This is a genomic window from Larkinella terrae (genome assembly GCF_009668025.1).
Taxonomy (GTDB): Bacteria; Bacteroidota; Bacteroidia; order Cytophagales; family Spirosomataceae; genus Larkinella; species Larkinella terrae.
On the sequence record NZ_WJXZ01000014.1, the window covers coordinates 902,832 to 1,018,174 of the forward strand.

96 protein-coding genes (2 of these 96 cut by a window edge) are annotated in these 115,343 nt (G+C 51.9%); 50 read left to right on the forward strand and 46 right to left on the reverse strand.

From position 1 onward, the window contains the following. Together GJJ30_RS25450 and GJJ30_RS25455 are read left to right on the forward strand one after the other, a co-directional pair. A protein-coding gene (locus GJJ30_RS25450) for a DUF6686 family protein (protein ID WP_154177983.1) crosses the window boundary here: on the forward strand, positions 1–304 show its 3' portion. The gene continues 53 nt to the left of window position 1, outside the view; the window shows 304 of its 357 coding nt (coding positions 54–357); the start codon falls outside the window, past its left edge; it ends in the stop codon at positions 302–304. A gap of 254 nt (positions 305–558) precedes the next feature. Next, complete coding sequence (locus GJJ30_RS25455) at positions 559–1,710, forward strand: DUF4856 domain-containing protein (RefSeq protein ID WP_170299274.1); 1,152 nt, start codon at positions 559–561, stop codon at positions 1,708–1,710. A 175-nt stretch (positions 1,711–1,885) separates the two neighbouring features. Here GJJ30_RS25455 and GJJ30_RS25460 read toward each other — a convergent pair whose 3' ends face one another. The 10 genes from GJJ30_RS25460 to GJJ30_RS25505 form a co-directional block, all read right to left on the reverse strand. Next, positions 1,886–3,280, reverse strand: a complete 1,395-nt coding sequence (locus GJJ30_RS25460; RefSeq protein ID WP_154177985.1) for an HmuY family protein — start codon at positions 3,278–3,280, stop codon at positions 1,886–1,888. Positions 3,281–3,406: 126 nt separating this feature from the next. Then, positions 3,407–5,683 carry a TonB-dependent receptor gene (locus GJJ30_RS25465; RefSeq protein ID WP_229313413.1) on the reverse strand — a complete coding sequence of 759 codons (2,277 nt, stop codon included), beginning with the start codon at positions 5,681–5,683 and terminating at the stop codon, positions 3,407–3,409. 335 nt (positions 5,684–6,018) lie between these two features. Continuing rightward, the gene (locus tag GJJ30_RS25470) at positions 6,019–7,296 is read right to left on the reverse strand and encodes a sensor histidine kinase (protein WP_154177986.1); all 1,278 of its coding nucleotides are present in this window, start codon (positions 7,294–7,296) and stop codon (positions 6,019–6,021) included. A 131-nt stretch (positions 7,297–7,427) separates the two neighbouring features. Next, on the reverse strand, positions 7,428–8,810 hold the full coding sequence (locus GJJ30_RS25475) for a sigma-54-dependent transcriptional regulator (protein WP_154177987.1): 1,383 nt from the start codon (positions 8,808–8,810) through the stop codon (positions 7,428–7,430). Between the two features lie 112 nt (positions 8,811–8,922). Further along, positions 8,923–10,077 (reverse strand): ABC transporter permease, encoded by a 1,155-nt coding sequence (locus tag GJJ30_RS25480; RefSeq protein ID WP_154177988.1) that lies wholly within the window; start codon positions 10,075–10,077, stop codon positions 8,923–8,925. Positions 10,078–10,169: 92 nt separating this feature from the next. Continuing rightward, positions 10,170–11,417, reverse strand: a complete 1,248-nt coding sequence (locus GJJ30_RS25485) for an ABC transporter permease (protein WP_154177989.1) — start codon at positions 11,415–11,417, stop codon at positions 10,170–10,172. 110 nt (positions 11,418–11,527) lie between these two features. After that, a complete protein-coding gene (locus GJJ30_RS25490; RefSeq protein ID WP_154177990.1) occupies positions 11,528–12,190 on the reverse strand; it encodes an ABC transporter ATP-binding protein in 663 nt (220 codons plus the stop codon). Between the two features lie 88 nt (positions 12,191–12,278). Then, entirely contained in the window at positions 12,279–13,721 is a 1,443-nt protein-coding gene (locus GJJ30_RS25495; protein ID WP_154177991.1) for a TolC family protein, read from the reverse strand. A 13-nt stretch (positions 13,722–13,734) separates the two neighbouring features. Next, positions 13,735–14,997 (reverse strand): efflux RND transporter periplasmic adaptor subunit, encoded by a 1,263-nt coding sequence (locus GJJ30_RS25500; protein ID WP_154177992.1) that lies wholly within the window; start codon positions 14,995–14,997, stop codon positions 13,735–13,737. A 286-nt stretch (positions 14,998–15,283) separates the two neighbouring features. After that, positions 15,284–17,293 carry a S9 family peptidase gene (locus tag GJJ30_RS25505; protein WP_154177993.1) on the reverse strand — a complete coding sequence of 670 codons (2,010 nt, stop codon included), beginning with the start codon at positions 17,291–17,293 and terminating at the stop codon, positions 15,284–15,286. Positions 17,294–17,407: 114 nt separating this feature from the next. On the opposite strand from GJJ30_RS25505, the gene GJJ30_RS25510 reads away from it, so the two are divergent. Together GJJ30_RS25510 and GJJ30_RS25515 are read left to right on the forward strand one after the other, a co-directional pair. Further along, entirely contained in the window at positions 17,408–17,797 is a 390-nt protein-coding gene (locus GJJ30_RS25510) for a RidA family protein (protein WP_229313415.1), read from the forward strand. 288 nt (positions 17,798–18,085) lie between these two features. After that, the gene (locus GJJ30_RS25515; protein ID WP_154177994.1) at positions 18,086–19,288 is read left to right on the forward strand and encodes an FAD-dependent oxidoreductase; all 1,203 of its coding nucleotides are present in this window, start codon (positions 18,086–18,088) and stop codon (positions 19,286–19,288) included. An 87-nt stretch (positions 19,289–19,375) separates the two neighbouring features. On the opposite strand, the gene GJJ30_RS25520 is transcribed toward GJJ30_RS25515, so the two are convergent. After that, positions 19,376–20,641, reverse strand: coding sequence for a serine hydrolase domain-containing protein (locus GJJ30_RS25520; protein ID WP_154177995.1), 1,266 nt, complete (start codon positions 20,639–20,641; stop codon positions 19,376–19,378). Positions 20,642–20,729: 88 nt separating this feature from the next. After that, positions 20,730–21,323: a Uma2 family endonuclease gene (locus tag GJJ30_RS25525; protein ID WP_154177996.1), complete on the reverse strand. Its 594-nt coding sequence runs from the start codon at positions 21,321–21,323 to the stop codon at positions 20,730–20,732. Positions 21,324–21,566: 243 nt separating this feature from the next. Between GJJ30_RS25525 and GJJ30_RS25530 the strand changes: the two genes are divergently transcribed. Continuing rightward, positions 21,567–22,457 carry an alpha/beta hydrolase gene (locus GJJ30_RS25530; RefSeq protein WP_154177997.1) on the forward strand — a complete coding sequence of 297 codons (891 nt, stop codon included), beginning with the start codon at positions 21,567–21,569 and terminating at the stop codon, positions 22,455–22,457. 55 nt (positions 22,458–22,512) lie between these two features. Further along, positions 22,513–24,150, forward strand: coding sequence for a carboxylesterase/lipase family protein (locus tag GJJ30_RS25535; RefSeq protein ID WP_154177998.1), 1,638 nt, complete (start codon positions 22,513–22,515; stop codon positions 24,148–24,150). 36 nt (positions 24,151–24,186) lie between these two features. Here the strand turns inward: GJJ30_RS25535 and GJJ30_RS25540 are convergent, their stop codons facing one another. Next, complete coding sequence (locus GJJ30_RS25540) at positions 24,187–25,107, reverse strand: aspartate carbamoyltransferase catalytic subunit (protein WP_154177999.1); 921 nt, start codon at positions 25,105–25,107, stop codon at positions 24,187–24,189. Between the two features lie 224 nt (positions 25,108–25,331). Between GJJ30_RS25540 and GJJ30_RS25545 the strand changes: the two genes are divergently transcribed. Beyond that, a complete protein-coding gene (locus GJJ30_RS25545) occupies positions 25,332–26,288 on the forward strand; it encodes a hypothetical protein (RefSeq protein ID WP_154178000.1) in 957 nt (318 codons plus the stop codon). 69 nt (positions 26,289–26,357) lie between these two features. Here the strand turns inward: GJJ30_RS25545 and GJJ30_RS25550 are convergent, their stop codons facing one another. After that, positions 26,358–26,909 (reverse strand): hypothetical protein, encoded by a 552-nt coding sequence (locus GJJ30_RS25550; RefSeq protein WP_154178001.1) that lies wholly within the window; start codon positions 26,907–26,909, stop codon positions 26,358–26,360. Between the two features lie 139 nt (positions 26,910–27,048). Then, on the reverse strand, positions 27,049–28,599 hold the full coding sequence (locus tag GJJ30_RS25555) for an alpha-amylase family glycosyl hydrolase (protein WP_154178002.1): 1,551 nt from the start codon (positions 28,597–28,599) through the stop codon (positions 27,049–27,051). A gap of 596 nt (positions 28,600–29,195) precedes the next feature. On the opposite strand from GJJ30_RS25555, the gene GJJ30_RS25560 reads away from it, so the two are divergent. The 11 genes from GJJ30_RS25560 to GJJ30_RS25610 all read left to right on the forward strand — a co-directional run bounded on the left by GJJ30_RS25560 (position 29,196) and on the right by GJJ30_RS25610 (position 41,680). After that, positions 29,196–30,050, forward strand: a complete 855-nt coding sequence (locus tag GJJ30_RS25560) for a pirin family protein (protein WP_154178003.1) — start codon at positions 29,196–29,198, stop codon at positions 30,048–30,050. Positions 30,051–30,163: 113 nt separating this feature from the next. After that, on the forward strand, positions 30,164–31,360 hold the full coding sequence (locus tag GJJ30_RS25565; protein ID WP_154178004.1) for a molybdopterin molybdotransferase MoeA: 1,197 nt from the start codon (positions 30,164–30,166) through the stop codon (positions 31,358–31,360). Between the two features lie 210 nt (positions 31,361–31,570). Further along, positions 31,571–33,481: a CotH kinase family protein gene (locus GJJ30_RS25570; RefSeq protein ID WP_154178005.1), complete on the forward strand. Its 1,911-nt coding sequence runs from the start codon at positions 31,571–31,573 to the stop codon at positions 33,479–33,481. A gap of 128 nt (positions 33,482–33,609) precedes the next feature. Next, complete coding sequence (locus GJJ30_RS25575) at positions 33,610–34,713, forward strand: DUF922 domain-containing protein (protein ID WP_154178006.1); 1,104 nt, start codon at positions 33,610–33,612, stop codon at positions 34,711–34,713. A 166-nt stretch (positions 34,714–34,879) separates the two neighbouring features. Further along, positions 34,880–35,887 carry a dipeptide epimerase gene (locus GJJ30_RS25580; RefSeq protein ID WP_310588422.1) on the forward strand — a complete coding sequence of 336 codons (1,008 nt, stop codon included), beginning with the start codon at positions 34,880–34,882 and terminating at the stop codon, positions 35,885–35,887. Next, positions 35,884–36,948 (forward strand): aminotransferase class I/II-fold pyridoxal phosphate-dependent enzyme, encoded by a 1,065-nt coding sequence (locus tag GJJ30_RS25585; RefSeq protein WP_154178008.1) that lies wholly within the window; start codon positions 35,884–35,886, stop codon positions 36,946–36,948. The genes GJJ30_RS25580 and GJJ30_RS25585 overlap by 4 nt, the downstream gene beginning before the upstream one ends. After that, positions 36,932–38,221, forward strand: a complete 1,290-nt coding sequence (locus GJJ30_RS25590) for a serine hydrolase (RefSeq protein WP_154178009.1) — start codon at positions 36,932–36,934, stop codon at positions 38,219–38,221. The genes GJJ30_RS25585 and GJJ30_RS25590 overlap by 17 nt, the downstream gene beginning before the upstream one ends. 118 nt (positions 38,222–38,339) lie before the next feature. Beyond that, complete coding sequence (locus tag GJJ30_RS25595) at positions 38,340–38,801, forward strand: hypothetical protein (protein WP_154178010.1); 462 nt, start codon at positions 38,340–38,342, stop codon at positions 38,799–38,801. 232 nt (positions 38,802–39,033) lie between these two features. Further along, positions 39,034–40,158 (forward strand): C40 family peptidase, encoded by a 1,125-nt coding sequence (locus GJJ30_RS25600; RefSeq protein WP_154178011.1) that lies wholly within the window; start codon positions 39,034–39,036, stop codon positions 40,156–40,158. 146 nt (positions 40,159–40,304) lie between these two features. Further along, the gene (locus tag GJJ30_RS25605; protein WP_154178012.1) at positions 40,305–41,168 is read left to right on the forward strand and encodes a helix-turn-helix domain-containing protein; all 864 of its coding nucleotides are present in this window, start codon (positions 40,305–40,307) and stop codon (positions 41,166–41,168) included. Between the two features lie 104 nt (positions 41,169–41,272). After that, complete coding sequence (locus tag GJJ30_RS25610) at positions 41,273–41,680, forward strand: DUF983 domain-containing protein (protein ID WP_154178013.1); 408 nt, start codon at positions 41,273–41,275, stop codon at positions 41,678–41,680. Between the two features lie 254 nt (positions 41,681–41,934). Here the strand turns inward: GJJ30_RS25610 and GJJ30_RS25615 are convergent, their stop codons facing one another. The 5 genes from GJJ30_RS25615 to GJJ30_RS25635 form a co-directional block, all read right to left on the reverse strand. Continuing rightward, a complete protein-coding gene (locus GJJ30_RS25615; protein WP_154178014.1) occupies positions 41,935–42,771 on the reverse strand; it encodes a sugar phosphate isomerase/epimerase family protein in 837 nt (278 codons plus the stop codon). A 112-nt stretch (positions 42,772–42,883) separates the two neighbouring features. Then, a complete protein-coding gene (locus tag GJJ30_RS25620) occupies positions 42,884–43,291 on the reverse strand; it encodes a c-type cytochrome (RefSeq protein ID WP_154178015.1) in 408 nt (135 codons plus the stop codon). A 91-nt stretch (positions 43,292–43,382) separates the two neighbouring features. Then, entirely contained in the window at positions 43,383–45,062 is a 1,680-nt protein-coding gene (locus GJJ30_RS25625; protein ID WP_310588387.1) for a DUF8832 domain-containing protein, read from the reverse strand. 42 nt (positions 45,063–45,104) lie between these two features. Continuing rightward, the gene (locus tag GJJ30_RS25630; RefSeq protein ID WP_154178016.1) at positions 45,105–46,313 is read right to left on the reverse strand and encodes a hypothetical protein; all 1,209 of its coding nucleotides are present in this window, start codon (positions 46,311–46,313) and stop codon (positions 45,105–45,107) included. Positions 46,314–46,475: 162 nt separating this feature from the next. Next, a complete protein-coding gene (locus tag GJJ30_RS25635; protein ID WP_154178017.1) occupies positions 46,476–46,724 on the reverse strand; it encodes a DUF6582 domain-containing protein in 249 nt (82 codons plus the stop codon). A gap of 359 nt (positions 46,725–47,083) precedes the next feature. Here GJJ30_RS25635 and GJJ30_RS25640 point away from each other — a divergent pair, with 359 nt between their 5' ends. Next, positions 47,084–48,187, forward strand: a complete 1,104-nt coding sequence (locus tag GJJ30_RS25640; protein ID WP_154178018.1) for a Zn-dependent alcohol dehydrogenase — start codon at positions 47,084–47,086, stop codon at positions 48,185–48,187. A gap of 318 nt (positions 48,188–48,505) precedes the next feature. Then, a complete protein-coding gene (locus tag GJJ30_RS25645) occupies positions 48,506–49,324 on the forward strand; it encodes an alpha/beta hydrolase (protein WP_154178019.1) in 819 nt (272 codons plus the stop codon). Positions 49,325–49,335: 11 nt separating this feature from the next. Here GJJ30_RS25645 and GJJ30_RS25650 read toward each other — a convergent pair whose 3' ends face one another. Next, entirely contained in the window at positions 49,336–49,869 is a 534-nt protein-coding gene (locus GJJ30_RS25650) for a hypothetical protein (RefSeq protein ID WP_154178020.1), read from the reverse strand. A gap of 198 nt (positions 49,870–50,067) precedes the next feature. On the opposite strand from GJJ30_RS25650, the gene GJJ30_RS25655 reads away from it, so the two are divergent. From GJJ30_RS25655 to GJJ30_RS25675, 5 genes are all read left to right on the forward strand, one after another. Continuing rightward, positions 50,068–51,387, forward strand: coding sequence for a Gfo/Idh/MocA family protein (locus GJJ30_RS25655; protein WP_154178021.1), 1,320 nt, complete (start codon positions 50,068–50,070; stop codon positions 51,385–51,387). A gap of 190 nt (positions 51,388–51,577) precedes the next feature. Further along, positions 51,578–55,006 carry a ThuA domain-containing protein gene (locus GJJ30_RS25660; protein ID WP_205880616.1) on the forward strand — a complete coding sequence of 1,143 codons (3,429 nt, stop codon included), beginning with the start codon at positions 51,578–51,580 and terminating at the stop codon, positions 55,004–55,006. A 143-nt stretch (positions 55,007–55,149) separates the two neighbouring features. Continuing rightward, positions 55,150–56,283, forward strand: coding sequence for a hypothetical protein (locus tag GJJ30_RS25665; protein WP_154178022.1), 1,134 nt, complete (start codon positions 55,150–55,152; stop codon positions 56,281–56,283). Between the two features lie 486 nt (positions 56,284–56,769). Then, complete coding sequence (locus GJJ30_RS25670) at positions 56,770–57,033, forward strand: helix-turn-helix domain-containing protein (protein ID WP_154178023.1); 264 nt, start codon at positions 56,770–56,772, stop codon at positions 57,031–57,033. 367 nt (positions 57,034–57,400) lie between these two features. Continuing rightward, positions 57,401–57,862, forward strand: coding sequence for a nucleoside deaminase (locus GJJ30_RS25675; RefSeq protein ID WP_170299275.1), 462 nt, complete (start codon positions 57,401–57,403; stop codon positions 57,860–57,862). A 6-nt stretch (positions 57,863–57,868) separates the two neighbouring features. Here the strand turns inward: GJJ30_RS25675 and bla are convergent, their stop codons facing one another. Further along, a complete protein-coding gene (gene bla, locus GJJ30_RS25680; RefSeq protein WP_154178025.1) occupies positions 57,869–58,618 on the reverse strand; it encodes a subclass B1 metallo-beta-lactamase in 750 nt (249 codons plus the stop codon). 121 nt (positions 58,619–58,739) lie between these two features. Here bla and GJJ30_RS25685 point away from each other — a divergent pair, with 121 nt between their 5' ends. After that, positions 58,740–59,672, forward strand: coding sequence for a M20/M25/M40 family metallo-hydrolase (locus GJJ30_RS25685; protein ID WP_154178026.1), 933 nt, complete (start codon positions 58,740–58,742; stop codon positions 59,670–59,672). Here the strand turns inward: GJJ30_RS25685 and GJJ30_RS25690 are convergent. From GJJ30_RS25690 to GJJ30_RS25705, 4 genes are all read right to left on the reverse strand, one after another. Continuing rightward, on the reverse strand, positions 59,669–60,304 hold the full coding sequence (locus tag GJJ30_RS25690; protein ID WP_170299276.1) for a response regulator: 636 nt from the start codon (positions 60,302–60,304) through the stop codon (positions 59,669–59,671). The two genes, GJJ30_RS25685 and GJJ30_RS25690, sit on opposite strands and share 4 nt — an antisense overlap. A 91-nt stretch (positions 60,305–60,395) precedes the next feature. Further along, positions 60,396–60,797 carry a T9SS type A sorting domain-containing protein gene (locus tag GJJ30_RS25695; RefSeq protein ID WP_154178028.1) on the reverse strand — a complete coding sequence of 134 codons (402 nt, stop codon included), beginning with the start codon at positions 60,795–60,797 and terminating at the stop codon, positions 60,396–60,398. A gap of 274 nt (positions 60,798–61,071) precedes the next feature. After that, complete coding sequence (locus GJJ30_RS25700; RefSeq protein WP_154178029.1) at positions 61,072–61,467, reverse strand: T9SS type A sorting domain-containing protein; 396 nt, start codon at positions 61,465–61,467, stop codon at positions 61,072–61,074. 147 nt (positions 61,468–61,614) lie between these two features. Next, positions 61,615–62,004, reverse strand: coding sequence for a DoxX family protein (locus GJJ30_RS25705; protein WP_154178030.1), 390 nt, complete (start codon positions 62,002–62,004; stop codon positions 61,615–61,617). Between the two features lie 250 nt (positions 62,005–62,254). Between GJJ30_RS25705 and GJJ30_RS25715 the strand changes: the two genes are divergently transcribed. The 4 genes from GJJ30_RS25715 to GJJ30_RS25730 all read left to right on the forward strand — a co-directional run bounded on the left by GJJ30_RS25715 (position 62,255) and on the right by GJJ30_RS25730 (position 66,284). Next, a complete protein-coding gene (locus GJJ30_RS25715; RefSeq protein WP_154178032.1) occupies positions 62,255–63,073 on the forward strand; it encodes an SDR family oxidoreductase in 819 nt (272 codons plus the stop codon). Positions 63,074–63,120: 47 nt separating this feature from the next. Beyond that, positions 63,121–64,011: a helix-turn-helix domain-containing protein gene (locus tag GJJ30_RS25720; RefSeq protein WP_154178033.1), complete on the forward strand. Its 891-nt coding sequence runs from the start codon at positions 63,121–63,123 to the stop codon at positions 64,009–64,011. A 269-nt stretch (positions 64,012–64,280) separates the two neighbouring features. Then, entirely contained in the window at positions 64,281–65,291 is a 1,011-nt protein-coding gene (locus GJJ30_RS25725) for an aldo/keto reductase (RefSeq protein WP_154178034.1), read from the forward strand. Positions 65,292–65,363: 72 nt separating this feature from the next. Continuing rightward, the gene (locus tag GJJ30_RS25730) at positions 65,364–66,284 is read left to right on the forward strand and encodes a helix-turn-helix domain-containing protein (protein ID WP_310588389.1); all 921 of its coding nucleotides are present in this window, start codon (positions 65,364–65,366) and stop codon (positions 66,282–66,284) included. Between the two features lie 68 nt (positions 66,285–66,352). Here GJJ30_RS25730 and GJJ30_RS25735 read toward each other — a convergent pair whose 3' ends face one another. Then, a complete protein-coding gene (locus GJJ30_RS25735; RefSeq protein ID WP_154178036.1) occupies positions 66,353–67,120 on the reverse strand; it encodes a DeoR/GlpR family DNA-binding transcription regulator in 768 nt (255 codons plus the stop codon). Between the two features lie 489 nt (positions 67,121–67,609). Here GJJ30_RS25735 and GJJ30_RS25740 point away from each other — a divergent pair, with 489 nt between their 5' ends. The 6 genes from GJJ30_RS25740 to GJJ30_RS25765 all read left to right on the forward strand — a co-directional run bounded on the left by GJJ30_RS25740 (position 67,610) and on the right by GJJ30_RS25765 (position 74,505). Then, the gene (locus GJJ30_RS25740) at positions 67,610–68,860 is read left to right on the forward strand and encodes an MFS transporter (RefSeq protein ID WP_154178037.1); all 1,251 of its coding nucleotides are present in this window, start codon (positions 67,610–67,612) and stop codon (positions 68,858–68,860) included. 171 nt (positions 68,861–69,031) lie between these two features. Next, positions 69,032–70,048, forward strand: a complete 1,017-nt coding sequence (locus GJJ30_RS25745) for a 2-hydroxyacid dehydrogenase (RefSeq protein ID WP_154178038.1) — start codon at positions 69,032–69,034, stop codon at positions 70,046–70,048. A gap of 6 nt (positions 70,049–70,054) precedes the next feature. Then, a complete protein-coding gene (locus GJJ30_RS32615; RefSeq protein WP_310588390.1) occupies positions 70,055–71,494 on the forward strand; it encodes an FGGY family carbohydrate kinase in 1,440 nt (479 codons plus the stop codon). Beyond that, positions 71,494–72,930, forward strand: a complete 1,437-nt coding sequence (locus GJJ30_RS25755) for an FGGY-family carbohydrate kinase (protein ID WP_154178039.1) — start codon at positions 71,494–71,496, stop codon at positions 72,928–72,930. Before GJJ30_RS32615 ends, GJJ30_RS25755 begins: the two co-directional genes overlap by 1 nt. 10 nt (positions 72,931–72,940) lie before the next feature. Next, complete coding sequence (locus GJJ30_RS25760) at positions 72,941–73,540, forward strand: histidine phosphatase family protein (protein ID WP_154178040.1); 600 nt, start codon at positions 72,941–72,943, stop codon at positions 73,538–73,540. A gap of 20 nt (positions 73,541–73,560) precedes the next feature. Next, positions 73,561–74,505: a glycerophosphodiester phosphodiesterase family protein gene (locus GJJ30_RS25765; RefSeq protein ID WP_154178041.1), complete on the forward strand. Its 945-nt coding sequence runs from the start codon at positions 73,561–73,563 to the stop codon at positions 74,503–74,505. Between the two features lie 60 nt (positions 74,506–74,565). Here the strand turns inward: GJJ30_RS25765 and GJJ30_RS25770 are convergent, their stop codons facing one another. From GJJ30_RS25770 to GJJ30_RS25795, 6 genes are all read right to left on the reverse strand, one after another. Continuing rightward, positions 74,566–75,081: a cupin domain-containing protein gene (locus GJJ30_RS25770; RefSeq protein WP_154178042.1), complete on the reverse strand. Its 516-nt coding sequence runs from the start codon at positions 75,079–75,081 to the stop codon at positions 74,566–74,568. Positions 75,082–75,285: 204 nt separating this feature from the next. Then, on the reverse strand, positions 75,286–75,768 hold the full coding sequence (locus GJJ30_RS25775) for a DoxX family protein (protein ID WP_154178043.1): 483 nt from the start codon (positions 75,766–75,768) through the stop codon (positions 75,286–75,288). A 29-nt stretch (positions 75,769–75,797) separates the two neighbouring features. Next, positions 75,798–76,175: a nuclear transport factor 2 family protein gene (locus GJJ30_RS25780; protein ID WP_154178044.1), complete on the reverse strand. Its 378-nt coding sequence runs from the start codon at positions 76,173–76,175 to the stop codon at positions 75,798–75,800. Positions 76,176–76,521: 346 nt separating this feature from the next. Then, on the reverse strand, positions 76,522–77,106 hold the full coding sequence (locus tag GJJ30_RS25785) for a Crp/Fnr family transcriptional regulator (protein ID WP_154178045.1): 585 nt from the start codon (positions 77,104–77,106) through the stop codon (positions 76,522–76,524). Between the two features lie 49 nt (positions 77,107–77,155). After that, a complete protein-coding gene (locus GJJ30_RS25790; protein ID WP_154178046.1) occupies positions 77,156–77,953 on the reverse strand; it encodes a LytR/AlgR family response regulator transcription factor in 798 nt (265 codons plus the stop codon). A 21-nt stretch (positions 77,954–77,974) separates the two neighbouring features. After that, a complete protein-coding gene (locus tag GJJ30_RS25795; protein ID WP_154178047.1) occupies positions 77,975–81,079 on the reverse strand; it encodes a sensor histidine kinase in 3,105 nt (1,034 codons plus the stop codon). A 421-nt stretch (positions 81,080–81,500) separates the two neighbouring features. Between GJJ30_RS25795 and GJJ30_RS25800 the strand changes: the two genes are divergently transcribed. Continuing rightward, the gene (locus GJJ30_RS25800) at positions 81,501–82,277 is read left to right on the forward strand and encodes a hypothetical protein (RefSeq protein ID WP_154178048.1); all 777 of its coding nucleotides are present in this window, start codon (positions 81,501–81,503) and stop codon (positions 82,275–82,277) included. 14 nt (positions 82,278–82,291) lie between these two features. Here GJJ30_RS25800 and GJJ30_RS25805 read toward each other — a convergent pair whose 3' ends face one another. The 6 genes from GJJ30_RS25805 to GJJ30_RS25830 all read right to left on the reverse strand — a co-directional run bounded on the left by GJJ30_RS25805 (position 82,292) and on the right by GJJ30_RS25830 (position 92,366). Next, a complete protein-coding gene (locus GJJ30_RS25805; RefSeq protein ID WP_154178049.1) occupies positions 82,292–83,686 on the reverse strand; it encodes a sulfatase family protein in 1,395 nt (464 codons plus the stop codon). Between the two features lie 98 nt (positions 83,687–83,784). After that, positions 83,785–85,257, reverse strand: coding sequence for a sulfatase family protein (locus tag GJJ30_RS25810; protein ID WP_154178050.1), 1,473 nt, complete (start codon positions 85,255–85,257; stop codon positions 83,785–83,787). Positions 85,258–85,528: 271 nt separating this feature from the next. Beyond that, positions 85,529–87,007 carry a RagB/SusD family nutrient uptake outer membrane protein gene (locus tag GJJ30_RS25815; protein ID WP_154178051.1) on the reverse strand — a complete coding sequence of 493 codons (1,479 nt, stop codon included), beginning with the start codon at positions 87,005–87,007 and terminating at the stop codon, positions 85,529–85,531. Between the two features lie 115 nt (positions 87,008–87,122). After that, entirely contained in the window at positions 87,123–90,680 is a 3,558-nt protein-coding gene (locus tag GJJ30_RS25820) for a SusC/RagA family TonB-linked outer membrane protein (RefSeq protein ID WP_229313417.1), read from the reverse strand. A 16-nt stretch (positions 90,681–90,696) separates the two neighbouring features. Further along, positions 90,697–91,683: a FecR family protein gene (locus tag GJJ30_RS25825; RefSeq protein WP_154178052.1), complete on the reverse strand. Its 987-nt coding sequence runs from the start codon at positions 91,681–91,683 to the stop codon at positions 90,697–90,699. A 56-nt stretch (positions 91,684–91,739) separates the two neighbouring features. Next, entirely contained in the window at positions 91,740–92,366 is a 627-nt protein-coding gene (locus GJJ30_RS25830; RefSeq protein WP_154178053.1) for an RNA polymerase sigma factor, read from the reverse strand. A 304-nt stretch (positions 92,367–92,670) separates the two neighbouring features. Between GJJ30_RS25830 and GJJ30_RS25835 the strand changes: the two genes are divergently transcribed. After that, on the forward strand, positions 92,671–95,136 hold the full coding sequence (locus GJJ30_RS25835) for an ABC transporter permease (protein ID WP_154178054.1): 2,466 nt from the start codon (positions 92,671–92,673) through the stop codon (positions 95,134–95,136). Positions 95,137–95,153: 17 nt separating this feature from the next. Here the strand turns inward: GJJ30_RS25835 and GJJ30_RS25840 are convergent, their stop codons facing one another. Beyond that, a complete protein-coding gene (locus tag GJJ30_RS25840; RefSeq protein WP_154178055.1) occupies positions 95,154–98,207 on the reverse strand; it encodes a ligand-binding sensor domain-containing protein in 3,054 nt (1,017 codons plus the stop codon). A gap of 12 nt (positions 98,208–98,219) precedes the next feature. After that, entirely contained in the window at positions 98,220–98,993 is a 774-nt protein-coding gene (locus tag GJJ30_RS25845) for a LytR/AlgR family response regulator transcription factor (RefSeq protein WP_154178056.1), read from the reverse strand. Between the two features lie 374 nt (positions 98,994–99,367). Here GJJ30_RS25845 and GJJ30_RS25850 point away from each other — a divergent pair, with 374 nt between their 5' ends. The 8 genes from GJJ30_RS25850 (at position 99,368) to GJJ30_RS25885 (ending at position 104,704) form a co-directional block, all read left to right on the forward strand. Then, the gene (locus tag GJJ30_RS25850) at positions 99,368–99,775 is read left to right on the forward strand and encodes a globin domain-containing protein (RefSeq protein WP_154178057.1); all 408 of its coding nucleotides are present in this window, start codon (positions 99,368–99,370) and stop codon (positions 99,773–99,775) included. Between the two features lie 391 nt (positions 99,776–100,166). Next, a complete protein-coding gene (locus tag GJJ30_RS25855) occupies positions 100,167–100,631 on the forward strand; it encodes a QcrA and Rieske domain-containing protein (protein WP_154178058.1) in 465 nt (154 codons plus the stop codon). Positions 100,632–100,663: 32 nt separating this feature from the next. Next, positions 100,664–101,551, forward strand: a complete 888-nt coding sequence (locus GJJ30_RS25860; RefSeq protein WP_154178059.1) for a DUF5777 family beta-barrel protein — start codon at positions 100,664–100,666, stop codon at positions 101,549–101,551. A gap of 57 nt (positions 101,552–101,608) precedes the next feature. Next, positions 101,609–102,160: a YceI family protein gene (locus tag GJJ30_RS25865; protein WP_154178060.1), complete on the forward strand. Its 552-nt coding sequence runs from the start codon at positions 101,609–101,611 to the stop codon at positions 102,158–102,160. 36 nt (positions 102,161–102,196) lie between these two features. Then, positions 102,197–102,382, forward strand: a complete 186-nt coding sequence (locus GJJ30_RS25870) for a hypothetical protein (protein WP_154178061.1) — start codon at positions 102,197–102,199, stop codon at positions 102,380–102,382. Between the two features lie 159 nt (positions 102,383–102,541). Next, positions 102,542–103,315: a hypothetical protein gene (locus tag GJJ30_RS25875; RefSeq protein WP_154178062.1), complete on the forward strand. Its 774-nt coding sequence runs from the start codon at positions 102,542–102,544 to the stop codon at positions 103,313–103,315. A gap of 65 nt (positions 103,316–103,380) precedes the next feature. Continuing rightward, positions 103,381–103,806, forward strand: a complete 426-nt coding sequence (locus GJJ30_RS25880) for an ester cyclase (protein ID WP_154178063.1) — start codon at positions 103,381–103,383, stop codon at positions 103,804–103,806. Positions 103,807–104,176: 370 nt separating this feature from the next. Continuing rightward, positions 104,177–104,704, forward strand: coding sequence for an ATP/GTP-binding protein (locus GJJ30_RS25885; protein WP_154178064.1), 528 nt, complete (start codon positions 104,177–104,179; stop codon positions 104,702–104,704). On the opposite strand, the gene GJJ30_RS25890 is transcribed toward GJJ30_RS25885, so the two are convergent. Further along, entirely contained in the window at positions 104,688–105,743 is a 1,056-nt protein-coding gene (locus GJJ30_RS25890) for a hypothetical protein (RefSeq protein ID WP_154178065.1), read from the reverse strand. The genes GJJ30_RS25885 and GJJ30_RS25890 overlap by 17 nt on opposite strands. Positions 105,744–105,746: 3 nt before the next feature. After that, positions 105,747–107,072, reverse strand: a complete 1,326-nt coding sequence (locus tag GJJ30_RS25895; RefSeq protein WP_154178066.1) for a coproporphyrinogen-III oxidase family protein — start codon at positions 107,070–107,072, stop codon at positions 105,747–105,749. A gap of 197 nt (positions 107,073–107,269) precedes the next feature. On the opposite strand from GJJ30_RS25895, the gene GJJ30_RS25900 reads away from it, so the two are divergent. The 3 genes from GJJ30_RS25900 (at position 107,270) to GJJ30_RS25910 (ending at position 111,291) form a co-directional block, all read left to right on the forward strand. Next, positions 107,270–107,794: a YfiT family bacillithiol transferase gene (locus GJJ30_RS25900; protein WP_154178067.1), complete on the forward strand. Its 525-nt coding sequence runs from the start codon at positions 107,270–107,272 to the stop codon at positions 107,792–107,794. A 155-nt stretch (positions 107,795–107,949) separates the two neighbouring features. After that, positions 107,950–110,340, forward strand: coding sequence for an ABC transporter permease (locus GJJ30_RS25905; RefSeq protein ID WP_154178068.1), 2,391 nt, complete (start codon positions 107,950–107,952; stop codon positions 110,338–110,340). 42 nt (positions 110,341–110,382) lie between these two features. Continuing rightward, the gene (locus tag GJJ30_RS25910) at positions 110,383–111,291 is read left to right on the forward strand and encodes a TolB family protein (protein WP_154178069.1); all 909 of its coding nucleotides are present in this window, start codon (positions 110,383–110,385) and stop codon (positions 111,289–111,291) included. 115 nt (positions 111,292–111,406) lie between these two features. On the opposite strand, the gene GJJ30_RS25915 is transcribed toward GJJ30_RS25910, so the two are convergent. Beyond that, on the reverse strand, positions 111,407–112,780 hold the full coding sequence (locus GJJ30_RS25915) for a Gfo/Idh/MocA family protein (protein WP_154178070.1): 1,374 nt from the start codon (positions 112,778–112,780) through the stop codon (positions 111,407–111,409). A 175-nt stretch (positions 112,781–112,955) separates the two neighbouring features. Here GJJ30_RS25915 and GJJ30_RS25920 point away from each other — a divergent pair, with 175 nt between their 5' ends. Then, complete coding sequence (locus GJJ30_RS25920) at positions 112,956–113,747, forward strand: 3-keto-disaccharide hydrolase (RefSeq protein WP_154178071.1); 792 nt, start codon at positions 112,956–112,958, stop codon at positions 113,745–113,747. Between the two features lie 182 nt (positions 113,748–113,929). Here the strand turns inward: GJJ30_RS25920 and GJJ30_RS25925 are convergent, their stop codons facing one another. Together GJJ30_RS25925 and GJJ30_RS25930 are read right to left on the reverse strand one after the other, a co-directional pair. After that, positions 113,930–114,583: a hypothetical protein gene (locus GJJ30_RS25925; RefSeq protein ID WP_154178072.1), complete on the reverse strand. Its 654-nt coding sequence runs from the start codon at positions 114,581–114,583 to the stop codon at positions 113,930–113,932. Between the two features lie 187 nt (positions 114,584–114,770). Continuing rightward, positions 114,771–115,343 carry the 3' portion of a GNAT family N-acetyltransferase gene (locus GJJ30_RS25930; protein WP_205880617.1) on the reverse strand. The gene runs 282 nt beyond the window's last position, so 573 of the gene's 855 nt are visible here — the last part of the coding sequence; the start codon falls outside the window, past its right edge; its stop codon occupies positions 114,771–114,773.

Below are 115,343 nucleotides of genomic sequence, written 5' to 3' on the forward strand. Positions count from 1 at the left end.
AGTCCACCTTTGCCGGGGGTGCAAAGCCAACCTCAGTTTCCGGTTCAACAACATTTTCCAGATCATGTCGCCGGGCGAATTCCGGCAACTGTTTCGGCACGTTGAATCAGTCGATGTCGACGGTTTTTTTGGTCAGCCGATCACGGAATCCAGTGGCGAAATCCGGCGGCTTTACCTCGGCACGACCGTGGAACCGCTCTACTTCTGTTTTACAAAACCGGAGCTGGAAAACCTGCGTGGCATTCTGAACGACGCCATGTCGCGGCTCAACACGCTGGAAAAAGCGTGGACCGAATTGAATTGATTTTTCCTGCCCCGACCGACCCGAAAAACCGGGGTAATAAGATAATACAGTAAAAGCTTATAGTGAGTAGGATAGAAAAAGCAGTGTCTTTGACGCTGCTTTTTTTTTAAATGAACAATTCGTCAGAACTTTGATGGTAATAGAGACTCGACAAAAGACGTTAGACAGGAGACGAACGATGCGGATCACTTAAAACGTAGCCGCCGGTTTTTTACTCTTTTGTTGCTCTTTACATGTCTTTAATCAAAATGCTTATGAGTAAACCGTATCACATCCGGCGATTCGCCATTCTGATTGTTGCTGGAATCGCTCTTCTGGTTACATCCTGTAAAAAAGACGAGGTAGAAAGCTTAAAACCTTCCCTGGCGATCCCGCTGGTCTATGATAGTACCGGTTTTAGTTACAATAGCGAACCGCTCAAACCCCTCATTCAACAATACACGAATTTAATTCAGGAAGCCGAAAAAGGCCGCCAGACCGGCACGTACGTTTCGGAAGAAACGCTCAATGCGGCTTTTACCCAGGGGAATTTCAGTTTGCAATCGGCGACAACGCCTTATTACACCAGCCAGTTACGTGCCCAGAACAACGGGTTTTTCGCCGAATTATCGAAAGCAAGTGGCGGAAATTTTTATCCGTTCGACCGGAGTTGGGAAGGGGGCGTTTACAGGGGTTACCTGTTTGATGAATACGGACTGGAAATGGGGCAGATGATCGAAAAAGGCATGTACGGGGCAACCTTATACAACTACGCCGTGTCGCTGATCCATGGAACATTTACAACCGCTACCGCCGACCAGATTCTGTTTTTATACGGTTCCAATCCGAAATTTTTCAACAGTGACAACAGCAAATTCTACAGCAATCCCGACAAGTTAATGGCCGCTTATGCCGCCCAGCGGGATGACGCAACCGGAACGGGTTTATACAGCCAGATCCGCCTGGCTTTTATTACGCTTCAGGCGGCATTAAAAGGTGGTGAGGATTACAATGAATACCGGGATGAAGCGCTGGCTGCGATCAAGCTCAATTGGGAAAAAACCAACGCAGCTACGGTTATTCACATTCTTCAGGAAGCGACTGCGCTTTTAAACGCTACCGATCAGGACGATCAGAAGCGGGCCGAATCGCTGCATTTAATCAGCGAAGCCATCGGATTTCTGCACGGCTGGCGAACTATCGATATCACCAATAAAACCATAACCGATGCACAGATTGACGACATTCTGGTGGTGTTAAAAGCGCCCTATAACCGATCGTCTGCCGTTTATCGTTTCGTTACCAATTCAGCCGAAGAAGCACCGAAACTGAAAGAAGCAATCGGCAAAATCCAGGCCGTATACGGTTTTACGAATGACGAAGTGGAAAGCTTCCGCCATAATTACGTCGCTGAGCAGGGACGGTAGATCATGAATGAACAATTAACAATGAATAATGAAAGCAGATAAGATAGCTCTAATTTGACTGTTCATTATTCATTGTTAATTATTCATTTAACTTCTAAAACTTATCCGCAAAACTGGCTACTACATTACGCGGTTTTTGCGGATTCACGGCAAGTCGCCGGTGTAATAAACCGTTTTATACTTTTTTAACCAGTTTGTACTCGATGTTCGGATACCCGCGCACCCCACCGTCGGACGAAGTATAATTCATAAACCGTACTTTATAAACATTTCCTGCGGCATCTTTAATGACATAAAACCGGTCTGTTTTAACCCCCGCCGGAACGCCGTTTGGTCCGGCGGATGTCCGCCAGTTACTACCAATCACATTACGATCTTTCTTGAACGTCGTTGTCGTAATGTTCGCTTCCGAGAAGGCATCATATGAAGCGGTGGTCGTTAAAACTTCAGCTGCCTCGACACCGCCGAGATGGTTGATAAAGACGTAATCTGCGTAGGTATACGGAACCGATTCGGTCGCACTGAGGGCTGCTTTATACGTTGCCAGGGTCCATTCCATGTCCCAGTCCGTTTTGGCGGGTTCAACCGGTGTAAGTCCTTTTTCGAAGGAAACATAGCTGAAGTTAAATTTCGCGTCTTTCGTGACATCCAGGGTTTTGAAAGTGGTTTCGGCAATCTGGGCGTATTGCAGGGTATAGCCAGTTCCTTTCCGAATGATTCGGACCTTATACCAGGCTTTGGCGGTGGTGCCTGAATTGCCCGGATTGATAATGTATACCTTGTTCTCCGCATCGGTTGCCGAGATTGTTTTAATAACGGTTTTGGTAATGTCGCCTTCCGGATCATCGACGTTGTCGAAACTGCCGGTTCCCTGACTCAAAATCAGGATGTTGCGCAGCCCGACGGTATCGGCGGCCGTTACCTGGGTGAGGTCCGTTTTGGTTAATTCATTGGCCGTAGCCCCCGTTGTTCCATTGATGACCACCCGGAAGTCCGTGCCGCCGTAGAAACCCAGGTCCCAACTGTTGCGGGCTATCGACGTTTGGGCGTTGTTGCTAAAGTCGACAAAAACGGAATTAATCGCGCTGGAACCGCCCTCGCCACCGTTCAGTTTCAAGGAAGAACCGGTCGATACGATGGACGAGAATTTAAGCGTCGAAGTGGTTTTCGTACCTACTAAAACCGGACTGGCCGCTGTCTTAATCGTGAAATTGATGGTTTCTTTTCCGCTCAGGAAAAGGTTCGCGCCTTTGGTTACTTTGAACGAACCCGTGCTGCTGCCGGCCGGGATGGTCACCGTCAGGCTGTTGTTCGTCGCGGCCGGGTTGGTCGTAAACTGCGTTCCGTACGCAATACCACTTGGCGCCAGGTCGATGGTGATGGCAGTGGCGGTTTCGGCGCTGCGGGTCAGCGTCAGTTTAATTTCAGCCTCCGTTTTATCCGAGTCGAAACCCTGCTCGGCAGCATCAAAATTAACCAGGTTGTCGGGCAGCGGGGGATCATCCTGCTTGCAGGCATTTATCGCAATACTGAAAATGAATAAGGCTAAAAGAGAGCGTACTTTGTTCATGGATGTATTGATTTATTTGGTATTGATTGTTTTAGTGACGATTGACGGCCGACGATAGACCATTGACGACCGACGATAGACCATTGACGATCGACGATTGACAATGGTCTATCGTCAATGGTCATTTTACCTCCCCCACTGAAAATTCAGCCCCAGGAAATAAGACCGGCCGTAACTCAGGGGGACGGCTCCGCCCGTGCTGTGGGCGCCACCGACATCGGTCGAGGTGTTGTTCAGGCGCGTGACGTTTAACAGGTTTTTCGCGCCCGTATTCAGGGTGACGTATTTCGTAATGGATTTGCTGATGGTCAGGTCAGCCCAGTGATAATCAGCAGTTTCGGCCAGGTGGGTGGCGGTTTTTCCGTCCGGGCCCATCAGGGTTTCGTAGGAAGGCCGTTTGCCGGTGTACTTGTAAAACAGACTGACTTTGGTGTCAATTTTCCGAAAATGGTAGGTCAGGTTGGAATTGATCTCCGGCGACCAGACAAATTCCGGTAAACTGTTGTCGCTCAGGGTCAGGCTGTTGTAGCGACCGACGTGCGAAAAGCCCAGCGTCAGTTGCAGATTCCTGGTATACAGCGAGTTGTTGAAGGTTCCGCCGGTGGTTTTAAACCGATCGACGTTGATCGTCCGCATGACACCCGGATTGCCCGGATCAACGCCGTAACTGATCAGGTTGTGGAAGTCGTTGTAAAAACCGGTCAGCGTGGAGGTGATGCGTAGCGTGCCGGTGGTTACCGACCGCCAGGTGATCGAACCGTTGAAGCTGTTGGAATATTCAGCCTTCAGATTCGGGTTTCCGGTAATGGAGTGGCTGGCATCAAAGAAATTAAAGTACAATTCACGCAAAGCCGGAGAGCGAAAACCGCGGGCGTAAGCCAGCCGCAGATCGGTGTTTTTGTGTAAGGTAATTTTGGTATTCAGCGACGGAATAACCGGTGGCGCGTCATAAACCGAGTTTTTAATAAACCGTAAACCGGGTCGGATGGTGACGGCCGGCGTCGGTTTGATCTCCGAGGAAACGAACAGCGCGTAATCGCCGATCGTGGGCGACCCCAGAATCCGGGCACCCGAAGCGCTTTCCACGTTGATATCGACGCCCGGTTGCAGCGAAACCATCGACGATACCTTGTACTGAAGCGTTGTCCGGAAAATCCTGCTGTCAAATCCCGAAACGTCCTGCTCGCCCTGCCCCAGCGAAAGCGTCCGTTTGCCGGTATTGAAGTCGATGTTGGTGGTTTGCGTCCGGCGGCTGTAGTCCGTATACGACAGAATGCTATTCAGTTGCAGCCGTTCGCCCGCCCGCCAGTCGCCCTGAATCTGGTGGGTAAATCGGGTCGAAATGTATTTCTGATCCCGCGCCTGATTGGTGTTGACGTTGACGGCCCCGAGTGCCTTTATGGTTTCGTCGACCGCATCGAGCCGGTACCAGAGGTTCACTTTGTCGGTGCGGTACCCAAATTTGACGTTGCCGAGCAACTGGTCTTTCCCGTGCCATTCCTGCGTACGCGTGACGGATTTTCCCTGCCAGCCGCCGAAATCGTTGCGCGTTCCACCCACAGAAGCGTTCCAGCCGTTTTTCTGCCAGGTTATGCCAAGGTTCTGATTGTGAGAGCCTTTGCCGTCAAATGTGTTGTATTCCCGGCCAACGGTTTCTTCCTGAACCCGGCCCGAAACCGAAAACCGGTCGTTCCCCGGTTTTTTGGTAATGATGTTGATAATGCCCGCCAGCGCATCGGTGCCGTAAGAAACCGACATGGGGCCTTCCACGATTTCGACACGCTCGATGGTATTGATATCGATCTGATTGAGACTCTCGCGGGTGTCGCCCCGGTCGACCATCGGAACCCCGTCGAGCAAGATTTTTACGTTCCGGCCCGACATGCCCATCAGTTGAATATCCGAGGTGCCGAGCGTCGCGTCGTTCGAAAACCGGATGCCAAGTTCGTTGTTCAGCACGCCGATCAGGTTGGTAGCGCCCCGGAGTTGAATTCGCTCCTTGTCGATGGTGCGAATCTGGTAAACCGACTGGCTAATGGATTGCGGCTGGTATTGGCCGGTAACGACCACATCGTCCAGTTGCCGGGCCGATTCGTTGAGGGTTGTTGCCGGAATGCTGACGGTTTCGCCCGCTTTAATCCGGACCGGAGCGGTTTTGGTTTCGAGGCCAAGGGACTGAATGACAAGCGTATAACGGCCTTCGGGCGCTTCGATAGAATAATTGCCTTCCGAATCAATGGTGGTACCGTACCGCGTTGATTTCAGTGAGGCCGTGGCAGAGACGGCCGGTTTGCCGTCGGAAGTCAGAACCGTTCCGCGAATTTTTCCATTTTTATCCTGCGCCATTACCGGCAATCGAAGTAAATGGAAGCAGCTAATCAAGAGGAAGAAGTGTCTCATCATGAATCTGAATAGTTCTTATTTAGACTGATTAACTATTCTTATTAAGACTGATTATAATTTAGGCAAAGGTACAATATCCTTTGAGCAATTCTACTGTTCGGGATTTTTTTTGAAAAATTTTGCTAAAATGCTGACTGTCAATGGGGATTTACGAATTCGAAGTAAAGGCGAGAAAAAACGTAGCTGATGGGTTGATGCGTTACACTTTGTTGCGATGCCGCTTAGCATCCGATAGTCGTAATAATTTCGAATTGAAAATAGGTTAATCCATCCTCAAAAACCGTATTCGGCGGATGAATGAGCGAACGGTTTTAGCAGACCGGTAAACGATTCAATTACACCAGAATCATGAATTCCGTCCAGCCGTCGGGATTGGTTTTGAGCGAAAACGGAAAACCGTGGTTCAGCAGAATGTCGCGCGTCAGGGTGAGACCAATGCCCTGGCCGTCGGGTTTGGTGCTGAAAAAAGGATTGAACAGATTGGTTTCCAGATCCGGGCTGATCGGTTTGCCATTGTCGAGAATACTCAGTTTTTTGTCGGAAATGAAAACCTCGACAATCTCCCCCGCCGAACACGCTTCAATGGCGTTTTTGATGATGTTCACCAGCACCTGCTCCATTTGCACGGTGTCCACCGACACGGCCACCGATTCAGTTTGCAGCGAATAACGAAGCAAAACCCCTTTAGCGTCGACCTGGGGCTGCATCAGCCGTCCCACGTTCCGGGCAATTTCGACCAGATCGGCGGTGTTTTTCTGGGGCAGCGGCAACCGGACTACGTCGGCAAACCGGCGCATGAACTGATTCAGCCGGTCGTTGCGCTCGATGGCGATCTGGAGGGCGTGGTTGACGTCTTCCTCTTCCGGCGCATCCATGTAGGTTTTGGTCACATTCAGGATGGAATTGATCGCGCCGATGGAATTGTTCACTTCGTGGGCCATCATCCGGATCACCTTGCTGTAAGCTTTCTTTTCGGATTCCAGAATTTCGCTCGTCAGTTCTTCGATCAGCAGAAAATCGCGCCGAAAACCGCGGTCCATAAAGTGAGAGCGCTGCACGCGGTAGGTTTCAATACCGGTTCCTTTCAGAATTTTCGTCTCATGCTCGTCGCTTAGCTGGTTCAGCAACGGGTGATTGATTTCGGACAAATGGCGGCCGAGTAATTCGGAATGCGTCAGTTGGAGTAAGCCAGCCGCTTTCGGATTGGCGGAGGAAATTCGCCGGTCGAAATCAAAAATCAGCGTGGCGATGGGGGAGGCTTCGATGAGCTTTTCCAGAAAAAACTGCTGTTCCATTTGTTTGGTGCGTTCTTCACGAAGCTGGTCGATCATGAGGTTATAGACTTCGATCAGACCGTCGACTTCCCGGTTGCCGGTTGGCACAAATTTGATCGTAAAATCCTGGTCCTTAATTGCTTCAATCCCGGACGAAATGAACGCTGATGGTTGCCCAAAAGCCTGGTAAATCTGAATGGCGAGTACCACCGAGACCAGCACCAGCACTTCCGAAACGATAAACAACAGCTTGTCTTCCTGAAGCCATTTAAAAATGAGAAAGATCAGAGCCGCGTGAATCGCGACCATGAACAACAGGTATTTCGTTCGGAGGGACATCTGGACTATGATTACACTGATAATTTATGATAACGGTGATTAATTGTAATTGAATGATTTGATAGATGATATGTAAACTGCTCAGCTATCAAATTAATCATATAAATTACCGTAATCATAGTTCAGGACACTTAATCCGCGTTCCCATCAAACGGAATTCCATATTTTTCCAGCCGTCGGTACAGCGCAAACCGTGTAATGCCCAGCGCCCGGGCCACTTTCGAAACCCGGTTGTTGTAAAAATCCATCGCCCGGCGAATCATCTGAAATTCCAGCTCGTCGAGCGTGATCGTGCCGACTTCGGGCAGTGGGCGAAGGGCCTGGGGCTGCGGGTTTTGGGCGATATGTTTCTGGAAATCGGCGATGCCCAGCTCATCCGTTGTGGAGAGCAAAACCGTTCGTTCGACGATGTTCTTCAACTGCCGAATGTTACCCAGCAAGGCCAGGTTGCGGGCCCACTTCAATGCTGTTGGGTTAACTCGCAGGTTCGGACGTTCATAAATGGTTTTCAGGTTGTTGACAAAGTAGGTAACCAGGGGCGGAATATCGTCGGGCCGTTCGCGCAGGGCCGGGAGCTTGACGGTGATGAGGTTGATGCGGTAAAACAGGTCTTCGCGGAACGTTCCTTTGGCGACCATTTCTTCCAGATTCCGGTTGGTGGCGCAAATGACCCGCACATCGACGGTTTTGCTCCGGCTGCTGCCCAGCGGTTCGAACGTCCGGTCCTGCAAAACCCGCAGCAGTTTGACCTGGCTCGACAGGTCCAGATCGCCGATTTCGTCCAGAAAAATGCTGCCTTTGTTGGCGAGTTCAAACCGCCCGACGCGGTCGGATTTGGCGTCGGTAAACGCGCCCCGCATGTGTCCGAAGAGTTCGCTTTCAAACAGTGTCGATGAAATACCGCCCAGATTGACCTTCACGAACGGTTTGTTCCGGCGTCGGCTGTTCTGGTGAATGGCTTCGGCGATGAGCTCCTTACCCGTTCCGCTTTCGCCCGTAATCAAAACCGGGGCGTCGGTGGGAGCCACGCGGCCGATGGTTTCCAGAATGCCGAGTAGCTTGGAATCTTCCCCCACAATGTGCTCAAACTGGTACTGCTGGTCGAGTTTTTTGCGGCTGGGCGAGACGGGCTGAACCGGTTTTTGCTGCGCCAGATTCAGAATGGTGCGAATGGACTGAAGTACATAGTCGTTCTGCCAGGGTTTGGTGATAAAATCCTTCGCACCGGCTTTCATGCCCTGCACCGCCAGATCGATGGTTCCCCAGCCCGTAATCAGCACCACCGGAAGCGCCGGATAGTGCGCCCGAATCACGTTCAGAAGTTTCATGCCTTCGTCGCCGGAGGTTTCGATGGAGAAATTCATGTCCAGCAACACCAGCTCCGGCGTTTCGGCTGCAAGCGTTTCCAGCGCCTTGACAGGGTTTTCGGCCGTTTTCACCACAAAACCGTCCCTCCGCAGCAGGAGCGAAAGCGAAGTCTGAACCGCAATATCGTCGTCGATGATGAGAAGCATTGGGGAAATTACTAATGAATCGGTCCAAATTAACAATGAACAATTAACAATGAATATCCGTGACGCAGAATAGCCGATTGTTCATTATTCATTGTTAATTATTCATTCAATTTTACTCTTCATGCAACGCGACTGCTGGTTGAATCCGGGCGGCCAGGCGGCTGGGGAACAGGGCGCAAATTGTGACAATCAGGTAGATGACGGCGACTGAAATGGCAATGGCAGTCAGGTAGATACCGGCCTGAATGTCGAATACATTCATCAGCGGAAACTGCATCGCAAACAGCAGGCCGATCAGCAGGGCAAAGGTCGCCAGGACCCAGATTTCGCTGATGAATTGTTCCGAAATGCCGTTGCCGGTGGCTCCCAGCGCCCGGCGCAAACCGATTTCGCCCCGGCGTTTGGCAATGCTCAGGTTCAGGACACCGAACAAACCGAGGGCGACGTTGACCAGCAGGAAGCCCGACACGATCAGGAAAATAATCACCGGCACGAGCGTCAGGTTGTGCGTGGTTTTCCGTGAATCCGTCAAATGGTCGACTTCAACGCTCCAGCCGGTCAGCTGGGTCGTGATGGCTTTTACTATTTTCGCTTCAAAAACCGCATCGGTTCCCGGTTTTACCCGAATCATCAGCAGATCGTTCCATTTGGTGCTGGCGTCCAGCAATTCAAATAAAGCCGGTTTGTCGGCCATAAATTCGCCCTTCGACTTGAACGTGTTGACCACACCGATTACCTTAAACCGCTCGCCAATGATTTTCCCCACCGGTTTTTCATCGCCAAACAGCCCTTCTTTCAATTTTTTATTGATAACCACCGGCGTGTATTTGCCAACACTATCGGCGCTCCGGTACCAACGCCCTTCCACAACCGGAATCGCCATTGTTTTGGCAAAATTTTCATCCGTTGCGAAAAAATCCGCAATGACGTTCTTTTTATTATACTCCACACCGTTGTTCATCCTACTCTGCGAAAACGGAAAGTTGGTGCTCATGCGGGAAGCGGCTTCGACCTCGGGATAAGCCTTCAGGTGCTGCAAAACCCGCTCTATTTTTTCGGCCACTTCAACGGTATCCTGATTGTTGTTCAGGCTGATGGCCCAGGCGTTCTGGTATTCGAACCCCAGTGGTTCTCGGTAATTCCGGACGTTGAACACAATCAGTGACGTGAGTCCGAAGAGGACCAGAAACGAAGCCCAGATCTCCACCAACAGCAGCGAGTGGGCCCGCTTTTTATTCCAGATTAATTTAAAAAGATGACGGATCATGGTTTTATTGAGTGAATGAGTGGTTGTGTGATTGAGCGAATGTGAAATCGAGCGATGTCTCTTCACTCAATCGCTATTCACTCAATCACTCATTAAGATTTGAGCGCTTCCGCAATGTTGAGTTTTGACATGCGCAGGGCGGGCACAACGCCCGACAGAAGTCCGAAGACCAGACACACCAGCAGGCTGATTAAGAACACGTTGACGTTGATGGTCAGGTCGGCGTAGGCAATCATGCCACTGCTGTTGATGAGCTGGATCACGATCAACGTCAGGATGAGGGCGATGCCTCCGCCGAGGAACGTGATGAAAATGTTTTCGATGATGAACTGCCACATCAGGGTTCGGATTGGCGCACCGAAGGCTTTCCGAATGCCGATTTCCGACGCCCGTTCCATAATCCGGCTGACATTGACATTCACCAGGTTAATCGCCGGAAGGCCCATGAGCATCAGCATAATGAACGCAAGGACGCCGAAAAAGACGGTTTTTATCCCCTTGTTTCCATCCATGAGCGTTCCGAGGAAGTTCTCCAGATAGGGTTCGCTTTTCACTTCCAGAACCGCAAACTTGAAGCCATCCTGAACGCCCGGCAGCGGGATTCGGGCGATGTGACTCTGGAATTCAGCCTGCACGGTTTTTAGGTCGGACTTCTTTTTCGCGAGTAAAATCGCTACATAATTGCCCCGCATACCGGTTCGCTGGTAGTTGCTTTTGGGGGCGGTATACGGATAATAGACGTCAGCGTAGGTGAACGGCCGCGTCACGGGACTTCCTTTCACGACCCCAATAACCCGGTAGTGAAGGTTCTCAATTTCAACGTCTTTACCAATCACCGACTCGTTTGTATTTCCGAAATAATGCTTTTTGAAGTCGTCGGTAATCACGACGATCTGGTCGCTGTTGGCAATATTCTGGTCGTTATACGGTTTGCCTTCCAGAAAGTCGAAGTCGGTCACTTCCCAGAAATCGGCGTCGGTAAATTTGGTGTTCAGCTTGATTTTCTGCGAACCGACGTAGGCGTTGGAGCTATTGACGAAGGTGCAGATCGTAACCCGCTCGACGGTTTTCAGCGATTTGGCGTATTCCGTCAGAAACCTGAAGCTCATCGGCCCCGAATTCCGGGACGTCCGACCTGAATCCATTTGCATCATTTGCATGACGTAGAGGGACCGGTCGCGCTTGGTTTCCGGGTAATGCGTTCCGAACAGGTGGTCCAGAAACGACGTCAGCACCATCAGCACCGTTAGGGTCAGGCTGATGCCAAAGAGCGTAATGAAGGTGTAAAACGGATGCCGCAGCAACACCTTCCAGGCGATTTTTATGTAGTTTGATAGCATGTCTATTGAGTGAATTAGTGAATTAGTGATTGAGTGGATGGTTGACTGAGTAAATAGAAAAGCGTGATTTTTAATCTATTCACTCAATCACTCATTCGCTCATTCGCAATTCATTGCACCTGCGTGCCGTCGAAAAGGCGGATGAGTCGGTGCGTGCGTTTGGCCATGCTTTCGTCGTGGGTAACCATTACGATCGTGGCGCCTTCGTTGTTGAGGCTTTGCAGAATGTTCATGATTTCGTTGCCCATCGCGCTGTCGAGGTTACCGGTCGGTTCGTCGGCCAGGATGATTTCCGGTTTGCCGACAATGGCGCGGGCGATGGCCACGCGCTGTTTCTGTCCACCCGACAATTGCTTTGGAAAGTGCTTGGTACGGTTGCTCAACCCCACTTTCTCCAGCGCTTCCTTGGCGTAAGCCTGACGCGGTTTTCCGTTGGTCGAGCGGTAAAGCAGCGGAATTTCCACATTATCGACCACCGACAGATCGTTGATCAGGTGGAAACTCTGGAAGATAAAACCGATCTTCTGATTCCGCAGGTGCGCCAGCTCCTTGTCGCGGTACGACGCCACCCGCTGCCCGTCCAGTTCGACGGTTCCTTTCGACGGTTCGTCGAGCAGGCCCATGATGTTGAGCAGCGTCGATTTGCCACAGCCCGACGGCCCCATGATCGAGACGAATTCGCCCTTGTGGATGTTCAGGTTGATGTTGTTCAGCGCCAGCGTCTCGATGCTGCTGGTGCGGTACACTTTTTCGATGTTTGTGAGGTTGATCATGTTAGTATTTGATTTTTTGTTTTGCCCCTAAATCTCCTAAAGGGGACTTTTGTATCCAGCTATTGCGTCCTAGTCCCCTTTAGGGGATTTAGGGGTGTATCTTTTCATTCCGTTCAAAATCGTACAAAGTCAGCAGACGAATGGTGTAAAAAGCTGTCCAGTAATCGCGTAAGGCCAGAATGGCGTCGCGCCGGGCGCGGTCTTTTTCCTGCATCGCAATGCCCAGATCGGTTACGCTCAAATCGCTCAGAATGAAGCGGTTCTGGGCAATCTGGTACCGTTGCTGACCAATTCCATCGGCTTCGGCGGTGAGTTTTACCTGTTGCTGGAGCATTTGCAACAGCGTTACCTGGGTGTAAATGGCCTGTTCAAACGTCAGTTTATCCTGCTCCACCGACTGCCGGGTCAGTTGCTGATTGGCTTTGGCGGTTTCAGTACGAGCCTGCGCGCGGCCCCAGGTCATGATGGGTAGCACAAACTGAATTTCCAGGTATTCCCGGTCCTGGGGACGAATATAAATATCCCCCAGATTGGCGCCCCGGTTCGACAACCCAAAAGCCGCCTGGACGGTCGCGTTCAGGCCGTTGTCTTTGCGGGCTTTATCGACATCGCGCTGGGCTTCCAGGGCTCTCCGCCGGAACGCAATGGCGTCGGAGCGGTTGCTGAATGCCTCTTTAATGGCGCTTTCCACATTGATACTCAGCTCTCTGATCTGCACCGGAACCACTAATTCAAGCTTCCGGTCGTCACGATACCCAATATACGAACGCAAACTCAGGGAAGCGGTTTCTGCGTTCTGGCGGGCCGATGCGTATTCTTTTTTGGCCGTTAAAACGCTCATTTGCAACTGCAAAATATCGTTTTGGGAAATCTTGCCGAGCTCGAGTTTGTGTTGGGCAATTTTGTAGAGCGTGTCGCTGTTGCTCAGGTTTTTTTCGGCAATCTGCAAATTCACCTGGGCCACCAGCAAGTCAAAATAATAGCCCGTTGCCAAAACCGTTACTTTTTCCATCGACTCGATAAAAAACTGCGTGCTTTCCTCGTATTTCAACGGCTCAATTTTTCGGTCCCACTTCATGGCGTTGAACTGGAACAGCGGCTGGGTGATTCCGACGGCAAACGGAATTCCGTTGTATAACCGGTTATCGCGCTGAAAATCATCAAACCGCTGGATCTGTTTCTGCACGAAAACCGACCCGCCCGTCAGCGCAATGTTTTGCGTCAGCGCCAGATTCAGAATGGAATTGTTGTTGGAAATGGGCTGAAAACTGATCGTACCGTCCGGCTGCGTGACCTGTGTGAACGACCGCTGAAAGTTCGGCAGCGAACCGTTCAGGCTCAGCTGCGGCTTGAAACCGGCTAGAAAAGTACGGTATTGCCAGTAACTCGTTTGCTTCTGCGTAGCTGCCTGTTTCCCCGCAATCGACTGCGTTTTCGCCATCTGCACCACATCCTCCAGTGTAAATTGCTGGGGCTGCGCATAAGCAATAGAGGCATTCAACAACAAAATGAATAAGAACACATTTTTCATTGGTAATTTTTCCTTATTCATTAGAGCCGTTGTCTATCGTAATTTCCTCCAAATGCTCAAATTCGCTCAAATCAGTGAGGATAACTTTTTCGCCGGGCTGGATGCCGCTTTTCACCTCCACGTAATCGAAGTTGGATAAACCGGTTTGAATTTCCCGACGTTGGGCGACGCCTTTGTCGTTGAGCACATAAACGTATTGCACTTTCTTGCCCTTGAACGCCGGACCATTCGCAACCCGAACGGCTTTGGCGGTGCGATTCGTGACCACAAAGACCTCCACTTTCATGTTGGGCCGCAGCGATGCGTGGTGATTGTTGTCCAGTTGCACCACGAATTGCACGACGCCGTTTTTCACCGACGGTTTTACCTGTGTAATCAGACCGCGTAAATTGATTTCGTTTACTTTGACGATGACCGGCAAACCGGCTTTGACCTGATCGGCGTAAATATCGGAGCACGAGCCTTCGATCCGAAAACTGCCCAAATCGGCTAATTTCGCCAGAATTTCACCCTCGTTGACCGCCGATCCGATGTTTTCGTTGACCCAGGTCAGCACGCCGGGCCGGTCGGCAACGATGTTGGCCTGTTTTAGTTTGTGATCCAGTTCTTTCAGATTTTTCTCTTCGATCTGGGCCTGCAGGATCGTCTCTTTCAGACTGGCGCCCATCGACTGCCGGTTGTACGAGAGATCGTTTTCCAGCTTGGTTTTTTCCAGTTCGGCAATGCGGAGGTTATTTTCGGCCCGGGTGACGTCCTCCTGGGTCCGACCACCCACTTTTTGCAACCGCCGGGTATCTTCCAGTTCGGCTTTTAACCGGTTGATGTTGAGAGATTTGATCTTATCATCCGCTTCGGCATCGAACAGGTTTTTGTCCAGCTTCATCCGCTGCTGCTCAATGCTGTTGCGTTTGAGCGCCAGTTGATCCTGCATTTTTTCGAAATCGATGATGGTCATGGATTTGTCCATATCCAGAATGGCCTGACCGGGTTTGATCTGGGTGCCGGGTGTCAGCAGCACGCGCCGGATGCTGGCCCGGATGGGGCTGGTGATGATTTGCTCGTAAGCCGGAATGACTTCGCCGGTTGCATTCAGTGAATTCTCGACTGGGCCAAGTTCCGCCGTTGCGGTCCGGATCCGCGACGCTTCGATGGAGGTTTTCAGGACATTTCGGAAGAAGTAAATGGCGACCAGAACAACGATCAATGCGATGACCGCAATGAGGTAGTTTTTGGTCCGGCTTTGTCTGACGATTTCGGGGGCTAGTTCTCTGTCCATTTGTTGTTTTACCTTGACAGAGGTAATTCAAATGGTGTGCCAGTGGTTAACTAATTGAATTTGAGTTGATTATGCGTTTGCTTGGTTTTCTAAAGTGTGCGGTTTCGCACGGGTTGTGCGGGTTTGAACTATAAAAAAGCCTCGCTTTGGCGAGGCATAAAATTTAAATAGTAGTGTAAAACGAGAAACCGCTGATGGGGCTTCAATCGCTGACAGGGCTTCGACCGCTGATCGGGCTTCTAACCGCTGATCGGGCTTCAACCGCTGACAGGGCCTTTGGCCGCTGTCAGGGTTTTTTGTCGGCCAGTTGAACGGTTTTTACGTCTACGGTAATTTCCTTCAGGCGTTTGGCGACGTTTTCTGGCATGGATTCCTGGTAACGGCCGCCGAGGTGTTTGGCCAGAAATTTCTCCGCCATCGCCAGCATGGCCATGTTGTTGACGGGCCGCTGAAAACCGTGTCCTTCGTCGGGTGCGCACAGGTACTCGACCGGGAAACCGCGCTCGCGGAGGGCAATCACGATCTGGTCGGACTCGGCTTTGTTGACGCGCGGATCGTTGGCACCCTGCACCACCAGCAACGGCGATTTGATCTTATCCGCCGAAAACAAGGGCGACTGTTTCATCAACTGCGCTTTGCCTTCGGGTGTGTTGGGGTCGGCCATCCGTTCATACAGGCGTTTGCGTTCGGATTCCCAATAGGGCGGAATGGAGTTCAGGAGCGTGATGATGTTGGAAGGTGCAACAATGGCGACCCCGGCCGCGTAAACATCGGGCGTGAAAGCCAGGCCGGCCAGCGTGGCATAACCGCCGTACGAACCGCCCATGATGCCGACACGCTTCGGATCAGCAATGCCCTGATCGATCAAATATTTGACGCCCCAGGTAATGTCGTCCTGCATTTTTTCGCCCCACTGCTTGTTGCCCGCGTTCAGAAAGGCTTTGCCGTAACCGGTAGAGGCCCGGAAATTCATCGACAAAACCGCATAGCCGCGGTTCGCCAGAAACTGGTGGTACGCATTGTAACCCCAGACATCACGGCCCCAGGGTCCGCCATGCGGGAAGATCACCACCGGCAGATTTCGGGGATCACGGCCTTTGGGCAGCGTCAGAAAAGCCGGGATTTCCAGCCCGTCCGACGATTTGTAACGAACTGCTTCCATGCGCGCCAGATCGTTGATCGGCAGTTTGGGGCGGGGGCGGTATTGAAACGTCAATTCCTTGGTTTTGCGGTCGAACAGAAAGGTTGCCCCGGGGTCCGTGTCGCTCGTGGCCGAAAGCAACCAGTATTGTTCGTCGTTCGTGGAAGAGCCAAAATAGATGTCTACGCCCGGCAACTCCCGAAGAATGAACTGAAAATCTTTCTCAAAGACCTTGTCCTTCCAGTACCGGCGCAGTCGGTCGTCCGTATAAGTTGTAAAAATAGGCTCTTTGGTAACTTCGGAAATGGCAATACCCCCAAAATCCACCTTTTTCAGCGGATCGGATTCAACCGATTGTTCTTTCAGCGTAACCGGATTGAGCAGAATCAGCTTCTGAAGATCATTTTTGTCCTTGTTGGTAACGAGGTAAAACCGCTGGTTATCTTTGTGAAAACCAACCGGATAACTGGTTTCATTAATGGAAGAGGAATAAATTTTGGTCATCCCGGCATCATCGACGCGCAGAATTTCCGAACTGCCGTCGGCCGCCGTGCTGGTGGCTAGCCGGAGTTTGTCGTCCCAGTCGAAAAACCAGCCCGAAATATGTTCGGTGTTCTTGCGGACGAGCGTTTTTTCACCGGTGGTCAGATTCAGTTTGTAGAGGTCGTGCCAGGCTTTGTCGCGATCGTTCAGGCCCACATACAAGGAGTTTGGATCCGTTTTGGGAGCCCGGTATATCAGCACCCGAACCCCTTTCAGATTCGTCAGATCCCGGGCTGTGGGCACATCCTGACCGGTTTTTAGCGCTTCGGACGGATCGACGGCGTATACATTGAAGTTTTCGTCACCTCCTTTATCCTGCGAAAAAAGCAGGAATTTGCCGTTGCGCGACCAGAAATAATCGCGGATGGGACGCAGCGTGTCGGCGGTCATCGGTTTGGCCGACGTAAACGGATCATCGCGCTTTTTAACCCAGATGTTGCGGGTTCCTTTATACGGTTTGATGAACGACATGTAGGCACCATCGGGCGAAAGCTGGGCACCGGTAATTTCCGGATCGCCGAAAATCAGTTGCCGATCGATGAGTGCCGGAATCTGGGCCATTGCCGCGGAAGCCAGCCAAAATGTGAGAAAGAGCAGCGCAAGCTTCTTCATAGGAACGGATGGTAGCGATTGACGGGTAAGTTACTGATTTTTTATAAACTGTAGCCTAATAGACGGGTTAATCAAAGGATAGCATCCGTTTCTCACACCAAAAAACTCAGTAGCATGAGCAAAATTCAGCGCGTTAATCCGGACGGAATGATGAAAAGCCCGGCGTTTTCGCAGGCCATCATCACGGAAGGCAGTGGAAAAACCATCTACATCGGCGGACAAAATGCCGTCAACGAAAAAGGCGAACTGGTGGGCAAAGGCGACCTGGCCGCACAAACCGAGCAGGTGCTCAAGAATGTCCAGACCGCTCTGGAAGCCTGCGGGGCCACTTGGGATCATGTGGTCAAAATGACCATTTACGTGGTTCAGGGACAGGACATCCGGGCGGGTTTTGCCGCATCGCAGAAATTCCTGAAAACCGCCCCAACCATCTCCGTGCCTTTCGTCTCCGGATTAGGCAATCCCGATTACCTGGTCGAAATCGACGTAGTGGCGTTTGTTTGAGAGACTGTCTTCTTGCCCCCAACCCCCTAAAGGGAGCTCTCAAATCTGGATATTTAAGCCCCCTTTAGGGGGTTGGGGGCAGACCGAAATAAGGAAAATCCTGAATTTCAGACAGCCATTAAGAGTTATGAGTTAAATGCGTCAGCCAATTCATAACTCTTAACTCTTTCCCACTCGGTCGGGTTGAATCGGAGGCTCGTCGCCCAAATGCGACGGTTCACGAAAAACAATGGGCATTGATCGGGCTGTCGTTCTACTTTTGAGCTATCAACCCAGACAGCACGAGACATGACTACGCCCCAGAAAGCCCTCATCATTGGTTGCGGCATTGCCGGTCCGGTAATGGCCCTTTTTTTGCAGCAGGTAGGAATCGAATCCGAGATTTACGAAGCGCAACCCGCCGGGATGGATGAAGCGGGCGCGTTTCTGAACCTGGCACCCAACGGCGTCAATGTATTGAAAAACCTTGACATCGACCACCTGCTGGAAGCCGACGGTTTTCATTCGGAGGGAATGGATTTTTTCAACGGCGACGGAAAACAGCTGGCTCAACTGGAAAGCAGCGATGAGGAGCAGCGGTTTGGCAGCCGCAACGTTATGATCAAGCGGGGGCAGTTGCATCAGATTTTGCGCGACGAAGCGATCCGCCGGGGCATTCCGGTGCGTTTCGGGAAAAAGCTCAGGAATATTCAGCTAAATGGTTTTCAGGGCATTACGGCTCAATTTGAAGACAATTCTGCGGCCGAAGGGAATTTCCTGATCGGCTGCGATGGCATTCATTCCCGAACCCGCCAACTGGTTTTTCCGAATGCGCCCCAACCGGCCTACACGGGCATGGTCGATTGTGGCGGATTTGCCCAGTTGCCATCCGGACTGTCGACTTCCGGAGCCATGCAGATGATATTCGGGAAAAAAGCCTTTTTCGGTTACATCGCGAAACCGGATGGCGAAGTATACTGGTTCAGCAACGTCGCCTGGCCCAAAGAGCCGAAGCGCAACGAACTGAACGCCATTTCGGCCGATGGCTGGCGGCAGCGCCTGCTTCAAAATCACCGCCACGATCCGGCTCACATTCTGGAAATCATTGAATCGACGCCGGGTGAAATCGGCAAATGGCCGGTGTATGACATGCCGTCGCTGCCGACCTGGCACAAAGGGCTGGTTTGCCTGATTGGCGATGCCGCCCACGCGACTTCCCCGCATTCCGGTCAGGGGGCGTCGATGGCGCTGGAAGATGCCGCGGTGCTGGCCCAGTGTCTGCGCGATTCGCTGAAGGTCGAGCATGCCTTTGCGCGTTTCGAGCACCTGCGCAAGGAGCGGGTGGAGAAAATTGTCCGCCAGGCCCGGCGCACCGGCAACGGGAAAATGGTTTCGAATCCCGTGGCCATCTGGTTCCGCGATCTGGTCCTGCCGTTTTTCATCAAACTAGGCGCGAAAGCCTCGGAAGAAGTGCTTTCGTATAAAGTGGAGTGGGAGAAAGAGGTTGCTTGAGAAATGAATAATGAATAATGAACAATGAACACAGCATTAAATAAGCATAGCGATCAGGCTTACATTCATTGTTCATTCTAAGCGAAATTATTCCAGCGCCTGATAAACTGCGACTTTGAATTTTCGCCGAAACTCGGTTGAATGGGCGTAGGGCTGTACGTTGGTGAAAATCAGCAGAACCAGGTTTTCCTTGGGGTCGATGGTGTATTCAGAACAGTACATGCCACCCCACCCAAACGATCCCGGACTTGTTTCATCGCCATAGCTACTCTCTGGTGTAACAAGCTGAAAACCAAGTCCGAACTTGTCATTGTAAGCACTGGTTTTTGACTCGCCGATCTGGTTTCGCAGCATCATCTCCACGGTTTTTCGACCCAGAATCCGCTTGTTGTTAAAGGTGCCGCCGTTGAGCATCATCTGGCAGAATTTGGCGTAGTCTTCCACCGTACTCACCAAACCGGCTCCACCCGAAAAATACGTTTTGGCGCCTTCCACCGCGAACGACCGATAGGAATTGTTTTCGTGGAGACTGAGCGGTTTTTCGGCATTGCTTTTAGAGTACAGTTCAACCAGGCGGCTGGCTTTGCTGGCGGGCAGGTAAAAGTAGGTGTCGTTCATGCCGATCGGTTCCAGAACGCGTTCCCGCAGAGCAACGTCCAGCGGTTTTCCGGACAGAATTTCGACCAGGCGGCCAATGATGTCGGTGTTAAGCCCATAGACAAACTCTTCCCCAGGATCTTTGGTAAGCGGTCGGGCGGCAATCCGGTTGACGACCTCTTCCAGTTTATCGGGCTGTAACGAATTGAAAAACGGCACTTTAAACTCAGGGCGCTGGTCGAGCGGGTGTTCGTACGGAATACCGGCGTTGTGGCTCAGCAGATGCCGGACAGTGATGTCCCGTTTGGCGGGCCGGGTTTCGTACGTCCCTTTCTCTTTGTCCGAACTGACCAGTACCCGTGGATTTTTGAAAGCCGGAATGTACTTGGAAATTGGGTCGTCGAGCAGAAATTTTTCTTCCTCGAATAACGTCATTAGTGCCACCGTCACCACGGCTTTCGACTGGGAGGCGATTCGGTAAATATCGTCGCGTTTGAGCGGGGTTTTCTTTTCTAAATTGCTGTACCCGAAGGCTTTGTAATGAACAATTTTGCCGTTTCGGGCCACGAATGTGACGGCATTGGGAGCCAGCCCTTTGTCCACGAAATCCTGCAAATAGTTGTCCAGGCGTTTCAGTCGGTCGGCCGAAAAACCGGCATCGGCGGGGGATTTGGCGGTGGTAAAAGTCTGGGCGGGCGATTGGGCAAAAGCAACCTGCGCGGTGAGCAGGAAGCCCAAAAGGAGGCATTTAAACATGTACGGTTTTTGAAGTTATAAGGTAAAGGCGTAATTTCCCTCAAAAATGAGAAAAAGAATGGTCTCAGATTGAGTAGAGACGGAAATTTTACAAAATCACCTCCATCTCAAAGCCCTCCAAAACCGCTTCGCCCGAAAGCGTCAACCGCTCGCCCGTCCGAATTTCGATGGAACCGTTTTCCCGATAAATAGTTACGGTTTTATCAATCCGATCGATAAGCCAGCCGAGTCGGCAGCCATTTTCACGGTATTCTTCCATCTTGGCTTTAAGCTCCCGAATGGAATCTTTTTTTGACCGGATTTCGATGACAAAATCTGGGCAGATGGGGGCAAATTTCTCCCGTTTGGCTTCCGGTAATTGGTTCCAACGGTTTTTCTGAATCCAGGATACGTCCGGCGACCGAATCGCCGAATTGGATAGGGTAAAACCGGTCGACGAGTCAAATACGTAACCGGTCTGTTTTTTTCGGTTCCAGATGACCACATCTGCGGACATCTCTGAATTATAACGTCCTGTTTCTGATCCGGTGGGGGGCATAAGAATAATGTTTCCATCGGCATCACGTTCCAGACGCAGATCCCGGTTGGCCTGACACAGGGCAAAAAAATAGTCATCGTCAAACTGATATTGACTAGGTGGATGAAGTGTCAGGTGGTCGGATTTCTGAATTGTGGCAACCATAGGAAACGACTTTTGTCAAATATAACACAAATGGCGTACACCTGCGCCAGTTGACATCAAACCGCCTTCCAATTTCAAATCTCCCGAAAGTAAATCCTCATACTTTATTGTGAAATTTTCCAAAAAAATCAATGTGTAATTTTGACGCATTGAATCTTTGTGTACTTTTGATACAATGATGCACTGCAAACCGAAAGGTCGTTCGGTTTTATAAGTAATGCGGTTTTTAATTGTCAGATAATCATGGTATTAGCCCGGCTTTTTGTTTTACTGATCATACTTGCTATTCCATTTCGGACGTTGGGTGCGAAGGTCGATACGCTTGAAATTCAGAGCGCCGTCATGAAGCGAACCTTGCGGGCGGCCGTGGTCCTTCCGGAACGTTATGGCGAGAAGAAATCGAGGAGAGCAAATCAGGCCTTCCCGGTTTTGTACCTGCTCCACGGCGGCACGGGCGGTTTCCGCGACTGGCTGACCAAAACGCCCGACAAATCCCTGCTTCACAGGCTGGCCGACCAGTATAACCTGATCATTGTGACGCCCGATGGCGATCCGACCAGCTATTATTTCGATAGTCCGCTGGTGGAAAGCAGTCAGTTCGAGACGTTTATTTCGAAAGAAGTGGTCGAGAAAATTGACAATACCTACCGCACGATCCGCGACCGCAAAGGCCGGGTCATTGCAGGCTTGTCGATGGGTGGACATGGTGCAATGTTCATTTCGAGTCGTCATCCGGAGTTGTACGCGGCCGCCGGGAGCATGAGCGGAGTGATGAACATCCATACGGCAACCTGGAAAGTAGCCGCCGATTTCGCCAAATCCCGCGCAGAAAACCTTGCCCGCTTGCTGGGACCGCCGAAAGATGGCAATTCGCCGTATCCGGGCCTTACAATGGTGACCCTTGCCGATCGGCTGAAAGCCAACAACTTACCTTTAATTTTCGATATCGGCGTGGATGATTTTCTCATCGAAGGAAACCGGGACCTGCACCGCCAACTGGTCGAAAACAAAACGCTCCACGACTACACCGAACGCCCCGGCGCGCATACCTGGGAATATTGGGAAAATGCGCTGCCGTATCAGGTATTGTTTTTTAGTAAAATCCTGAAAGCCACTAATACGCTTATCCCGTAAAATCACAGCGGCCACCCGACCGGTTTCGAAATGCATTAACCCTTTTACAACCTATATGAAAATCAGTGTTCTATTGTTTGCTGCGTCAGTCCTTGCCCTGCCTCTTCGGAGTGCGGGGCAAGGCAAAAAAGAAACCACGGCGCCCATTGTGGCCGGAAAAGAGGTGGCCGTTGTGCAAACTGAGTCCGGCAAAGTCCGGGGTTACGTCCATAACGGGACGGTAACATTCAAAGGCATTCCGTACGCCAAAGCCGAACGCTTTATGGCACCCACCAAACCGGATTCGTGGACGGGTGTTCGGAGTTCGATGAGTTACGGACCCGTTTGTCCGCTGATGGACCCCACCACCTCGGTTCAGGACGAATCGGAGTTTGTGTATCACCACGATTGGGGTTATCCAAGCGAAGATTGTCTTCGGTTGAATATCTGGTCGTCGGGAATAAATGATTCGAAAAAACGCCCGGTGATGGTCTGGCTGCACGGTGGAGGGCACACCGCCGGTTCTTCGCAGGAGTTGCCCTCATACGACGGCGAAAACATCAGCAAGAAGGGCGATGTGGTGCTGGTTTCCGTCAATCACCGGCTGAATATCCTGGGATTTCTGGATTTATCGGCTTACGGCGCCAAATACAAAGCGTCTTCCAACACCAGCATTATGGATCTGGTGGCGGCTTTGGAATGGGTGAAGGCCAACATTGCCAACTTTGGGGGCGACCCAAACAATGTTACCATTTTCGGGCAATCGGGCGGGGGCGGCAAGGTCAATACGCTGCTCTATACACCCTCAGCGAAAGGACTTTTTCACAAAGCCATCATTCAAAGTGGCGGTTTAGGCCTGCATTTTCAGGAGCAGTCGGTTACAAAGCGGATTGGGGCCGCCGTGCTCGAAGAGCTACAACTGCAACCGGCGAATGTGGGTGATATTCAGAAGGTTCCGTACGAAAAACTGGCTGCTGCCGGAAAGAAAGCGGTTCAGAAAGTACAGGAACAGCTGAAAACCGAAGGCAAACCGCTGACGGTTTTTGGATTGATGTGGAAACCCACGTTGGACGGAAGTTTTCTGCCCTACCAGCCCACCGATCCGGCGGCACAAAGCATTTCGGCCACGGTTCCATTGCTGATCGGTTCGACTAAAAACGAATTTATGACGTCGCTGCGTACACCCGATAGTAACGCGTTGACGGCGGAAGAGGTGAAAAGTATGCTGCAAAAACAGCACGGCGACCAGACGGATGCGTACATAGCCGCCGTTAAAAAAGCGTACCCCGCCGACACCAAACCATCGGATCTGCTCGACATCGATGGCATGTTCCGGCGGAGCGCGATTAAAATGGCCGACCTGAAAGCCAGCTCGCCGGCCCCGGTTTTTATGTATCTGTTTACCTGGCAGTCGCCGGTTTTGGAAGGACGATACAAGGCCGTTCACTGCATGGAAATTCCGTTTGTGATGAACAACATCGCCCGGTGTGAAGAAATGACCGGCGGCACGAAAGCGGCTTATGATTTGGCCGACAGAATGAGCCAGTCCTGGATTAATTTAGCCCGCAGCGGCAACCCGGGGCACAAAGGGCTACCGAACTGGCAGAAATACACGTCGGCCAATGGCGCAACAATGCTGTTTGATAATCAGTGTGTTGAGAAATACCACCACGACAAAGCCGTGCTGGCGATCGGTCCGCAGATTTCGCTGTAACCCTAATTTACTCGCGGACTTTAGTTCGTGGGTACATTACATCTGGGCGAGCAGATACAAAACCGCCATCCGGACGGCCACGCCGTTTTCGACCTGATCCAGAATAATAGAATGGTGCGAATCGGCCGCGTCGGACGTTAGCTCGACGCCCCGGTTGATGGGGCCGGGGTGCATCAGCACAATCGGTCGGTCGAGTTCGTCCAGCATCTTTTTAGAAATACCGTAATAGAGAGAATATTCGCGCAACGACGGGAAATACTTGATCTGCTGCCGCTCCAGCTGAATCCGGAGTACGTTGGCAACGTCGCACCAGTTAAGTGCTTCCCGAACGTCGTGGCTCACCTTCACGCCCAGCTCATTGATGTATTTGGGAATCAGCGTGGTAGGCCCGCAAACCATCACTTCTGCGCCCTGTTTTTGCAGGCAGAAAATGTTCGACAGTGCCACGCGCGAGTGCAGAATGTCACCGATAATCGCGACGCGTTTCCCCGCCACATCGCCCAGTTTGTCCTGAATTGAAAACGAATCGAGCAGCGCCTGCGTCGGGTGTTCGTGCGTGCCGTCGCCCGCGTTGACGACGTTGGCCTGAATCCGGTCCGAGAGGTAATGCGGGGCGCCGGGGCTGCTGTGGCGCATCACAATCATATCGACCTTCATGGCCAGAATGTTGTTGACGGTATCCAGCAACGTTTCGCCTTTTTTCACCGAACTGCCCGAAGCCGAAAAATTGACGACATCGGCCGATAACCGCTTTTCGGCCAGTTCGAACGATAGGCGGGTGCGGGTCGAATTTTCAAAAAAAACATTGGCAATCGTGATGTCACGCAACGACGGCACTTTCTTGATGGGTCGGTTAATGACGTCTTTGAACTCGCGAGCCGTCCCTAAAATCAACTGAATGTCGTTCTCGGTCAGGTTCTTAATGCCCAGCAGGTGTCGGACGCTGAGTTGTTGCATGGCGCGAATGAGGAGGAAAAGTTTGACAAAGATAGTTCTTGCTGCGCCGGTTTTCAAATTCGGGGGCATCCTGTTTCGGATTTGCGGGCCGAAAGTTGGAATAACGAAGCCAGTGCCTTTCACAGACCGTTTACACAGAAGTCCGGAGCAATTTGCCCAAACCGGCTGACTTTCGTGCTAACTTCTTTATTTTTAAGCCGGTACTCAATCAATGAATCGGCCCTATGCTCCGCGAGGTATTTGTTTTTCTGGGAAAGTTATACCGGTTTTTTATTTCTCTTGTGCTGATAGCGTTGCTGAGTGGGTTTGCCTGGGTCTTGTGGCATTTTTACGAAGACGAACGGGTGCAGAGTCAGTTTCTGAGGGAAGGAAAAGTGGTGGAAGTACGGGTTGCCGATATCGATGTTTCACGACGTTCTTGGCGGGATATTTTTGGCAATGTGACGTACGTTACGGTCCCGTATCGCCAGAAAAGCTACAACGTTCGGGTTGTCCGCGACACGGCCTGGGTGAGTTCGGGCGACCGGATCAAATTGCTGTACCACCCGCAACGCGACGAGTTTCGCCAGCAGGCCTACGAACGAAAACCGGGGCGAATGGTCTCGCGGTTTATCCACTGGAGTTCGGTCAGTGGATTCAGCAAGGAGAACAAAATACTGGTCAGTTTTCTGGTGGTAATCACTTGTTTATTCTTTCTCGTCGGCGGTTTTCTCGTTAACCTGACCGGCTGGACTTTCCTGCAAACCGTCGCCCGATTGATGCTGGTCATTGTCTTGGGAATTGCCGCCCTGTTTTTCACCTACGACACCTGGGTGTATCTGCAATATTACCAGCACGTCAAGAAAAACGGTCAGCCTATGGATGTAACGGTTTTGGAAACTGACCGGAACCGCGTCGGCCGGGGGACCAACAACACCGGTTTTGAACTCTACGTTTACGATGCCACATTCAAGTACCGGAACGACACGCGGGTGGCTCCAATCACGGAAGATGAATACGACGCACTGAAACCGAAAGATCAACTGCGGGTTCTGTATGATTCAAAGCTGGATGATTTCATGTCGGCCACTTACTCGGGCGACTATTCGCGGGCTATTATACCGGTTTTTTTCTGGTTTCTATTCCTTGTGCTTTTCTGGAATTCGGTGTTAAAGCCGGGAAAAAAGCCGAATTCAATGTGATTTTAAACCCAGTTGGATGTAGTTTAATTTAATCGGTAAAACCGTTATTCGGAGATCTTGTCAGAAATTTCACTTCGGTCTTTTTTTTGCCTTAAAACCGCTCAATAAGTCACTCAGAAGCGAAAGGTTTATGGCGATATAGCCGATCAGGAGAACCGGAATTATGTAAATGGAATACAGCTTCACAGAATAGGTTCCGATGACGTAATCGGTCCAATAGGTTGAAAAGTTATAAACGGGAAAGTTAATCAATACGTAGCGAATGGATTGGGTAATCGGATTGAAAATAAAAAAAGCCAGCAGCATAACTGGCAGAAAAATAAGCTCATAACGTAAAATAGCTGACCAGGATGGCTGAATGGTATCGATTTTAAGTAGCGTATGGACGAGGTCAATTAAGAAAAGAATAACAACCAGCGTAGCTAATTCGGGAATAATGCCACCCCGAAGTACAACGTATATATATCCTAATATTCCGCCATATTTGGATACAATTCTCCAATTTTTTTCAAAAGAAAAGGTCCAGTTGATTACTAAGGTAAGGAAAGCGACGGATAATAAGATGGCAATCGCGTAACCCGGTTTTTTAAAATAGCGTTTGGTTAGGTAAATATTTTCCATCGTTATACATTTATATAAAATGCATAACAAGGTAAAGAATTAATTTTAAAATAAGTAACAAGGTTTAACCGGTAAATGAGTAGTTGAGTTTACAATAAAATAAATAAAGAATCCAACCGGAAAAGTAGTAGGGACGTTTTTACTCCAACACCACGCAACCGTATGCCGGAACCCGAACGTTGCCATCATTCCCAAATTTAGCGTCACCGACGGTATCCAGCACGATTTTTTTGCCCTCCGCAATTTCGATAGGATACAGCACCACATCCAGCCTGCGTTTGGTCAGGTTATGAATGACCAGAACGGACCGGTTTTTCGATTTTCGGGTAAACGCAATCACGTTTTTCTGCCGGATTTCGCTGACTTCCAGCTTACTCAGATTGTCGTTCAAAACCGGGTGACTGTTGCGGAAGTGAATCAGCCGCTTATAGTGATTGTAGAGCGAATCCGGGTCGGTTTGCTGCTGCGCCAGGGGCATAACCGTTGCATCGGTGGAGTAGCTAGGTCGGCGCCAACGGCTTCGTTCCCTGTCCTTCTTTTTTTCATCCCACAAAAAAGGCTCCCGGATATTCTCATCGGGCTTCGCGCCCAGCATCCCGATTTCTTCCCCGTAATAAACGTACGGATTGCCGGGCAAGGTCAGTAACAGATTGGCGGCTACTTTCAGGTGGTTCTGGTTGCCGTTCAACAGGCTGCCAATCCGGCTTTGGTCGTGGTTGGACAGCATAATGGCGTCGATAAAATTCGGATTGACCTCCGCAAAAATGGAATGATTGCGCGCCAGCATCTGAACCACTTCCGCCGTATCCCGCTCCTTGTACGGAATTTCCTGCAACGCCAGGCTGAGATCGAAATTGAAATTGGCCTTCAATCCCCGGAAATACGGCGCAATGCGCTCGGCCCGCGTCCAGACTTCGCCCACGGTATAAACGCCCGGTTTGGCCGCTTCCATAACCTGGCCAAATTCCTCCCAAAACTGGTGATTTTTCGGTTCTTCCCAGTCCGGATAAATGTGTCGGGCCGCATCAAGCCGAAAACCGTCGACGCCGACGTCGGTCAGCCAGAATTTTCCGGCTTTGTAAATTTCTTCGCGAACCTTCGGGTTATCGTAATTCAGATCCGGCATGCCGCTCCAGAACAGGGCGTAGTATTTTTCCGAAAACGGCGCGCCTGGCACGCGGTGCCAGGGGTTTTTCTCCTGCGAGTCGGCGGTTATTTCCCGGGTCGCAATGTTCAGGGAATCAATCTCTTTCTGCGTCATCCAGACGTACCAGTCGTGATACGGATTGTCCTTACCCTTGCAGGCTTCCACAAACCACGGATGCCGACGGCTGGTGTGGTTGATGACGAAATCCAGGATGACCTTCATGCCGCGTCGGTGCGCTTCGCTGACCAGCCGCCGGAAATCGTCCATCGTGCCGTATTCGGGGGCAATGCCGTAATAATCAGTTACATCGTACATGTGATAACTGGGCGACGGATTGATGGGCATGAGCCAGATGGCCGAGATGCCGAGGTCTTTCAGGTAGTCGAGTTTTGACGTAACGCCGTTCAGGTCGCCAATACCATCGCCGTTGGAATCACAAAACGCGCGAACGAAAATTTCGTAATGCACCCCGGTTTGGCCGGTTGGCGTTGGAGTGGAAGTCGAAGGAGTTGATGTATCTTGGGCGGATAAATCCTCAATCATGGGATCGGAAATTGATTCAGAAAGTAAACTTCGGAGCACAAGCCAGGGTTTTTGAAGACCGGTTTTTCTTCAAATGCGACAAGTTAATCTCTAAATAAGGCTTTCCTTCGCTTCTGACCAAGTTTTTAATTCGCCGGACTGATCAAAATTATCAACTTAGTTGCTCCCAACAAGTCTATTTGTTACCAACAAGACTAATTGCTCCCAACAAGTCTACTTGTTATCAACAAGACTTTAATAGTCATCAACAATTCCAACGGACTTGACTATGGATAACCCCCAATAAAATTGGGGGAGACACGATAAGAAACCGGGCCACCAACCCCGGAGGGGTTGACTGCTGCGAGATAAGTCAACCCCCTCGGGGTTGGTACTGCACTTGGTAGTTGCTTGAAGTCCCCCAATTTTATTGGGGGTTATCCGTAGTGAAGCCCGTTGGGCTTCGGACTCAAGACTATTTATGGTGAAGCCTGTTAGGCTTTGGACTCTGGTTGTAAAAGTGTTGAATGGAAATTCATGAACTAATTTTTCATAAATGATGTATATACATTAAATGTAATTACTTTTAAATCCGATTCTCTTAAACTTGCTATCTCATGAAAACCGAACGCACCATCCAACAATTGATACCTGCTCCGCTGATGAGCATGGGTGAACTCCGGGTTCGTCAGCCGCTGCCTTCCGGTCGGTTAAGCTATCTCGACCCGTTCGTGTTGCTGCATCACGGGCATAGTTTCCTGAAAGAAAACGAAAATCCGGATCATTCGGGCGTTGGTCCGCATCCGCACCGGGGTTTTTCGCCGGTAACTTTTGTGTTCAAGGGGGGCGTGCGGCACCGCGACAGCCGGGGAAACGACCGCAGTGTGTACGAAGGCGGAACCCAGTGGATGAACGCCGGAATGGGCATCATGCACAGCGAACGCCCGCTTTCCGAAGAGCTGGAAATCATTCAGATGTGGGTCAATACGCCCACGGCGCACAAGAAGGATCAGCCAACGTATTATCCGTTATTGAAAGAAGAAACGCCCACGTTTGTCAGCGAAGATGGGAAAGTGACCATCAACGTCGTGTCGGGAGAATTGGTCGGTTTGAAAGGCCCGATTCCGACGTTTACGCCCATTAACTCGGCAACGCTGTACCTGAAAACCGGCGGCAAAATTTACCTGTCGTTGCCCGCCAGTCATAACGCGTTTCTGTATTTGCTGGACGGAAAATTGCGCGTCGGCGAACAGACGCAAGTCAATGCAAGGTACATGGTGGTTCCGGACAACGACGGCGAAGGCATCACCATCGAAGCGCTCGAAGATACCCGCGTGCTGTTGATGACGGGTGAACCGATTGGCGAGAAAATCATTGCTCAGGGACCGTTTGTGCTGAATAATGAGGTGGAGGTGATGGAAGCTTACCGCGATTATCGGATGGGGAAAATGGGCATATTGATCGAAGACTGAAAAAGAAGCAATCGCTTAGCGCGGGTTGTGGGCTATTTACAAAGTTTCTGGTAAATTCCCGGCAATCCGCGTTTTTGCGTGCCGTTCTTTCGTTGTTTTGCAAAAAAAAGAATATGCTCTCCGTTACCGAAGCTTTTTCCCTCGTCCTGAAACATCCGCTGGTTCTACCCGCCGAAACCATTCCGTTGGCCCAAGCCGCCGGGCGGGTGTTGCGCGAACCGCTCGTGGCCGACCGCGATCTGCCCCCGTTCGATCGGGTTTCGATGGACGGCATCGCCATTCGATACCAATCGTTTGCCAGCGGGCAGCGGCATTTCCGGGTGGCCGGAGCGCAATTTGCCGGGCAGCCCGCCCAGACGCTGGACGACGAAACCGCCTGCCTGGAAGTGATGACCGGAGCCATGTTACCACTTGAAACGGACACGGTTATTCGGTACGAAGACATTCAGATAACGGAAGGCGTGGCCGAAATCCGCATCGAAACGGTGCTGCCGGGCCAGAATATTCATCAACGGGCGACGGATCGAAAACAAAACGACGAACTGGCTTCGGTCGGAACCCGACTCGGTCCGCCGGAAATGGCCGTTGCCGCGTCGGTTGGAAAAGCGATGGTTCTGGTGAGTCGCCTGCCCCGGATTGCGTTGATCTCGACCGGCGACGAACTGGTCGATGTATCGGAAACCCCGGAACCGTACCAGATTCGCCGGTCGAATACGTATCTGCTGCAAACGGTTTTGCAAACCGTCGGGGCCCAAACCGCCCTGCTGCATTTGCCCGATGACGCCGGGGCGATGGAAACCGAACTGAAATCGCTGTTGAATGACTACGATGCCCTGGTGCTGAGTGGCGGAGTTTCGGCCGGGAAAGCCGATTTTGTTCCGGGCGTGATGGAGCGTCTGGGCGTTCGGCAGGTCTTTCATCAGGTGGCGCAACGCCCCGGAAAACCGCTGTGGTTTGGGGCATCGGAAGCCGGAAAAGTGGTTTTTGGATTGCCGGGAAATCCGGTTTCGACCTTTTTGTGCGCTTACCGGTACTTGCTGCCGTGGCTCAACGCGTCGCTGGGCCTGCGGTTGTCACAGCCGACCGTCGCCCGCCTGAGCCAACCGGTTATGTTTCAACCCCGATTGACGTATTATTTACCGGTCAGTTTGTCAATCAGTCCGGATGGGTCGTGGCTGGCGGAGCCGTTGCCCGGTAGCGGCTCGGCAGATTACGCAAACCTGCTGCAATGCGACGGTTTTATGGAATTACCGTCCGAACAATCCGCGTTTAAGGCCGGTGAGGCCTTCCCGGTTTATACGTTCCGTTAAGGAATGAAAACCCGGTGGCTGGCGATATTCTTGGTTTGAAATTTAGTTAACGATTTGGAGTTTAAGTAGCTTACAAGTATACTATTGTTTGCTGATGAAATACTTATTGATCATTGGTAATCAATTTATTACCTATTCGTGGCCGGTTTTTTGATTATGTGAAAGAAAGGGATTAGGTTTATTCTCTAAATCTATCCACACGGTTCACGAATGAGATTATTTCTGCTTTTTGTCCTGGTATTTATTGCCTGTACAGGCAATAATTTTGCCCAGACATTTACTTTTTCCAATCTTCCGATTGTCAGTATCAATACCAATAACCAGACAATTACGGACGAGCCCGGCATCCTGGCGGACCTGAAAATTATCAATAACGCCAGTGGAATCAACAGCCTGTCCGATCCGCCAAACGAGCACAACGGCAAGGCCAAGGTGGAATTCCGGGGGTGCAGCAGCCAGAACTTTCCAAAAAAATCGTACGGTTTTGAACTCCGCGATCCCGCCAACACCGCCAATGATTTGAAGGACGACCTGTTTGGTTTTCCGACGGAAAGCGACTGGGTTCTGAATGCGTCGTATTCGGATAAAACGTTTATGCGGGACGCCCTGACGTTTTACATGTCGAACCTCACTGGCAACTATGCGTCGCGCACCAAATACGTCGAATTGGTGATTGATGGACAATATCAGGGGATTTATGTGCTCGAAGAACGGGTTAAGCGGGACGCAGGCCGGGTGGATGTTAAAAAGCTGGACCCCGCAGACAACAGCCTTCCTAAACTGTCGGGCGGTTACATTGTCAAGATTGACAAAGCCTGCGGGAACAACGACCCCGGCCACCGCTGGGCTTCGGATTACGCAAGTCCGGGAGCAAATCCGAGTGCGCGACACATCTGGGCTACGCACGCGCCCAACGATAAGGACATTACGACCGATCAATTCAATTACATCAAAAGTTACATTCAGGCGTTTGAAACCGCTGCCAATGGCCCGACGGTTTGTGATGCGATCAACGGTTATAGTAAATACATTTCGGACGATGCCTTTATCGATCATTTTTTGCTTCAGGAAATGACGAGCAATGCCGACGCTTACCGGTTTAGCTCCTTTTTTTCCAAACAGCGCGATAACGAGGGTGGGAAATTGCGGGCCGGACCGATTTGGGACATGAGCCAGGCATATGGCTATCTGACCACTCCTTTTTTGGGAAACACCCAGAGCTATCAGGGCTGGCGCTATTTGGGGCCGGGCGATCCGTCTTTTCCAGTGCCGTTTTTCTGGGGTCAGTTGCTGAGTTGTTGTAATTACCGGGATAAATTGATTGCCCGCTACCAGCAACTCCGGCAAACGACCTTGAAAACTGCCACGCTGATTGCTTTTATCGACAGCCAGTATGCCTTACTGAATCAGGGAGCGTATGATCGGAATTTCCAGAAATGGCCGATCCTTGGGGTTCCCATCTGGACCGACGAGCCGTCTTATACCGGTGCCACACTGCTTGATGAAGTCAATTACCTGAAAACCTGGATCACCAACCGCCTGAATTGGATGGATTCCAACATCGCGTCGGTTTCGAATGCAACTTGTGCGCTGCCGGTCGTCTTTTCCGGTTTTAGCCTGAACAAAAGGGAGGAAGACGTGGTTGTTGCCTGGTCGACGAGCTCAGAATTTAACAACGATCATTTTGTCGTGGAACGAAGTACGAATGCCGCCGAGTTTTTTAGCCTGGGCGAGGTGCCCGGACGAGGTAATCCTGATGGAGTAGAAAGCTACCAGTTTATCGATAGTTCGCCCTTCCAGGGAATCAATTATTACCGGATTCGGCAGGTAGACGTCAACGGACACGTTGACTTTACGCCGGTTAAAGCCATCAATACCAACGAAGACAGGCTGTTTCCCGAATTTTATCCGAACCCGGCCACCGACTTACTCGTTCTGAAAGGAATTGAGCCGGGGGCTACGATTCAGGTCATGGATAGCCAGGGCCGGGTGAAAGAACAATTTAAAATCACGCAACCGGAACAGCAGCTTTCCACCCGGAATTATGCGACGGGTTTGTATATTTTACATATCAATGCGCCGGGGCAATACCGTACGTTCAAATTCATCGTCAGAAAATAAACTTCAAACTCCGCCGGAAAAAACTGTTTTGAGGTGCCGCGCGAGGCACCTTTTTTTCTGTAAAAAGACAAGACAACGCTTAACTTTGTTATCAGGTATCGTGGTCCCTTTTTATCGCTATCATTTCAGTGAAACCGCTGTTGTTTTTTCTGGGCTTTTTCGTTGTGCAACTGGCGTGGGCCCGGCAGGAACCGGTTTGGATTGCATTCAGGAAAGAGCCGGTTCTGGTAAAAAACGCCACGTTTTCGCTGCTCCGGATCAGGGACGAACGGAACGGGAAATCACAGCTTGGGTCTATTTTGTCCGCATCCAAAGGCAATCTTCCCGTTCGGAGTAACGACGATGTGACGGATGTTTTCGACGATCTGCTGCGCCCCGGTTTTCAGCCCGATTCCACGCGGGTGCCGGTCATTATTCGCATTCGGGAATTTACCTTCACGGAAAAAATTAAAACCGATGCCCAGGCCGACGGCACCTGCCGACTGGAACTGGCGTTCGATGTCATGCGGGATGGAAAACCCATTCAGTTAACGACTTACACCGCCCGGACGATTTACACCCGCTCGTTTGGACAAACCGATCGGCTGGAACTGGTGGCCCGCAAAGCGCTGGAAAGCGCGGCCCAATACCTGTCCAACTGGATCAAAGTCAACCGCGACAAAAGCCCGGCGCTGGTGAAAGGGATTAAATTTGCGTACATCGACTACAGCATTCAACAGGCATCGGGCGATACGGTTTTTTATCACCCGCTCCGCCCGCTGACCTGGGATGACTTTCAGGGCGAACCCCGGCTGAGCAGCCGGAGTGCGGCCTCGATTTTTCCGACTTTTTCCTACGACGGCCGAAGCCGCTGGGTCAATGGCTACCTGCTGGTGGAACTGACGTTCAAGACGTTTATGGTCAAAAATATGTCGTGGGTGCGGCCGGGAAACAAGGACGATTACGGTCTGCGGCACGAGCAAAAACACTTCGATATTGTCAAATTGATTGTGGAACGGTTCAAGCAACGCATTGCTTCCGACGAACACATGGACCTAGACGATTACAACAGCCGCGTGCAGTTTCTGTATCTGGAAGCCTACCGCGACATGAACCGGTGGCAGCAGCAATACGACGACGAAACCCAGCACGGCCTCAACCACGCGGAACAGGAACGCTGGAGCCAGAAAGTCGCCAGCGACCTGCGCAATGCCGAAGACCTGACGGCCATTATGATTTCAAACCGGCAGTGAGTGGTTGGGGATAGACCATTGACGATCGACCATCGACGATTGTGGGAAAGACGAGTCTGCGCTCGCATACCTGGCAAGATGCAGATTATGAAAGTTAGCTATAGACTCTGAACTGTAAACCAAAAACCGTATACCGTAAACGATACACCAAATACCGCATATGCCCATTTCCCTCCGTTTCCACCGTTTCGACCTCCGACTGAAACACACCTTTACCATTGCCCACGATTCCCGCGACGTGCAGCCGACGCTCATCGTTGAGTTGCAGGACGGTCCGCTGAGCGGTTTTGGCGAGGCCACTTCCAACAAATACTACGGCATTACGATCGATCGGATGATCGACGCACTGGAAGGAATTCGCGGACTGATCGAAGCCAGCGAGTGGAAAACCGCCGAAGAACTCTGGCAATTGAGCCATGCGCAACTGAAAGATAACCCGTTCGCGCAGTGCGCGTTAGACGAAGCCGCGCACGATCTCATCGCCAAACGGGCCGGAAAACCGCTCTACCGGCACTGGAATCTGAACGCCGATCACAATCCCATTACGGACTATACCATCGGCATCGATTCGGTGGAAGTCATGGTTCGGAAAATGCAGGAACTTCCCTGGCCGCTTTATAAAATTAAACTCGGCACACCCAACGATCTGGCCATCGTTCGGGAACTTCGCAACCATACCGATGCGGTTTTTCGCGTCGATGCCAACTGCGCCTGGACGGCCGAAACCACCATTCAAAATGCGCTTGTTCTGAAGGACTTAGGGGTCGAGTTTATCGAACAACCCCTCAAAGCCGACGATTGGGAAGGCATGCAGCGCGTAATGCAGGAGAGCGTTTTACCGGTGATTGCCGACGAAAGTTGCATCATAGAAAGCGATGTGGAACGTTGCGCGGGGTATTTTCACGGCGTCAATATCAAACTGACCAAATGCGGAGGACTGACGCCCGCCCGGCGCATGATCGACAAAGCCCGGCAGTTGGGGTTAAAAGTTATGGTGGGCTGCATGAACGAAACCAGCGTCGGCATTTCGGCCATCGCGCAGTTGCTGCCTCTGCTCGATTACGTGGACATGGACGGAACGCTGCTCATTGCCAACGACCCGGCTACGGGCGTGACTTTTGACTTCGGGCGGGTGGTGTACGCGAATGAAAACGGAACGGGCGCGAACCTATGACGAATCATTTTTCAATTGACCACCTGCCCGGCCGAACCATTAACCTCGACGGGCAGGAATATTTGTTTTTCAGCGGAACGTCGTACCTCGGAATCGCGCAGAACCCATCATTTCGGGCGGGGCTGGCCGAAGGAATGGCGCGGTACGGAACGGTTTTTGGCTCGTCGCGTAACGGAAATCTGCAACTCCGCATTTATGAAGAGGCCGAGGCTAAACTGGCCGAGTTTGCCCGCGCCGAAGCGGCTTTGACCCTGTCGTCGGGCATGCTGGCGGGTCAGGCCGTAGTGAGTTGGCTCAAGGCGCAGGATTTTGGCTTCATTTACGGCCCGAACGCCCACCCGGCCATCTGGCAGGAACCGACGCTCACGCTGCCGCAACTGTCGTTCGACGCCTGGACCCGGCAACTAACCGACCTGTTGGCAGCCGCAACCTCGCAGCATGTCGTCATTGCGGTAAATTCCGTAGACGCTTTGTTTTCATTGGATTATTCGTTCGATTGGGTAAATCAACTGCCCGATAGTCAGCAGATTACCTTGCTGGTCGATGATTCGCACGGCCTGGGTATCATTGGGCCGGAAGGCAGCGGAATTCGCTCCCGGATTCCGGATCGGCCCAACGTCCGGCTGATCATCACCGCGTCGCTGGCGAAGGCGATGGGGTTGCCGGGCGGGGTTATTTTTTCCGATTCAGAAACGCTGAACGCGATTCGCCGGACGGCTTTTTTCGGCGCCTGCTCACCCATACCTCCGGCCTACCTCTATGCGTTTTGTCAGTCACAGAACCTTTACCTTTCAGCTTTTAAACAACTGGTGGAAAATATTCGCCGGTTCGAAAACCGGGTCGGAAGTTCGGATTTATTCCAGCATATTCCTGACTATCCGGTCTTTTATACTGCGCAGGATCGGTTATATTCGTCCTTGTTATCGAATCGGATTTTTGTGTATTCGTTCGCTTATCCATCGCCCACTGACAAGCCCAATACCCGCATCGTCATCAATGCGTTACACCGACCCGAGGACATCGAACAATTAGGCGAAAAGCTGTATGGAAAAACAGGATGAATGCATCGGGAACATTAGTCAGAAAATCAGCCGTTTAACGCTCTTTTTTTTACTTTTCATTTCGGTTTTCCAGTCCGCGAAGGCGCAGCACACCGACAAGTTTCTGGAAGAACTGCTGAAAAAAAATCCGGAGCTGTTTGGGCGTATTCTCAAAGATCCGGCCAAATACGACGTTCAGATTCTGTACACGCAGATCAACCGCGACCAACAGAACCGCCCGCTGTTCAAAAGTTACCGCTATAGGCTCGACAAAGACCGGTATTTTTATCCTGCCAGCACCGTCAAATTTCCGGCGGTTTTACTGGCGCTGGAGAAGATCAATCAGCTCAGCAAAACACACCCTGGTTTATCGATTTACACGCCTATGCTGACCGACTCTTCCGAGGCTTATCAGACAGCGAGTCGGAGCGATTTGTCGGCCAAAGATGGACTGCCGTCGGTGGCGCAGTACAGCAAAAAGATCTTTCTTGCCAGCGACAACAACGCTTTTAACCGGCTGTATGAATTCATTGGCCCCTGTGAGTTTAACGAAAAACTGCGCGACAAAGGCTACCGCAACCTGCGGATGACCCACCGGCTTTCGCTTCCGTTAACCCCCGAACAAAACCGCCACACGAATGCCATTACCTTCGCGAGATCCGATACTGTTTTTTACCGGCAACCGGCGGAGGTATGCGATAAAATTGTGAAACCTGACAAACCGATTCGCCGGGGAACTGGCTATATGAAGGACGGAACGCTGGTGAAAGAGCCGTTCGATTTTACCGAAAAAAACTATTTTTCGCTGGAGGATCAGCAGGAAATGTTGCGGGCGGTTTTGTTTCCCGATGACGTTCCGGCCCGTGAAAAATTCGATCTCACTTCTGACGATTACCGGTTTTTATACCGCTACATGTCCGAACTGCCGCGGGAGTCGACCTATCCAAAATACGACACCACTTTTTACGACAGCATCGCCAAGTTTCTGGTCTTTGGCGATACGAAAAGCAAAATACCGCCCTCAATCCGGATCTTCAATAAAATTGGCGGGGCTTACGGTTACCTGATCGACAACGCGTACATTGTGGATTTCGACAAAGGAGTGGAGTTTCTGCTGTCGGCGGTAATTTACTGCAACGACGACGGAATTTTCAATGATGATAAATACGATTACCAGACAATCGGTTATCCCTTTCTGGCCAACCTCGGACGAATCATTTTTGACTATGAAGCGGAGCGGAAACGAGCTAATCAGCCGGATCTGAGCCGGTTTCGGGTGAGTTATGAGCCATAGGGCAGGTTCAGGCTGAATTGGTAACGGTTCAGTCAGGGAAATTGACGATTCATGTAACCATTGGTTGAGTTTCGAAGCGTTCAACGCTAGGTTTGCAGCGAACAAAACAACTTTACCAATGAAAAGAATTCTCATTTTCCTGTTTGTACTCGGTGCAATTGTCGCTTGCAAAAAAGATAACAACGATCCAACCCCCGACCAACCGGCTGAACCGGCGGCTAAAGTGGTGGGTAGCTATAAATTGACTTCTTTTCATTTCATCAATGGCGCCAATGAAGTCGAATTGGAAAAGTTACCGGTTTTGGAAGGCAATAAAACGGTTGCCTCCGGAACGGCCAAAATCACCAAAAAATCGGATGGAAAAGCCACGCTCGATTTGACCCTTTTCATCGAGGGAGAAGGCAATATTCCCGTTCTGGAAAAATTTGACATTGAAATCCGCGAATCCGGCAAAGTTTTCGGCCTCTACTCCGACGGCGAACGGATTGGCGACGCCGACGGCGGTTTTATCATCTTCAACATATCCGGAAAATCCGAGAAGGGCGACGACCTGTTGCTTTCTTTCAATGCAAATAAATAGTATACGGTTTTCGGTGGCTGTCGCGCGATTACAATTGCATTAGCCATAACCATAAACTGAAAACCGTAGCCAAAACCTCCACACCCGTAAAAGCCAGATTCGTATTCGTCTCTGGCTTTCGTATTTTTGTGAAAACAGCCTGTTCTGAACGAAAAATGATGGTTTGTGTGCGGGTTACGGTTTTTGTCAATTATCTTTCTCTTCGAATTTTACCTGCTGGTTGTAACGTGTCATGAAACGAATTTGTATCGGTTTTTTGCTGCTCTGTATGATGGCTGCCGACGGTTTTGCGCAAACGCTTCCTCAACTTGTCGATGCGGTTCGGAAGCAGTTTGCACCGGATAAACGCGTGGCCATTTTCAACGTTGAAGTCGATTCTACCGGCCAGTTGACGGGGTTTACGAATTTGCCGGAGGCCAAACAGGCCTTGTTGAGCCAGCTCAAGGCCGCCGATATTCCCGTGGTCGATCAGATCCAGCTGCTGCCGGCGGCCTCACTGGGCGAGAAAATTTACGCCATCGCCAATGTTTCGGTTGCCAACCTGCGGTCGAACGCCCGAAATGCCGCCGAACTGTCGACGCAGGCGCTGTTGGGTATGCCGTTGAAGGTTTGGGACAAAGACCGGAGCTGGTACCAGGTGCAAACACCCGATCAATACATCGCCTGGACGGACGCGGGAGCCATTCAACTCATGACCAAAGCCGATTTTGAGCAGTGGCAATCCGCCGAGAAAGTCATTTTTACGCGCCCTTTTGGTTTTGTCTATAGCCAGCCCGACAAACGCTCCCAAACCGTATCCGATATTGTGGCGGGAAACACGCTGGTTCTGGTCAGCGAGCAGCGGCAGTATTTTCAGGTCCGGTATCCCGACGGCCGGACGGGCTATGTTCCCAAGCGCGAAGCGGAGCGGTTTGACCGCTGGCAGGCTGCGTCCAGACCCACCGAAGAAGCATTGGTCAGCACGGCGAAACGCTTCATGGGCATTCCGTATTTGTGGGGCGGTACCTCGGTGAAAGGCATGGATTGCAGCGGTTTTACCAAAACCGTCTACATGCTCAACGGGCAGCTATTGCCGCGCGATGCCTCGCAGCAGGTCAATGTGGGTGAGGAAATCGCTACACCGGGGAAAAACTTCGCCGAGCTTAGACCGGGTGACCTGCTTTTCTTCGGCGAACCCGCCACCGGCGACAAACCCGAGCGCGTGGTTCACGTCGGCATGTGGATCGGTAACAACGAGTTTATTCACTCATCCGGCCACATTCGCATCACGAGCGTCGATCCGTCGGCCCCCAACTTTGACGTCTATGAACTGAACCGGTTTCTGCGCGCGAAGCGGGTGGCGAAAAATGGGATTTGATGGTGACCATTGACGATAGACCATTGACGATTGACCATCGACTAAGGACAATTGACCATTGGCAAAAGCCATAGGCTTATTAGCGTCCAATTAATGGTCAATGGTCAATCGTCTCTTGTCTCACCGCTTTTATCTCGATAAAAATCATGCCACCTCCAGTCCCGGTTTACAAACTTCAGGCTTTTCCGAGGCACGAGCCCAACGCACTTTTTTACATGACGCGGCTGGAAAAGCTGGTGCAGGAATTAAAGGGAATCGACAAACCGCACTCGCACACGTTTTACCTGGTGATGTGGATCATTAAAGGCAGTGGCACGCATACGATCGACTTCAAAACCTATTCCATTGCGCCCCGGCAGCTTTATTTTCTGACGCCCGGCCAGGTCCACAGCTGGCAATTGTCGCAGGACATCGAAGGTTTCAACCTGTTTTTTGAAGCAAATTTTTTTCGGAGCCGGTTCAGAAACCGCTTGTTTCAATACTCTTTTTTTCATTCGCACCAGCACCAGCCACTGCTGGAAGTGGAGAATTCACCGGCTCTGTTTCAGGATTTGTTTCAATATGCCTGGCAGGAATACGACTCGCGGCAACCCAACCGGCCGGAGGTTTTTCTTTCATTTGTCCATCTCATCCTGGAAACCGCCAACCGGTTGTATACGGAGCGGCAAACGGACACGGAAATCCATTTGTTCGACCGGATTCGGCAGTATGAAGAATTGCTGGAACAGCAGTTTCTGACGGTTCGGGAGGTGGCGTCGTATGCCGAACAGATGCATTTAACCCCCAATTACCTCAATTTTATCTGTAAAAAAGTGTTGGGAAAAACCGCCAGCCAACTCTGGCACGAACGACTGATTATCGAAGCGCAACGCCTGTTGACGCACACGGCGCAATCGGTCAAGGAAATCGGGTTTCGGCTGGGCTTTGAAGATCCTTCCTATTTTGTCCGGTTTTTCAAAAAGCACACCCGCCAGACGCCCGCCGAGTTTCGCCAGACTATTTCTGCGTAATCGTTGATTTGTACCATACCTCTCCGGTTTTGTCTTTCCGTTTGGAAAAACCGCCTGGTACCTTTGCCCTGTACTCACGAACTAACTCGATGAGTACGTGAGCCATGCTAAAAGACAATCGATTATACAGCGTCGTATTCAATAAATGCCCCCGCTGCCACCAGGGCGACTTTTTCGTCACTAGCAGCGCCTACAGCCGCCGGTTCGACGACATGCACGAAACGTGCGAGCATTGCGGGGAAGTGCTCATGCCCGAACCGGGCTTCTACTGGGGTTCGATGTTCGTGAGTTATGCGTTTTACACCCTGTACACCCTGGCAACCTTCTTTACGTTTGTCACCTGGCTGAAGGTTGATCTGGATTATTACCTGATCGGTCTGGTTCCAACGCTGGTGTTGCTGACGCCGTACTTTTTCCGGCTGGCCCGCCGTTCGTGGCTGACCTTTTTCATTGCGTATGATCCGCAGAAAAACCGGCGAACGGAAGGGAAGCAACTGAAAGTTTCGGCTTGACTAACTCCACCGCTGACAGGGTGTCGTGCCCTGACAGCGGTCGAAGACCCTGTCAGCGGCTGGTTAGCTATTTATTGGAAACAATATTGCTATTACTGAATAGAAAGGAAAACACAGTCAGCGTCTGGCTAATTAATTGCCGCTGGCCGGGTCTTTCTTTTTTATAAGTATTTGAATAAAAAGAGGTTAATAAGCCATCTTGCCGCTGACAGGGTCTTCGACCGTATCGACGGCCCGGCGCTGTCAGGGCAGGGCTACTTCAATCCCTGCAGAAAGGCCACGCTTTCCGGCATTTGCTCCATCGAGCGCGACGATTCGTCTTCGATGAAAAAGTGCTTGACGCCGGATTTTTTGGCTTGTTTCATGATCTCGGCGATACCCAGATCGCCTTTGCCAATCGCTACGTTTGATTCCACATCGACGTGGCCGGTGTTGTTACCGGGCGTGCCGGGTTTGCGGTCTTTCAGGTGCATCAGCGGGAAGCGGTGCGGGTATTTTTTCAGGAGCGCAATCGGGTCCTGACCCGGGTGCTTCACCCAGAAAACATCCATTTCAAAATTTACGTACTGCGGTTCGAGGTTTTCGGCCAGGTAATCGAAAAATGTGCCGTCTTTGTAAGGTTGAAATTCGTAGCCGTGAATGTGGTAACAAAAGGAAAGCCCGTGATCTTTCAGCAGTTTACCGGCGGTATTGAGCACATCCGACGCTTTTTTGGCATCTTCCAGCGTAAAGACGTCGCCATTGTGGGGAATCCAGGCACACATTACGTATTTGACACCCAGTGCTTTAGCCTCATCGATCACCTTCGGCACGTTGTTCGCCAGATCCTCATACGACGCCCCGGTGCTAATCGGTTTCAGCCCATTTTTATCGAGTAATTTCCGGAAATCCGCGTAGGAGAGTCCATACGTTCCGGCGAGTTCAACCTCCCGAAATCCCATTTCCCGGACTTTCGCCATCGTACCGGCCACGTCTTTCGGAAACTGCGCCCGAAAACTATACAACTGCAGGCCCACCGGAGATTTCGGCTGCGCGAAGCCCGAAGCGGCCAGGCCGACAACAAACAGAGTAGAAAACAGAAGCTTTTTCATAGGTTACGGAATTAGGGTTAGCTGATGGGTCGGAGGAATAGTTAATCAATTATCATGGTTAATCCCGCTACGGCGGACCGTTTTAATCTGCGAAATCCGGGTTCAGATGGCTTTATTTCACCGCCCGCACTTTCTTCACATCCTCCGCCGAAACCGCTTCGGCTTTGTTGCCAAAACTACTGCGAATAAAGGTCAGGACGTCGGAAATCTCCTTGTCGGACAGAAAATCGTGGGCGGGCATCACGTTATCGAATGTCTCGCCGTTGATTTCAATGGGCTCCTGTAATCCTTTCAGAATCACATTGATAAGCCGAGTTTTGTCCCCCGTTACCCATTCGGATTGCTTCAGGGGAGGATTCAGATTCGGTACGCCGGAACCATCAACCTGGTGACAGGACAGGCAATATTGTTCATATACTTGCTGCCCCGGCCCGGCAACGGGTTTTGGCGCTGGTTTTTTGGTTTGTGCGAAAATAGAGGAAGTCAGAAAGCAAAGACCCAATGCAAACACAATTCTCATAATGCAAATTTGACTTTTTGTAAAGATAGTCGGGAAGGAGAAGGAACAAAAGGAGTGAGCAAAAAAGCACCTGATCGGCCCGGGCCTTCTTTTACATCAATCCATCCTTCACCTGCGTATCAAAAACGCCCGTTAGCACCCGTCCATTGCGTTTGACCTGCACCCAAATCCGGTAATGACCCGACCGGGGAAAGGCGTACGGAAATTCCACCATGTTATTGACCTTCATCTGGTGCGACATCGCAGGCATGGCGGCCATCAAAACCGCATTTTTTTCGGCTTCGGGCAATGTTTTCAAGTGAGAAACATACCGGTCGATGCTATCGCGGAACGCCTTCGCGTCGGGGTAATGAAAGCTGCGCGTCGTGTCGGCAATGCGATCGACCAGAAACGATTCGGCGGCCATCGAGTACGTTCCGACCGGGTGCAGGTGAATGTAAACCGTGCCATCGGACCGGACAATGGCCGCGTGACCGCCCATGCCCAGATAAGGCTCCAAAGGCGCGGGTTTGCCCAGCGAGTCGGCAACGGCGAATTTGAGGAGATACGGCGTACCGGTTTCCAGGATCTGGGCGGGTTTATCGGTCCAGAGCATCGTTGAACCATCGGCCAGCTTCGAACTGGCGCCCGGGATGCCGCACAGAACCATGTCGTCAGTGAGGTGGGGGAGACCCACGGCATTGGCTTTTACGCCCATCGGTTCCGTTACGAGCCAACTGTCGTCGCTGTCCGTTTGCAAACCGGAAGCGGTTTTAGAGCGAACAGCCGGGATTGAAATCGTATCCGTCAAGGTTTCCGAAAAACCGCTTCGAAAAACAACATCGGCATACAGCAAATACTGACCGGCGGGCAGATTCGGTAGATTCGAGCGGAAATCGGTCGTGCTGCTCCGGTCGGGGTGGAGGTGGGCAAACGCGTCTAATCCCGGTGTCCGAACCAGAAAAACGTGCATGAGTTTGCCGTGATCGGGAACCAGAAAATTCAGGCGACGGCGCTTGATGCCGCCTTCTGCAAAGTGGGACGTATCGATCCGAATGGTCAGCTCCGCTTGTCCGGAGGTTGTCAGCGCTACTTTTGATTCGACGGGCATCGGCGCATACAATTCGTGATTCCGGTAGTCGTCGGCCCAACTGGTCCACCAGGTTCGCCAGCCGGTTAGCCCAACGCCCAGCAGCAGCGCGGCAATGCCCATGCCAACCAGGCGTTTCCGCCGAAGCGAAACCGAGACCGACTGCCCGGGTTTCAGGGTTCCGTCGGCCAGACTTGCCCCGACGGTGGTGATGAACAGGATCACCAGCAAAAGTCCGAGGGCCGCCAGACCCAAGCCGGTGCCGGTGGGCATGGGTTGCATTTTCGTCGGAATCGACAAAACCGGGGCTATAATCGTGGCTTTGCCATCGGGACCGTCGAGTTTTAATTCGACGCTGGACGAACCGGAATCCATCATCCAGACGACGCCTTCAAAGCGGTTTTCGGCAAGGGGTTGTAGCTCATCGTGAACCGGAGCGCCTTCGTCGCCGGAGGAAAAATAGATTGGCCGGGCCTGCAGCGTTTTAACGCGGCCACTCTCCACAAAAACCGTTATTTTGGCGGTTCCCGGCACCACATCCGGCGGAATCACACTCACCAGCACCTGGTACTTTCCGGCCTGTTTCTGCACCAGAACCCCTGGGCTGCCGACGTGGGCCCGCGCAACGAGTGAATGGACGAATGTTAGAATGAGTGAATAGACCAGTATTCGGAGCGAAAAAGTCCTGATGATTGCCTGCACGATGCCTTGTTTTAACGCTTAATTCATAACTTTTAACCCGCTCTACCGCTGCACCCGTTTCATCCAGTTGCCCCACAACAGTCCAACGCGCGCCGAAAGGATAGCGCACAGGATGGCAACGCCAATTCCCTTTAAAAAACCGGCCGTCGACTGAAGCCAGTACGGGTGGAACGTGTGGTGATACGGCGAGGTCGGATCATCGCTGTACGACATGGAATCGGAGAGAAAAAACCAGTTGCGGGCGTTGGGAGACGTATGCAGAAACGCGCCAAAATACCACTGCACTACACTGATAATCAGTACGAATGCCGTTCCGGTGAAGACTGCCAGCAGCCAGTCGTTAATCTGGCCGTTACCAAACCGGTGAAGCAGTTTATCCAGCACAAAACCGGGAATGACAAGCAACAGCGGAAAAACAAACGCCTGATAATGCGTAATCGGATTCAAAACCGGGCCGAGTCGGGGCGTTGCCGGGAAAAGCGGCAGAATCCAGCTTGGAATCAGCATGGCGAGCATGTAGGCAATGGCCGTAATGGTGATCGGATACCGTAAGGGCGATGCGCGCCCGACCGCCAGTAGATAGAACGGAAACGCAATGCCCATCGTGATGTATGCCGAGGAATGGTGCGAGGCCCAGGGCCCCAGCTTTTCGGCCAGCATGGTGTAGAGGATGCTCAGCAGCAAACCGGCCGCAATCGTAAACATGATTTTGAGCTGGTTCGCCTGTTGTTTATTCCTGGAATTATCGGAAAATGGACTGTTTGTCAGGCTGTTGGAAAACCGGTTTTGTAACGCCAGCACGCCGATCATGGCCCCGAACTGCACCGTCATCATCCCCACCAGCAAAACCGTATGCGGAGGAGTAAGGATCTGAACGTCAAGTCCGTAGGTGTTGTGCCACCAATCGTCGAAGGGGGCGGATGTGAGCATGGTCAGCGCCCCCCAGACGCAGTACATGGCGCCCAGCGAGCCGTAGAAAATACCCCAGAACCGGACCGAATGCGTCCGTTCGGTGTTTCGTCGGGCAAAGGTCAGCTGCAGAATCTTGACTCCCGAAAACAAGCCGGCCACGACGGCCCCAACGTACATCAGTAAATGCGGGGGCGCAAACAACCCGTCACGACCGATGCTCATGTGCCACATGATGTCCCAGAGTAAGCCCCAGACAATGCAGAGCGAAGAGAACACGACGGCATAAATGTACGTGGGTATTTTGGTTAGCGTAACGCTGGGTGACAGGGTGGCTTGCATGAACGTTTCATCGGTTAGGAGAATGGTTGGTAAATATAGGAAAAAGGCCCTAGTAACGCTATTTTCGGAATGTGCCGGAACCAGAATATACTACTGCGTTTAACCAGAAAAAGGCCCATCGGGCCTTTTTCTGGTGTAGATGAATCGTATCAAAAAACGGTGTCAATCGGCCTTGATTTCGATGTCGTGCTTTTTGGCCGCCCTTCGAATCCGCTCTCTGATCGTTTCTACCTCGTCCGGATCGTACTTGGCCGCGTTGTCTTTGTGGTTGATGTACGACCACGCTGCCCGAACGTGTTCCGGCGTATCAATTGGGTACTTTTTGTTGGTCGGGTCGGCAAACGTTACGTCGCCATATTGATGCTGCCCCTCTTTCGGACTCACATCCTCCCGTCGATCAATTTTGTTCATAACGTTGATTGTTTTGTACTAACTCCCCTAACTCGCCTGACGTTAAAAAGTTGCCATTTGCTTCCGATAACAAGGTAAAGGCGCTGCTTTTCAGGCATAAGCAACTTCCTCACTGACTTGTAAGGACCGGTTTTTACATTCCAGACCGGGAAAACTGCCACCGGATAGCTTCGAAACCGACCGGGCATCTTGCGGACGCATCAATTGGCCGGGAAAAATGAAAAGCATTCGATTTATACGTCAGAAATAATACTAGATTAGCGCGTAAAAACGGGTGAAGAAGGTGACTGATTACGTCGGTCTTTCCCTTTTTGCCCCTGTTTTTCGCTAAATCCTAAACTCATTTTAACCCGGTACGTATGCGTTCTAAAGCGGCCCTTGCCACGGGCAACGGAAGTTTTCAAATTGATTTTATCGAAGTGGGCGAACCGCAGGGCGACGAGGTTCTGGTCGAGCTGAAGGCTGCCGGAATCTGCCACACCGATTTCGACTCGATGTCGTGGAATAAACCGCTCGTGATGGGCCACGAAGGTGCGGGCATTGTCCGCAGCGTTGGCCCCGGTGTCCGCAAGGTCCAGCCCGGCGATGCAGTGATTCTGAACTGGGCGATTCCGTGCGGCCAGTGCTTTCAGTGCGCCGAAGGAAATCTGCACATCTGCGAGGTCAATTCGCCGGTAACATCGGGCAACCGCGCCAGCGGAGGACATGCCGCGCTGGAACGCACGATGTTCCAGAACCAGCCAATCGAACGCGCATTTAGCCTGGGTACATTGTCGGAATACACCGTCGTGCGGGAAGCCGCCGTCGTTAAAACCGGCATTGCAATTCCGTTCGCGTCGGCCGCCATTGTCGGTTGCGGAGTGATGACCGGTTTTGGCTCGGTAGTCAATGCCGCGCAGGTCAAACCGGGTCGTTCGGTGGTGGTACTGGGAACCGGTGGCGTCGGGCTGAACGTCATTCAGGGCGCACGAATTGCCGGGGCCGCGATGATTATTGCGGTGGACATCAATGCCAACCGACTGGAAATGGCGAAGCAATACGGCGCAACTCACACCATTCAGCCTGAGCGCGACGATGTGGAACTGTTGCAGGTGGCGCAGCAGGTGAAAGGGCTGACGGGTGGCCGGGGAGCGGATTATGCCTTTGAATGCACGGCCATTCCCGAACTCGGTGCGGCTCCGCTGGCGATGGTCCGAAACGCCGGAATCGCCTGTCAGGTCAGCGGCATCGAGCAGAAAATCACCATCGACATGAACCTCTTCGAGTGGGATAAAATTTACATCAATCCGCTCTACGGCAAATGCCGCCCGGAAATCGACATTCCCATTTTGCTGAAGCTCTACCAGAAAGGCGACCTGAAGCTCGACGAAATGGTAACGCGAACCTACACCCTCGACGACCTGCAGCAAGCGTTTGACGACATGCGCAACGGTCTGAACGCGAAAGGCGTGGTGGTTTTTTAATTCAATTTGCTCTAAAGGGGATTTATTTTAACGTGAACAAGGAGATGTTTGGCCCCATAGGGGTCTAATGTTTATAGAAAAACCAACTTTCCAAGCGTCCGACGCGTGCCATCGGTACGCCATTCAAGCTTAGTTGCGTACCGATGGCACGCTGATGCAGTAAGATAACCGCAATTCCTACAAACATTACGTGCCGATGGCACTGAAATGGCTTACGCTCAAGGAAATAATACCATAGTTCGGGTTCATTTTAATAGTCAAATAGTATCCTAATCTCCCGTAGTCCGAGCCGACGTTTCGGGGTAAATTTCTTTCCAAATGCTTACTCTTCCCTTCCGCACCATCGAGATTTCCGACCCCCGGTTTGAACACGAGGGCCTTCGTTACGTCACGGTTAAAACGCCCAATCTAAAAGGTCGTGGTGATTTAACGGTCTGGTTACCAGATCCTGAGCTGTTGCAGCAAAAACTGGTACCGCTCGTGATCCTGCTACACGGTGTCTATGGCAGCCACTGGGCGTGGTCGCTGAAAGGTGGGGTTCACCGAACGGCGGACCGGCTGATTCGCGAAAACCGCATGCGCCCGATGATTCTCGCCATGCCGTCGGACGGATTGTGGGGCGATGGCAGCGGTTATTTACCCCACAACGGTTTTGACTTTGAGCGCTGGATTCTGGACGACGTGCCGAATGCCGTGGCCGCACTCGTTTCGCCGGAGTTGGCCGAAAATTTCAAAAGCACGACCTGTATTGCCGGTTTGTCGATGGGCGGCTACGGCGCGCTGCGGCTGGCTGCCAGATACCCGGAGCGGTTTCGGGCGGTTTGCGGGCTGTCGTCCATTACGGAATCGGAACAACTGAGTCAGTTCGTGGAGGAACCGCTCCGCCATTACGTCCAAACCGATCCGGCAACGGAATCCGTTGCCCAGCTCATGCAACAAAACCGCGACCGGCTGCCCGCCATCCGGTTCGACTGCGGCACGGAAGATCAGTTGATCGAAGCCAACCGAACGCTCCACAAAACGCTGCTGGAGTGGCAGATTCCGCACCAGTACCAGGAAAATCCGGGCGGGCACGAATGGCCGTATTGGGAAAAGCACATCGCCGACGCGCTGCGGTTTTTCGATCAGCAGTTTTGATTTTTTGTTGATTACCAGGAAGTTGGAAGAAACGTACTCACATTGCTATCCGACTTCTGAAACCGCACAACGAAATTGGCTTTGCCGTTGCTGCCGGTTTTCAGCTCGTAATAATACGTTTGCTTTTTCAGTTCCGAGCGTTCCATTTTCCGGTTGATGTTCTGCTTGGGATAGCAGGAGTAAAAGCCCCGGTAACGGCCCTCCGTGGGCGTCGTCGTGAACGATCCGTCGGTTTCGTCGAAGTCGACGCGGCCTTTTTCGTAGCTGAAGGTTTCGGTTTTGCAGCCCGAGTAGTCGCGGGTGGTGGCTACGAAATATTTCTCGTAGGTTCCGGCGGCTTTAAAATCGAAGATGACGGCCAGTTCAAACGGATTGCCCTGGTACGAGCCGTCGTACGCCCAGAATTCGCTCATGGCAAACGAGCCATACATCCATTTTCCGGCGGCTTTCACGGGCACATGACCGCCCGGAATAACCCCATCGGTTTCTTTCTTGCAACTGCCCAGCAACACCAGCGCCAGTAGCAGGATTACGCTTGTTTTCATTGATTCTTAAAAAGTTGTGTTTACTGTTTCGGGATCAAAATTGGCGCAGAACACCGCCTAGTCCAGTGGCCGATTCGGTGAAACGGAAAAAGTCGCCCCTGAAACCGCTATTGGCTTTACTCCTCCGCCTTGTCGGAAAGTAAATCCGGGGCGGTTTTCGCTTTTTAATCAGAAATCAAGATCAGTTCCTTCACCCTTATGGAAAAAGAATCGTTTACCGCCTTGTCCCGTCGCAAATTCATCGGACAAGCTTCGGCAGCCGTATCGGCTTTTATGATTGTTCCCCGGTTTGTACTGGGCGGTTCGGGCTTCCGGGCGCCGAGTGACATCATTCACCTGGGTTTTATCGGAACCGGAAAGCAAAGCCGGGGGCTGGCCCGGAATTTTTTAGCCACCGGCGAAACCCGGATTCTGGGAGCCAGTGAGGTCTACAAAGCCAAGCGGGATCTGTTCATCGATAGCGCCAAAACATTTTATGCCAGCGAAGAAGGCAAGAAAGCCAAAGGCACGATCACAGACATTCAGGCGTATCCGGATTTTCGGCAAATGCTCGACCGCAAAGAAATCGACGCCGTGGTGATTGCCTCGCCCGACCACTGGCATGCGGTTATGGCCGTGAAAGCCGCCGAAGCGGGTAAAGATGTGTACGGCGAAAAACCGCTGTCGCTGACCGTGAAGGAAGGGCGGGCGATGGTAAACGCGATCCGTAAACACAACCGGGTTTTTCAGACGGGCAGCATGCAGCGTTCGTGGCCCGAGTTCCGGCAAACCGCCGAGCTGATCAGGAACGGCTATATCGGTGAAATAAAGGGCATTAAGGTGAACGTGGGTCCGCCACCCAAACCGTACGATTTGCCCGCCGAACCGATTCCCGACGGATTAGACTGGAATTTGTGGCTGGGACCCAACCAACCCGTTCCCTTTAATTCGGAACTGGCCCCTCCGCTGTCCAAAGACGTGTTTCCCAACTGGCGGAACTACAAGGAGTTTGGCGGGGGCATGGTGACCGACTGGGGTGCGCACATGTTCGACATTGTGCAATGGTCGCTCGACATGGACGGTAGTGGCCCCGTTGAGGTGATTCCGCCGGACGGAAAAGACCACAAATTCCTGACCTATCGGTACGAGAACGGCATTACGATGACGCACGAACCCTGGGAATGGAACAACGCGATTCAGTTTATTGGCTCGGAAGGTACCCTGAATATTCAGCGGAAAAAGCTGGAAACCAACCCCATTGCGCTGGCTACGAAGGTGATCGGAGCGGACGAGAAGCACGTTTACCACAGCGAAAACCACTACAAGGATTTTCTGGATGCGATGCGGAAACGCAGCAAACCGATCTGCGACGTCGAAATCGGGCACCGGACGGCCACGGTCTGCAACATTGGCAACATTGCTTATGCCCTGAAACGTCCGCTGAGCTGGGACCCCAAAAAGGAATCGTTCAAAAAAGACAAAGAAGCCAACGCGCTGCTGGAACGCCCGCTGAAGAGCGAATGGGCGATTAAATTGTAATTGGGCAGAGGGCATCGGGCTCGGGGCAGAGGGTGTGTGGTAAAACCGTTAAAACGGTTGCCAAAAAACGTTACCATTTCTTTCAGCCCACGGTTTGAACCGTGGGCTATTAAACAATTCGCCCATCTGTTTTCAACGGTTTTAACCGTTTTATTTCCCTTTTATTGAATTGACTTTTTTCCAAAACCACATGCTAATCTCTACAAAAACCAGTACGATTGGAACGGCATTACTGCTCATGGCTTCTGTAGCCGGGAGCTTTTATGGCTGTAAATCGCCCAAAATGGCTACCAATCAGTCATCAACGTCATCGCAATCCGCAGCCGCACCCGTTGCGGCTGCGCCAACCCCTCCGCCGAAAGTGCCGCGCATCCTGGTGTTTTCGCGCACCAAAGGCTATTACCACGAATCGATTCCGACCGGGATTGCCGCCATTCAGAAGCTGGGAAGAGAGAACGGTTTTCGCGTCGATACCACTAAAAACGCGGCTTATTTTGTGGAAGACAGCCTGAAACACTACACCGCAGTTGTGTTTCTGAGCACCACCGGCAACGTCCTGAATCCCGATCAGCAGGTAGCTTTTGAGCGCTATATTCAGGCGGGGGGCAATTTTATGGGCATTCACGCGTCGGCGGATACCGAGTACAACTGGCCGTGGTACAACAAACTTGCCGGGGCGTATTTCCTGCACCACCCCAAGCAGCAGAAGGTCGCCATCGACGTGATCGACAAAAACCACCCCTCGACGAGCTTTCTGCCCGACCGTTGGGAGCGGTTTGATGAATTGTACAGCTATCGCAACATCAATCCCGATATCAAAGTGCTGGCGAAACTGGACGAAAGCACTTACGAAGGGGGCCGCAACGGCGACAATCACCCGTTTGTCTGGTACCACGAGTTCGACGGTGGCCGGGCATTTTATACGGGCGGTGGGCACACGAACGAGAGCTACAGCGAACCGCTGTTTCAGCAACATTTGCTCGGCGGGTTGAAATACGTGATCGGCGACAACAAGGATCTCGATTACTCAAAAGCCTACGCGGTGAAGACGCCGGACGAAACCCGGTTTGTCAAAACCGTCTTATCCAACGACCTGAACGAACCGATGGAACTGGCCGTAGCGCCGGATGGCCGGGTGTTCATGGCCGAGCGGAAGGGCAAGTTTTATCTGTATGACCCCAAAACCAAAAGCACGAAGCTGGTTTATGATTTCCCGGTAAAAGCCGTTGAGAAGTACCTGAACGGTCTGCTGGGGATGACCATCGACCCGAATTTTGCCAAAAACCACTACCTCTATTTCTTCTATACGATTGAAGACGGCGGGCAGACGAAGCAGCGGATCGGGCGGTTTGTGATGAACGACGACGGCAAGCTGGACCTCAAATCGGAGAAATCCATCATCGAATTCCCGATTGATCTGGAAGTGAGCGCCCATACCGGCGGGTCGATGGCCTGGGATAAACACGGCAACCTGTTCATTTCGACGGGCGACAATACCGTGCCGTTCGAGTCGAGCGGTTTTTCGCCGACCGACTGGCAGGCCAACCGCCTGACGTTCGATGCGGCCCGTTCGGCGGGAAATACGAACGATTTGCGCGGCAAGATTCTGCGGATTCACCCCGAAGCCGACGGTTCGTACACCATTCCCGACGGCAACCTGTTCCCGAAAGGTATGGCGCAAACCCGGCCCGAAATCTACGTCATGGGCTGCCGGAACCCGTACCGGATTTCGGTCGATCCCGAGACCTCGATTGTGTACTGGGGCGAAATCGGGCCGGATTCCGGCGTTGACGGGCCGCAGGGACCGCGCGGTTACGACGAGTTCAATCAGGCGAAAAAAGCCGGAAATTACGGCTGGCCGTTCTTCGTGGGCGACAGCAAACCGTACAAAGCGTACGATTTTGGGACGAAAGCCGTGGGTGAATATTTCGATCCGGCGGCTCCGGTCAACAACTCGCCGAACAACACCGGTTTGAAAAACCTGCCGCCGACCACCAAGGCGATGGTCTGGTATCCCTACAACAAATCGACCGAATTTCCGGAATTGGGAACGGGCGGGCGTTGCGCGATGGGCGGACCGGTTTACCACTTCGACGCGAACCTGAAATCGGACGTTAAACTGCCGGAATACTACGACAAAGCTCTGTTTATGTACGACTGGATGCGGAACTGGGTGTATGCGGTTCGAATGGACGAGAATCAGAATTACAAACGAATGGAAGCGTTCATGCCGGTTCGGGGCGATTTCCGTCGTCCGGTCGATATGGAAATTGGGCCGAAAGGCGAGATTTACATGCTGGAATACGGCTCGGTTTACGGCATTGACAACGACGACGCGCGTCTGGTAAAAATCGAGTTCAACCCCGGAAACCGGGCACCGGTTGCCAAAGTGACGGCGCGCGATACAATCGGGCTAGCCCCGTTCAAAGTGGCCTTCAGCAGCCGCCAGAGCTACGATTTCGACGAGGACGACAAGCTGACCTACGAATGGAAGTTTGAAGGCAATCAGGTGGCTTCAACCGAAGCGAATCCGACCTTTACGTTCCAGAAAAACGGTATTTACAACGCCATCCTGAAAGTAACCGACCCGGCGGGTCAGAGTTCGGTGGATACGCTGGAAATCAAGGTTGGGAACACGCTGCCGCAGGTTGCCATTGCCACGACCGACAACAGCACGTTCTTTTTTGCCGACCAGACGCCGTTTAAATACGCCGTCGAGGTGAAAGACAATGAGGACAAGGTGATCGACAAAAAGAAGGTAAAAGTAGCGCTGAACTACATTCCGAAAGTGTCGGGTAACGAGCAGGTGGTGGGTCACCAGCAGATTACGAGCACGTTCAACCTGGGCAAAAACCTGATGCAGGCCAGCGATTGCAAGGCTTGTCACCAGATCAACGGCAAGTCGGTCGGTCCGGCGTTCATCGAGGTGTCGAAAAAATACCGGGGTGACAAAGGCGCGGCTACGCGGCTGGCCAACAAGGTAATTACGGGCGGGGGCGGAGTCTGGGGCGAGCACGCGATGAATGCCCACCCGCAATTGTCGAAGGAAGATGCCACGGAAATCGTGAAATACGTTTTGGCGCTGGCGAACGACCAGCCGGATGTGACGCTGCCGCAGCAGGGCAGCACGGTTTTGAAGGAGCACGTGGGCAAGGAACAGACGGGGCGCTACATTCTGTCGGCGTCGTATACCGACAAAGGCGGAGCCATTACGCCCCTGACCACCAGCGAAAGCCTGATTCTGCGCCCCGCCAGGGTGCTGGCCGGTGACGCCGACGAGACCTACAACATGAACCGCCAGCGCGGTCGACTGGGTGCCACCAAAAACAAGGCGTATTTCGTGCTGAAAGGCGTGGATTTGAAAGGCATTCAGAAGCTGACGTACCAGGTGGCGTCGAAAGACCACGACGGCACGATTGAAGTGCATACCGGCTCGGTGAAAGGCCCGGTGATCAGCACGGTGAATTACACAGCCACGGGTGCCTGGAACAAAACCGCCGAACTCACCGCCCCGATTCAGAATCCCGGCAGCAAACAGGATCTGTACTTCGTTTTCGTAAAGGATGATCCGAAAGCCGAAAATATCGGCGGGGTAAGCTGGGTTGAGTTTGGGAAGTAATATTCCATTTTAGTGAGAAAGCCACCGCGGTTTTGGGACTGCGGTGGCTTTCTCATTGTAAAATATTGAAAGTGTAATAATTTATTATTTTAGTATTGGGTTTTGTTTTATTTTTCTAAATATATTTTCCCTACATATAGAGTATGAAAGAAGCATTAGAGTCAATAAGGAATATCCATCAAATAATTATTGTTGTATGCTCTGCTATGTTTGTATTTTCAATCGGAATAAAGTCAAAAAACACAAGTAAATACAGTGAGCTTAAAACAGAAGCTGAATTCTTGTATAAATCAATTGAAACAATCGACAGTCTTCCTGCCATTCAAGTTCATAGATTTTATAAAGATAACGGCGTCTATAAAATAATTAAAGATGAATTGGGTGATATCGATTCATCTTTTGTTGTTACTCCTATTGGGTTTACACGCATCGATTTATATAACTCATATAATTCGATTGAAGAGATAAATGATGACACCCACAGCATTAAGCATTATTACCATACTTTAGAAGAAATTTTAAGCGACAAGCAAGTTCAAGAAGTATATCAATTTGATCAAGATTCATTAAGGGTTAAATTACTTCTGAATAAAGAGAATATTAGAAAATTAAAGAAAATAAACACTGTTGCATTTTACATTAGGAACCTTGGAAACACTCCGTATTTATTTATAAATTTCAATTACGGTCTTGATAATACAGTAGAGTTTGAAATTTTACGAAATTTCAAAAGGGCTGCAAACAATACAAATAAAAAATACGTATCCTCAATTTTAATAAATAAGAAACTAATGGAAATAAAGGGACAGAGATATATCATATTTCCAAAGCTATCTACTTTAAAAGGACTAAGTATGTGGGATTATGGCCTAAAAAAAGCTATGTCTGAACTGGACGATCTAGCAGAAAAAGAAGAAAAAGAAAATACTACAGAAGGATTGGAAGTAGCAGGAATAAAAGTTGATTCAGCAATTGCGGGTTTGGTGGCTCCATCTATAGTTATTTTTTTGCTTTGGTATTTATTAATATTGATTATACATTTAAAATCATCATTTGATAAAACAGATAAAGAAGAATTAAAAAAGTTTCCTTGGATGGGGTTGTTTAATAATAAATATAGCAAAATAACATTTATTACTTCTTTAATGATTCTTCCTTTGACTACGAGCATTTCTCTCGTAATAAAATCTGATATTACTTGCAAATGGCTGCTTGGGATATTTTATTTTTTTTATCCTTACTGGATTGTCTTATTTGATTATCAAAAATACTTCTGAAATTCAAAAGGCAAATTTATAATCTTATTTCTCCTTTGTCGCTCGCGGCACGCGAGCGACTGCTATCCATAGGGCCTCTGGCCCGTCCTCGTAGTCTTCTAAGATTTACTTTAAATATCGGCTTCGTGCCAGAGGAACTTCTACTATTCTTCACATGTAGAATACACGCAGAATAGAACCTGCTCCCAGCTACGCAAAATCAACGTCCATTTTTATGTTTACTAACTAAACAAAACGCATTTTTATCTTGCAAGCCACCCGAACATAAACCGCAGAGAGTTAAGCAAAATGATCGAATTTCACGAAAGTCGTTTGGCTCATATTCTGCATCTTTTAAGTCATTATTACTACCAGATTGAAGAAGGTACTGAGAGGGAATAGATTAGCCGCCTGACGAGGGAAAAGAAAATTCTGGCGTGGTTGCAGGAGCAAAAAGCTGATGATGAGTAGCACCGGGACTAAATCGCCCCTTTATGATAAACTGAGATGGAAAAAACGAAAATTGATCTCACTGCAGAATTGGAAGAAATCAAGCGGGGTCAACAACAAACGCTAGATTTTCTGAAATCGCACGGTCACGAACTGAATCTGGGCGAATGGCTGTCGGTGCGGGATTATGCCAAAAAATACGGTATCTCGATTCAGGTTGTGGTCAACTGGATCAACCGGGGAATTATTCCCGCTGACTGCGTGGAAGACCTGCCCATGTTCAACAACATTCGCATGGTTCGGGACAAAGTGTATAAATGAAAAGCGGCCTGTGAAAATGAAAAAACAATTTCACCACGCCGGAACAGTTCAAGGATAAACAGTACGGCAAACCGGGTGTCCCAAAACGGGATGCACTGGAAAAAGGATATGAAAACTTTAAAAGAATTGCGCCTTTCAACCCTGCAAAAAATCGTTGAACGCGGTTTGGACGGCCATTTGGCGCTTTCGATCCAATTGTAAAACCGCTTCCTTTTTATAATTCCACCATTCCTTCGGCTTTACCCACCACTTGCCATTTCTTTTTTGATCCACCGATGGGCGGTTTTTACTTTTAGTCCCGTTAAGACCTCCTTTTTCAAATCAACTTATGGGATTTCAGGAAATCAGGCCCTATGATCGGGACTTTATGCTGCGGCGCATTGAATTATCACAGGAATCCGTGGATCGCGGGGATGCGGCTTTTGGCAGTCTGGTGGCCCTCGACGACCGACTCATTGCCGAAGGGCGCAACGATTACAACACCCGCATCACCGAACACGCCGAGATCGTCGCGCTGAACAAGGCGCATCAGGTGCTGGGTTCGGCCGATCTTTCGCGTTGCACCCTCTACACCAGTTGCGAGCCCTGCCCGATGTGTTCGTTCATGATCCGGGAGTTTAAGATCAAACGGGTCGTCTTTGCGCTTCCTTCGCTGTATGTCGGCGGTTTTTCCAGGTGGCCGATTTTGCAGGACCAGGAGTTGAGCCGGTTGAAACCCATTTTTTCCGATCCTCCACAGGTGCTGGCCGGTTTTATGGAAGCGGAAGCCGCCGTAGTGATGGCCCAAACGCCGTTGTGGATGTTTGGAAGCGAGGCCCACATTGACTAAATGGCCTTACCGTTGCGCAGCCGCGTGTTTCTCCAGCAACCGCAGCGTGTGATCCAGCGCCCGGGTGTCGCTCCATTCCTCGTGGCCCGGCACCACGGTTTTCGCGTTTCCAAACCGACTTTTTACCCGCCGAATGGAATTGGCCCACTCCTTCAGGTTAGCGTCGCCAAGGTAACCCATGCCGAAAGCCGCCACGCTTTTGACAAAGCAGCCGCCGTGCAGAATCCGCTGGTTGGGGAGCCAGACCACGATGTTGTCGCTCGTGTGGCCTTCGCCCGGGAAATAACACCGAATCGGCTCTTTCCCGATCGTGAACGTGGTATCGTTCGGGAGGATGGCTTCGGGAGCGTCGTACCCCTGTTTGACTGAGTTCCGGGCCGTTAGCGGAGTGCTGACCACGCGGACCCCGGCTTTCCGCATTTCCCGGACACCTCCAACCCGGTCGCCGTGGGCGTGGGTGACAATGCAAAGGCGGACGGGCTGGCGCAGGTTTTCGGCCACCCACTGGAGCAATTGCCGGGTATTATCGGTATTGCCGTCGGTATCCCATCCCGTATCCACCAGCACAACGCCGTCGTCGGTTTTGATAATCAGGCCATTGGACGGAACGCTTTCGTTTTCATACATCCCGTACGTGATGTGGACCAAAACGCGGTCATTGAGGGGCGTTACTTCCAGTTTGGGCTTGGGTTTTGGTTGAGCCGGGGCAAAAACGGGGTGTAAAATCAGCAGAAAAAAAATGATCAGAAGGCGCATCGTTCGAAATGGCGTTGATGAAAACAGGGCAAAATTGCAAAAAAATACCGCATTTACCGGTAGAGACGCGATTAATCGCGACTCTACGTCGGAACCGCCAAAATAATCTAATTTTGCGGGCATGAATCATCGCATTTTTGCCTTTCTCTTACTAATAACCATCCCGGTTTTTGCGCAGGAACCTTCGGCCGACCGCATTCAGCAGCATATCTATAAGCTGGCTTCCGACAAAATGAAAGGCCGGGGAACGGGCAGCCCCGAAAACGCCAAAGCCGCAGCTTACATCGCCCGGCATTTTCGGAAGTACGGTTTGAAACCGCTGGGAGACAACGGTTTTTATCAGCCTTTTACCGCCAAAGTCCGGCGCGTGGTGGTGCCCGACAGCCTGCGAAAAGCCGCCAATGTTATCGGTTTTCTGGACAATGGGGCCGCCCAAACCATTGTCGTCGGCGCTCATTACGATCACCTGGGGCTGGGCAATCAGGGCAGTTCGCTGGCCGAAAATCCGCAGGGACAGATTCACAACGGGGCCGACGATAATGCCTCGGGCGTGGCCGGTTTGCTCGAACTGGCGAAGTATTACTCCAAAAACGGGACAAAAGAACCGTACAATTTTCTGTTTATGGCGTTCGGCGCGGAAGAATTGGGGTTGCAGGGCTCCCGCCATTTTCTGAATCACCCAACCCTGCCGCTCGACCAGCTTAATTTCATGATTTGTATGGACATGATTGGCCGCTACAATCCCGAACGCGGCATTGGCATTGGCGGCTACGGAACCGCCGATGCCTGGCCAGCGGTTTTCAGGGACGTAACCGCCGGGGTTAAATTCTTCACCGACCGGGCGGGCAACGGCGGCTCGGATAATGCGGCTTTTTACGCCAAGCAGATCCCGGTGCTGTTCTTCCACACCGGCGGACACCCGGATTACCACAAGCCGACGGACGATCCCGCGAAAATCGACGCCAAAGCAGAAGAGGAAATTCTGCGGCTGGAAATCAAACTGATCGACAATGCCTTGAAGCTGCCGAAAATGACGTTTACACCGGTTCGCTAAGTCCGTCCAGGCAGGTTGGCCAGTTCCACCTTTGGGGTTTCGATTTGGGTGATGGCGGTTAGCTCGTTAAGGAGACGCAGGAGCTGTCGGGCATTCCGTCGAACGGCAATCAGCGGTTGCGTTAAGGGTAAATCGGCGGTTTCGCACAACTGGTCGACAGTAGCCGCCAACTGCGACAGCGGGGATCGCAACTCGTGGGTGATCGTACTGAAAACCTGCGTTTTCTGGCCATCGCGGCTCATCAGCTCCTGCGTTTCCCGCAACTGATGTACGTATTGGCGGGCCGAATCGATGGTCGCTTTGAGGTCCTGAATATTGATCGGTCGGGTAATGGTGGCAAACGCGCCCCGGTTCATGGCCTGGCGAATGGTCGTTAGATCACCGCTCGGCGTGAGAACGATGGTCCGTGCGACCGAATTGATCCGTCGGAGTTCATCCAGCAGATCCAGACCGGTTACACTGATCAGGACGACATCAATGCTGGCCTGTTCTTCCAACATTCGAAGGGCTTGCTGCCCGTTCCCGGCAAAGGCAAACTCATAGGTGCCATCCTGAACGGCGTGGCGAAAATGTTGCCGGAAGAGCGCTTCCAGATTGGATTCAGGGCCTACCAGGAGTATATTGGTTTTCATCGATAAAGGATCAGGGACTGGCTTAAAAATGGCGGCTGGCCTGATTGGGGTCAGTCGCCGTATCATTTGTTTTCAGGATCGCCAACCGTCTTCAGTTGACCGCGATTGTTCGGTTGGTCGCATGGGCTGGCGGAGTTGCGATGGTCAGCTCATTGACGGTTGTGTCGAAGCCATTGGAAATCAATACCTGATAGTTTCCGTCGGTCAGCGAACTAACATCCAGCCGCAGCCGGGCCGCCTGCTGGTGTTTGCCAATTTTCTGGAAGAACACTTCATGGCCCGACTGATCGACCAGCCGAACCGTGACGGGGCCACCGGTTTGTTTGTTGAGCGCAATCTGGAGCTTGCCTTCGGAGGTCGCATAGATGCCTCGCTGAAAGGTAGCCGCATTTTTGGGTCGGCCAATGGGTTTGTGGATGTCGGCGCTGGAAGCTGAGAGGGTGGTCAGGGCCAGCGAAAAAGCGACGAGCAGGGGTTTGACGAGCGTTTTCATGATCTACCGAGTTTGGTGTTGTTTAGCTGATTTGGATAGATCAAAGGTCGACTTCTGACCCAAAATAGGCTGTCACAAATGGGTCGATCGCTGTCACTTTTGGGACACCGGGCCGGATTGTTTTTGGCATAAAACCGGCTAAAACACGCAGTCAACGAGCCGAACCTTCATCCGCTCGGCATAGATTTTCCACCTGAAAATGCCTGCTGCAAAAAAGACCGGCCCAAACCGGACCGGCCTTTTGACGTACAACTTAACCTAAACTAAAGACCTTTCACTTGACCGCGATCATTCGACCCGTGAAGCTGGGTTGCTGCGTGCTGATTGTCAGGTTATTGATCAAGCTGGCGGCACCATTCGAAACCGCTACCTGATAATTTCCGTCGGGTAACTCGCTCACATCCAGCTTCATCCGGGCTTTTTGCTGTTGCTTGCCAATCCGCTCGACGAAAAATTCCTTTCCTTCGCTGTTGACCAGCCGAACCTCCACCGTACCACCGGTTTGTTTATCGATGGCAATTCGCAGGTTGCCTTTGGCATCGGTATACAGGCTGGTTTCGTAAGCAACGGCTTTTAAACCAGTGATGGGCCGGTTGGTGGCGTGGGAAACCGAGAAGCTGACCAGGGTCAGCGCAAAAGCGACGAAGAGGGATTTACCAAGCGTTTTCATGCTATCTGAAGGTTATTTTTTGATTCCGTTTGAATGAATCAAAGGTCGGCTTCAGCGCGGCATAACCCTGTCACAAATGAGTCGATCCCTGTCACTTTTGGGAAAAGGGCAGGAAACGATGCGGTAACAAAGAGAGGAGGGAATCAATTACAGGTTGTCGGTACTTTTTAGGGCCCAGTAGATCAGCACCGGCTGGAAAAACAGTCGGAGGAAGCGCTTCCGGTCGGTATCCAGCCCGAAGGCGCTTCGGTGGTTGTAATATTGCGACAGGTTTCCCGGAAATACGGCAGTGAAAAAGGAAGCCGCGACCTTCCCGACGGCCTGCTGGTGCTGCTGATCGGTCAGGACCAGCGTACTGCCCAGTGCGATTTCTGCAATGCCGGAATACACGACCGTATCATCTTTCGGCAACGGCACCCAATCCGGTACTTGCGCCCGGAACGCTTTTCGGGCAAACGTCAAATGGCTGATTCCGGCAAAGATCAGATTGGCACCCAGCGCAATTCGGGCTACCTGGTTTACGGTTTTTTGGTTCATGATGTTGGCTTGTTTATTTCAGATAAATCAATTCCAGCGGATTTTGTTGCCGGAAACCCACTGTTTCTGTTCATTCCCGAAACCTGCGCTTCGAGACCACCGACCGGTTTGTGGCAGGGGATGATTCCCTTCCCCGAAAAACCGGTTGCGTCGATACGGGATCTGTATCAGCTTTCCCGGATTTTGTATACGTGATTCGAAAACCGGCCCGCTAGTTTTGCCCCCGTATTCACAAGAACATTTTTTAATCATGGCAAAGACAATTTTTATTACGGGCGCTTCCCGGGGATTCGGGAAAATCTGGGCCGAAGCCTTTCTCAAACGCGGTGACCGCGTGGTAGCGACGGCCCGCAACCTGACTACCTTGGATGAGTTGAAAAATCAATACGGCGATCTTTTGCTGCCGATTCAACTGGATGTAACCGACCGGGCGGCTGCCTTCGACGCCATCCGGCAGGCCAAAGAATCGTTCGGACAAATCGATGTTCTGATCAATAACGCCGGGTATGGCCTGTTTGGCGCCATCGAAGAAGCAACCGAGCAGGAAGCCCGCGACCAGTTTGAAGCCAATGTCTTCGGTTTGCTCTGGGTGACGCAGGCGGTTTTGCCGGTGATGCGGGAGCAGGGACACGGTCATATCATTCAGTTATCCAGCTTATTGGGTGTATTGACACTGCCGACGCTGGGGCTGTACAATGCCTCCAAATTTGCGGTCGAAGGCTTGAGCGAAACCCTGGCGACCGAGGTAAAGGAGTTTGGTATCAAGGTGACACTGGTCGAGCCGAACGGTTTTTCGACCGATTGGGGAGGGGCGTCAGCAACGCATTCAAAACCAATATCGGCGTATGATGGGGTAAAAGCCGCTTTTCGCGCCGGTTTTACGGAAGACACCATCGGAATTCCGGAAGCCACAACGGACGCTATTTTAAAACTGGTCGACAGCACCAATCCGCCCCTGCGGTTGTTTCTCGGTAAGGTGCCGTTGCCGTTGGCCAAACAGGTGTACGCTGACCGGCTGGCCACCTGGGAAGAATGGAATGAGGTGGCGGTTCAGGCGCACGGCAAATAACCCGCGACGGCCCGCGAACTACCGGCACAAAGTAAATCCGAAAAGGTATGAAGCATTTTAAAACCCTGAGCGAACTGCACCAGTTTAACGGCTACCCACCACCGGAACATCCGATGGTCAGCCTGTTGCGGTGTACCCAGAAGTGTTCGTTCGGTAGCAGCGAGTTTACCGGTGATTTTTACATGATCGGACTCAAGAAAATGAAGGCTGGTTTCATCCGCTACGGCCGGACGAAATACGACGGCGACAGCGGTTCAATGTATTTCATCAAGCCCCGGCAGGTGGCCGAAATGCGCAATCTGGAACTGGAAGAAGACGGTTTTGCCATTTACATTCACGAAGATTACCTGAGCGGGCATCCGCTACATTCGGAGATCAGGAAGTACCCGTATTTCGAATACGAAGCCAATGAAGCCCTGCATTTGTCGCCAAAAGAGGAGCAGATCATTTGGGCGCTGTATCGCTCCATTGAAACCGAGTACAACAACAATCCGGATGAATACAGCAAGGAAATCATTCTGGGACATGTCGAAGGAATTCTGCGCTATTCGCAGCGGTTTTACAAGCGGCAATTCGTGAACCGTTCCGGGCTGTCGGGCCGGATTATTTCCCGGTTTACCGAAAGCCTGACGAAGTATGTTGAAAACGGGCAACTGGCGAAAACCGGTTTGCCGACCGTGAAGTTTATGGCGGCTGAACTGAACCTGTCGGCCAGCTACCTGAGCGATCTGTTGAAGCAGGAAACCGGTAAAACCGCCCTAGAACACATTCATATTTTTTTGATTTCCGAAGCCAAACACTTGCTGAACGGCCCGGATACCACCGTGGCCGAAATCGCCTATTCGCTGGGCTTCGACAATCCGCCGTATTTCTCCCGTCTGTTCAAGAAAGAAGTCGGCGTCAGTCCGAACCAGTACAAAAAGTTTAGTTTGAATTGAATTCTGGCTTTCAACCAAGCCAGCAAATCGACCCAATCCAACCCAAACCTGTAAGGTCTTCAAGACCTTACAGGTTTAAGAATTTTAACGGCCTGAATGCGCTTCCGTGCCCAGCCGCGGTAGAAATGAGGAAATGGTATTCCGGACTTGCGGATAATTAAAACCGGGTGGTGAATGTCTCCGTGTTTTGGATACAACGACCGGTGATTTGGCTACTTTTTTTCGTTCCGGTCGGTGGACCTTTGTTGGGTCAAATCAAAAAACAAATCATGAACGAAATTCAAAAAACAGAATTGGGCCGGGAAGGACTGGTTGTGCCGGTGATCGGTCTGGGGTGTATGGGTATGACCACCATTGCGGGTGCCGATATTTACGGAAAAGCCGACGAAACCGAGGCCATTGCGACCATTCACCGTTCGCTCGAACTGGGCGGCAATTTTCTGGATACCGCCGACCTCTACGGCCCGCTGCTCAACGAGCGGCTGGTTGCCAAAGCCATTAAAGGAAACCGGAATCGGTACCTCATCGCCACCAAATTCGGGTTCGAAATCGACGACAACGAGCAGTTGACCTGGCGCATCAACGGCGAACCGGGCTACGTCAAAAAAGCACTGGAACGTTCGCTGAATAATCTGGGTACCGATTACATCGACCTGTATTACCTCCACCGCGTGGACCCGAACACGCCCATTGAGGAAACCGTTGGCGCAATGGCCGACCTGGTGAAAGAAGGAAAGGTACGCTACATTGGGCTGTCGGAGGTGGGTTCGGAAACCATCCGGCGGGCGCACGGTGTTCATCCAATAACCGCCGTGCAAACCGAATATTCGTTTTTCGAGCGAAGCGTTGAAGAAACCGGTATTCTGGATACCATTCAGGAGTTGGGAATTGGGTTTGTGGCTTACTCGCCGGTTGGCCGGGGATTTTTGTCGGGAGCCATTCAAAGCCCGGACGATTTTCCGGCGGATGATTTCCGGCGGACGATCCCCCGGTTTCAGGGCGATCAGTTCCACAAAAACATCGAGCTGGTCGATGAAATCAAAAAGATGGCGACCGACAAAGGAATTACGCCCGCGCAACTGGCCATTGCCTGGGTGATTTCCAAAGGCTTCGTGCCCATTCCGGGGACAAAGCATGTGGCATTTGTTGAACAGAACATTGCCGCCACGCGCGTTCAGCTGACGCCGGACGAACTGGCAAAACTTGAAGCCATTGTGCCGCTCGGCACGTCAACCGGCGACCGCTACGACGCTACGGGCATGGCGATGGTAAATTTATAATGGATGAACAAACCGCACCGGAAAACCGCACCGCGCGACGTTTTCCGGTGCGGTTGTAAACAAAATACACGCGTGAAAAAATCGTCGACTCCGCCGTACCTGATTCAGTCTGTCTCGGAACTGCACCGTTTGCTGGGTTTGCCCAAACCGGAACATCCGCTGGTGAGCGTCATTAAGCTGGCTGATACCCAGTGTTTTCCGACGGATGTGTTGAGGAGTTTTATTTACAACTTCTATTCGATTTGCATCAAGAAGGACTTCAAGGGGAAGATGAAGTACGGACAGAGTTACTACGATTTTGACGATGGTGTCATGACTTTTTTCTCCCCCGGACAGGTGATTTCCACGCTTACGGAGGAGGATTACGTCTGCTCGGGCTGGTGGCTGGTATTTCACCCGGATTTTGTCCGCAATTATCAGTTGGCTCGCAACATCCGGAATTACGGTTTTTTCTCGTACGCCGTTCACGAAGCCCTGCACCTGTCCGAAAAAGAGGAGACGCTCATTGCCGCCATCATGCAGAACATCGCGCAGGAATACCAGTCGGCCATCGACGGTTTTAGTCAGGATGTAATCGTTTCGCACATCGACCTGCTGTTAACGTATTGTAACCGGTTTTACAATCGGCAGTTTATTACCCGAAAAAGTGCCAATACGGATTTGCTGATCCGGCTGGAAACGCTGCTTGCGGATTATTTCGACAGCGGAAAAGTGGAAGAACGCGGGCTGCCGACGGTGCAGTACCTGGCGGAGGAACTGGCGATTTCGCCCAATTACCTGAGTGATATGCTGCGCAATCTCACCGGCCAGACTGCGCAGCAACACATTCATAACAAGCTGATTGAACGCGCGCAGGAGATATTAACCACCACTTCGCTGTCGGTCAGCGAAATCGCGTACCAACTCGGTTTTGAATATCCGCAATCGTTCAGCAAGTTGTTCAAGAGCAAAATGAACGTTTCTCCACTGGAATTCCGGCATTCGTTTAACTGAGAAATAATGTTAATTCCGTCAGTACGTTGACGGAATTAAGGTAAATCATGATTTTGCTTGTCATCTAATCACCCCGCGATCACCACTTTCACCCCGCGCTCTTCCAACTGCCGCACGGTTTCGGCCGAAACCCCGGCATCCGTAATCAGGTAATGAATCTGGTCGAGCGTGCCGATGCGCCCAATGCCCCGCTTTCCGAATTTGGAGCTGTCGGCCAGCACCACCACGGTTTGAGCGGCATCGATCATTTTCTGGTTCAGGCTGGTTTCGGTCAGGTTGCTGATCGACAGGCCAAACTCAAAATCAATCCCGTCGACTCCTACGAATAACATGCCGCACGACAGATTTTCCAGCATGCTTTCGGCGTAGGCGCCCACCACCGACGACGAATTCGGGCGAAGCAATCCGCCCAACTGTAGCACTTCCACGTTGGTCCGGTTGCTGAGTTCGGCGGCCACTTTCACGGCTGGGGTAATAACCGTCAGTCGTTGGGTCGGATTCAGGCAGCGGGCCAGTTCAAAAACCGTCGTGCCAGAACTGATTAGAATGGAATCCGTCTGCCCGATCAGCGTCAGGGCGGCTTTGGCAATCTTCTGTTTTTCTTCGGCCCGGATCAGCGCTTTCTCGTCGATCGGTTTTTCGAACGCGTACGGATTGGTCATCGATCCACCGCCCCGGGTGCGGAACAGCAGACTTTTATCTTCCAGCAACTTCAAATCCTTGCGAATCGTCACGCCCGAAACCTCCATCCAGTCGCTGAGTTCCTGAATCGTCACGCTGCCGCTTTCCTTGAGTTTCTGTAAAATAAACTGGTGTCTTTCGGTAATCGTCTTCATGGGGCCTGCAACTTTCGGGTCAAGGTTAACCAGAATTCGGCAGAATGCAAATCAGCGACTGCTAAGAGACTATCTCCGTTTCTGAAATTCTCCTTATTGGTTCTGCCCCCAACCCCCTGAAGGGGGCTTGAATATCCGGATTTGAAAGCCCCCTTTAGGGGGTTGGGGGGCAAAAAGGACCCGTAAATTGTCACTTTTATGATAACCACTCGAGCAGTTAACAGCCCTGCCCTGAAAAGGGCTTAAGCAAGCGGTTATAAGCCCCTTCAGGGGGTTGGGGCAGAGAAAATATGGAAAATATAAAATTTAGAATGTCTCCGCACCTTCTTGCATATCCCGCCGATTTATTTTCTTATGCTTTCCATCTGGTTTCATAAAGTTAAATTATATTTCAATTTGTTTAATTAGATTTTCTTTGTTTGTTTGTGTGCAAGTTATTCTGGCTTAAATACAAGTCGTCTGAGCGATTCCTAAACCGTCGATCTGAGCATGCATTCACCGTCACTCTTCGAAAAAGCCGGGCTGCCGAAGCCGCTGGCCTGGGGTTATCTGGGCATTATTATCTTCATGATGGGCGACGGCGTCGAGCAGGGCTGGCTGAGCCCGTACCTGCTGGAACACGGTATGAGCATCCAGCAATCGGCTTCGCTGTTTACGGTTTACGGCGTCACGATTGCGGTTTCCTCCTGGTTTTCGGGCGTCCTCGCCGAAGGCTACGGTCCGCGGAAAGCGATGCTGGCGGGGCTGTTGCTCTACATTCTCGGCACCGTCGGATTTGTTGGTTACGGCATGGCCCGACTCGATTTTCCGGCGATGCTCGTGACCTACGCCATTCGCGGTTTTGGTTATCCGCTGTTTGCGTATTCGTTTCTGGTCTGGATCACCTACCGAACTCCGCAGCACCAGTTGGGGCGGGCCGTCGGCTGGTTCTGGTTCGTATTTACGGGCGGACTGAACGTCTTTGGAGCCTATTATTCAAGCTGGGCCATCGAGCGGATTGGTTACCAGAACACCCTCTGGACGTCCATCTTCTGGGTCGCCCTGGGCGGTTTTTTTGCGCTGGTCCTGAACCGCGACCGGTTTGTGCCGCTGGCCGCCAGCGCCGGAACCAAAACCAGGGAACTCCTCAACGGCCTGACCATCGTCCAGAAAGAACCCAAAGTGCTGATCGGCGGCATTGTCCGCATCATCAATACCACCGCGCAGTTTGCCTTCCCGGTTTTCTTGCCGATTTATCTGGCCAAATTCGGCTTCAGTACGGTGCAGTGGCTGCAAATCTGGGGGACGATTTTTACCAGTAACATCATCTTTAATCTGCTGTTCGGCTTCATTGGCGACCGGCTGGGCTGGCGCAACACCATTATGTGGTTCGGGGGCGTCGGCTGCGCAATTTCAACGTTATTGTTTTATTACTCACCGGTTTGGTTCAGCGGCAACTATGGAATGGTTCTGTTGTCGGGCGTGCTCTGGGGCGGTTTGCTGGCGGGCTACGTCCCCTTGTCGGCCCTGGTGCCATCGCTGGTAAAAGAGGACAAAGGCGCAGCTATGGCGATTCTGAATCTGGGGGCGGGCTTACCGGTTTTTGTCGGCCCCGCCATCGTCGGCCTGACCATCGGCACCATTGGCAGCGAAGGCGTCGTCTGGATTCTGGCCGGTTTGTACTTTCTGAGCGCGGTGTTAACGCAATTCATTACGTTGCCGAAAGAAACCGCTTCGGTTCCGCAAGCTATCAAGGTTTGAACTGTCAATAAGTCGGAATTTGGTTTATCGTTATCAATGAGTAAGGTATTAGTGACTGTCTAAAAATGAAATTACTCGACTCGAAGGAGAGGAAATTATAAAATTTAGACAGTCACTTAGTGATCAGGTTTTTACTTTCGTAAACCGTAAACCGGTTACAACTTTTTAAGAATGAGAATTTTAATTACCGCGCCGTATCATCAACAAGCGCAGGACGAACTGGCGAATTGGTTTGGCGAGATCATCTACCGGCCCTGGAAATTGCAGGAACGGGCTTATTCCCCAACGGAACTCATTGATCTGTTGAAGGTTACCCAGGCCGATGCGCTCATTACCGAACACGATGAAGTGACGGCGGCCGTGATCGAAGCCTATCCGGCCTTGCGGTTTATCGGCGTTTGCCGGGGAACACCTTCCAATGTGGCGGTTTCGACGGCGACCGAAAAAGGCATCCCGGTTTTCAACACCCCCGCCCGGAATGCGCAGGCGGTGGCCGAGCTCTTCATTGCCAATCTTATCACACTGATGCGCAATACGTTAGCCGCGATTCACTGGCTGGAAGGGGAGAACTGGGCCGCCGGGGCGCATACTTCGTATCTCCAGTTCAAGGGGAATGAAATTGCCGGAAAAACCATCGGTATGGTCGGTTTCGGAGCGGTTGGGCAAACCATCGCTAACCTCGTCCGGCATTTTCCAACGCGGATTCAGTACTACGATCCGTTCTACACATCTGACGATCCGGATTATAAGAAAACCGATCTGGAAACCCTGTTTAAAAGCAGCGATGTCGTATCCATCCACCTGCCGGTCAATGAACAGACTAAAGGGTTGATTGGCAAACCGTTGCTGACCCTGATGAAACCGGATGCGATTTTTGTCAATACCGCCCGGGCCGTGGTCGTCAACCGCGAAGATTTGCTGGAAGTGCTCGAAAACCGGAAAATCCGGGGCGCCATTCTGGATGTGTTCGATCACGAACCGCCGGATGAGCTGGATTATAAGCTCATTCACCGCGAGGATGTCCTGGCGACTCCGCACATCGCCGGAGCGACGTTCGAGGTCGAAGATCACCACGCGGATATCTTGAACAAGGCCCTGCACAACTTCTTCGTCGCGGAAAAAACCGACATCCGGCAGTTCGTAAATCCGGCGGTTCTGAACAAAAAAGACCTGACCATTAATCCCTGACTATCTGTGGACTACGGTTATTTAATCATCGATGTGGGAACCGGAAACGTTCGGGTTGCCATCGCCGAAACCAGCGGAGCCATTCGACAGGTAGCGGGTGAAGACATGCGGTACGAATGGGACAATCACTACCCGGAATCCATCTATTTCGACCCGGACCACCTTTGGGCGCAAATCGTCCGGCTGGCAAAAACCGCTCTGGCAAACGCCGGGCCGGTCACGATCCGGGCCGTCACTGCGACCAGTCAGCGGGAGGGCATTGTGGCCATTGGTAAAACGGGCCAGTCGCTGATCGGAATGCCGAACATCGACCACCGCGGCCGGGAGTGGGAGGATTCGATTGCCGATAAAAACCGGGTCTATCAACTGACCGGCCGCTTCCCGACTTCGCTTTTTTCCGCGCTGAAACTCGTGGGCGTTCGGGAACGGCGGCCCGACCTCTGGAACGAAATTTCAGCCTTTCTGAGCATCAGCGACTGGGTGCAGTTCCGGCTGAGCGGGATTGCCCGGTACGAACATTCGCAGGCGTCGGAAACCCTGCTGTACGACGTGGCTGCCAAACAGTGGTCGTCGGAATTAAGTGCGGTTTTTGGTCTGAACGCCAGTCTGTTACCGCCTTTGCAGTCGGCTGGATCAATCCTGGGACCGGTTTTGGCTTCTAGTGCCGATCAACTGGGCATTTCGCCCGAAACGGCGGTGGTCGTGGGCGGGGCCGATACGCAATTGGCCGTTCGGAGCACGCAGCCCTCGTTCGACGATGTCGTGATCGTATCGGGTACCACGACGCCCGTCATCAAACTGGTCGATCAGTACCTCACCGACGATCAGCAACGCACCTGGACCAATCGTCACATCGACGAAACCGGTTTTATTCTGGAAACCAACGCGGGCGTAACGGGCCTGAATTACCAGCGACTGAAAGCAATTTTTTATCCCAACGAAAGCTACGAAGTCATCGAAAAAGAAGTTGCCGAAAGTACCGACTCCCGCTGTGTAGCGGCTTTGGGCTCCTTACTGGCCGACGAAAAGAAACCGCTGATTCGGGGCGGTTTTCTGTTCAATACGCCGGTTTCGCACCAGCTGACGCGGGGCGATTTCGTCCGCGCTACACTCTGGGATATCGCTTGCAGTATCTTCGAAAATTACAAAAGTCTGTGCGCCGTCACGACCCATTCCAAACCGTATATCTGGGCCTGCGGGGGCGGCATGCAAAGCCGGGTCCTGCGCCAGTTTATCGCCAACCTGACCCGAAAAACCGTCCGCATTCGAAACACCTACCGCCAATCGTCGGTAGTCGGGGGCGTTTTCGTGTGCAACGATGCACTCGGAGTAGAAGGAGCGGACCTGACAACGCTGGATGAGGTCGTTCCTGAACAAGCCGAATCGTTTATGGAACTGTATGAAGAATGGAAAACGACGCGAACGGCCTTTAAATCAATGCAATAATGCCGGTTTATTTTATCGGAATTGACGTTGGAACGCAGGGCGTTCGGGTGGTATTGACGGATGAAACCGGTCAGGTGCGGGCCAGTGCGGAAGCAGGTTTTTCATTAACCGAACAGTCGCGCGAAGAGCAATCGCCCCTGGAATGGTGGAATGCCGGTTGGCGCTGTTTGAAGTCGGTACTGGAAATTGCGAAAACCACCCTTGATTTGCGGTCGGTCAAATCCATTGCGGTGACGTCGACTTCGGGTACGGTTATTCCTCTTGACGGACAGAACGAACCGCTGCATAATGCTTTGATGTACAGCGATAACCGCTCGGCGCTCGAGGGGAAATACTGCAAAACCGTTGCTGAAAAGTTTCATCCGGAGGGCTACACCGGTTTCAACGCGTCGAGCGGGCTGTCGAAAATGGTCTGGTTTGTCACGCATTTCCCGGAAAAAACCGCCCGGTTGCGCACCTGGATTCATGCCGCCGATTACATCACCGGCAAACTGTCGGGCCATTTTCGGGCGACGGATTATACCAATGCGTTAAAGTCGGGCTATGATGTCAACAACGACTGCTGGCCTGCGTACCTCTTCGAACAACTCCCGTTGAAAAAAGAGTGGATGCAGCAGGTGGTTCCGTCCGGAAAACCGGTTGGTAAACTGCTTCCCGAGCTGGCGAATGAACTGGGTTTAATGCAAATTACGGTGGTGGCCGGAATGACCGACGGCTGTGCCTCGCAGGTCGCGTCGGGAGCCGTCCGACCGGGCGACTGGAATACGACCATCGGAACGACACTGGTGGTCAAGGGGGTGACTTTGCAGGAATTGAAAGACCCGGAAGGGCGTTTATACAGTCACCGGCATCCCGAAGGGTACTGGATGCCGGGCGGGGCCAGCAACACCGGCGCCGACTGGGTGACGGCCGGTTTCAGTGACCGGCTCGCGGAGCTGACGCAGGCCGCTGCCAACCTGATTCCGACGCCATATGTAGCTTATCCGCTGCGCCAGCAGGGGGAACGTTTCCCGTTTATTGCGGCCCAGGCCCGGGGTTTTGCGCCGGAAGGGCTTTCGGATGCGGAGCTTTTTACGGCCAATATGGAAGGCGTTGCCTACCTGGAGCGCTATGCGTACGAACTGATCGAAAGCCTGTCGGGCGAAACCGTTCGGGCGGTTTTTACGGCAGGGGGCGCGAGCAACAGCGACGTCTGGCTGACCATCCGCAGCAACGTTTTGAATCGTCCGGTTTACAAATGTGCGCAGGTGAGCGGGGCGGTCGGAGCCGCGATTCTGGCGGCTTCCCAAACGCATTTCAGCACCCTGACCGAAGCGGCTCAGGCGATGACGCATATGGAAAAAGAAGTGAAACCTTCTGCCGAACTGATGCGGACTTACGACTCCTGTTATCGTAAATTTGTCGGCCTGTTGCGGGAAAAAGGATTTATCAATTGAGACAAAATCGATGCTAACGGTTTATTTGCTTCGTCACGGAGAAACGTTCTGGAATGCGGATGGAAACCGGTATTGCGGGGCCACCGATATTGGATTAACAGACAAAGGGATTCAGCAGGCCCACGGTGCAGCCCGGCTTTTGAAGGATATTTCGTTCGATGCCATTTATTCCTCGCCCTTGCAGCGGGCGTTTCGGACGGCGCAGATTGCGTCGGGAAAACCGGAAAGCGTGGTAATCGATGAGCGGTTGATCGAAGCCGGTTTTGGCGATTGGGAAGGCAAAACCCGGGACGAATTTATTGCCGAAAAACCCGAGCTTTGGGATAACTGGTGTCTGGCTCCCGACCATAACCGGGCCGGGGGAACCGGCGAAACCGCGCTGGAAATCGTAACCCGCGTTGACGATTTTTTTCGGGAAATCCGGCAAAAACACGTTTCCGGGACCATTCTGGTGGTTGCGCACAACGCCGTAAACCGGTTTTACATGAGTTGGAAGCTGGGCATGCCGCTGAAAAATTACCGGAAACTGGTGCAGGATAATTCGACCATTACGTTGTTTACGCTGGATAACGAAGATGAATTTAGTCTCTTGAAATTGAATTGCCGCTGACCTTTCTACCCCAAACTACCATGTTAAGACGAATCAGTTTACCGGTTTTTTTGCTGCTGACCTTCACGCTGAAACTACAGGCGCAGCAACCCCTGCAGGTGTTGGCGATCAAAACGCCCAAAGAACTGCACAGCTTTTTCCGGTGGACAGGCAAGGATATTCCGATCATTAGCGGACACCGGGGTGGCATGGTGAAAGGCTTTCCGGAAAACTCGATGGCGACTTTTGAGAACACGCTGAAGCACACCCCGGCCTTTTTCGAGATTGATCCGCGGCTGACGAAAGACAGTGTGATTGTAATCCTGCACGACGCAACGCTGGAACGAACCACGACCGGAACCGGAAACCTGTCGGATTATACCTGGGCCGAACTGAAAAAACTGCGGCTGAAAGATGCCGAAGGAAATGTTACCGAACACCGGATTCCGACGCTGGCCGAAGCCATCGAGTGGGCGCGGGGCAAAACGATTCTGAATCTGGACAAAAAAGACGTGCCGTTTCCGATGATTGCCGCGATCATCCGCGAACACAAAGCCGACGCGTTTGTAATGCTGACGGTACATACCGCCGAGGAAGCGCTTTACTATTACAAAGGGAATAAAAACCAGATGTTTTCGGCCTTCGTCAAAACGCCACAAGCCATGAAGGAATACGAAAAAGCCGGGATTCCGTGGACCCAGCTGATTGCCTACATCGGGCCGGACATCAAACCCGAAAACCAGGAAATGTATAAATTGCTGAATGCCAAAGGCGTGATGTGCATGATTTCGGCCGCGCCGACGTTCGACAAACTAAAAACCGCCGAAGAACGCGCTGCGGCCTATCGGGCGGTTTTTAAAGACGGTGCCAGCATTCTGGAATCGGACCTGCCCATCGAAACTGCCGAAGCCATCCAGTCGTTGATTCCCGCCAAAAGTACAAAATCAATTTACTTCAGAAAAACAGTGGTCAGCGAGCGGTTTTGAAGTGATTTTTTCAACATCAACGTTCAGTAAATCACTCCTGATTTAATCGTAGTCGTTGATTTACAGCCACAGGTCTTTCAGCCCTTCGCGCTTGCCAAGCAACGGATCGGTTTCGGGCAGTAATACGGCAGCAATGTTTTGATCGGCCTTGGGGCGGTCGCCGGGTTCAGCCCGCAGGATGTCGTAATCCCGGCCGTCGGGATACGCGCCAACCACGCCAAAATCGGCCGAAGCTTCCAGCTTTTTGTGACCTACACCCGCCGGAATGACGATGATGTCGCCAGCCGCTACCCGGACTTTCTGCCCTTTTTCACCGCCGAGATGCAGCAAGGCCGAACCGCTGTAAACACCCAGAACCTCGTGCGAAATGCTGTGGTAATGGTGGTACGGAAATACGCCGTTTCGCCAGGAGTTGGTCCAGTTGTTGGCCGAAAATCGTTGTTCGAGCCAGGAAGCCCCGGCCGACCCGGTTTCTGAAAAAGCCTTCCGGTAAAGCAATAAGGGATATTTGCTGTTTGGAATTGAACCGTCGTCCTTGAATGCGAAGGTTTCGGGCTGTGGTGCTGGCTGAGTCATGGCAGTTAAGGTTAGCAAAATCGCTGAGCCTGCGCGGGCGAGAAAATCGGTTCGGTTCATGCAATTTGGTTCATTACAATCCTTAAAACTACCGGTTCGGGTGTTCGGTTTTCGCAAATGAACAACGCCAATTGTAAAAGAGAGCGACGCGCGCTTCGTCCCTTCCACAATTGGCGTTATTTCGTTCAGAACGGAACCTCTTGCTCAGGCAGTTTGCAGACGACTGACCGATGCGGTTTTGCCGATTTTTCCAGACAACAACCGGTCAACGGAAAACCGCCCGCTCCCCACGATCAGCAGCGCCAGGCTCATGCCGAAAATCAACAGGTCCATTTCGTAACCTTCGCCTTTCTGATTGCCGAACCAGTTCATGGAAAAACCGTAGGGAAGGTGCGTTGTCAGCATGGCGCCCAGCATGACGGCGAACGTTGCCAGTGCATTGAGCCGCCCCAGAAAACCGAACAGCAGCCCGACTGCGCCCAGTGTTTCGATGACGATGGTGAGAAAGCCAACAATCCAGGGAATCTGAACCGTTTCGGTAAAGAATTGCATGGTGCTGGTAAAACCGTATCCGCCGAAAAGGCCAGCCGCTTTTTGCAGGCCGTGGTACAGCATAACCGTGCCAAGAGGGAGACGTAGAAACAGGCCTGTCAGGCTGTTGCTGGTGGTGATGAATTTGTGGAACATAGTCGTGTTGTTTACTGATTTCGAGATGCTTACGCGATTAATTCCGGCGTTGCTACGGAGTCGTAGAAAAACTGTTCGCGGACAATTTTGTCGTCGCGCCAGTGTTGCACCGACACCTGGGTGTAGTTTTTCTCACCCCATTCCTTGTGGGTGTACTCATAATGCCAGACCACCATCGTGACGCCTTCGCCCGCCGTGACGTCCAGCACCTGCAGGGCGCGCAGTGCCGTGACATTGCCGTAAAAATCGAGTTCGCGCTGGCGGTTGGCGGTTTTGCCGACGGTCGGCGGCAGGGCATTTTCCTGCATCACGATCTCCTCGTCGTAAAACCGCTCGAAAGCGTCCATCGACCGGCCCTGGAGTACGAGTTGGTTCAATTGATTGATGTTGTTCAGAAGCTTTTCCATTTCTTCGTTTTGTCGGTTGTTTGATTGAATTGACAATACAAAGGTAGAGCAGCCCCGGGCCGGAGTTCCTTGATGTAGTTTAGGAAATACCCTTGATCTGGTTTAAGATGAATGGTGGCTCACTACGTCTCGTAGAGACGAAATGTTTCCGGGTCGCCGGTTCGATAGATTAATAGGTTGATTTTCAGCCGCCTGCCGTAGGTAGGCAACGGTTGCCTACCTACGGCAGGCGGCTGGGCGAATACGAAATCACAGCTACAAACATCAGATGCCTAACGGCATCCTATGGTTTGGGCTTTCTCCAAAATGCTCGTTAGTTTAAGATGTTAGAGTCAAAACCGCTCCATTATTTCCGGCGTGATGCCTGCTGTTTGCGGATGCGGCTGAGAAATTCGGGGGTGAAGCCCAGGTAGGAGGCAATCAGGTGTTGCGGAACGCGCTGATCGAGGCCGGGGTAGCGCTCAATGAAGTTCAGATACCGTTCCTCGGCGGTCTGACTAATGGTCGCGATCACGCGTTTTTCGGCGGAAACGAAGGCCCGCTGGCTGATGATGCGGAAAAACCGCTCGAATTTCGGCACCCGCCGGTAGAGTTCGTCGAGCGAAGCCTGATCGATCTGGAGCAGTTCCGAATCTTCGAGGGCGTCGGTGTTGTAGGCGGCTGACGACTGGGTCAGAAAACTGTAGAGGTCGCCCGTCCACCAGTTCTCGACGGCAAACTGCACGACGTGTTCACTGCCGCGATCGTCCACGAAATACGTCCGCAGGCAGCCCTTGACCACGAACGAATCGAACTTGCAGACGTCACCCGCCTGCACCAGATACTGACGCTTGCGGAGCAGTTTAAACCGGAGTAGCGACGTAAAATAGTCGATTTCGGCGGGTTCCAGATCGATAAACTGGCCAACGTGAGCAAGAATGGAATCGTACATGCGGGAAAAGTAATCAATCTGTAAATGTACAGATTAACGAAAATAACCGCTACGAAACCGAGTACGTCTGCTCCACTTTTTCAATGTTGGTGGCGTAAAGCTGCACCTCGTGGACGCGTCCGTTCATGGCCAGCATGCAGCGCGGCCGGGCGCCTTTCTGAATAAACCGGATGGCGAATTTGTTGAGAATATGGCTTTTTCCGACCCGAATAAACCGGTCGGCGGGCAGCATTTTTTCCAGCGCATCGAGGGTAATATTCGGAATATTCAGGTGGTCGTATTGCGAACAATAGACGTTGATCTGCCGGTTGGCCGAATCGCAGTAAATAATGTCGTCGGGATCGATGCAGTGAAAAACCTGCGAATTCTGAAAAACCAGCAGCGGTTTTTTCTCCTCATCCGGGCGTTCTGTCATGCTTTCCAGGCGGCCCATCAGGTCGGCTTCCTGCTCCCGAACGGTTTTCCATTTCTGGTAAAAAAGCTCGATTTTTTCCTGGAGCAGAAACGGGTCGATGGGCTTCACCACAAAATCGGAATGGAAATAAGGGGCAGCTTTCTGAACGGCCATCAGGGCTTCGTCGGGGTAGCCTGATACAAAAATGATTCCGTAGGATTGCTGGGATTTACTTAATTCGTCGAGCAGGTCAAAACCGCTCAGAACGGGCATTTTAATGTCCAGCAAAATCAGGTCGGGTTCCCGATCGGCAATCAGGGCCAAACCGGAGCGGACGTCTTCTGCTTCGCCCACCACTTCCAGATTGGGCATCATTTCGAGCATGCTCCGGAGCGTTTCCCGAACAAAAAATTCGTCGTCGATGAGTACTACTTTTATGCTGTGATTTTTCATGTTTCCAGAGAAAAATAGAAGTTACGCCTTGGCCTCGGCCACCACCTCTTCGGGGGGCAAAACCGGGTAGAGTGGGAGATAGGCTTCGACCCGCAAACCGCCGGAGCCGTTTTCGTTCAGATCAGTATGAAACTGGCGGCTTTTCATGGCGTTGTACTGGTTCAACTGATCGAACAGCGCCTGGTTGATGACCAGCCCGCGACCCGTTGAGCGACGCCGGTATTGCCGGGCTTTTTCCAGACCCACGCCATCGTCTTCCACGGTAACGTGCAAAAAATCGTCCTGAACTTCGAGGGTCAGCCAGACCGTGCCGCCCTGCGGTTTGTTTTCCAGGCCGTGTTTGATCGCGTTCGAGACGTAGCCCTGAATCAGCATTTTCGGAATGGTGGTGTCGAGCGGAACGCCCGGTTTTACGTCAATCACCGATTGAACCCGCTGCCGAAACCGCACTTTTTCCAGATCGAGGTACGTACTGACAAAGTCCAGCTCTTCGCCCAGCGACCAGAAAACCTGGCTGCGACTGAGGAGTTTATGCCGGAAAATGCTTCCGAATTTGGCGAGGTACCGGACCACCATTTCCGATTCCTGCCGGTACAACATCGACTGCACGGCGGTCAGAAAGTTGGAGACAAAATGCGGATCGATCTGATTGGTGATTGCCCGAACTTCCAGCAACGCGCGTTCGCGGCTGGCTTCGGCCAACTCACGACTCATCTGCACTTCGATATTCTGGCGGTTGGCGGCTTCCAGTTCGAGCTCCGTCACCCGCTGTTTGGCCCGCAGAATTTCCTGCTGCCGCTGCGCCTGCGTCCGCACCTGCCGCAGGACGAAGAAAAAACCGCAGCCGAAAACCGCCAGCAACGCCAGCATCCGGAACCAGCCCGTCGACCACCAGGGGGGCGCAATCTGAAATTCCTGAACAACCGGGCTCGTATTCCATAAACCGTTGGCCCGCAACACCCGCAACGCCAGCCGATACCGGCCGTCCGAGAGGTTTTTCAGGAATATGGTGCTGCTATGAACCGGTTCCGACCATTCGGTATCGGGCTGCGGGTCGTCCAGTCGCTCCAGGCGGTAGCTGTACACGGAGTTGGCGAACAGATTGTGATTCTGGGGTTCCTGCAACTGGATTTCCAGGTCGTTCTGATCGGGATTGAACCGCATTTTGCCCGATAAATTTGTGTAGCGCTTGCCCGTTCGCAGGTCGCGAATCGAGCGGAGACCGGTGGGGACGGTTTTCAGTAAGCCCAGCAATTCTTTTTCGGGAATCATCATCATCCGGTCGTGCGTCGGCATCCACCAGCGGTGCTGGCTGTCCCGAAAGCAGCCGTGCGAAATGCCCTGTCCGCCAAAACCGTTCCGCTGATCGAACCACGCGAGCCATTCCTGCCCGTTTTCGTAAAACCGGTCCACATCCAGCACGTACAGCCCTTCGATGGCGCCGACCATCAGATAAGACGTGCCCAAAGGCTGACAAAAATGCAGTACCCGTTTCAATTGCATCGGCACAATCTGCCGAAACCGCTTGTAGTCGTAGAACCAGAGTCCCTGATCGGTGGCCAGCCAGAGGTTCCCGCGTTTGTCGCGGTATATGTCAAAGATCATCCAGACGGGCAGCGTCTCGGGCGAGTACGTCAGGGTTTTGACCTGCTCCGATTTGCCGTCCCAGATGGCCGAACTGCCCTGCCCACCCAGCCAAAACCGGCCCATTTTGTCTTTTTCAATGTCGTAATACCCCGTGGTCGGCAGGGGCATCACTTTTTCCAGTTCCAGGGTCCGGCGGTTATAAATCAGGAGTTTTTTACTGGTGGCAAACAGGTAGCGGTTTTGGGTCACATCGTCGTAAAACCCCCGAACGTTGGTTCCCTGATCGCTGCCGGGAAGTTTCCGGTAGTGCTGGCCATCAAACCAGAGCAAGCCTTTTCCGCCCACGGTCGAGAAAATCAGGTTCCCGTCGGTGTCCCGGTTCGTGGCTGCGATGAAATCGTTGGATGGAAGCGTGCGGAAATACGTGTCGTCCCGAACAATCCGATCCTCTGAAAGCCGGCTTAAACCCGTTCCACGCGACGCGAACCAGATGGTGCCCCTGCGGTCTTCGGTCGCCGAAACGGTTTCGTCCGACCAGCCGCCGGACGCGTCGAAATACCGCCAGCCGGTTCGCAGCACCCAACTGATGCCGTCGGTGCTGCCCACCCAAAGGTCGCCCTGGCGGTCGAAAAGCAGACTCCGAACCGGGGCCGTCGAAACGCCGGAATCCACCAGCCGCCGACCGTCAAACCAGCAAATGTGGCGGTTTGCCGACGCAAAAGCGACTTCTTCGCGGCTGCTGATGGCAAACACTTCGGCAGTTTGCATCATGGCCGGAATCTGGAACACGCGCTCGGCCGCACCGGTTTTCAGGCGGTATAAGGCCACATCGGTCAGGGCGTAGAACAAACCGGTTGGTCCCTGCAAAATCCGCCGGATTTTGCCTTCCAGGGAAATCCGGCTCAGGGTTTCGTCGCGCCATTGCCACAGATTTCCGTCTTTGGTAGCGATCAGCACCCGCCGATTGGCCCAATCAGCGCGGAGATCCAGAATTGAGGGCGCCTGTTTCGGAAAAACCCGGGCGGTAACGTTCTTAACGCGGCCGTTTTGCAGGATGCTCAGGCCCTTGTCTGTGAAGGGCTGATCGGGCAGTCCGGCAAACCACACCCGGTTTTGGTGATCGACCGTCAGAAAGGAGGTGCCGATGCGATTAAAATGGGGGGCGTAGCCAACCACGGTCGTGTCGATCCGGAGTTTCAGACCAGCCGAAAGCCGAAGCCGGTAGAGTTTCGTCCCGGCCACCCACACCGAGCTGTCGGGCCCGATGGCCAGGTCATTGATCAGTCCCTGAGGGAGTTGGGGCAGTTTCCGGGAGTTGATGAGCTGGTGTTCACGATCGAAAAAATCCAGCCCCCAGTCGGTCGCAACCCAGATTCGACCCGCCGGATCGGCTTGCAGAAAATACACCCGGACGTTGTCCAGTCCTTCGGCAATGCTGTAGCGCTGTTCGGCATACCGCTGTGCGTATACGTGTGCCGGTAGACTGGAAACCCAGCTTAGCAGAAACGTACAGCAAAGCAAAAAAGGGCGACAACGCATGGTTTGATTGAATGAAGCGGATGTAAATTACTAAAAAAAAGAGTCGCTGTTCCGGCGTAGCGGTTTCACGGTATGAAAGCCCGTTCTGGCGGTGTCAAGTTGAGATTTGACCGACTGAAAAAAACGCTCTCCGTTTCGGTTTGGCCGTTGGCAGGGTTTTATCTTTTCTCCTGAAATAATAGAAAGTGAATGCAGAAGTTCCACTGGTATTCAGAATAATCCGACCGAAAACCGCCCCGTCCGGTTTGGATTTCTCCGGGAAATTTGGACCGCCATTTTCAAACTTGATACACTGATTGAGGCATTTTGTACCACCGGGCTTTTGGACCTTATTTATCTATTCATCTATCGTCTACTTTTGATCGTCAACCGACACAATCCACACCATCTTTTAATCTGTACAACAACGATACTATCGAATATGAGCACACTAACAGAATGGGTAATCCGACTGACCAGCCTCGCCCTGGTTTATGCATGCAGCTTCTGCAAGGAGGAATCGAAATTATCGGCAGCGAAACCCCATTTTATTGTCGTCAAAGGTAGTGGAGATATAACGCCTGAACTGACGATGTTTCGGGAGATCCTCGGCGCTCATCTGAACACCACGCCCGGGCAGAAAGCCGGTCGGCGGGAAATCAACTGGGATGTGGTTCCGGCCAGTCAATTAAATGTCAATTCGTTCCGGGGGGATTTCTTCAACAAGGTTAGCGGCAGCGAAACCAGCGGCTTTCCCTACGGAGCCGTTTTTACGACTGTTGGCACCGGTTTGCGGGTGAGCGACAACGGGTTTGGCGATCTGATCGCGACTTGTAAAAACCGCTATAACGCCCTGCGGTCGGGCCGGACCTTTTCGCCCATCGGTAGTACTATTCTGGACGTAACGTTCTATTTGCCAGGCCAGACCATTCCCGCGAGTGTCAGGGGATTCGGGGTCATCTTTTACGGAGTAGACCAGGCGGGTTCGACGACGCTTGAGTTTTTCGACGGCGAAACCAGCCTCGGAACGTTTCAGGCACCGGTCCGAACCGACCCGGACGGTCTTTCCTTTCTTGGCGTCAAATTCCCCGACCATCAGGTGTCCCGCGTTCGGATTACGGCGGGCGATGCAGCAGTTTCGAAAACCCACGCGGATGAGTCCAAATACGATCTGGTGGTGCTGGACGACCTGTTGTACGACGAACCGCAGGTGCTGTAATCCGGTTTTTTAGATTATTGAGCCATCTCTTTTAAGACGCGGTAGCGACTTCGGAGCTGGTTCAGTTGTTGGGCGTATGTCGGATCGCTGGCCAGGTTTTTTGTTTCGTGCGGGTCCGATTTCACGCTGTACAGCTCTTCGTACCCGTGTTCGATAAACTTCATGTATTTAAAATCCTGCGTCACGACGCCTTCCACTTTCGGCAGCCGCGGGCTTCCCATGAACGTGTGTTCGTAAAAGAAATCGGAGCGGTCGGCAGTTTTCATCAAATCCGTTCCCTGCATCGTTTTCGGCGCATCAACCCCGGCAAAAGCCAGCAGGGTGGGAGCGATGTCGATGTTCAGCGCCATCCGGTTTGATCGGGTGCCCCGCTTACTGGCGGGCAGCGACGGATTGTAAATGATCAGCGGCACCCGAATCGACTCTTCGTGCCCGAACCACTTGCCTTCCATGCCGTGTTCGCCGAGGTAAAAACCGTTGTCGCCCGAAAACACAATGATCGTGTTTTTGTCCAGCTTCAGTTGCTTGAGCTGATCAACCAGTTTCCCGACAACTTCATCCACCCCCGTCACCAGGCGGTAATAATCCTTGACGGTTTCCTGGTGCAGCTCCGGTGTGGAGAATAGCGGTTTCCAGCGTTCGCGGCCAATGTTTTTGTCGGTCCGGAAGAAATCCGGGAAGCTGTTCCAGTACTTCGGATCGGCGGTTTCCGGCGTCGGTACGGTCACGTTTTTATACAAATTCGCAAACCGCTCCTGCACCGGGTAGGTCGGCGGGTTGCCGTCCAGTTCGTGCGGAGCCTTGAAACTCACCGACAGGCAAAACGGTCCTTTTCCGGCAAACTCTTTCAGGCACAACTGCATCGAATGCGCCACGCTGTCGGTGTGGTGAATTTTCTGGCCGCTCTGGTTGGTGTATTCGTAGGGCGGCTGACCTTTGCGGTTGCAGGCCCAGTAGTCGAACCGATTGTCCGGCGGGTTTTCGCCCACGCCGTATTTTCCGACAAATCCAATGTTGTAACCGGCTTTTTTGAGCAGCATCGGATACGTATTAGCGAGGGCTTCCGGCGTAAAATCCGTGACAAAATCGTTGATTTTGTGCCGCGATTCGTACTGGCCGCTCAGGATGCTGGCCCGGCTGACGCAACAGATCGCCGTCGTCACGTACATGTTCGGGTACAGAATCCCCTTTTTTGCCAGGGCGTCCAGGTTCGGCGTTTGAATGATCCGGTTGCCCATTGCCCCCAGCGCATCCCAGCGGTGGTCATCCGTGAGCAGAAAAATGATGTTGGGCTTTTCCGGTGCGTTTTCCGGTGCATTCACCGGTGGTTCGGCAATAAATGAAGGACCGAAAACCGCCAGCAAAACCGTGCTGAGTACGCCCGCTACGCATGAAACCGCTTTGTTCATAGAGGTAATTTTTTCAGGATTATGAAGGGGGACAGGAACACGGATCGGACGGATTTTCACGGAGAACTAATTTGTTTCCATCCGGCCGATCCGTGTTACTATTTCGGCCGGATTTCCGCGTAATACGATTGCGGTCGCAGACTGTCTTTGTTATCATAGGTGTAATTATACCGCTTCATATACTCATCTGCGGGCAAAAAGGTATCGTTGGTTTCCTTCAGCTTCTGGTTCAGCACGTCGTTCAGTTGCTTTTGCAGGGCGGCATGCTCCGGTTTGTTCACGAGATTGTTCAACTGGTAGGGGTCGGTCTGGTTGTCGTACAGCAGCCACGGCCCCGACAACCGCCGGGCGTAGGTGTAGCGTTCCGTCCGCACGGCCCGGTATTCGCGCCCGCCGTTCTGGAAATTGTATTCGTGGAACGGCACCGGCAACATCACCAGTGCGGCATCGATCGGATATTCCGCCGGTTTCAGAATGCCGTTCGAAACGTCTTTTCCGTCAATGGTGGCCGGAATTTTCAAACCGCACAGGCCCAGCAGCGTTGGCAGGATGTCGGGGGTATTGATCGGTTTGTTCACCTCGATGCTTTTCCGTCCGAATTTGGCTGGATACCGCAGCAACAGCGGCACCCGAATCGATTCATCCCAGGGGCGTTGTTTTCGCAACATGCCCTGCGTCAGCAACATATCGCCGTGGTCGGAGGTCCAGACCAGAATCGTGTTGTCGGCCAGGCCCTGTTCGTCCAGCGTTTTCAGGATTTTTCCCAGCGCATCGTCGAGTGCGGTGCAGTGGGCGTAGTAATCGGCGTAAATCTGGCGGGCGCTGTCGACCATTTCCTTCGGTACGTTCGGGCGGATTTTCAGCGTTTTCGGGTCGTACATTTTGCGGTATTTTTCCGGAGCCGTGTGGTACGGATTGTGCGGAGGCCCCCACGATAAGACCAGCAAAAAAGGATTGTCTTTCGATTTTTTGATGAACCCGACGGCGCTGTCGGTCTGCGGAAAGGCATCGTAGCCCGGCCAGAGGTGTTTCTGATCGTTCTCGTCGAAGTAAAACGAGTCGTTGTAATCGTGCGACACTTCCCGCACTTTCCAGTAATCGAAGCCCTGCCGCCGGTCGCGGGTGATGGGTTTGTCGCGGGCACTGAACGGGTGCTCGCCGTTCCGGTGGCCGTTGATGTGCCATTTGCCGATGTACCCGGTTTGGTACCCGTTGTCCCTGAAAATCTCGCCCATCGTCAGGGCTTCGTTTGGCAGCGGTTTGTCGTTGTAAAACACCCCGTGTTTGAGCGGATACTGCCCTGTGAGCAAGGTGGCCCGGTACGGCGTACAAACCGGCATCGTCGCCACGGCGGTTTTGAAGTTGACGCTTTCCTTCGCCAGCTGGTCGGCAAAAGGCGTTTTTACATCCGGATTTCCGGCGTATCCGACGGCATCGGCGCGCCATTGGTCGGAGAAAATATAGATCACATTGGGCTTTCTGCTTTTGGTCGCCGTGGTCGGTCGGGTGGTGCAATACAACAGCACGACCGCGCTGGTTAAAAACAGAAGAAGTTGAAAGGCTTTTTTCATAACAAATCGGATAAATTTCTGACAATCAAGTTGATTAAATCGGCGACCATCCAAACCTGTAAGGTCTTAAAGACCTTGCAGGTTTAATGTCGGTATTCAAGGGACTTTCTAAAATTCAGATTTTCCCTTGCTTTGGTTTACCCCCAACCCCCTGAAGGGGGCTTTGAGACGCCGATGAAAGCCCCCTTCAGGGGGTTGGGGGCAAACCAAAGTAAGAAAAATTATAAAATTCAGACAGTTTCTGAGACCTTACAGGTTTTTCTAATATCCGTTAATACCCCGGATTCTGGGCGATCTTATTGACCAGAATCTGCTCTTCCGGAATCGGTGCGAGGAGTTTCGTGGGCGTCACTTCGTACGATGTGTTGTACAGAAACGACTTCTTCGCTCGTTCGCGCTGACCGTGGGCCGTCATCACTTCCACGGCTTTACCCGTCCGTTTGAGATCATACCAGCGCTGGTTTTCAAAGCAGAACTCTACCTGCCGTTCTTTCGCAATCAGGGTTTCCAGGGCGGTTTTGCTGGTTCCGGCCAGCGACTGCGTCAGTCCCGCCCGGTTGCGAACCTGCTGCACGTACGGAATCGCTTCGGTGGTATTGCCCTGCTGGTTCAAGGCTTCGGCGTACATCAGCAACACGTCCGAATACCGCAAAACCGGCAGGTTATCACCGCTGCGATCGACCGGCGAGGTCACCGGCGCTTTGTACTTGGCGCAATACGGAATCGGCCGCACCACACCGTCCCAATCGGCTCCGGTCCAGAATTTGATCGAGACGTCTTTTCGTTTGTCACCGGCTTCGAACGCGTTGATCAGATCTTCGGTCGGCTGATTCCAGCCACCACCCACCAGGCTGATGCTGGGTCGCCCGGTGATGGCCCCGGCGGAGGTCCAGGGCGCAAACCAGAAAATAAACCGGTTCGACAAAGCCGCGCTGTTTTCGGAATACTGGATGGCAAAAATCGTCTCCTTAAAATCCTTGCTCGTCGGATTGAACAGATCGGCGTAATTTGGCAGCAGAATGTATTTGCCCGATTCGATGACGGTTTTCAGGGACGCAGCCGCTTCGGCGTACTTCTTCTGCGTCAGGTACACTTTGCCCAGTAGCGCCAGAGCGGCTGCTTCGTTGGCGCGACCATTTTCCTTGACGTCGGTGGCTCCGTTGAAATTCTCGACGGCGGCTTTCAGATCGGTGATGATGCTTTCGTAGACCTGCTCCTCCGTGGAACGTTTGATGCCCACCGCTTCCTGCGATTCGATCGGTTTCAGCACCAGCGGAACCCCGCCAAATTGCCGCAGCAGGTTGAAGTAATACAACGCCCGCAGAAACTGCGCTTCGCCCGCGCACCGTTTTTTGAACGACTCCTTCGACCAGGTAACGCCGGGCCGGTCAATCTCCGCCAGCAGTTTGTTGCAGCGCGTGATGCCATTGTACGACAAGTTCCAGAAGTTGGCGTAGGCGACGTTGTTGGACGCCAGAATAAACTGATCGATGATGCCCTTGGATGCCTCCCCCGTCACGGTGCTGTACTGAAAGCTGGCGTTGTCGGAGATCAGCTCGGCCATAACCCAGTGCTCCACTTTTTCGTAACTCTGCATCGGCACGTAACAGCCGTTGGCCAGCAGAATGTATTCGGTTTCGGACTTGTAAAACGTCCCTTCGCTCAGGGCAGTTTCGGGGTAAATTTCCAGAAAATCCCTGGAGCAGCCCGACAACAGCAACATCCCCGCTATATAAAGTATCTTTTTCATGCGAATTTGTAGGTTTGAGATTTGCGGTTTACGGTTTTCAGTATTCGGTTTATGGTAGCTGCCGCCTATGTACCCACGGACCGCCCACCGAAAACCGTATCCCGTAAACTGATTTCTAAAATGTCAGATTCACGCCCAGCGACGTCGTCCGTGCCAGCGGGTACGGCGACATGTCGAAACCGGGTGCCAGCGTGTTGTTGACCGTCACCGACTGAGCCTCGGGGTTCGCTCCTTTGTATTTCGTAAATATGGCTAGGTTTTGGGTCGTCAGGTAAAACCGGCAGTTGTTGACAAACCCGGTTTTCTTCACCCAGTTGTCCGGCAGCGAATACCCCAGCGTCAGGTTCGAAATGCGGAGGAAACTGGCATCTTCGACCCAGAGATTGGACACCCGGTGGCCCAGGCTCGGAGTCAGAATCGGAATGCCGTAATGCCGTCCGTCGCCCGGATTGTCGGCGTTGCGCCAGCGCGCATTCCACTCCTTGCTCACGTTGAAAAAGCCCTGGAGGTTATCGACGGTTTGCCGCAGGCCGTTCATGACCTGCCCGCCGTACTGCCCGTTGACGATCACATTCAGGTCGAAGCGATTGTACGTGAAACGGTTCGTCAACCCGTAAATGAATTTGGGGTGTGGACTGCCGATGATCGTGTAATCGAGCAAATCCGTAATCACGCCGTCGCCGTTGACATCCTTGTATTTGACGTTTCCTTCGTAGACCTGAGCGGTTTTGACGATGTTCGGATTGGCAATGTCGGCGGCCGTATACAAGCCATCAAAAATGTACCCGAAGAACTGGCTGATCGGCTTGCCCACCACCGAAACGTGCGTGGGATTGTTGTCGTTGTTACCGGCCAGAATCCGGTCGCCGTTGTCGTTCAGCGACAGCACTTTGTTGCGGTTAAATGCAACGTTCAGGTTCACGTCCCAATTAAAAGAACCTCTGGAAACCGGCGTCCCGCCCAGTGCAATCTCGACCCCGGTATTCCGGATATTTCCCTTGTTGACCGTCTGCGAATTGTAGCCCGTAATGGCCGGAATCACGTCGTTGAGCAACATATTGGTGCTTTTCCGGTAATAGTAATCCAGCGAGAGCGACAGGCGGTTCCGGAACAGTTCGACATCCGTTCCAACGTCCACCTGGTCCGACACTTCCCAGCTCAGGTACGGATTGGAAAGCCCGACGCTCGAGGCCGTTACCTGCGTTGTTCCAAAGACGTACGATTCGGCGTTGATCGACGCCAGGTGTGAATAATTCCCGATGTTGTTGTTCCCGCTACGTCCGTAGCTCGCCCGCAGTTTCAGGTCGTTGATATACCGGTTTCCTTTCAGAAAATCCTCTTCCGAAACCCGCCAGGCCGCTGCGAACGACGGAAACAGCGCGTACCGCTTCCGGCTCCCGAACCGCGACGAACCGTCGGAGCGGAAGGTGGCCGTCAGCAGATACCGGTCCCGGAAAGCGTAATTGATCCGTCCGAGGTACGAAATCATGGCCCATTCGTTGACGGTTTCGCCCCAGGCGCTGATGGTCTGGGCGGCATTGATGGTCTGAATCAGGTCGTTGGTGAAGGGCGAGGCTGTGAGGTTGATGCCGGTGGAGCGACTTTTCTGCGTCGTATACCCCAGCAAAGCATCAAACCGGTGGTTGCCAATGGTTTTGTCGTAGGTCAGGGTGTTCTCGATCAGCCAGTCGAACCTCTCGCTGCGGGTGTTGTTCGACCGACCGATTCCGGCCGTCGGCGGGGTGTTCGACGCCCCGACCGTGGCCGGAATGTACTGCGAATATTTTGCGGTAGACCAGATCGTGTTCAGCGACGTTTTGGCCTTCAGGCCCGGAATGATTTCCCATTCCAGAAAAGCCGAGCCGAGGTTCTGAAAATCCCGCTCGGTCTGGACGGATTCCCGGAGATTGAACAGCGGATTGGCAAAACTCCAGGCCGAATGGTATTTGCTCTGGGGCGAAACGATGTACGGAATCAGGTTGCCGTTGGCGTCGTAGGGCGACCGCAGCGGGTTGGCCCACAAACTTACACCCAGAATATCCTCCCGGCTGGCATTGGTATTGGTTCGTTTCTGCGTAATAAACGTCGGTTGCAGGATCGCGCTGACTTTCACGTGTTTACCCAGGTTCGATTCCATACCCAGCTTGGCGCTGTACCGTTCTACGCCCGTGTATTTCAGTACCCCATCCTGCCGAAAATACCCCAGACTCGCGCTCATCCGGCTTTCCTTGGTGCCTTTCTGAATGCTGATGTTATGGTCTTCAATAGCCGCCGGACGAAGCAGTAAACCGTACCAGTCGGTGCCTTTTCCGGTTAGTTTGGTCAAATCGCGGTATTCTTCCGGGTAATCGTCCACCGTAGCTGCCCGCTTTTCCCGCTGCTGAACCACAATGCCGATTTTGTCGCGTTGCAGTTCCGCAAATTCGCGTTCGTTCAGCATTTCGGGGCGGCCTTTCTGCGGCACCTGCTGCACCCCGCGCATCGACGAAACGCTGATTTCCGTCCGGTCGAATTTCCCTTTTTTGGTGGTAATCATGATGACTCCGTTGGCACCGCGCGAACCGTAAATCGCAGTGGATGAGGCATCTTTCAAAATACTGACCGATTCAATATCGTTCGGATTGATGAACAGCAAGGGATTCAGCGTCTGGTTCATGCCCGCCGAATACGGCATCCCGTCCACGACGTACAAGGGTTCGTTGCCCGCCCCAAGCGACCCGCTGCCCCGGATTTTGATGGAGGTTCCGCCCCCCGGTGCGCCCGACGGTTGCTGAATCTGCACCCCGGCCACCTGCCCGATCATCTTCTGATCGATGGTTGAAACCGGCAGGCTCCGGATGGATTTCTGATCCACTACCGCCACCGATCCGGTCAGATCCTGCGACCGCTGCGCCCCGTAGCCCACCACCACCACTTCTTCCAGCGATTTGGTATCCGGTTGGAGCGTAATGACGAAGCTGGTCTGCTGACCAAGTGTAACTTCCTGACTCAGAAAACCAATCGACGAAATCACCAGCGAACCCCGCGCTTCCGGCACGTTCAGGGTAAATTGCCCTTCGGCATTTGTGGAGGTGCCGAGGTTCGGATTTTCCTTGTAAATCACCGTCGCTCCCGGCACGGCTTCGTTGTTCTGATCCACCACCCGCCCGGAGATGGGCAGGTACGAAACCGTCACTTTCGGATTGATCGAGGAAATCGCGCCCATCGAAACGGCCCGCGACGCGTCTTCCGCACCATTTCCGGTAGGCGACTGGGAAGGAATGGCAGGCACCACCGTGGCGGGTTTATCCTTTTTTTCGGTGGACAGGGGCGAAATCAGGTAAAAGTTTTCGTTGACCTTCTCATACCGCAACGGCTGTCCTTCCAGCGCCTTTTTCAAGGCTTTTTCCGGGTTCGAAAAGGTGGCGGTTTTCAGCTCGACGGTGCGGTCTTCCAGCAAATCGGACCGGTAAGCAATCGAGATTCGGAAGCGGTTTTCGATTTCTTTCAGAACCGTACTCAGCGGTCGGCGCTGCGACTGGGTGGAGTGCCGGGCCGGAACGTCCTGGGTGTAGTTCCACGCCAGCGCCTGCCCGCTGGCCGACTGCTGAATAAACATTCCAAAGGCCAGCAAACTAAATAGAGTAGTTCTATCCATAAAATAGAGTTTACTGTTAATGAGGAGCTTTTTCATGCATTTGGGGTTAGGATTACAATTTTTTAAGGCGGATGTGGTTGCCCGACCGGCTGACATCCAGTGCGAAAAGGCGCCCTATCTGGATCAGCAGATCGTCGGCATTGGCAAGAGGCATCGACCCGGACGCTTGAAGCCGCAGCAGTTCTTCCGGCTGCACCTCCACCGTTAGCCCGTAATTATCCCGTAAAATTTCGATCAGATCGGCCAGGGTCGTCTGGTTCAGGATCAGGCGGTTTTCCTTCCAGGCCGAATAGAATTCCGGTTTGATGGACTTCAGCGAGGGCGCCCCATTTGCCCGGACCTCAAAGAGCTGACCGGGTTGCATCACAATGGCGGCCCGTTGGGTCTGGGCGGGCTGGCTCAGGCGAACCCGCCCCGATTCCAACATGACCTTAACCGCTTTGGGCCGGGTAAACACATTGAACGCCGTTCCCAGCACCTGAACGTCGAGCTGCCGGGCGTGAACAATGAATCGCTGGTGATTTTGCCGGTGCGTGACGGAGAAAAAAGCTTCCCCTTCCAGCCAGACTTCGCGGGCGGCATCCGGTTTCCACTGGCGGGCCAACCGGATGCGGGAATTGGCGTTCAGCGTCACCGAACTGCCGTCATGCAGCGTTACTTTCCGAGTTTCGCCAAAGGCGGTTTCATAGGTTTCGGGGCTGTTCTGGTAAGCCCAATACCCAACTCCGGCCAATAGAATGGCGGCCACCGAAGCCGCCATCGCCAGCCACCTCCGCGCCAGCAAAGGCCGAACGACCGGAGTTTGGAGCCGGTTCTGAACGGTTTCCCACGATCGATTTAGTTGTTCGCCGGAAATTTCGGACGGGTGCTGGCTGTACAGAATCAGAATCCGGGCCGAGGCAATGGCTTCGCGCTGCGCCGGGTGGGCTGCAATGTACAGCTGCCAAAACCGGTCTTCCGATTCCGCCGGGTTCAAAACCCAGTTGCGGAACCGGGTGTCGAAAACCCAGTCGTCCGGCGTAAACGATTCGTATTCCATGCGCAGCTTTTACCGCTTTTTTGGAATACAGTCCGCTGCGTCGAAATAGTACCCTCTTATCGGGTGATTTTTTTGAAAAAAAACGGAAATCCCGGAATGAGGCAGCTATAAAGAATTTTTGTGATGCGGAGGGGAGAGCCAATGTGTTGCCGAAGGGTGTGTAAGCCCTTCTGAATGAAGTTCTTGGCTGACTGATGATTAACGCCCATTACCTGGGCGATCTGCTCGAACGTCAGGCCGGAATAAAATTTCAGGGTGATCGCTTCCCGCTGCCGCTGCGGTAATTGTTCCAGCGCCCGATTCAGCTGCTGCACCTGTTGTTCCGAAAGCTGTCGGGTAATCAGGGCCTCTTCAACCGACAATTCCAGCGACGATTCCAGTTCCGTAGCCGGGTAGCTGTCCCGCATCCGTTGCAGCAAACTCATTTGCCGGAACATCGTGTTGCGGAGCGAACCCAGCAGGTAAAAAGCCACCCCGTCGGAAACCGGTTTCAGGTTGTAATGGTAGCGATGCAGGTTCAGAAATAAATCCTGAATACAATCTTCCACCAGGTCATCGTCGTGCGTAAATGTCCGGCCATACCGAAACAGGACCGCGTAAAACCGCCGATACAATTGTTCGAAGGCTTCCGGACTACCCTTTCGAAAAGACTCCCAGAGTTCAGCGTCGGAAAGGTGCATCATTCAATGAACTTATCTTAATGCAAATTAAACTTAAAATACAAATATTAAATTTTAATCCCGGCTTTTTATGAGATGCCGTTTTTCTGAGTCTGCAATGTATAAATATATTTCTTAGTCTATGGTTTATATAGATAAAATTTTGAATAAAATTGGCGTTCCTTCCTTTGTCTTGTCGGGTCATGTTTTTATCTCTTGCCGAAATGCGGCCCATTCCACTTTATATCAAAAGTTTTAGTAAATTTCCTTCGTTAACCTTTTCATTCTTAATCTTTTAACCGCCCGGGCGATCCAGCCTGCTACCCGTATGTTAGAAAACTACCTGAAAATCGCCCGGCGGAACCTCTGGAGAAACAGGACGTTCTCGGCCATCAACATCTTTGGGCTGGCCATTGGCCTGGTGGCCTGCTTCTTCGTGTTCCAGTACGTTTATTTCGAGTCGACCTACGACCGGTTTAATAAACAGGCGGATAACCTGTACCGGGTAACGATTTCGTACTCCGGCAGTTTTGCCAATGTCGCACCCACCGCTGCGAACCACCCGGCGGTTGGGCCCGCCATGAAGGCAGATTTTCCGGAAGTGGTGGATTACGCGCGGTTTGTCAGCACGGCCCTGTTTTTTAATGCGGCCACCCTGTCGTACGACGATGGCGTGGCGGTTAAGACGTTCAATGAAGGAAATATCTTCCTGGCCGATGCGTCGTTTTTTACGGTTTTTTCTTACCCGCTCGTTTCCGGCGACCCCAAAACCTGTTTGAAAGAGGCCAATTCCGTCGTGATTTCGGCCAGCGCGGCCCGAAAATATTTCGGCACCAAAAATCCGATCGGCCAGACGGTGAAATTCAGCGGCCGGATGCCGATGAAAGTGACGGCGGTTTTTGCCGACGTTCCCGAAAATTCGCACATCAAATTTGACATACTCGTTTCCTGGGCCACGGCGGGGCCGAATTTTGGCAACGATATGTGGACCTGGCCCGAATACTATAATTATGTGGTGCTGGCGCCGGGGACCGACGTGGCCAGGCTGGAAGCCAAATTCCCGGCCTTCATCGAAAAATACCTGGGCAAGACCATGAGGGAGCTGAATTTTCGCTCGGCGTTTCATTTACAGCCCGTTACGAGCATTCACCTGAACTCCAATCTGCTGAAAGAAGCCGAACCGAATGGCAGCCAGAAGGAGATTTATTTTCTGGCCATCATCGGGGTTTTTATTCTGTTTATCGCCTGGATCAATTACATCAATTTATCGACCGCCCGGTCGATGGAGCGCGCCAAGGAAGTGGGTTTGCGGAAAGTGGTCGGGGCGGAAAAACAACAGCTCATCACGCAGTTTTTGCTGGAGTCGTTTATCATCAACCTGCTGGCGCTCTTACTCGCGATCGTTATCATTCTCGGCCTGATTCAGCCGTTTAATTCGTTCATCGGGAAGGACATCAGCCGGGGCTTTTTTACGACCGGTTTGGGCCACGAACCGTTCTTCTGGCTGTCGGTTGTCCTGGTTTTTGGCGTGGGATCGCTGCTGGTGGGTTCGTACCCGGCTTTCGTGTTGTCGTCTTTCCTGCCCGCCAAAGTGCTCAAGGGGCTGGTAATCAAGTCCAATACCGGTATTTCGCTGCGACGCGTGCTGGTTTCGTTTCAATTCGTGCTGTCGATTATCCTGATCGCGGCAACCTTCGTGGTTTTCAAGCAATTCAGCTTTATGCGTAACGGCAATCTGGGGTATAAAAAGGATCAGGTTCTGATCGTGAAAGCACCTGCCATTGTGGATTCGACGATTGGCAACAAGTACGGTTTTTTCAAATCCGAACTCGCGAACACGTCCTCAGTGCTGGGTGCCACGGCCACATCCGACATTCCCGGTAACATGATCCGTTACCGAAACAGCGTGCGGAAGGCTGAGCAGGACAAGCAGCACAATTTTACTTCGTACCTGATGGAAATTGACGAGAAGTTCCTTCCAACGTATCAAATTGAATTGCTGGCGGGGAAAAATTTCGAAGCCACCGACAGCTCTTCCCTGCGGCCCAATGCCTACACGAAAATACTGATCAATGAGGAAGTTACGAAAGCGCTGGGCTTCCGGTCGCCCGAAGAAGCGGTGGGCAAGGAGGTGAAATTTGAACTGGGACAGAATACGCCCTTGTGTAAAGTATGGGGCGTCGTCAAAAACTTTCACCAGCGGTCGATGAAGGAAAAATACGACCCCATTTTATTTTACTACCCGTCCTGGAGTGACTGGAAATACGTTTCTATTAACATCAAGGCGTCGGATGCCGACCGGAGTATTGCCGACGTGGAAACGCTTTACAAAAATGCTTTCCCCGGCAATCCTTTCGAATACTTCTTCCTAGACGAGTATTTCAATCGCCAATACCAGGCCGACCGCCGGTTGGGGAACGTGTTCGGCCTGTTCGCCGTCCTCGCCATTGTCGTGGCCTGTATGGGCTTACTGGGACTTTCCAGCTTCGTAATCAAGCTGAGAACCAAGGAGATCGGCATTCGGAAAGTGCTAGGGGCTTCCGTAAGCGGTTTGCTGGTGTTGATTTCCCGGGATTTCATAAAACTGGTCGGTATTGCCTCGATCCTTGCCGTTCCGGTGATCTATTACATCGCGAAAATCTGGCTTGACAATTACGCCTTTCACATCGATTTGGGCTGGATGATCTTCGTGATTCCGCCGGTTTTGTTGCTGACCATCACCCTGATAACCATTTGCGCCCAAAGCATGAAAACCGCCCTGAAAAATCCGGTGAAATCGCTCCGCAGCGAATGAGAAGCTAACCGTGAACCTTAGATCATGGGCACTTTCACGATGAAATGGGTTTCCGTTTCCGTGATCACCAGCGGCAGGTTGCTTAAATACCGGTAGAGGGTTTTGAGGTTTTCCAGCCCCTGCTGATTGGAGGTTTCGACGAAGCGTTTGCGTTGCAGGTTGTTCTCCACACACAGGTACTCGCCCTCGCTGAACACCCGGATTTTGAGCGGATCGTCGTCGTCGATGGTGTTGTGCTTGATGGCATTTTCGAACAGGTTCTGTAGCGTAACCGGCACGATCTGCCGCGTCAGATTTTCTTCGGGAACGTCGATGGTGATCTGTAAACCGTCCTCAAACCGCGATTTTTGCAGGATGATGTAATGCTGCACGAAATTGATTTCGTTCTCCAGGCTGACGGTTTCCCGATCCCGGTTTTGTAAAATATAGCGGTACAGGGCCGACAGTTTCTGCAAAAACCGGGAGGCCTGTTTGGGGTCCGTGATGATCAGGCTGTTGAGCGATGTCAGGCTGTTGAACAGAAAATGCGGATTCAGGTGGTTGATCAGGTTCTGGTATTGAATTTCGGTTTTGTCGCGTTCGAGCCGGGTGGCCTGAATTTTGAGGTGATGCAGCCGCGACGTTTGCCGAATCCGGTAGCGGTAACCGCCGTAGATCAAACCGCCCAGCAGCAGCAGCATGCCAATCCGAAACCAGATGGTGTTGTAAAATGCCGTATCGACCTGAATCGCCAGCGTGGTTTCTTTGGTTTCCTGGCGGCCCACCAGCGCTTTCACCCGAAAAACATACTTGCCGCCCGGAATTTTCGTGTAGTTAGCCACCGACCGCGCCCCCGCCCGAACCCAGTGGTCGTCGTAATTGTCCAGTTTGTAGAAATACGTATACGACTGTTGCGGTAAACTGAGCGCGGAGTAGTTGATACTGAAGTTGTTATTGTTGACACCCAGCCGAAGCGAGGTCGTTTGGGGCTGAATGACAATGGTGGTATCCGGCTGCGTTACCGTGCTGATCAGGACGTTCGTCGGCACGAGCTGGCTGTTCACGCGGTGGGGCATGAACTCAATCACGTAGCCTTTCAGCATCCCCAGAATGTTCCGGTTCCGCAGGTTATACAGGTAGTTGATGTAATTGATTGTGGCGTCGTTCACCGGCAGAACAAAGTTCTGAAACGAGGAGCGCGCCGGGTTGAAAATGGACAGCTTATTGAAGGATGAGGCCCAAATATGCCCGTACGCGTCGGTACAAACCGCCCGGACGTCGTTGGAACACAAACCGTCCTGTTCCGTCCACGTCCGAAATGTGTTCTTCTGACTGTTGAGTTCGACCAGGCCGTACCCCGAAACCGGTGACCACAAGCGGTTTTGCTCATCCACCTGAAACGCAAAATGGTCGGTAAATTCCGTGCTGCGCGGCTGGGCCGGATAGTTCGTAAATTGTTGAAGATCAGTCGAAAGGCGGACGATTCCCCGGTTGAGGACGTCGGCCCACAAAACGCCCTTGCGGTCAAAACCGGCAGCCCGGGTTCGCACGCGGTTGCCGGTTCCGAACGGCATCGGAACGGTTCGCCATTGTTTGGTGGGTAAATAACACTGAAAAACCACATCGCTCGTGGCAAAGAGCCAGAGCCAGTTTCCCTGGCGGAGCAGCAGGGTGTTCAGGGCGTTGGAACGCTCGGCCACCATCTTTGGCAGCGGAAAAGGTTTCAGCTTCCGGGTTCGCTTGTTGAAGGTGTAAATGGCGCGCAGCGTGCAGATGAAAAACTCGTTCGGGTCGGGCGACGCGATCACGAGCGGCAGGTTAAACCGGAAGACATTGTCCTTCGGAACCGGAATCGGAATGATTTTCGCCCGCCGTATAACCGGGTCATAATGAATCAGTTTATGACCCACCGACGTCAGCCACCAGCTGCCGTCCGGGTCTTCCAGGAACGACGAAAGCCCTTCGTCCTGATTGAGTTCCGGCAGAAACTGCGCCAGGTTATGAATCCGGTAAAACGCCTTTTCCGGATTGGCGTACGAAATACCGTTCACGGTTCCGAGCCAGATCGTGCCATCGGACTGCTGCCAGCCCGCCCAGAAAAAATCCCCGGCGATGGACGTTTTGCCGGCTACGTCGTGGAAGAATTCGGTTGGCTGATACGTTTTCCCTTCCACAAAAAACATGTGGTACGTCCACGAACTGGTCCAGAGGTTGTGGTTGCGGTCGACAAAAATCGTGGCCATCGGAAAAGCGGTTTGCCCGCTCCGGGTTTTGAGCGGAATGCTTTTGACGACGGTTTTGGTATCGAGGTTATAAACGATGATCCGTTCGGCGGCATTGTCGGCAAAAATCAGAAGCGAATTGCCGTCCAGCGTAACACCCGAAGTACCATGTGGCTGAAAAAGAGGAGATTTCTCGGGATTATTCCGGTAGTTGTAACACTGGCCGGAAACCGCATCCACGAAATTTAATCCGTTTTCGTCCTCCATCGTTACCCACAAACCGGGCCGTTTCGGGTCTTCGACAAGGCCGTTTTTACTGACCAGATTACTTGATAACGAAGCGGGATCTTCGGGCCGGTGGACGTAATGGCAAAATATATTTTTCCGGGGATCGAACTGAAACAGACCGTTCTGGTGACTGGAAAACCAGATGCGGCCTTCGCGGTCGCAGATGATGTTCAAACACTGGCCGAGGTTAATGCCTTCGGCGGTCCGGATGTTGAAAAATTGACCGGTTTTGCGGTCGTACCGGGTGATGCCGTTGTTGGTAGCCGCCCAGATATTCCCGTTATTGTCCTGACACAGGTCGTGTACGATGTTGTTAACCAGCGTTTTATCGGGATTTTGCCGGTCGGCTTTAAAGGTAGTAAAATGACTCCCGTCGAAGCGGTCCAGCCCGCCGTAGGTTCCGACCCAGAGCTGCCCGTCGCGGTCCTGCAGAAACGTATTGACCACGTTATAGGACAAGCCCTGCTGCTCCCGAATGTGGTGAAACTCCAGGGGAAGCTGGCTGGGCTGGGCCAGCAAACCGGTTTTTACGCTGAACAGCAGCAGCCAGCCAAACCCCCATGTCAGGATTTTATTCGCCATAAGTCGGGGCTTTTACCGGTCGAGCCAGCGTTTAAAAACCGGTGCTTTCTGGCGACTGATGTCGATGGCCACCGCGTGGTGCGGAGCACTGAGTTTCAGAATTAACTTGGAATTGTGCAGACTGACCACGCTATGAATGGCGTCGGCATTGACGATAAACTGGCGGTTGGCGCGGTAAAACCGGTTCGGGTCGAGCAGTTCCTCCACCTGTTCGAGCGTTTCGTAATCCAGCGGATACCGCTCACTGGTTTTGGTGACCAGAAAAATCACCGAATCGTACTGGAAAAAAGCGATGTCGGCCACTTTGACCGGCACCCAGCCCGTGCGGGCGTTTCCCAGAAACGTTTCTTTATACATTGGCTGCAGGGTGCCGGGCTGCTGCAGGGCGTCCATCAGTTTCTGCAGATTGATGGGCAAACCGGCTTTCTGGCGGCTGAACTGGCGGGCTTTGGTTACGGCTTTGGCCAGATCGTCGGGTTCGACGGGCTTGAGCAGGTAATCGATGCCGTTCACCTTGAAAGCCTGAATGGCGTATTCATTGTATGAGGTAATAAAGATGATTGGGCAGGAAAGCTGAAAGGTTTCGAAAATCTGGAAACTCACGCCGTCGGCCAGCTGAATGTCGGCAAACACCACGTCGGGCTCGGCGTTTTCGCTGAACCAGCGGAGGGCGGTTTTGACGCTGGGCAGCGTTTCGATGATCCGGACATCGGGGGCCACTTCGGCCAGTTTGAACGCAAACTCACGCGCTACGAGTTTTTCGTCTTCGATGACAACCGCATTCATATCGTCAATGGAAAAGGAGTAAAATTGTTTCTGGTCAAAACTTCCGAAAACAAAGCGATACTACGAAAAAAACGTCGTCGACTGGTCGTTAAACCGGATCAAAGCGTCAGCAATCCGGGTTAAATGGTTTTCTGAGTAGGTACCCAAAAATAGTATAAAATACGGTTTTCAGGCGAAGAAGTTCGTGGCCAAAAAAGACGTTTGAACCGGGCGGTTTTGGCTATACGTCGAGATCGTCGTCAGGAGGCCCGTTTCGTTAATCGAAATCCGGCTACTATTCAACCCCTGGATGAGCAGGTTGGAGGACAAATAGTTGCGTACGCAACTTACTATTGCCAATTTTGAACCCGAAATAATACAGTTTACGTGTAGTAATGAAAGAAGAAGAAATCCGATTGGTAAAAAGAAGTTGGCAAATCCTGCGCAAAATAGATCCGATTCTGCTGGGCGATGTGTTTTATTCCCGGCTTTTTATAGATGCTCCCGGTTTACGACCGATGTTCGCTGCCCGAATGGATGGACAATACCGCAAGCTGGTCGATATGCTCGATGCAATGGTGGCCAATCTGGACAAAACGGAAGTGCTGGTTGCCGAGTTGGGGGAATTGGGCCGCCGTCACATTGGCTACGGCGTGAAATCCCAGCACTACGATCTGGTGGGCAAAGCGCTCCTCTGGACGCTGGAAGTGGCTCTGGGCAACGACTGGAATTCGACACTCAAAACTGCCTGGAAACAATGCTACCAGGAAATCAGTAAAGCCATGCAGCAGCCATCCCGCTGAAAACGAAAAAAATATCCACTTCATCAGCAGCCCACGGCCCAAAACCGTGGGCTTTTTTGCCCTGACAGCGCCGGGCCGTCGCTACGGTGAAACCCTGTCAGCGGCCCAAGTGTAGACTGCAACTGATCGGGCAGCTAACAGCGGCCCAAATCGGACGTTGAAACTGCCTGAATAAAAGGCTTATATCCAAAGACCGCTCCCCAACCGCATAGTTTTGTTACCCCAATCGGAAACGATTTCTGAAAACCATTCGAGTTCCGTTCGCGACATTCCAACGGCTTATTTCGACCAGTAGACTTCCTTTATTTTTCTACTTGTTACCCATCCGCCAAATTTGAATCGTCAATGTAGACAACAGAGTCAAACAAGTAGAATTGATCTCACTATCCTAATGAAAACAACACACCAAACGCTCGATCGTCGAACGTTCTTTTCACTGGTGGGAACCAGCATCGGAGCCATTGTGCTATCGAACTGCCTCAGCAGTTGTTCGGCCCCGGCCGAAGCCGTTTCGCCCGGCCCATCGACCGGCGGGACCACCGGTGGCAGCACGGGCCTGACGCTGAACCTGAACGATGCGGCCAATGCCAAGCTGAAACAGAACGGCGGTTTTCTCTACAAAAACGGCATGATCATCGCCCGCACCAAAGACGGTAGTTTCATCGCCGTGTCGCAGGTTTGCACCCACGCCGGAGTGACCGTCGAATTTGATGCCGCCGGAAACCGCATCCACTGCCCCGGCCACGGTTCCAATTTCAAGAACGACGGCAGCATCATCAACGGCCCGGCCGGTTCGCCCCTGAAAGCGTTTAAAACCACCTTCGATTCGACCTCCAACACCCTGAAGATCGGCTAAAACCGGCCACTTCTCCCAACTGCTACCTCCGTATGAAACGACTGTTTATTCTGGCCTTTCTGGCTGGCGGGCCGGTTTTTGCCCAAACTGATCTGCTGTCCAACCTGGACGCCGAGCCCACAACGCGACCCGTTACGGCCACGTTCAAATCTACCCGGCTCCTGAATGGCCACACGGTAGAAACCATCAAAGCCAAACACCTGGACTTCCGCATTTCGCACCGGTTCGACCGGATCAACAAAGGGGTCGACGAGTTTTTTGGCCTGGATTACGCCACCGTTCGGCTGGGGCTGGAATACGGCATCAACGACAACCTGACGTTTGGCATCGGCCGCAGCACCATCGAGAAAAATCTGGATAGCTACCTGAAAGCCAGGCTGATCCGCCAGACGAAAGGCAGCCGGTCGTTTCCGGTAACGATCTCGGCCCTGGGAACGCTGGCCCTGGACCCCCGCAAACCGGCGCAGGGAGGTGAGTTCAAAGTTTACTCAGAGCGGCTGGTCGGCAGCGGTCATTTGCTAATTGCCCGGAAGGTCAGCGAATCGTTTTCGCTGCAACTGATGCCGACGGCGATTTTCCGCCCCAGCCCGGTCAAACCGGGTCAGACGCAGGTTATTCCGTCGGTCGGAATCGGCGGTCGGCTGAAATTCAACAAACGCATGTCGATCAACGCCGAATACTATTGGGTCGATCAGAACCGGCTCAAAACCGGTCAGCCTTTCGCGACGTATAATCCGATAGCGTTAGGACTCGATATCGAAACCGGCGGCCACGTTTTCCAGCTCATTTTCACCAATTCGTTCGGGATGATCGAGAAGCAGTTCCTGACGCAAACCGGCGGTGCTTTTGGCGGGCAGTTTGAAAAAGGCGACATCCATTTCGGTTTCAGCGTGTCGCGCACGTTCAGCTTCGACCATTAATTTTTAGTCAATTCGTTTTATCCATTCCATTTTTCACACATTCCATTTTAAACAACAATGAACCTACGTACTCTCTTACTCGTAGCCGTGCCAGCACTGGCCATGAACATCACTGCCTCCGCTCAGGTCCTGTCGGCCAGCAAAGGCGAAAGCAAGTTTTTCTCCGAAACGCCCCTGGAAAACATCGCAGCCGCCAACAGCAAGGTAAAAGCCGCCCTGAATCCGGCGACGAACCAACTGGCCGTCAAAATGGCGATGACCGACTTCGAATTCCCGAACAAACTGATGCAGGAACACTTCAACGAAAACTACATCGAGTCGGAAAAATACCCCAATGCCAGCTTTGAAGGCACGATTAACGAAAAAATCGACTGGAAAAAACCGGGTACGTACCCCGTGACGGCCAAAGGAATGTTCGAAATCCACGGAGTCAAACAGCCCCGCACGCTGACCGGTAAACTGACGATCGAGCCTGGTAAAATTACGCTGGTTTCGGATTTCATCGTGGCTTTGGAAGCGCACAAAATCGAAGTGCCGAAGCTGGTAATGATGAAAATTGCCGAGCAGATCAAGGTTCAGAATAAAGTGGAGTTCGCCAATAAAGGCTGATTCCGAGCGATCTCCACCCTCTAAATACCACCGTCCATGTTGCTGTTTCTTGGATTATCCTCCGCCGATCTGATCTTCTACACGTTCCTGCTGCTGTTGCTTGGAGTTGTCTTTCTCTACGTCAAGGTGAAACGGATTTTCGGGCCGGGAACCGATTACGACAGCGACTATTCGGACATGGACTGGGACACCTCCGATTACGACGGAGATGGGGAAGATTAAGCAAAATAAAACTCCTGAATCCCCTGAAGGGGACTTGGACTCGGCTAATCCGGATTTGAGAGTTCCCTTCAGGGGATTTAGGAGTAACTCGCCGTAACTTTTTGATTTCCAATTAAGTAGTCCAGTTTTTTCAATTTATCCACCATTTATTAAAAAACAATGAATACGTTTTTGAACAACTCTTTTAAATCACTTGCATTAGCCGCCATCGTCGGTTTCGCGATTCTCCAGGCCTGTCAGACCAGCTCCGATTCGCCCGCGCCCGCCGGACCGGCCGCCAACATCGACGTTCGGCAGGATGGTAAATTTGGTCAGGTGCTGACCGACGGTTCGGGCAATACGCTTTATCTGTTTGCCAAGGATGTCGACGGCAAGAGCAATTGTTCCGGCGGTTGCACGGATGTCTGGCCCGTGTTCTACGAAAAAAACCGGGTTTTCAATTCCAGCCTGGATTCGACGCAGTTCGGCGTCATTACCCGCGCCGATGGCAGCAAACAAAACACCTTCAAAGGCTGGCCGTTGTACCGCTTTGCGCAGGATACCAAAGCCGGTGACGTCAACGGCGAAGGCAAGAATAGCTTCTACGTGGCAAAACCGGATTATACCGTGATGGTGGCCGACAAAGGCGCCGGGAAATACCTAGTCGGAATTGGTGGCCGGACGCTCTACACCTTCACCGGTGATACCGACGATGTGAGCAACTGCAAGGATGGCTGTCTGACCGTCTGGCCGCAGTTTCTGGCCCAGCCGTCGGCCATTGCGCCTTCGACACTGAACGGCGTGTTCTTCGGTTCGATCAGCCGCGCCGATGGCACCAAACAAACCACGGCCAACAAAAAACCGCTGTACTATTTCCAGAATGACGTCGTGCGCGGTGACGTAAAAGGCACGGCGGCCAACCCCAAATTCGTCATGGTGGCTCCCGCACAGTAAGCAACCGATTTCGCCGGACGGTTTCGAAACCGTCCGGTTTTTTCCACTCTTCACCTCACGCAATCATGTCAGTCATTGAAAAAAATAAAGAACTCGCCCAATTGTGGCTTCAGCTCGTCAGCGAAGGGAAAATCGAGGAACTCTGCGCGCTGACGCACCCGGAATGGAAAATGTACGGCGGTCCGCCGGTGATGCCTTCCGGCCCCGACGGAATCCGCTTTCTGTTCGGCACTTTCGATCACGTCGATCAGCTTTGGGAGGTGAACCTGATGCTGGCCGAAGGCGATCTGGTGGCGGTGCGGGCTACTAACACCTGCCTGCAGAACAGCTTTTTCGGTATTCCGGCGCAGGGCAAACAACAGGTTTTTACGTCGACTTTCATCTTTCACATCGTCGATGGCCTGATGATCCAAACCTGGCGAAACGCCGACGACCTGGGCCGCGTCCTGCAGCTCGGCGCCAAACTGGTTCCTGCCACTGCCGAAGTTTAAGTACCGGTTTTCAACCTTCGTTATTCGGTGTTCGTTATTCGATATTCCTTGCTTTTTGCCCCAGTTCCAATGGGAAAAATCGGTTTTCGCTCGCGTGTCGCGAGTGAGGATTATCTATCAATAGAGACCCTGGTCCGATCATAGCCACTAACAGGTGATCGAAGACAAAGTTCGGGCCGGAGGTCCTTAAAATAGACCTCACTCGCGACACGCGAGCGAGAACGGAGGAAATTGCCCCGAAATCGTGAAAGTTTTTCATTATTTAGTTTGGTAGCTTAAAAAAAATACATTTATTGATTGTTTAACCACTTGCTTGTCACAGTACCAAAGGATTCTTATTATAAATGATATTTAATGAATTATACTAAAAATGAAAATAGTAATTACTGGTACTTATTGTTCGGGGAAAACGACACTTTGCTATGATTTAATTCAGGCGATCCCCAACTGTAAGCTATTGCTGGAGGAAGCAAGGGAAATTTCAGACCTGATTCCTCCAGATGGCTGGTCACTGCCAGCTATTCGGGAGTATTTACTTGTCAGGCAAATCCTTAATGAAAAAAGAAATGAAAAAGATGATAAATTATTAATTTGTGATAATGGCGTACATGGGAATTTAGCGCATGATTCTCTACTGACAAAAGAGGTAAATAATATTCTGTTATTGGATCAACTTGACCATATTAACTATGATCTCGTTTTCTTCTGTGATCATCATGAAGTCGCCATTGAGCAGGATGGAGTCCGGCTTGTAGACCCCTTTTTGCGGGAAAGAGCTGCCGAAGAGATCCTGAAGTTCATTGAGCTGTTAGGCTCTAAACCAATCATATTATTCGGAGATCGTGAGCAGAGAGTTAGAGCTGTTCTTCGGCACTTACCGTTTAATATGACGAATTAATGTTGCTTTTCCGAGCGCTTTTGGCATACTGTATTAATACGGCTTCAATTCCTTTAATAACGGAATAAATACTTAAATAAAAAACTTCTTCTTCTTCTTCTCCCAAAGGGATTACTGTTTTATCAGGAGAACTAATCGATACGACAGCGACACAACTACCAGGGAATTCCTCTTTATATACATCTTTCTTTATCGAAACGAAAAAATGAGCTTTAGAACTTTCATAGCTCTGCGTAGGCCGTCCACTAAAATATCCTGGCTCTCCATCTTTTGGTCGGTAATATTTCTTATTCCGGTTATTTTCGATATCTAGATTAATTGCCTTTTCGTAATAGGAAGAAGTGCCATTTATTTTCCATTTTGTGTATTTTTCTAAATACTGTCTGCGATCTTCGGAAATACGTTTAACTGCCAAAATTTTGATCGTACCGTTAAAACCAGGTACTACAATCGAAATACGGACTTCTTTCTCACGCATTTTTAAAGGGAATCGCTTTTCTAGCTCTTCTAAAAGTCGATTAAGGAGGTTTTGTACATCTGGCCAGTCGAAAGGTTTACTTAAATAGAAGACCCGGTTAATTTTGATTAATTGTTGCCATAGATCCCGTTCTTGCTGAAGAGTTATGTTGAGTTTTATATTGGTATTAATTAATTCTAGCTGCGTTTTTTTAGCAAACGCATCAGCTTCTTCCATTTTTATTTTAATGCTTGCCATGTCGATCTTTGCTCTCTCTTCGACGGTTTGCAAATCTGTTTTTGATTTTTCTGTTACTATTATTAATTCTTTTTTTAATTCATCTTCAGTCAATCTTAGCGCATTGTTTTCTTTGTAAAGATGGTAAAACAAATAGGCAAACAGGAATAGAATACAACTTAAAGCTATGATTGTTATTTTTGGGTCAAAAAAATTTAATACTGTATTTAAGTTTTCCGAAGTATCTTTTAGGCCATTAAAAGTTGAAATAATAGAAATAAAAGCGTATAAGCTACCAATGACGTATATAGTAATCTGGAGCGCTTTTCTGACGTTTACCTTCATTGGTTACGGGAGGGCTTTTAATAGGGAAATTACCTGATCACTAAAGAAAAACTCGGCAATCAAATCTCTATATTTAATTCCATCTTCTGTTAAATTTATGGAATCCGGAAATATATTTATTAATTCTCTATTTCGAAGAAATAGAAGTTCTTCACCAAAATCATTGATGACATCATTGCCAAAGATCTCCTTATACCAAGCCCGATTAAGCGAATGCAAACCAAGTATAACTGCCTTTCGCTTTCTTTCCTCCCAGTTTAGTACAAAACCATCAGCGATCGGGTTAATTCCCATTTCAACATGCTGTATGTATTCATGCAGTACATTCTTTCTGGCGACTAAATTGTAACCGTTTCTTGTATCGCAATTCCACAGATAACTCCTTGCCCCTGCCCCAAACCCCAAAATATTTTCTAGCCTCCAGTGATTTTCTTTTTGTTTATATCCCCCTCCATCCTTAATATACCGAACGTTTGTTTCACGACGATAGCCACTACCAATTAAAAGATCGTTAGCCAATACAAACTTTTCATATTGGCTGAATCCATCCACAGACGTATATCCTTTCGCACTGAAGCCCGTATTTGGCCTTAAAGTAAGTGGATAGATACAAATTGTTTCGGGATTAAATTGGATAACTGTTTGTAAAGATGTAAGCCAGTTTTGGGTACTTTGATTTGGGAAACCATATATCAAATCAATACAGGTATTGGGTATGTTAACTTTTTTAATAATATCAAAAGCCTTGTGAAGCTGATAATTACCGTGTTTGCGATTAATTTCTTTAAGTTCTGTATCTTCAGTTGTCTGAAAACCCAGATTTACCCGATTAAGCCCGAGCTCTTTCAAATGGGTAAACTTAATTTCCTCAACCGTATCAGGTGCAACCTCTAATGCAATCTCTGCTGACTTTTCTATTGAAAGCGAAGTTATTTTAACAAATAACCTTTCAAAATTGGATAGAGAAAGTAAAGATGGAGTGCCACCGCCAATATAGATAGTCCTGATTCTTTTCTCATTAATTAAAGGCAATAAATTATCAAATTCTTTAAGTAAGGTGGTGACGTAATTTGTATGCATTTCCTCATTTTCTGATTTCATGGCATATAAATTACAGAACGAACAGATTTGTCTACAGAAAGGAATATGGAAATACAAATTCAATACATTAAATTGATGAACTGAATCAATTGCTAATGCAGGTAATTCTGGATGCTCCGAACTATAGGTTTGTCTTGGAGGATATGAATAAATATAGTCACCCTTAATATTTTTGGCTATTGCTGCTTCTAAGTCACGCTCTCGATCCTTAAGAATAAATAGTTTCATAATAAAATTTTTGAGCCTTTTCAAGAATGCTAAAAATAAGCTTTTTTGGTAAGGTGTCAGTATTAAATTTGGAATTTTTTCGTAAACTTACCTTATTTTCCCCGATCGCGACGGTTTCAGCCGGACTTGGAAGAATAAAACCATAAACCGCTACCTTTTGCGGCTTTTTATTAAAATTGCTAATATTTTGACCCAACATGGACAACCGCAGATACCCCATCGGTCTCTTCCAGTACAAGGAATCGTACTCGCCGGAAGAAATAAAGCAGTTCATTTCCATTATCGAAACGATTCCCGCCAGCTACCGGCTGCTGGTTGAGGACCTGGCGCCGGAAGATCTGGGCCGAACCTACCGGGAGGGAAGCTGGACGATTCAGCAACTGATTCACCACGTCAGCGACATTCAGCTGGTTCACTTCTTTCGGATGAAAAAAGCGCTGACTGAGCCTGATTATGAGGTCGTAACGCTCATCAACATGGACAAATGGGTGGAAACGCCCGACGGAAAAACCGCCCCGATCGAGGATTCGCTGGTGTCGTTTGACAGCATCACGCGTCGCTACGTTTACCTGATGAAATCGCTGACGGACGAGCAGTTGGCGATCAAATACTACCACCCGGTTCGGAAAATCTGGTTCGATCAGGCGCAGGCCATTGCGATCTCGGCCTGGCACACGCAGCACCACCTGGCGCACATCAAACTGGCGTTGTCGGACGAGTAGGAGGGACTGAAAAACCGCCCGCCAAAACCGGACATCGCTTGTCCGAAACCGTACAGGAGATTTTTTGAAATCGGCCTCCAGCGCTTGATAGGCCGGTTTTTGGGCCGTGGTACGATAGTTGAGCGTTTGATTGCGCGTCCGCAAACTTCCCGACTATGCTGCAGAATTACTTCAAAATTGCCTGGCGAAACCTGATTCGAAACAAGACGTACAGCCTCCTGACGCTGCTGGGCTTAGCTACCGGCATGACCTGCGTCCTCCTGCTCGGTCTGTACGTCCGGGATGAGCTGAGTTACGACCGGTATCATAAAAAAGCCGCTCATATTTACCGGGTCAATCTGGACATTCGCTGGGCGGATAATGAATACAAACTCGGCATTGCTTCGGCACCCATGGGGCCAGCCCTGCAACATGAGTACCCGGAAATCGGGAATGTGCTGCGGGTAAAAACCGGGAATGAAAACCTGTTCCGGGCGGGCGAAAAAGCGCTGTACGTCAAGCACCTGATCTATGCCGACTCGACGCTGTTTTCGTTCTTTGATTACACTTTCATCGCAGGCAGCCCCAAAACCGCCCTGATGCATCCGAACAGCGTGGTGCTGACCCGAAAACTGGCGATGAATCTGTTTGGAAAAACGGACGGTTTGTTGGGAAAAACCGTTCTCTTCAAAGAAAATCAGCCTTTTACGGTAGCCGGAGTCATCAGCGATGTGCCGGGCAATCATCACCTGAAATTCGACGCCATTCTGCCATACACCAACCCAAAAGCCAGCGGCATCCGGCTCGAAAAATGGGACAGTTTCAATTCGGCAGTTTACGTTTTACTGAATCAGGAAAGCGATCGGTCCCGGCTGGAACGTAAAATGCCAGCCTTCTATAAAAAATATATTGCCAATGCCATCGGCGATGACAGTCGTTCTAAAGTAAAATTCAACATCACGTTCCAGCCGCTGACGGACATGCACCTGCGGTCGACCCACCTGATGGGCGAAGAAAACGGGAGTACGATGGCCTACGTGTACACCTTCTCGGCCATCGGTTTGTTCATTTTACTCATCGCAATCGTCAATTACGTCAATCTGGCAACCGCCCGCTCGGCCGGACGCGCGAAGGAAATCGGTGTCCGAAAGGCCATTGGGTCGCTGAAAATTCACCTCGTGGCGCAGTTTCTGACGGAATCCCTCTTGCTGTCGTTTTTAGCCACCTTCGTCAGCCTGACGCTGCTATATACGCTCCTGCCTTTTTTCAATCTGATTGCCGACAAATCACTCTCGCTGGACTTCCGGGACTGGGAAACTGCCGGATTCCTGACGGTTTTTACGATCTTGGTCGGTTTGGTCAGCGGACTTTACCCCGCATTTATTCTGTCCCGATTCAAACCGGTTTCGGTGCTGAAAGGAGGTTTCACCGGCAGCGGAAAGGGGGCATTGCTGCGGAAATCGCTGGTGGTGCTGCAATTCGCCATTTCGATGGTGATGATCGTGGGCACGATCGTCGTGTACCGGCAGTTGCAATACATGCGAACGACGCAGCTGGGCTTCAATCAGGAACAGGTCATTTCGCTGGCTCTCAAATCGCCTTCGGTGCAGGAGTCGGCCACGATTTTGAAAACCAGGTTGTTACAGAATGGTTTGATTGCAGGTGCGAGCCTGACGAACGGGTCGGTTGGGGGGGAGATCAACGACAAAACGACCTACAGTTTTTACGTCGACGGAAAAGAGCAACCCGTCAGCACGGAACATTTCGCCGTGGATGCCGACTTCCTGAATGTATTGAAAATCAAGGTGAAAGAAGGACGGAATTTCTCGCCGGATCTGAGCAGTGATTCCACGGGGGCGGTTCTGGTCAACGAAGCAATGCTCCGGCGGCTGGGCTGGAAAAACCGGACGACCGGCTTGATTGAAGTAAACGAAAAGAAAGTAGCGATTGCCGGGGTCATCCATGATTTTCACCTGCGCTCGCTCCACAACCAGATCGAACCGCTGCTGCTGGAGATGAGCCGGGAAAAAGGCGATCATCTGCTCATCCGGGTGGCTCCGAAAAACATTCCGGCGGCTCTGGCGTACGTGCAGAAGATGTTTGAAGCGGTGAATCCAAATCAGCCGTTTGAATACGCCTTTCTGGATCAGACGTTTGCCGAACAATACCGCTCCGACGAACGGAAAGGCGGTTTATTCCTGGCCTTTTCGGGAATTGCCATTTTCATTGCGTGCCTCGGCCTGTTTGGTCTGGCGGCTTTCACGGCCGAGCAACGCAAGAAAGAAATCGGCGTTCGGAAGGTTTTGGGCGCATCGGTGTCCAGCGTCGTCGCGCTGTTGTCGCAGGATTTCCTGAAACTGGTGTTGATGGGCATTGTGCTGGCAATACCGGTTGGCTGGTACGTCATGCGGCAGTGGCTCACGGATTTCGCCTACAAGATCGACCTTGACTGGTGGGTGTTCGCGCTGGCGGGCTCGCTGGCGTTGCTGATTGCGTTGCTCACGGTCATTTTCCAGAGTGTCAAAACCGCATTGATGAATCCCGTAAAGAGCTTGCGGGCCGAGTGAAAAAACTGCCTGAATCTTCCTTTTCATAACCTATCCCCAACCATGAAGTTGCTTCAAGCTCTATCGGTTTGTTTACTAATGACTTTTGAAACGATCGGCCAGCGGGCGATGCCGGTTTCGTCGATGTACCTGAATCAAAAACCGCCCGGTCGGGTTGCGGAAGTGTTTGCGCCGGGGACGGTTTCGGCGAAAGATACCTACGAATACGGCTCCGTTTTTTCGAAAGACGGCCGGGAGTTTTACTACGCCGTGATCATCAATAAAAAACCGCAAATCCGGCTGATTCGGTTTGAAAACAACCGCTGGACGGAACCGGCCATTGTCCTGGCCAGCGATCAGTACGAATACAATGACCCGTTTTTGTCACCCGACGGATCGAAGCTGTTTTTCATTTCGGATCGCGTGGCCGACGGCAAAGGCCCCAAAAAGGATTTTGACATCTGGTACATCAACCGGACCAAAACCGGTTGGGATTCCTCCCGGATTATCAGCGCCGGAAAGTCCATCAATGCCGGAAAAAACGAATACTACATGTCGTTTACAACCAGCGGAACGATGTATTTCTCGTCGAACCGGGAAACCGGTCAGGCCAACGACAACAATTACGACGTGTATTCGTCCCGGTTTTCGAAGGGGGAATTTCAGCCCGCGCAGAAGCTCGACGCAGCAGTCAACAGCGATCATTACGAAGCCGACGTGTTTGTGGCACCCGACGAGTCGTACCTGATTTTTTGCGCCGAACGGCCCGATGGTTTGGGAAAAGGCGATCTGTTCATCAGCTTTAAAGACGCGAACGGCGGGTGGCAGAAAGCCAAAAACATGGGCAGCGCCGTCAACACCGACCAATACGAGTTTTGCCCCTTCGTTTCCAGTGACGGAAAATACCTGTTTTTCAGCCGAAGCGGGGATATTTTCTGGGTCAGCGCTGAGGTTATCCAGGCCCTTCGGTAATAGGCCCCCAACCCCCTGAAGGGGGCTGCTAAATCAGGTTTCATAAAGCCCTTTTAGGGGGTTGGGGGCAAAAAAGCCGCAAACGGAATCCGTTTGCGGCTTTTTTGATGATCCACTACCGTCCGGCAATTCGCCAGCCGTCGCGGTAAATTCGGCTCAGATACCGCTCCGCGTCGGGATTATTCGGGAATTTCATTTTGGCTGAATCCCATTCCAGCAGCTTGCCCGGCACGCGAATGGCCACCGTTCCCAGTAGAATCGCTTCGGTCATGGGGCCGGATTGGGCAAAGTGCGACTCGGTTTTTTCACCACCCAGGCAGGCATCCACAAAATGGTGGTAGTGATTGCGGTCGGGCAGTTCGGGTACTTTATAGTTTTCAAAACTGGTTTTTGGTAACAAAACCGGGAACCCACCGTGCGGAATGAGCAGCGCGCCTTTCGTACCGATCAGCATCGCCGATTCGGCCGGGTAATCCGCCACCGAATACAAGGCCCGGATTTCTTCCGGCGGATAAAATTCACCGTCGAACCACTCCAGGGGCAGGGTTTTTGACTCGGTCATTTTATTCCCCGGAAACGTCCAGGTGATGTGGTTGCCCTGCGGCCAGGTGTCGGCCCGGCGCGCGGGCGATTCTTCCCAGGATTTCTGTACTTCGGCAATCACCGATTTGGGCGGTTTCAGGCCCAGTCCTTTCCAGACGGCATCGAAAATATGGCAGCCTATATCGCCCGACCAGCCGGTTCCGAAATCCTGCCAGGCCCGCCATTTGGTGGGGTGGTAGATGTCCGGCGAAAAAGGCCGCGCGGGGGCGGTTCCGAGCCACAGATCCCAGTTCAGGGTCGATGGTGCTTCCTGTCCTTCGGCCGGGCGCGGGCCAACGAGCCGGTAATTTTCAACGGCACCGGGGCGGTTTGAACACAGGTAAGCGTGCTTGATTTTGCCGATGGCGCCTTCCTTAATCCAGCGCACGGCCGTGCGGTCGCCTTTGGTAGAGGCAATCTGGGTGCCCAGTTGGGTGATCACGCCGGCTTTGACGGCGGTTTCGGTCAGGGCGCGCACCTCGGCCACATCGTGACACATCGGTTTCTGGCAATAGACGTGTTTGCCCGCCCGAATGGCATTTACGGCAATGACAAAGTGGTTATGATCCGGCACGGTGACGTTCACCGAATCAATTTTGTCGCCTTCTTTTTCGAGAAGCTCACGCCAGTCGGTGTAGGTCCGCGCGTTCGGAAAGGCTTCGGACGCTTTTTTCAGCCGAACCGAATCGACATCGCAGAGGGCGACAATGTTGACTTTGGGGTGCTTGCCAAACTGGTTCAGATCGCCCCAGCCCATTCCGCCCACGCCGATGCAGGCATGATTAAGTTTGTCGTTCGGGCCGAGCTTTCGCCGGGAAGCCCGGAGCGCCAGCGGGGGAGCCAGGGCCGTTGCCGCAGCCGCCAGCAAAAAATCACGCCGGGATACGGTAAATGCTTTTTTGGTCATTTTTCAAGGATTTAGGATTCAACTGAATAAGGGCAAGCCGGTTGCAAACTACCCGTACTGCGGGGCTAACCGAATCTAAATTAAATGGATAATTGAAATTTTCCAATCGGCATTTACCAGAAACCCGCTTATCTTTAGCTCCTGGTAATGTATTCGACTCCAAAACCTTTTGCTGATGAAATTTTCTATCAACCAATCATTTTCTATTCGGTATCTTTTACTCCTATCTGTCTTCTGTTCAGGTATTTTTGTACGAGTCGAAGCGCAGGTGGGTGTGGGCACTAAGGCTCCGAAAGATGCTGAAGTGCTGTTCGATGGCTCGCGCCAAATGCTCGATTCGAAGTGGATTTATTGGGAAGGCCCCCGGTTTTCCGCTACCCCGCCCATCAAGTGGACAATTGAAAAAGATCCGGCCGGAAAAGGCACGGTTTTGAACACCAACGACCCCGCGGCTGCGGGCGGCAAATACGGTTCTGCCGACATTGTCACCAAACAGGCTTTCCGCGATTTCCGGCTGCACATCGAGTTTTTCATCGTCAAACCGGGCGGAAATAGTGGAGTTTACTTGCAAAACCGCTACGAAATTCAGGTGCTCGACGGCGACACGACCTCACACGGCATGGCGGCCGTGATCAACGAAACGCCCTCGCCCTATTATGCCTACAACGGGGTGGGCAAGTGGAACGCCTACGACATCGTTTTCCGGGCCGCTCGTTTCAAAGACGGCAAACGCACCGAGAAAGCCATGCTGACGATGTATTTCAATGGCAAAAAAGTACATAAGAACCAGGGTATCAACCAGGTGTGGGGCGGCAAAAATTCGGGCATCGACGGCGGTAACGACGGCGGCAAGGGCATTACCGACACGCCGGGCGGACTGAAATTGCAGGCCGAAGGGCACGATGTGTACTACCGCAATATCTGGATCAAGGAACTGGACCTGAAGAATGCCGAAACGGATTTTTAAAAACCGTCTCTTTTCCCAACAAAAACCGCCCGACACCTCTGCCGGGCGGTTTTTGTTGAAAACTAACAGGGAATTATTGGGCCACGAATGGTGCGTAACTCGTCTGATAATCAAATAGTTTTTCCGAATTCGGCGTAGGGTTGCCGGGAATCCGTATGCGTGATTCGGAAGGAGTCGCTCAATTATTTAGTTGAAATGGCTTTTTCGGTCAGGTATTGCATCAATTCGGTCGCAGACTGCAAGGCGGGCCGGGCCAGTGCGTCATTGAACAAGACATTGATCGGGCCTTCTCCGAAATACAATCCATCCGAAACCAGAAATGAAATCCGGACATTTCCCTCCTCCGGGTAAGGGCGTCTTTCGCCATTCCACGGACCAATTTTGGATACGATAGAGATGCTTTCTTTGAACAGTTTATGCGTCAGGCTATGCGAATGAGCATCGGTGGTTTCCCAGATAATTACTTTTTCGGAATGGTTGATATACCGGGCCGTTCCGTCCTGAAACGAAGCCAGAACGTCCAGTCCGTCGTCGAGTCCGACTTCGATAATAACCGCCAGTAATTCGCGTTTGGCGATCCGCTGGCTGCTGTTCCGTAAACGGTTGTAGGCCAGAATTTTTGCCCGGGTTTCAACGTTCGGATCGGCGGCTACCCGCTGCAAATCGGATGCGTAAGCCGAGTCGGCCATTAAAATGTTCCAGGGATAGGCGTAAGGCTCCCGGATGGTGTTTTTATACAGATCGGTATTGTCGCCAAAGAGCAGTTCATAAACCGTATTTAATGAGGGCTCGCGATACGGTTTTGGCGTCGGGTTAAATGTGTCAGTCAGTGTCATTAGTCGGTGTTGTTCGTGTGTGGAAAATCGATCCGACAACCGCCGGATTCGGATTCAAAGGTCTACAACCAACACAGACTAACGAAATCGAAATTGGTAACGGGTAGCAATCGGTTAATAGCTGGCGCTATTTCCGAACCGGAAGACCCGACGCAGAGAGCAGAACACTCAACCGGTTTTTCAGACCTCAGCCCAACTCGAAAGTCGTCACCCCAAAAACGCCGTTGAGATTTACATCGGGAGTGGAGCCGGTATACATGCGGGCGGTTTCGAAAACCGGTTGCATGCCGTGCCGTCCGGCGAGGGCTACGGCTTCGGGATTTATGGCCGGAACATCCAGATAATAAGGCGATTGGAGCGAAATTTGTCCACAAAGGGCATGCAGCAATTGCTCGGCCACGCCCGCAGTTTCGGCAAATAATGGTCCAATTTTATAGCCTTTGCGGCAGGGCCGAATCATTCCATATCCTTGAATCTGGTTTTCGGCAAGGGCCGCCAGCGCGACGGAATCGGGTTGCCGAAGCCAGGCAGCCAGAAATTCCGGTCGATTGGCCGGGAAATACTGACGGTCGTATGCCAGAAGAGACTCGAAGTCGATCTGATCGCAGGGCACAAGGTTTGCACCGGTTTTTGGAGTGGGTTTGCCGGTGCTGAACCCTTCGAAGCGGATGTTGTTGTAGGCAAATGTAAAACCGGAACGTTTGTAATTTTCCTGCTGCGCCACCACGCCGTCGAGGCCGATGTTGCAACCGGCCAGTTG

Excerpts from the sequence above, each read along its gene's own strand:
- GJJ30_RS25485 (WP_154177989.1), bottom strand. The coding sequence starts at position 11,417 with ATGCTATCAAACTACATAAAAATCGCCTGGAAGGTGTTGCTGCGGCAT.
- GJJ30_RS25890 (WP_154178065.1), bottom strand. The coding sequence starts at position 105,743 with ATGAAGGTAAACGTCAGAAAAGCGCTCCAGATTACTATATACGTCATT.
- GJJ30_RS25585 (WP_154178008.1), top strand. The coding sequence starts at position 35,884 with ATGACGAATCATTTTTCAATTGACCACCTGCCCGGCCGAACCATTAAC.
- GJJ30_RS25470 (WP_154177986.1), bottom strand. The coding sequence starts at position 7,296 with ATGTCCCTCCGAACGAAATACCTGTTGTTCATGGTCGCGATTCACGCG.
- GJJ30_RS25880 (WP_154178063.1), top strand. The coding sequence starts at position 103,381 with ATGTCAGTCATTGAAAAAAATAAAGAACTCGCCCAATTGTGGCTTCAG.
- GJJ30_RS25705 (WP_154178030.1), bottom strand. The coding sequence starts at position 62,004 with ATGAACCAAAAAACCGTAAACCAGGTAGCCCGAATTGCGCTGGGTGCC.
- GJJ30_RS25805 (WP_154178049.1), bottom strand. The coding sequence starts at position 83,686 with ATGAACAAAGCGGTTTCATGCGTAGCGGGCGTACTCAGCACGGTTTTG.
- GJJ30_RS25785 (WP_154178045.1), bottom strand. The coding sequence starts at position 77,106 with ATGTACGATTCCATTCTTGCTCACGTTGGCCAGTTTATCGATCTGGAA.
- GJJ30_RS25895 (WP_154178066.1), bottom strand. The coding sequence starts at position 107,072 with ATGAAACTATTTATTCTTAAGGATCGAGAGCGTGACTTAGAAGCAGCA.
- GJJ30_RS25780 (WP_154178044.1), bottom strand. The coding sequence starts at position 76,175 with ATGGAAAAGCTTCTGAACAACATCAATCAATTGAACCAACTCGTACTC.
- GJJ30_RS25530 (WP_154177997.1), top strand. The coding sequence starts at position 21,567 with ATGGTATTAGCCCGGCTTTTTGTTTTACTGATCATACTTGCTATTCCA.
- GJJ30_RS25635 (WP_154178017.1), bottom strand. The coding sequence starts at position 46,724 with ATGAACAAAATTGATCGACGGGAGGATGTGAGTCCGAAAGAGGGGCAG.
- GJJ30_RS25540 (WP_154177999.1), bottom strand. The coding sequence starts at position 25,107 with ATGCAACAACTCAGCGTCCGACACCTGCTGGGCATTAAGAACCTGACC.
- GJJ30_RS25760 (WP_154178040.1), top strand. The coding sequence starts at position 72,941 with ATGCTAACGGTTTATTTGCTTCGTCACGGAGAAACGTTCTGGAATGCG.
- GJJ30_RS25570 (WP_154178005.1), top strand. The coding sequence starts at position 31,571 with ATGAGATTATTTCTGCTTTTTGTCCTGGTATTTATTGCCTGTACAGGC.
- GJJ30_RS25545 (WP_154178000.1), top strand. The coding sequence starts at position 25,332 with ATGCTCCGCGAGGTATTTGTTTTTCTGGGAAAGTTATACCGGTTTTTT.
- GJJ30_RS25660 (WP_205880616.1), top strand. The coding sequence starts at position 51,578 with ATGCTAATCTCTACAAAAACCAGTACGATTGGAACGGCATTACTGCTC.
- GJJ30_RS25745 (WP_154178038.1), top strand. The coding sequence starts at position 69,032 with ATGAGAATTTTAATTACCGCGCCGTATCATCAACAAGCGCAGGACGAA.
- GJJ30_RS25720 (WP_154178033.1), top strand. The coding sequence starts at position 63,121 with ATGAAGCATTTTAAAACCCTGAGCGAACTGCACCAGTTTAACGGCTAC.
- GJJ30_RS25755 (WP_154178039.1), top strand. The coding sequence starts at position 71,494 with ATGCCGGTTTATTTTATCGGAATTGACGTTGGAACGCAGGGCGTTCGG.
- GJJ30_RS25865 (WP_154178060.1), top strand. The coding sequence starts at position 101,609 with ATGAACCTACGTACTCTCTTACTCGTAGCCGTGCCAGCACTGGCCATG.
- GJJ30_RS25920 (WP_154178071.1), top strand. The coding sequence starts at position 112,956 with ATGAAATTTTCTATCAACCAATCATTTTCTATTCGGTATCTTTTACTC.
- GJJ30_RS25480 (WP_154177988.1), bottom strand. The coding sequence starts at position 10,077 with ATGATCCGTCATCTTTTTAAATTAATCTGGAATAAAAAGCGGGCCCAC.
- GJJ30_RS25725 (WP_154178034.1), top strand. The coding sequence starts at position 64,281 with ATGAACGAAATTCAAAAAACAGAATTGGGCCGGGAAGGACTGGTTGTG.
- GJJ30_RS25595 (WP_154178010.1), top strand. The coding sequence starts at position 38,340 with ATGAAAAGAATTCTCATTTTCCTGTTTGTACTCGGTGCAATTGTCGCT.
- GJJ30_RS25765 (WP_154178041.1), top strand. The coding sequence starts at position 73,561 with ATGTTAAGACGAATCAGTTTACCGGTTTTTTTGCTGCTGACCTTCACG.
- GJJ30_RS25605 (WP_154178012.1), top strand. The coding sequence starts at position 40,305 with ATGCCACCTCCAGTCCCGGTTTACAAACTTCAGGCTTTTCCGAGGCAC.
- GJJ30_RS25845 (WP_154178056.1), bottom strand. The coding sequence starts at position 98,993 with ATGAATGCGGTTGTCATCGAAGACGAAAAACTCGTAGCGCGTGAGTTT.
- GJJ30_RS25555 (WP_154178002.1), bottom strand. The coding sequence starts at position 28,599 with ATGATTGAGGATTTATCCGCCCAAGATACATCAACTCCTTCGACTTCC.
- GJJ30_RS25860 (WP_154178059.1), top strand. The coding sequence starts at position 100,664 with ATGAAACGACTGTTTATTCTGGCCTTTCTGGCTGGCGGGCCGGTTTTT.
- GJJ30_RS25525 (WP_154177996.1), bottom strand. The coding sequence starts at position 21,323 with ATGGTTGCCACAATTCAGAAATCCGACCACCTGACACTTCATCCACCT.
- GJJ30_RS25885 (WP_154178064.1), top strand. The coding sequence starts at position 104,177 with ATGAAAATAGTAATTACTGGTACTTATTGTTCGGGGAAAACGACACTT.
- GJJ30_RS25520 (WP_154177995.1), bottom strand. The coding sequence starts at position 20,641 with ATGTTTAAATGCCTCCTTTTGGGCTTCCTGCTCACCGCGCAGGTTGCT.
- GJJ30_RS25510 (WP_229313415.1), top strand. The coding sequence starts at position 17,408 with ATGAGCAAAATTCAGCGCGTTAATCCGGACGGAATGATGAAAAGCCCG.
- GJJ30_RS25655 (WP_154178021.1), top strand. The coding sequence starts at position 50,068 with ATGGAAAAAGAATCGTTTACCGCCTTGTCCCGTCGCAAATTCATCGGA.
- GJJ30_RS25815 (WP_154178051.1), bottom strand. The coding sequence starts at position 87,007 with ATGAAAAAGATACTTTATATAGCGGGGATGTTGCTGTTGTCGGGCTGC.
- GJJ30_RS25830 (WP_154178053.1), bottom strand. The coding sequence starts at position 92,366 with ATGATGCACCTTTCCGACGCTGAACTCTGGGAGTCTTTTCGAAAGGGT.
- GJJ30_RS25475 (WP_154177987.1), bottom strand. The coding sequence starts at position 8,810 with ATGCTTCTCATCATCGACGACGATATTGCGGTTCAGACTTCGCTTTCG.
- GJJ30_RS25645 (WP_154178019.1), top strand. The coding sequence starts at position 48,506 with ATGCTTACTCTTCCCTTCCGCACCATCGAGATTTCCGACCCCCGGTTT.
- GJJ30_RS25820 (WP_229313417.1), bottom strand. The coding sequence starts at position 90,680 with ATGAAAAAGCTCCTCATTAACAGTAAACTCTATTTTATGGATAGAACT.
- GJJ30_RS25695 (WP_154178028.1), bottom strand. The coding sequence starts at position 60,797 with ATGAAAACGCTCGTCAAACCCCTGCTCGTCGCTTTTTCGCTGGCCCTG.
- GJJ30_RS25715 (WP_154178032.1), top strand. The coding sequence starts at position 62,255 with ATGGCAAAGACAATTTTTATTACGGGCGCTTCCCGGGGATTCGGGAAA.
- GJJ30_RS25455 (WP_170299274.1), top strand. The coding sequence starts at position 559 with ATGAGTAAACCGTATCACATCCGGCGATTCGCCATTCTGATTGTTGCT.
- GJJ30_RS25560 (WP_154178003.1), top strand. The coding sequence starts at position 29,196 with ATGAAAACCGAACGCACCATCCAACAATTGATACCTGCTCCGCTGATG.
- GJJ30_RS25535 (WP_154177998.1), top strand. The coding sequence starts at position 22,513 with ATGAAAATCAGTGTTCTATTGTTTGCTGCGTCAGTCCTTGCCCTGCCT.
- GJJ30_RS25665 (WP_154178022.1), top strand. The coding sequence starts at position 55,150 with ATGAAAGAAGCATTAGAGTCAATAAGGAATATCCATCAAATAATTATT.
- GJJ30_RS25840 (WP_154178055.1), bottom strand. The coding sequence starts at position 98,207 with ATGGCGAATAAAATCCTGACATGGGGGTTTGGCTGGCTGCTGCTGTTC.
- GJJ30_RS25505 (WP_154177993.1), bottom strand. The coding sequence starts at position 17,293 with ATGAAGAAGCTTGCGCTGCTCTTTCTCACATTTTGGCTGGCTTCCGCG.
- GJJ30_RS25700 (WP_154178029.1), bottom strand. The coding sequence starts at position 61,467 with ATGAAAACGCTTGGTAAATCCCTCTTCGTCGCTTTTGCGCTGACCCTG.
- GJJ30_RS25770 (WP_154178042.1), bottom strand. The coding sequence starts at position 75,081 with ATGACTCAGCCAGCACCACAGCCCGAAACCTTCGCATTCAAGGACGAC.
- GJJ30_RS25915 (WP_154178070.1), bottom strand. The coding sequence starts at position 112,780 with ATGACCAAAAAAGCATTTACCGTATCCCGGCGTGATTTTTTGCTGGCG.
- GJJ30_RS25670 (WP_154178023.1), top strand. The coding sequence starts at position 56,770 with ATGGAAAAAACGAAAATTGATCTCACTGCAGAATTGGAAGAAATCAAG.
- GJJ30_RS25790 (WP_154178046.1), bottom strand. The coding sequence starts at position 77,953 with ATGAAAAATCACAGCATAAAAGTAGTACTCATCGACGACGAATTTTTT.
- GJJ30_RS25610 (WP_154178013.1), top strand. The coding sequence starts at position 41,273 with ATGCTAAAAGACAATCGATTATACAGCGTCGTATTCAATAAATGCCCC.
- GJJ30_RS25850 (WP_154178057.1), top strand. The coding sequence starts at position 99,368 with ATGAAAGAAGAAGAAATCCGATTGGTAAAAAGAAGTTGGCAAATCCTG.
- GJJ30_RS25500 (WP_154177992.1), bottom strand. The coding sequence starts at position 14,997 with ATGGACAGAGAACTAGCCCCCGAAATCGTCAGACAAAGCCGGACCAAA.
- GJJ30_RS25630 (WP_154178016.1), bottom strand. The coding sequence starts at position 46,313 with ATGCAAGCCACCCTGTCACCCAGCGTTACGCTAACCAAAATACCCACG.
- GJJ30_RS25590 (WP_154178009.1), top strand. The coding sequence starts at position 36,932 with ATGGAAAAACAGGATGAATGCATCGGGAACATTAGTCAGAAAATCAGC.
- GJJ30_RS25900 (WP_154178067.1), top strand. The coding sequence starts at position 107,270 with ATGGACAACCGCAGATACCCCATCGGTCTCTTCCAGTACAAGGAATCG.
- GJJ30_RS25495 (WP_154177991.1), bottom strand. The coding sequence starts at position 13,721 with ATGAAAAATGTGTTCTTATTCATTTTGTTGTTGAATGCCTCTATTGCT.
- GJJ30_RS25620 (WP_154178015.1), bottom strand. The coding sequence starts at position 43,291 with ATGAGAATTGTGTTTGCATTGGGTCTTTGCTTTCTGACTTCCTCTATT.
- GJJ30_RS25600 (WP_154178011.1), top strand. The coding sequence starts at position 39,034 with ATGAAACGAATTTGTATCGGTTTTTTGCTGCTCTGTATGATGGCTGCC.
- bla (WP_154178025.1), bottom strand. The coding sequence starts at position 58,618 with ATGCGCCTTCTGATCATTTTTTTTCTGCTGATTTTACACCCCGTTTTT.
- GJJ30_RS25650 (WP_154178020.1), bottom strand. The coding sequence starts at position 49,869 with ATGAAAACAAGCGTAATCCTGCTACTGGCGCTGGTGTTGCTGGGCAGT.
- GJJ30_RS25460 (WP_154177985.1), bottom strand. The coding sequence starts at position 3,280 with ATGAACAAAGTACGCTCTCTTTTAGCCTTATTCATTTTCAGTATTGCG.
- GJJ30_RS25875 (WP_154178062.1), top strand. The coding sequence starts at position 102,542 with ATGAATACGTTTTTGAACAACTCTTTTAAATCACTTGCATTAGCCGCC.
- GJJ30_RS25690 (WP_170299276.1), bottom strand. The coding sequence starts at position 60,304 with ATGAAAACCAATATACTCCTGGTAGGCCCTGAATCCAATCTGGAAGCG.
- GJJ30_RS25515 (WP_154177994.1), top strand. The coding sequence starts at position 18,086 with ATGACTACGCCCCAGAAAGCCCTCATCATTGGTTGCGGCATTGCCGGT.
- GJJ30_RS25490 (WP_154177990.1), bottom strand. The coding sequence starts at position 12,190 with ATGATCAACCTCACAAACATCGAAAAAGTGTACCGCACCAGCAGCATC.
- GJJ30_RS25550 (WP_154178001.1), bottom strand. The coding sequence starts at position 26,909 with ATGGAAAATATTTACCTAACCAAACGCTATTTTAAAAAACCGGGTTAC.
- GJJ30_RS25800 (WP_154178048.1), top strand. The coding sequence starts at position 81,501 with ATGAGCACACTAACAGAATGGGTAATCCGACTGACCAGCCTCGCCCTG.
- GJJ30_RS25615 (WP_154178014.1), bottom strand. The coding sequence starts at position 42,771 with ATGAAAAAGCTTCTGTTTTCTACTCTGTTTGTTGTCGGCCTGGCCGCT.
- GJJ30_RS25775 (WP_154178043.1), bottom strand. The coding sequence starts at position 75,768 with ATGTTCCACAAATTCATCACCACCAGCAACAGCCTGACAGGCCTGTTT.
- GJJ30_RS25640 (WP_154178018.1), top strand. The coding sequence starts at position 47,084 with ATGCGTTCTAAAGCGGCCCTTGCCACGGGCAACGGAAGTTTTCAAATT.
- GJJ30_RS25465 (WP_229313413.1), bottom strand. The coding sequence starts at position 5,683 with ATGATGAGACACTTCTTCCTCTTGATTAGCTGCTTCCATTTACTTCGA.
- GJJ30_RS25740 (WP_154178037.1), top strand. The coding sequence starts at position 67,610 with ATGCATTCACCGTCACTCTTCGAAAAAGCCGGGCTGCCGAAGCCGCTG.
- GJJ30_RS25810 (WP_154178050.1), bottom strand. The coding sequence starts at position 85,257 with ATGAAAAAAGCCTTTCAACTTCTTCTGTTTTTAACCAGCGCGGTCGTG.
- GJJ30_RS25835 (WP_154178054.1), top strand. The coding sequence starts at position 92,671 with ATGTTAGAAAACTACCTGAAAATCGCCCGGCGGAACCTCTGGAGAAAC.
- GJJ30_RS25685 (WP_154178026.1), top strand. The coding sequence starts at position 58,740 with ATGAATCATCGCATTTTTGCCTTTCTCTTACTAATAACCATCCCGGTT.
- GJJ30_RS25675 (WP_170299275.1), top strand. The coding sequence starts at position 57,401 with ATGCTGCGGCGCATTGAATTATCACAGGAATCCGTGGATCGCGGGGAT.
- GJJ30_RS25795 (WP_154178047.1), bottom strand. The coding sequence starts at position 81,079 with ATGCGTTGTCGCCCTTTTTTGCTTTGCTGTACGTTTCTGCTAAGCTGG.
- GJJ30_RS25565 (WP_154178004.1), top strand. The coding sequence starts at position 30,164 with ATGCTCTCCGTTACCGAAGCTTTTTCCCTCGTCCTGAAACATCCGCTG.
- GJJ30_RS25855 (WP_154178058.1), top strand. The coding sequence starts at position 100,167 with ATGAAAACAACACACCAAACGCTCGATCGTCGAACGTTCTTTTCACTG.
- GJJ30_RS25825 (WP_154178052.1), bottom strand. The coding sequence starts at position 91,683 with ATGGAATACGAATCGTTTACGCCGGACGACTGGGTTTTCGACACCCGG.
- GJJ30_RS25735 (WP_154178036.1), bottom strand. The coding sequence starts at position 67,120 with ATGAAGACGATTACCGAAAGACACCAGTTTATTTTACAGAAACTCAAG.
- GJJ30_RS25870 (WP_154178061.1), top strand. The coding sequence starts at position 102,197 with ATGTTGCTGTTTCTTGGATTATCCTCCGCCGATCTGATCTTCTACACG.
- GJJ30_RS25925 (WP_154178072.1), bottom strand. The coding sequence starts at position 114,583 with ATGACACTGACTGACACATTTAACCCGACGCCAAAACCGTATCGCGAG.
- GJJ30_RS25910 (WP_154178069.1), top strand. The coding sequence starts at position 110,383 with ATGAAGTTGCTTCAAGCTCTATCGGTTTGTTTACTAATGACTTTTGAA.
- GJJ30_RS25905 (WP_154178068.1), top strand. The coding sequence starts at position 107,950 with ATGCTGCAGAATTACTTCAAAATTGCCTGGCGAAACCTGATTCGAAAC.